The organism is Lampropedia cohaerens (assembly GCF_001005215.1).
Classification (GTDB): domain Bacteria; phylum Pseudomonadota; class Gammaproteobacteria; order Burkholderiales; family Burkholderiaceae_C; genus Lampropedia; species Lampropedia cohaerens.
The window spans coordinates 110,765-220,379 of the sequence record NZ_LBNQ01000025.1 but is presented as its reverse complement, the minus strand read 5'-3'; the positions used below and the strand labels follow the sequence as shown (position 1 = coordinate 220,379).

Annotated in this window: 95 protein-coding genes, 1 other RNA gene and 1 pseudogene (1 of these 97 only partly in view); 44 read left to right on the top strand and 53 right to left on the bottom strand. The window is 64.4% G+C overall.

The window, feature by feature from the left end; all coding sequences use genetic code 11:
* Positions 1–174: 174 nt before the first annotated feature.
* The 14 genes from AAV94_RS09370 to AAV94_RS09305 all read right to left on the bottom strand — a co-directional run bounded on the left by AAV94_RS09370 (position 175) and on the right by AAV94_RS09305 (position 14,260).
* On the bottom strand, positions 175–1,248 hold the full coding sequence (locus AAV94_RS09370) for an NAD(P)/FAD-dependent oxidoreductase (protein WP_046742034.1): 1,074 nt from the start codon (positions 1,246–1,248) through the stop codon (positions 175–177).
* 96 nt (positions 1,249–1,344) lie between these two features.
* Positions 1,345–1,674, bottom strand: a complete 330-nt coding sequence (gene fdxA / locus AAV94_RS09365; protein WP_046742033.1) for a ferredoxin FdxA — start codon at positions 1,672–1,674, stop codon at positions 1,345–1,347.
* A 140-nt stretch (positions 1,675–1,814) separates the two neighbouring features.
* A complete protein-coding gene (locus AAV94_RS09360) occupies positions 1,815–3,170 on the bottom strand; it encodes a sulfate adenylyltransferase subunit 1 (protein WP_046742032.1) in 1,356 nt (451 codons plus the stop codon).
* 10 nt (positions 3,171–3,180) lie between these two features.
* Positions 3,181–4,113, bottom strand: coding sequence for a sulfate adenylyltransferase subunit CysD (gene cysD / locus AAV94_RS09355; protein WP_046742031.1), 933 nt, complete (start codon positions 4,111–4,113; stop codon positions 3,181–3,183).
* Positions 4,114–4,140: 27 nt separating this feature from the next.
* Complete coding sequence (locus tag AAV94_RS09350) at positions 4,141–4,536, bottom strand: DUF934 domain-containing protein (RefSeq protein ID WP_046742030.1); 396 nt, start codon at positions 4,534–4,536, stop codon at positions 4,141–4,143.
* A 48-nt stretch (positions 4,537–4,584) separates the two neighbouring features.
* Complete coding sequence (locus AAV94_RS09345) at positions 4,585–6,369, bottom strand: nitrite/sulfite reductase (protein ID WP_046742029.1); 1,785 nt, start codon at positions 6,367–6,369, stop codon at positions 4,585–4,587.
* A gap of 310 nt (positions 6,370–6,679) precedes the next feature.
* A complete protein-coding gene (locus AAV94_RS09340) occupies positions 6,680–8,146 on the bottom strand; it encodes a TrkH family potassium uptake protein (protein WP_046742028.1) in 1,467 nt (488 codons plus the stop codon).
* The gene (gene trkA / locus AAV94_RS09335) at positions 8,146–9,678 is read right to left on the bottom strand and encodes a Trk system potassium transporter TrkA (protein ID WP_046742027.1); all 1,533 of its coding nucleotides are present in this window, start codon (positions 9,676–9,678) and stop codon (positions 8,146–8,148) included. Before trkA ends, AAV94_RS09340 begins: the two co-directional genes overlap by 1 nt.
* A gap of 72 nt (positions 9,679–9,750) precedes the next feature.
* Complete coding sequence (locus AAV94_RS09330) at positions 9,751–10,419, bottom strand: YIP1 family protein (protein ID WP_046742026.1); 669 nt, start codon at positions 10,417–10,419, stop codon at positions 9,751–9,753.
* Positions 10,420–10,426: 7 nt separating this feature from the next.
* Positions 10,427–11,737 (bottom strand): dihydroorotase, encoded by a 1,311-nt coding sequence (locus tag AAV94_RS09325; RefSeq protein ID WP_046742025.1) that lies wholly within the window; start codon positions 11,735–11,737, stop codon positions 10,427–10,429.
* A gap of 29 nt (positions 11,738–11,766) precedes the next feature.
* Positions 11,767–12,729 carry an aspartate carbamoyltransferase catalytic subunit gene (locus tag AAV94_RS09320; protein ID WP_046742024.1) on the bottom strand — a complete coding sequence of 321 codons (963 nt, stop codon included), beginning with the start codon at positions 12,727–12,729 and terminating at the stop codon, positions 11,767–11,769.
* Positions 12,730–12,739: 10 nt separating this feature from the next.
* Positions 12,740–13,255, bottom strand: coding sequence for a bifunctional pyr operon transcriptional regulator/uracil phosphoribosyltransferase PyrR (gene pyrR, locus AAV94_RS09315; protein WP_046742023.1), 516 nt, complete (start codon positions 13,253–13,255; stop codon positions 12,740–12,742).
* Complete coding sequence (gene ruvX, locus AAV94_RS09310) at positions 13,252–13,677, bottom strand: Holliday junction resolvase RuvX (protein WP_046742081.1); 426 nt, start codon at positions 13,675–13,677, stop codon at positions 13,252–13,254. Before ruvX ends, pyrR begins: the two co-directional genes overlap by 4 nt.
* Positions 13,670–14,260 carry a YqgE/AlgH family protein gene (locus tag AAV94_RS09305; protein ID WP_046742022.1) on the bottom strand — a complete coding sequence of 197 codons (591 nt, stop codon included), beginning with the start codon at positions 14,258–14,260 and terminating at the stop codon, positions 13,670–13,672. Before AAV94_RS09305 ends, ruvX begins: the two co-directional genes overlap by 8 nt.
* Before the next feature lie 198 nt (positions 14,261–14,458).
* Here AAV94_RS09305 and AAV94_RS09300 point away from each other — a divergent pair, with 198 nt between their 5' ends.
* Positions 14,459–16,186 carry an AMP-binding protein gene (locus AAV94_RS09300; RefSeq protein WP_046742080.1) on the top strand — a complete coding sequence of 576 codons (1,728 nt, stop codon included), beginning with the start codon at positions 14,459–14,461 and terminating at the stop codon, positions 16,184–16,186.
* A gap of 107 nt (positions 16,187–16,293) precedes the next feature.
* Here AAV94_RS09300 and AAV94_RS09295 read toward each other — a convergent pair whose 3' ends face one another.
* The 3 genes from AAV94_RS09295 to rpiA form a co-directional block, all read right to left on the bottom strand.
* Entirely contained in the window at positions 16,294–17,619 is a 1,326-nt protein-coding gene (locus tag AAV94_RS09295) for an MFS transporter (protein ID WP_046742021.1), read from the bottom strand.
* A 189-nt stretch (positions 17,620–17,808) separates the two neighbouring features.
* Positions 17,809–18,913, bottom strand: a protein-coding gene (gene prfB, locus AAV94_RS09285) for a peptide chain release factor 2 (RefSeq protein WP_156454393.1) whose coding sequence is annotated in 2 segments (ribosomal slippage) — positions 17,809–18,831 and positions 18,833–18,913 — 1,104 coding nt in all. Because the reading frame shifts where the segments join, the coding sequence is not laid out codon by codon here.
* Positions 18,914–19,070: 157 nt separating this feature from the next.
* A complete protein-coding gene (rpiA, locus tag AAV94_RS09280) occupies positions 19,071–19,760 on the bottom strand; it encodes a ribose-5-phosphate isomerase RpiA (RefSeq protein WP_046742020.1) in 690 nt (229 codons plus the stop codon).
* Positions 19,761–19,912: 152 nt separating this feature from the next.
* Between rpiA and AAV94_RS09275 the strand changes: the two genes are divergently transcribed.
* On the top strand, positions 19,913–20,995 hold the full coding sequence (locus tag AAV94_RS09275) for a quinone-dependent dihydroorotate dehydrogenase (protein WP_046742019.1): 1,083 nt from the start codon (positions 19,913–19,915) through the stop codon (positions 20,993–20,995).
* Here AAV94_RS09275 and AAV94_RS09270 read toward each other — a convergent pair.
* Entirely contained in the window at positions 20,949–21,668 is a 720-nt protein-coding gene (locus tag AAV94_RS09270; protein ID WP_084824849.1) for a riboflavin synthase, read from the bottom strand. The genes AAV94_RS09275 and AAV94_RS09270 overlap by 47 nt on opposite strands.
* 233 nt (positions 21,669–21,901) lie before the next feature.
* Between AAV94_RS09270 and AAV94_RS09265 the strand changes: the two genes are divergently transcribed.
* The gene (locus AAV94_RS09265; protein ID WP_197408045.1) at positions 21,902–23,218 is read left to right on the top strand and encodes a DUF945 family protein; all 1,317 of its coding nucleotides are present in this window, start codon (positions 21,902–21,904) and stop codon (positions 23,216–23,218) included.
* 36 nt (positions 23,219–23,254) lie between these two features.
* Here the strand turns inward: AAV94_RS09265 and AAV94_RS09260 are convergent, their stop codons facing one another.
* On the bottom strand, positions 23,255–24,163 hold the full coding sequence (locus AAV94_RS09260; protein WP_197408044.1) for a M23 family metallopeptidase: 909 nt from the start codon (positions 24,161–24,163) through the stop codon (positions 23,255–23,257).
* A gap of 356 nt (positions 24,164–24,519) precedes the next feature.
* Here AAV94_RS09260 and gspL point away from each other — a divergent pair, with 356 nt between their 5' ends.
* From gspL to AAV94_RS09235, 5 genes are all read left to right on the top strand, one after another.
* On the top strand, positions 24,520–25,773 hold the full coding sequence (gene gspL / locus AAV94_RS09255; protein WP_046742017.1) for a type II secretion system protein GspL: 1,254 nt from the start codon (positions 24,520–24,522) through the stop codon (positions 25,771–25,773).
* Positions 25,770–26,315, top strand: a complete 546-nt coding sequence (gene gspM, locus AAV94_RS09250) for a type II secretion system protein GspM (RefSeq protein WP_046742016.1) — start codon at positions 25,770–25,772, stop codon at positions 26,313–26,315. The genes gspL and gspM overlap by 4 nt, the downstream gene beginning before the upstream one ends.
* Positions 26,315–27,130 (top strand): type II secretion system protein N, encoded by an 816-nt coding sequence (gspN, locus tag AAV94_RS09245; RefSeq protein ID WP_046742015.1) that lies wholly within the window; start codon positions 26,315–26,317, stop codon positions 27,128–27,130. The genes gspM and gspN overlap by 1 nt, the downstream gene beginning before the upstream one ends.
* 117 nt (positions 27,131–27,247) lie before the next feature.
* A complete protein-coding gene (gspD, locus tag AAV94_RS09240) occupies positions 27,248–29,572 on the top strand; it encodes a type II secretion system secretin GspD (RefSeq protein ID WP_084824857.1) in 2,325 nt (774 codons plus the stop codon).
* A 31-nt stretch (positions 29,573–29,603) separates the two neighbouring features.
* The gene (locus AAV94_RS09235; RefSeq protein WP_046742075.1) at positions 29,604–30,992 is read left to right on the top strand and encodes a GspE/PulE family protein; all 1,389 of its coding nucleotides are present in this window, start codon (positions 29,604–29,606) and stop codon (positions 30,990–30,992) included.
* A 144-nt stretch (positions 30,993–31,136) separates the two neighbouring features.
* Here AAV94_RS09235 and AAV94_RS09230 read toward each other — a convergent pair whose 3' ends face one another.
* From AAV94_RS09230 to ruvB, 13 genes are all read right to left on the bottom strand, one after another.
* Entirely contained in the window at positions 31,137–32,654 is a 1,518-nt protein-coding gene (locus AAV94_RS09230; protein WP_046742014.1) for a DegQ family serine endoprotease, read from the bottom strand.
* 254 nt (positions 32,655–32,908) lie between these two features.
* Complete coding sequence (locus tag AAV94_RS09225; protein ID WP_084824846.1) at positions 32,909–33,655, bottom strand: sigma-E factor negative regulatory protein; 747 nt, start codon at positions 33,653–33,655, stop codon at positions 32,909–32,911.
* A gap of 145 nt (positions 33,656–33,800) precedes the next feature.
* Entirely contained in the window at positions 33,801–34,433 is a 633-nt protein-coding gene (gene rpoE / locus AAV94_RS09220; protein WP_046742012.1) for an RNA polymerase sigma factor RpoE, read from the bottom strand.
* A 129-nt stretch (positions 34,434–34,562) separates the two neighbouring features.
* Positions 34,563–34,880, bottom strand: coding sequence for a hypothetical protein (locus AAV94_RS09215; RefSeq protein WP_156454392.1), 318 nt, complete (start codon positions 34,878–34,880; stop codon positions 34,563–34,565).
* Between the two features lie 216 nt (positions 34,881–35,096).
* Positions 35,097–36,341 (bottom strand): beta-ketoacyl-ACP synthase II, encoded by a 1,245-nt coding sequence (gene fabF, locus AAV94_RS09210; RefSeq protein ID WP_046742010.1) that lies wholly within the window; start codon positions 36,339–36,341, stop codon positions 35,097–35,099.
* 80 nt (positions 36,342–36,421) lie between these two features.
* Positions 36,422–36,661, bottom strand: a complete 240-nt coding sequence (gene acpP / locus AAV94_RS09205) for an acyl carrier protein (protein WP_046742009.1) — start codon at positions 36,659–36,661, stop codon at positions 36,422–36,424.
* Between the two features lie 176 nt (positions 36,662–36,837).
* The gene (gene fabG, locus AAV94_RS09200; RefSeq protein WP_046742008.1) at positions 36,838–37,584 is read right to left on the bottom strand and encodes a 3-oxoacyl-ACP reductase FabG; all 747 of its coding nucleotides are present in this window, start codon (positions 37,582–37,584) and stop codon (positions 36,838–36,840) included.
* Positions 37,581–38,534, bottom strand: a complete 954-nt coding sequence (gene fabD / locus AAV94_RS09195) for an ACP S-malonyltransferase (RefSeq protein WP_046742074.1) — start codon at positions 38,532–38,534, stop codon at positions 37,581–37,583. Before fabD ends, fabG begins: the two co-directional genes overlap by 4 nt.
* Before the next feature lie 34 nt (positions 38,535–38,568).
* Positions 38,569–39,567: a beta-ketoacyl-ACP synthase III gene (locus AAV94_RS09190; protein WP_046742007.1), complete on the bottom strand. Its 999-nt coding sequence runs from the start codon at positions 39,565–39,567 to the stop codon at positions 38,569–38,571.
* A gap of 64 nt (positions 39,568–39,631) precedes the next feature.
* Positions 39,632–40,636: a phosphate acyltransferase PlsX gene (plsX, locus tag AAV94_RS09185; RefSeq protein ID WP_046742006.1), complete on the bottom strand. Its 1,005-nt coding sequence runs from the start codon at positions 40,634–40,636 to the stop codon at positions 39,632–39,634.
* A 108-nt stretch (positions 40,637–40,744) separates the two neighbouring features.
* Entirely contained in the window at positions 40,745–40,930 is a 186-nt protein-coding gene (gene rpmF / locus AAV94_RS09180; RefSeq protein ID WP_046742005.1) for a 50S ribosomal protein L32, read from the bottom strand.
* Between the two features lie 274 nt (positions 40,931–41,204).
* Complete coding sequence (locus tag AAV94_RS09175; protein ID WP_046742004.1) at positions 41,205–41,777, bottom strand: YceD family protein; 573 nt, start codon at positions 41,775–41,777, stop codon at positions 41,205–41,207.
* A gap of 43 nt (positions 41,778–41,820) precedes the next feature.
* On the bottom strand, positions 41,821–42,891 hold the full coding sequence (gene ruvB / locus AAV94_RS09170; protein ID WP_046742003.1) for a Holliday junction branch migration DNA helicase RuvB: 1,071 nt from the start codon (positions 42,889–42,891) through the stop codon (positions 41,821–41,823).
* 50 nt (positions 42,892–42,941) lie between these two features.
* Between ruvB and rnpB the strand changes: the two genes are divergently transcribed.
* An RNA gene (gene rnpB, locus AAV94_RS14385) (RNase P RNA component class A) lies at positions 42,942–43,275 on the top strand.
* Between the two features lie 11 nt (positions 43,276–43,286).
* Here the strand turns inward: rnpB and AAV94_RS09165 are convergent.
* Positions 43,287–43,754 carry a Crp/Fnr family transcriptional regulator gene (locus AAV94_RS09165; RefSeq protein ID WP_046742002.1) on the bottom strand — a complete coding sequence of 156 codons (468 nt, stop codon included), beginning with the start codon at positions 43,752–43,754 and terminating at the stop codon, positions 43,287–43,289.
* Positions 43,755–44,006: 252 nt separating this feature from the next.
* Between AAV94_RS09165 and AAV94_RS09160 the strand changes: the two genes are divergently transcribed.
* The 3 genes from AAV94_RS09160 to AAV94_RS09150 all read left to right on the top strand — a co-directional run bounded on the left by AAV94_RS09160 (position 44,007) and on the right by AAV94_RS09150 (position 47,810).
* Positions 44,007–45,332, top strand: a complete 1,326-nt coding sequence (locus AAV94_RS09160) for a PQQ-dependent sugar dehydrogenase (protein ID WP_156454391.1) — start codon at positions 44,007–44,009, stop codon at positions 45,330–45,332.
* Between the two features lie 591 nt (positions 45,333–45,923).
* The gene (locus AAV94_RS09155) at positions 45,924–46,577 is read left to right on the top strand and encodes an alpha/beta hydrolase (RefSeq protein WP_046742001.1); all 654 of its coding nucleotides are present in this window, start codon (positions 45,924–45,926) and stop codon (positions 46,575–46,577) included.
* A gap of 63 nt (positions 46,578–46,640) precedes the next feature.
* A complete protein-coding gene (locus tag AAV94_RS09150; protein ID WP_046742000.1) occupies positions 46,641–47,810 on the top strand; it encodes a D-alanyl-D-alanine carboxypeptidase family protein in 1,170 nt (389 codons plus the stop codon).
* Positions 47,811–48,186: 376 nt separating this feature from the next.
* Here AAV94_RS09150 and AAV94_RS09145 read toward each other — a convergent pair.
* The 4 genes and pseudogenes from AAV94_RS09145 to AAV94_RS09130 form a co-directional block, all read right to left on the bottom strand.
* Positions 48,187–48,591, bottom strand: a pseudogene (locus AAV94_RS09145) (ExbD/TolR family protein); the annotation flags it as partial.
* Between the two features lie 6 nt (positions 48,592–48,597).
* A complete protein-coding gene (locus AAV94_RS09140) occupies positions 48,598–49,314 on the bottom strand; it encodes a MotA/TolQ/ExbB proton channel family protein (protein WP_046741999.1) in 717 nt (238 codons plus the stop codon).
* Positions 49,315–49,385: 71 nt separating this feature from the next.
* A complete protein-coding gene (locus AAV94_RS09135; RefSeq protein ID WP_046741998.1) occupies positions 49,386–50,213 on the bottom strand; it encodes an energy transducer TonB in 828 nt (275 codons plus the stop codon).
* Positions 50,214–50,347: 134 nt separating this feature from the next.
* The gene (locus AAV94_RS09130) at positions 50,348–50,614 is read right to left on the bottom strand and encodes a (2Fe-2S)-binding protein (RefSeq protein WP_046741997.1); all 267 of its coding nucleotides are present in this window, start codon (positions 50,612–50,614) and stop codon (positions 50,348–50,350) included.
* Positions 50,615–50,845: 231 nt separating this feature from the next.
* On the opposite strand from AAV94_RS09130, the gene AAV94_RS09125 reads away from it, so the two are divergent.
* Positions 50,846–51,910 carry an aldo/keto reductase gene (locus tag AAV94_RS09125; protein ID WP_269430775.1) on the top strand — a complete coding sequence of 355 codons (1,065 nt, stop codon included), beginning with the start codon at positions 50,846–50,848 and terminating at the stop codon, positions 51,908–51,910.
* Positions 51,911–51,945: 35 nt separating this feature from the next.
* Here AAV94_RS09125 and garD read toward each other — a convergent pair whose 3' ends face one another.
* The gene (gene garD, locus AAV94_RS09120; RefSeq protein ID WP_046741996.1) at positions 51,946–53,505 is read right to left on the bottom strand and encodes a galactarate dehydratase; all 1,560 of its coding nucleotides are present in this window, start codon (positions 53,503–53,505) and stop codon (positions 51,946–51,948) included.
* A gap of 71 nt (positions 53,506–53,576) precedes the next feature.
* Positions 53,577–54,941: an MFS transporter gene (locus tag AAV94_RS09115; RefSeq protein WP_084824843.1), complete on the bottom strand. Its 1,365-nt coding sequence runs from the start codon at positions 54,939–54,941 to the stop codon at positions 53,577–53,579.
* 212 nt (positions 54,942–55,153) lie between these two features.
* Here AAV94_RS09115 and AAV94_RS09110 point away from each other — a divergent pair, with 212 nt between their 5' ends.
* The 3 genes from AAV94_RS09110 to AAV94_RS09100 all read left to right on the top strand — a co-directional run bounded on the left by AAV94_RS09110 (position 55,154) and on the right by AAV94_RS09100 (position 58,702).
* The gene (locus tag AAV94_RS09110) at positions 55,154–55,909 is read left to right on the top strand and encodes a FadR/GntR family transcriptional regulator (RefSeq protein ID WP_046741994.1); all 756 of its coding nucleotides are present in this window, start codon (positions 55,154–55,156) and stop codon (positions 55,907–55,909) included.
* A gap of 210 nt (positions 55,910–56,119) precedes the next feature.
* Positions 56,120–57,034: a 5-dehydro-4-deoxyglucarate dehydratase gene (gene kdgD / locus AAV94_RS09105; protein WP_046741993.1), complete on the top strand. Its 915-nt coding sequence runs from the start codon at positions 56,120–56,122 to the stop codon at positions 57,032–57,034.
* 90 nt (positions 57,035–57,124) lie between these two features.
* On the top strand, positions 57,125–58,702 hold the full coding sequence (locus tag AAV94_RS09100) for an aldehyde dehydrogenase (NADP(+)) (protein ID WP_046741992.1): 1,578 nt from the start codon (positions 57,125–57,127) through the stop codon (positions 58,700–58,702).
* Positions 58,703–58,783: 81 nt separating this feature from the next.
* Here the strand turns inward: AAV94_RS09100 and AAV94_RS09095 are convergent, their stop codons facing one another.
* Together AAV94_RS09095 and fabI are read right to left on the bottom strand one after the other, a co-directional pair.
* Positions 58,784–60,253, bottom strand: coding sequence for a multicopper oxidase family protein (locus AAV94_RS09095; protein WP_052754992.1), 1,470 nt, complete (start codon positions 60,251–60,253; stop codon positions 58,784–58,786).
* Positions 60,254–60,294: 41 nt separating this feature from the next.
* Positions 60,295–61,086 (bottom strand): enoyl-ACP reductase FabI, encoded by a 792-nt coding sequence (gene fabI, locus AAV94_RS09090; RefSeq protein WP_046741991.1) that lies wholly within the window; start codon positions 61,084–61,086, stop codon positions 60,295–60,297.
* A gap of 102 nt (positions 61,087–61,188) precedes the next feature.
* Between fabI and AAV94_RS09085 the strand changes: the two genes are divergently transcribed.
* Positions 61,189–63,075 carry an extracellular solute-binding protein gene (locus AAV94_RS09085; RefSeq protein ID WP_084824842.1) on the top strand — a complete coding sequence of 629 codons (1,887 nt, stop codon included), beginning with the start codon at positions 61,189–61,191 and terminating at the stop codon, positions 63,073–63,075.
* Positions 63,076–63,118: 43 nt separating this feature from the next.
* Positions 63,119–63,481 carry a TraR/DksA family transcriptional regulator gene (locus tag AAV94_RS09080; protein ID WP_046741990.1) on the top strand — a complete coding sequence of 121 codons (363 nt, stop codon included), beginning with the start codon at positions 63,119–63,121 and terminating at the stop codon, positions 63,479–63,481.
* 64 nt (positions 63,482–63,545) lie between these two features.
* On the opposite strand, the gene AAV94_RS09075 is transcribed toward AAV94_RS09080, so the two are convergent.
* From AAV94_RS09075 to AAV94_RS09040, 8 genes are all read right to left on the bottom strand, one after another.
* A complete protein-coding gene (locus AAV94_RS09075) occupies positions 63,546–64,031 on the bottom strand; it encodes an acyl-CoA thioesterase (RefSeq protein WP_046742068.1) in 486 nt (161 codons plus the stop codon).
* Between the two features lie 200 nt (positions 64,032–64,231).
* Complete coding sequence (locus AAV94_RS09070) at positions 64,232–64,573, bottom strand: ribbon-helix-helix domain-containing protein (RefSeq protein WP_046741989.1); 342 nt, start codon at positions 64,571–64,573, stop codon at positions 64,232–64,234.
* Positions 64,574–64,669: 96 nt separating this feature from the next.
* Complete coding sequence (locus AAV94_RS09065) at positions 64,670–65,254, bottom strand: DJ-1/PfpI family protein (RefSeq protein WP_046741988.1); 585 nt, start codon at positions 65,252–65,254, stop codon at positions 64,670–64,672.
* Positions 65,255–65,437: 183 nt separating this feature from the next.
* Positions 65,438–67,474 carry an acetyl/propionyl/methylcrotonyl-CoA carboxylase subunit alpha gene (locus tag AAV94_RS09060; protein ID WP_046741987.1) on the bottom strand — a complete coding sequence of 679 codons (2,037 nt, stop codon included), beginning with the start codon at positions 67,472–67,474 and terminating at the stop codon, positions 65,438–65,440.
* A 36-nt stretch (positions 67,475–67,510) separates the two neighbouring features.
* The gene (locus tag AAV94_RS09055; protein ID WP_084824840.1) at positions 67,511–68,275 is read right to left on the bottom strand and encodes a DUF4126 domain-containing protein; all 765 of its coding nucleotides are present in this window, start codon (positions 68,273–68,275) and stop codon (positions 67,511–67,513) included.
* 158 nt (positions 68,276–68,433) lie between these two features.
* Positions 68,434–69,216 (bottom strand): enoyl-CoA hydratase/isomerase family protein, encoded by a 783-nt coding sequence (locus tag AAV94_RS09050; RefSeq protein ID WP_046741986.1) that lies wholly within the window; start codon positions 69,214–69,216, stop codon positions 68,434–68,436.
* 22 nt (positions 69,217–69,238) lie between these two features.
* Positions 69,239–70,846 carry a carboxyl transferase domain-containing protein gene (locus AAV94_RS09045; protein WP_046741985.1) on the bottom strand — a complete coding sequence of 536 codons (1,608 nt, stop codon included), beginning with the start codon at positions 70,844–70,846 and terminating at the stop codon, positions 69,239–69,241.
* A gap of 55 nt (positions 70,847–70,901) precedes the next feature.
* Positions 70,902–72,614, bottom strand: a complete 1,713-nt coding sequence (locus AAV94_RS09040) for an AMP-binding protein (RefSeq protein ID WP_046741984.1) — start codon at positions 72,612–72,614, stop codon at positions 70,902–70,904.
* 153 nt (positions 72,615–72,767) lie between these two features.
* Between AAV94_RS09040 and AAV94_RS09035 the strand changes: the two genes are divergently transcribed.
* From AAV94_RS09035 to AAV94_RS09015, 5 genes are all read left to right on the top strand, one after another.
* Positions 72,768–73,868 carry an AraC family transcriptional regulator gene (locus AAV94_RS09035; protein ID WP_046741983.1) on the top strand — a complete coding sequence of 367 codons (1,101 nt, stop codon included), beginning with the start codon at positions 72,768–72,770 and terminating at the stop codon, positions 73,866–73,868.
* A gap of 121 nt (positions 73,869–73,989) precedes the next feature.
* A complete protein-coding gene (gene rnk, locus AAV94_RS09030) occupies positions 73,990–74,406 on the top strand; it encodes a nucleoside diphosphate kinase regulator (RefSeq protein ID WP_046741982.1) in 417 nt (138 codons plus the stop codon).
* A 98-nt stretch (positions 74,407–74,504) separates the two neighbouring features.
* Positions 74,505–76,487 carry a dynamin family protein gene (locus tag AAV94_RS09025; protein ID WP_046741981.1) on the top strand — a complete coding sequence of 661 codons (1,983 nt, stop codon included), beginning with the start codon at positions 74,505–74,507 and terminating at the stop codon, positions 76,485–76,487.
* Complete coding sequence (gene mutY, locus AAV94_RS09020) at positions 76,484–77,590, top strand: A/G-specific adenine glycosylase (RefSeq protein ID WP_046741980.1); 1,107 nt, start codon at positions 76,484–76,486, stop codon at positions 77,588–77,590. Before AAV94_RS09025 ends, mutY begins: the two co-directional genes overlap by 4 nt.
* Positions 77,591–77,737: 147 nt before the next feature.
* Positions 77,738–78,523: a MetQ/NlpA family ABC transporter substrate-binding protein gene (locus AAV94_RS09015; protein WP_046741979.1), complete on the top strand. Its 786-nt coding sequence runs from the start codon at positions 77,738–77,740 to the stop codon at positions 78,521–78,523.
* Between the two features lie 18 nt (positions 78,524–78,541).
* On the opposite strand, the gene dinB is transcribed toward AAV94_RS09015, so the two are convergent.
* The gene (gene dinB / locus AAV94_RS09010) at positions 78,542–79,786 is read right to left on the bottom strand and encodes a DNA polymerase IV (RefSeq protein ID WP_046741978.1); all 1,245 of its coding nucleotides are present in this window, start codon (positions 79,784–79,786) and stop codon (positions 78,542–78,544) included.
* Positions 79,787–79,963: 177 nt separating this feature from the next.
* Between dinB and AAV94_RS09005 the strand changes: the two genes are divergently transcribed.
* The 21 genes from AAV94_RS09005 to ftsZ all read left to right on the top strand — a co-directional run bounded on the left by AAV94_RS09005 (position 79,964) and on the right by ftsZ (position 104,916).
* Positions 79,964–80,731, top strand: coding sequence for a PhaM family polyhydroxyalkanoate granule multifunctional regulatory protein (locus AAV94_RS09005; protein WP_046741977.1), 768 nt, complete (start codon positions 79,964–79,966; stop codon positions 80,729–80,731).
* Between the two features lie 241 nt (positions 80,732–80,972).
* The gene (locus AAV94_RS09000; protein ID WP_046741976.1) at positions 80,973–82,019 is read left to right on the top strand and encodes a CobW family GTP-binding protein; all 1,047 of its coding nucleotides are present in this window, start codon (positions 80,973–80,975) and stop codon (positions 82,017–82,019) included.
* A 411-nt stretch (positions 82,020–82,430) separates the two neighbouring features.
* Positions 82,431–82,949: an RNA polymerase-binding protein DksA gene (gene dksA, locus AAV94_RS08995; protein WP_046741975.1), complete on the top strand. Its 519-nt coding sequence runs from the start codon at positions 82,431–82,433 to the stop codon at positions 82,947–82,949.
* Between the two features lie 23 nt (positions 82,950–82,972).
* A complete protein-coding gene (locus tag AAV94_RS08990; RefSeq protein ID WP_046741974.1) occupies positions 82,973–84,697 on the top strand; it encodes an STAS domain-containing protein in 1,725 nt (574 codons plus the stop codon).
* Positions 84,698–84,844: 147 nt separating this feature from the next.
* On the top strand, positions 84,845–85,396 hold the full coding sequence (gene hslV / locus AAV94_RS08985; RefSeq protein WP_046741973.1) for an ATP-dependent protease subunit HslV: 552 nt from the start codon (positions 84,845–84,847) through the stop codon (positions 85,394–85,396).
* Between the two features lie 54 nt (positions 85,397–85,450).
* Positions 85,451–86,764 carry an ATP-dependent protease ATPase subunit HslU gene (gene hslU / locus AAV94_RS08980; RefSeq protein ID WP_046741972.1) on the top strand — a complete coding sequence of 438 codons (1,314 nt, stop codon included), beginning with the start codon at positions 85,451–85,453 and terminating at the stop codon, positions 86,762–86,764.
* 261 nt (positions 86,765–87,025) lie between these two features.
* Complete coding sequence (gene mraZ / locus AAV94_RS08975; RefSeq protein ID WP_046741971.1) at positions 87,026–87,457, top strand: division/cell wall cluster transcriptional repressor MraZ; 432 nt, start codon at positions 87,026–87,028, stop codon at positions 87,455–87,457.
* Positions 87,458–87,462: 5 nt separating this feature from the next.
* Positions 87,463–88,398: a 16S rRNA (cytosine(1402)-N(4))-methyltransferase RsmH gene (gene rsmH, locus AAV94_RS08970; protein ID WP_046742066.1), complete on the top strand. Its 936-nt coding sequence runs from the start codon at positions 87,463–87,465 to the stop codon at positions 88,396–88,398.
* A complete protein-coding gene (ftsL, locus tag AAV94_RS08965) occupies positions 88,398–88,736 on the top strand; it encodes a cell division protein FtsL (protein ID WP_231731329.1) in 339 nt (112 codons plus the stop codon). The genes rsmH and ftsL overlap by 1 nt, the downstream gene beginning before the upstream one ends.
* Complete coding sequence (locus AAV94_RS08960) at positions 88,733–90,499, top strand: peptidoglycan D,D-transpeptidase FtsI family protein (protein ID WP_046741970.1); 1,767 nt, start codon at positions 88,733–88,735, stop codon at positions 90,497–90,499. Before ftsL ends, AAV94_RS08960 begins: the two co-directional genes overlap by 4 nt.
* Positions 90,496–92,082 (top strand): UDP-N-acetylmuramoyl-L-alanyl-D-glutamate--2,6-diaminopimelate ligase, encoded by a 1,587-nt coding sequence (locus AAV94_RS08955; protein WP_046741969.1) that lies wholly within the window; start codon positions 90,496–90,498, stop codon positions 92,080–92,082. The genes AAV94_RS08960 and AAV94_RS08955 overlap by 4 nt, the downstream gene beginning before the upstream one ends.
* Complete coding sequence (locus AAV94_RS08950; RefSeq protein WP_046742064.1) at positions 92,082–93,500, top strand: UDP-N-acetylmuramoyl-tripeptide--D-alanyl-D-alanine ligase; 1,419 nt, start codon at positions 92,082–92,084, stop codon at positions 93,498–93,500. The genes AAV94_RS08955 and AAV94_RS08950 overlap by 1 nt, the downstream gene beginning before the upstream one ends.
* Positions 93,497–94,678: a phospho-N-acetylmuramoyl-pentapeptide-transferase gene (mraY, locus tag AAV94_RS08945; protein ID WP_046741968.1), complete on the top strand. Its 1,182-nt coding sequence runs from the start codon at positions 93,497–93,499 to the stop codon at positions 94,676–94,678. The genes AAV94_RS08950 and mraY overlap by 4 nt, the downstream gene beginning before the upstream one ends.
* Before the next feature lie 5 nt (positions 94,679–94,683).
* Entirely contained in the window at positions 94,684–96,369 is a 1,686-nt protein-coding gene (murD, locus tag AAV94_RS08940) for a UDP-N-acetylmuramoyl-L-alanine--D-glutamate ligase (protein ID WP_046742063.1), read from the top strand.
* Complete coding sequence (ftsW, locus tag AAV94_RS08935) at positions 96,366–97,634, top strand: putative lipid II flippase FtsW (protein ID WP_046741967.1); 1,269 nt, start codon at positions 96,366–96,368, stop codon at positions 97,632–97,634. Before murD ends, ftsW begins: the two co-directional genes overlap by 4 nt.
* A 247-nt stretch (positions 97,635–97,881) precedes the next feature.
* The gene (gene murG / locus AAV94_RS08930; protein WP_046741966.1) at positions 97,882–98,952 is read left to right on the top strand and encodes an undecaprenyldiphospho-muramoylpentapeptide beta-N-acetylglucosaminyltransferase; all 1,071 of its coding nucleotides are present in this window, start codon (positions 97,882–97,884) and stop codon (positions 98,950–98,952) included.
* Positions 98,949–100,370 (top strand): UDP-N-acetylmuramate--L-alanine ligase, encoded by a 1,422-nt coding sequence (murC, locus tag AAV94_RS08925; RefSeq protein WP_046741965.1) that lies wholly within the window; start codon positions 98,949–98,951, stop codon positions 100,368–100,370. Before murG ends, murC begins: the two co-directional genes overlap by 4 nt.
* On the top strand, positions 100,367–101,383 hold the full coding sequence (locus tag AAV94_RS08920) for a D-alanine--D-alanine ligase (protein ID WP_046741964.1): 1,017 nt from the start codon (positions 100,367–100,369) through the stop codon (positions 101,381–101,383). The genes murC and AAV94_RS08920 overlap by 4 nt, the downstream gene beginning before the upstream one ends.
* Positions 101,380–102,201, top strand: a complete 822-nt coding sequence (locus tag AAV94_RS08915; RefSeq protein ID WP_046741963.1) for a cell division protein FtsQ/DivIB — start codon at positions 101,380–101,382, stop codon at positions 102,199–102,201. Before AAV94_RS08920 ends, AAV94_RS08915 begins: the two co-directional genes overlap by 4 nt.
* A 47-nt stretch (positions 102,202–102,248) precedes the next feature.
* Positions 102,249–103,478: a cell division protein FtsA gene (gene ftsA / locus AAV94_RS08910; RefSeq protein WP_046741962.1), complete on the top strand. Its 1,230-nt coding sequence runs from the start codon at positions 102,249–102,251 to the stop codon at positions 103,476–103,478.
* A 193-nt stretch (positions 103,479–103,671) separates the two neighbouring features.
* The gene (ftsZ, locus tag AAV94_RS08905) at positions 103,672–104,916 is read left to right on the top strand and encodes a cell division protein FtsZ (RefSeq protein ID WP_046741961.1); all 1,245 of its coding nucleotides are present in this window, start codon (positions 103,672–103,674) and stop codon (positions 104,914–104,916) included.
* A 179-nt stretch (positions 104,917–105,095) separates the two neighbouring features.
* On the opposite strand, the gene AAV94_RS08900 is transcribed toward ftsZ, so the two are convergent.
* The 3 genes from AAV94_RS08900 to kdsB all read right to left on the bottom strand — a co-directional run.
* Entirely contained in the window at positions 105,096–107,039 is a 1,944-nt protein-coding gene (locus tag AAV94_RS08900) for a capsular polysaccharide biosynthesis protein (protein ID WP_231731322.1), read from the bottom strand.
* Positions 107,040–107,554: 515 nt separating this feature from the next.
* On the bottom strand, positions 107,555–108,538 hold the full coding sequence (locus AAV94_RS08895) for a KpsF/GutQ family sugar-phosphate isomerase (RefSeq protein WP_046741959.1): 984 nt from the start codon (positions 108,536–108,538) through the stop codon (positions 107,555–107,557).
* A gap of 85 nt (positions 108,539–108,623) precedes the next feature.
* On the bottom strand, positions 108,624–109,615 hold the 3' portion of the coding sequence (gene kdsB / locus AAV94_RS14660; protein WP_156454389.1) for a 3-deoxy-manno-octulosonate cytidylyltransferase. 286 nt of this gene lie beyond the right edge of the window; 992 of the gene's 1,278 nt are visible here — the last part of the coding sequence; its start codon lies beyond the right edge, outside the window — the gene reads right to left on this strand; it ends in the stop codon at positions 108,624–108,626.

The following is a 109,615-nucleotide window of genomic DNA, read 5'->3' as shown; positions in this document are numbered from 1 at the left end:
ATGGGTGCGCTAGCCTACAGACTCGGGACGTTTGTGCAACAACGCCCAGCAGTGGCCTACCGCCAGTGACGGCTTAGCGCCGCCAGGCAATCCGTGCCGGCATGCCGCTGGTGCTCTGTACGCCCGCACCGGGTGACATTGCGGCCGACCAGGGTGGAAACAGGCGCTGCGTGGTCAGCCAGCTTGGCCCAGTCGCTCCAGCAACAGGCTGCTGGTGGTGGTGTAGAGCGTCTGCAGGGGCTTGCCGTGGTGACGCTCGGCGATGGCATAGCCGGCGGCGATGGCTTCTTGGAAAGCACTGACGATGAGCTTGCGCTTGCCGGGGTAGCTGGCAATGTCTCCAATGGCGTAGATGCCAGTGCGGCTACTTTGCTGCGTGGCGGGATCAACCGCGATCAGCTTGCCATCCAGGGCCAGCCCCCAGTCCTGCAACGCTGCCAATTTCGGCGAAATGCCCTGGTAGAGCAGCAGGATGTCCAGCATCAGTGTCTGCTCGCGGCCTTCTGTGTCGAGAATGCGCAAGGCGCGCAGCGCGCCAGCCTCGCCCCCATCGGACAGCACAAAGCCCTGCAGCTGGCCGACGACGACCTGCACCTGCCCGCTGATACGCAGCTGGGCCAGCTGTTGGAGATCCGCAGCGTCAGCCTTGAAGACGTCGCGGCGATGCAGCAGCACGATGTCGGACGGTCGCTGGTCGGCTGGCAGCGCGGCCAGCTGCAGAACTTTGGCGACGGCGGTTTCATCGCCGCCATGCACCACCACACGCTGACCGGCGAGCAGCACGGCGCGGTCTTGCGTCTGCACAAAAACCTGCCTTCTCTGTGCCAGCAACGCCTCCAGCCCGTCCACTCTGGGCAATCGTGGCACGAAAGCGCCCACGCCGAGTGCCAGCACGATGGCGCGGGCTTGCAAGGCCAGTCCCTGCTGGCTGCGCACAAGCAGGCGGCCATCGGGCAAGTTCTCTATGGCACAGGCCGTGTGGCCCCAGTGCCAGCCGATCGGAAAGGGGGCCAGTTGCTGGTGCAGGCGCTCGGCCAGCGCATGTCCACTGATGGCGGTAAAGCCCGGAATGTCGTAGATCGGCTTGCGCGGATACAGCTCGGCACACTGGCCGCCAGGGTGAGGCAGCGCGTCGAGGGCATGGCAGGAAAGGCCCTGCAGCCCCAGCTGAAAGAGCTGATAAAGGCCGGCAGGGCCTGCGCCGACGACAACCACATCGCAATCGGTCTTTGATGGTGGAGATTCCATGCAGCGCCCGTGTCAGGTTCTCAATACACGCTGCGCGCGCGATGCGCCGCAGTCACACCATTTTCGGCTGCACTGCAGCCCACGCAATCCGCAGGGTTACCGCTCCAGATACTGCAGCTTGTCGGGCTTGCCGTTCCACTCGTCTGCATCCGGCAGCGGCGCCTTGCGTTTGGTGATGGTCTTGTAGTTGTCACTGGCGCACAGCTCGGCGTTGATCTCGATGAAATGCTGCTGATCGGGTGGCACATCCTCTTCGGCAAAGATGGCCTCGGCCGGACATTCCGGTACACAAACGGCGCAGTCGATGCATTCCTCGGGATCGATGATGAGGAAGTTGGGGCCTTCCTTGAAGCAATCGACCGGACACACGTCCACGCAGTCGGTGTACTTGCACTTGATACAGTTTTCAGTGACGACGTGTGTCATGGCGGCCAGGAAAGGGTTTGGGGTTGTTGTGGGTAGACGTGGGGCGGGGAAAACCCGCCATTTTACCGCTGCGGCGATGACGGCGTGCACCGCGCCGACAAAGACCGTCTGGCCGTCGGTGCAGGCATGCGTTGTCTCAGCTAGCCGTCGACCAGCACGGCTGCGGCAGTTTTGTGGCTGGCAGTGTCCACCAGGATGAGTCGGCCCAGCGTCCGGCTGTGTGCGTAGGGCGCAGCAGGGATGGCTTCCTGCAGCACCAGCTCGACGGTACCAATGGCATTGGGCGCGAGGCTACCGGCTTGCTGACGCTGCAAGGTCTGGATGTCGAGCTGGCTGACGATGCGGCGAATCTTGGTCTTGACCCAACGGTGCCCGTGCAAGGCCCAGTACACGCGGCCCACCACCGCCGGTTCGTCATCCATCCATGCGATGGTTGCAGTCAGCTCCCGCTGGGCCGTCCACGCGGCCTGGGAGGCAGGAGCGTCGTCAAAATCATCGAAGTCGGCGTCGCCCGCCTGCGGCGCTTGCGTGGCGGGAAGAGCCAGCAGCCAGTCGCCCCGGGAGATGTCCAGTTCGCGGTCCAGCGCAATGCCAGCGCTCAGGCCGGCCGCCACGCTGGCGGGCTGGCGCACGTGGTTGAGCACCTGCGCGATGGTGGCCTGTTGGCCGCCCGGGAATATGCGCACCTGCTGGCCGGCCATGAGGTTGCCAGTGGCCACGCGGCCCCAGAATACGCGGCGGCTCTTGCTGGTGTCGCTGGAGGCAGGAAACTTTTCCACCCATTGCACGGGAAAGGCCAGTGGCAGCGTGGTTTCGGCGGGCGTGACGGGCAGCGATTCCAGCAGCGGCAGCAATGCCGGGCCCTGGTAGCCTGCGAAGCCGGCGACAGGCTCGACGACGTTGTAGCCCTTGAGGGCAGACATCGGCACGACCGCAGCGGGGCTGAGGCCCTCGGCCTCGGCAAAGCGCAGCAAGGCAGCGCGGATGTTGGCAAAGGCTAGCGCCGCATCGGCCACGGCATCCAGCTTGTTGACGGCAAAGATCAGCGAAGGCACGCGCAGCAGATGCACCAGCAGGCTGTGGCGCTTGGTCTGCGGCAGCAGCTGCAGGTTGGGGTTCTGCCAGTCGAGCTTGGTGGCATCGACCAGCACCACGGCGGCATCGGCGTTGCTGGCCGCCGTTACCATGTTGCGGGTGTACTGCTCATGGCCGGGCGCATCGCCGATGATGAACTTGCGGCTGGCGGTGGCGAAGTAGCGCCAGGCCACATCGATGGTGATGCCCTGCTCGCGCTCGGCGGCCAGGCCGTCGGTGAGCTGCGCCAGATCCACCTCGTCCGTGCCGGTGCCGCCGTGGCGTGTGACGCCAGCGAGCTGGTCCTGCAGCACGCTCTTGCTGTCGACGAGCAGGCGGCCGATCAATGTGGACTTGCCGTCATCGACGCTGCCGCAGGTGATGAAGCGCAGTGCGGCGGTTGCTTGCGTGGTTTGGCTCATGAAGGATCCCTCAAAAATACCCGTCGCGCTTGCGTTTTTCCATCGACGCATCGGACGTCTTGTCGTCCATGCGGGTGGCGCCGCGCTCGCTGATGCTGGCCGTCAGCGTCTCGGCGACGATATCGGCGGCCGTGGCGGCGCTGCTGGCCACGGGGCAGGTGCAGGTGATGTCGCCCACGGTGCGAAAGCGCACCTCGCGCTCCTGAACGGTCTCGCCCTCGCGCGGTGGCGTCAGTTCCGTCACGGGCACCAGCAGACCCTTGCGTTCGACGACCTGACGGCGGTGCGCGTAGTAGAGGCTGGGCAGTTCGATGGCTTCGCGGTCGATGTACTGCCACACGTCGAGCTCGGTCCAGTTGCTGATGGGAAAGACGCGGAAATGTTCGCCCGGCGCCAGCCGGGTGTTGAACAGCGTCCACAGCTCGGGGCGCTGGGCCTTGGGCTGCCACTGGCCGAAGCTGTCGCGGTGGCTGAAGATGCGTTCCTTGGCGCGGGCCTTTTCCTCGTCGCGGCGTGCGCCGCCGATCAGCGCGTCGAAGCGGAATTCCTCGATGGCTTCAAGCAGTGTGACGGATTGGTGCGCGTTGCGGCTCTCGCCAGGGTGCGCCAGACGCACGGTGCCGCGGGCGATGGAGTCTTCGACGCTGCGCACGATCAGCTCGGCGCCCAGTTCGCGGGCACGGCGGTCACGGAATTCGGTCACTTCCGGGAAGTTGTGGCCGGTATCGATCATCAGCAGCGGGTAAGGGATGCGGCCAGCGCCAAAGGCCTTCTCGGCACATTTGAGCATGACCAGCGAGTCCTTGCCGCCGGAAAACAGCAGCGCGGGCCGCTCGAAGCTGGCGGCCACCTCGCGCAGGATGAAGATGGTTTCCTCCTCCAGCGCATCCAGATGGGCGTTGGACAGCTGCTGCAACAAGGGGACCTCGGCAATGGTGTTCATAGGGACAAATCGTTCTGTTCGTGGCGCTCAGGCGGCGCTCTGGTGCGCGAAGTGCGGCTGCGGGTGCACGGCATCGGCCTGGTAGAACCCGGGGAAGCGGTCGAGCTGACGTTGTGCATCACCGGGGTCAACGCCCTCCTTGAGCACGGCAGTGGAGAAGCCGCTGCGCTTCATTTGCAGCAGCTGGTCGATCAGTACGTCGCCGGTAGCACGGATGTCGCCAGCAAAGCTGCGCCGACGCCGCAGCAGGTAGGCCTGGCTGAAGGCGCGTCCGTCGGTGAAGACGGGAAATACCAGATCGATGCGCGTAACGCCCTCCAGCGGGACGTCGAGCACATCGGCATCGTTGGGCAACACGAGAATGTGCTTGTCGCCTTCGGCGGCAGGCTCGTGCTGGTCGTGGGTGAGGATCTGAAACTGCATGGCGGGTAGCGGTTCGGAGAAAAGGCGGGGCAGGCGAGGTTGCAGCGTTCAGACCGTCTCGGCCACGGGCTGCGGGTGGCGTGCTGCCGCGCCGGCCTGCTTGAACGGGTCGAGACCCACGCGCCGCACCGTATCAATGAAGCGTTCGCCAGGCGTGCGCAGGTCGCGGTAGGTGGTCAGCAGCGCTTCGATCACGTCCGGCACCTCGGCCGCAGAGAACGACGGACCGATCACCTTGCCGGGCTGCGGCGGACCGGAAAGGTCCGAGCCGTCGGAGCCGCCGACGGTGATCTGGTACCACTCCTTGCCGTCCTTGTCGACGCCAAGGATGCCGATGTGCCCGCTGTGATGGTGGCCGCAGGAATTGATGCAGCCGCTGATGTGCAGGTCGATGTCGCCGATGTCGTCGAGCTCGTCCAGATCCTGGTAGCGCTCGGTGATGACTGCGGCAATCGGTAGCGAGCGCGCATTGGCCAGCGCGCACAGGTCGCCGCCGGGGCAGGCGATCATGTCGGTGAGCAGGTCGACATTGGTGCTGGCCAGCCCCAGCTCGCGGGCCTTGTGCCACAGCGCCTGCAGTTGCGAGGCGTGCACCCACGGCAGCACCACGTTCTGGTCGTGTGTGACGCGTGCCTCGCCAGCGGAGAACTGCTCGACCAGCTCGGCCAGTGCAAACAGCTGATCGGCCGAGGCATCACCCGGTGCCTGGCCGACGCGCTTGAATGACAGTGTCACGGCGCGCAGCGCCGGGTTACGGTGCGGATGCACGTTGCGCTGCAGCCAGCGTGCGAACCGGGGCTCGGCAGCGGCCTGCTCCGTCAGCAGGCGGGAGGCTTCTTCACCGGTCAGCGGCGGATAGTGGCTGATGTCGGGATCGACGAAGCAGGCCTTTACGCGTTCGAGCTCCGCATCGGGCACGGTATGCGGGCCGCCGTCGATTTCAACGATCTGGCGGTATTCGCGCTCCACATCGTCGATGTACTGCTGGCCCTCGGACTTAACCAGAATCTTGATGCGGGCCTTGTACTTGTTGTCGCGCCGGCCGTGCTCGTTGTAGACACGCACGATGGCCTCGATGTAGTTCATGATCTGGTTCCAGGGCAGGAACTCGCGAATCAATGTGCCAATCATCGGCGTGCGGCCCATGCCGCCGCCGACATAGACCTTGAAGCCGATTTCACCCGCCTCGTTCTTGACCAGGTGCAGGCCCACATCGTGCCAGCCGGTGGCGGCACGGTCTTCCCGCGCACCGCTGATGGCGATCTTGAACTTGCGAGGCAGGAAGGAGAACTCCGGATGCAGCGTGGTCCACTGGCGCAGGATTTCGGCGTAGGGCCGGGGATCGACGATTTCATCGACGGCCACGCCTGCCAAAGCATCGGTGGTGGTGTTGCGGATGCAGTTGCCGCTGGTCTGGATGCCATGCATGTTCACGCTGGCAAGCAGGTCCATCACGTCAGCGGCGCGCGACAGCGGAATCCAGTTGAACTGCACGTTGGTGCGCGTGGTGAAGTGCGCGTAGTGCGTGGGCAGGTAGCGTGTGCCCAGCGCGCCTTGCGTTTTCAGGGCCTGCTGGTAGACCTCGGCCTCGGGGTCGTCGTATTCCTGTGCAATGCGGCCTAACACACGCAGTTGCGCGGCAGAAATCTCGCCGTAGGGGACGGCCACGCGCAGCATGGGTGCGTAGCGCTGCACGTACCAGCCGTTCTGCAGCCGTAGCGGCAGAAACTCCGCATCGCTGAGTTTGCCGGCCTGCCAGCGCTCCAGCTGGTCACGAAACTGCTCGGCGCGCTTGCGCACGAATGCTTTGTCGAATTCGGTGTATTGGTACATCGGGTGTGGGCGATCCGCTTTTCTGTTCGCTTCCGCGCTGCCGGGCGCTGCGGCCGGCAGTACGGAGCCAAGGGCGCAACTGTACCAAGAGCTTCTTCTACTTCAAAAGAATGAATTTTCTGATATGTATATAAGTCTGGGTATATAAGAACGTCGCCACAGGCATTCCATGCGCCATGGGGGCTATCGGGGCAAACCCTGCAACACGACGATTGCTCATGACACTTTCAGCAGGCTGCAGCCATCTTGCGATGGCCCCGGTACCCTTGGCGGCGGTCACGCAGCATGGGGGAAGATCGCAAATTGCCACCTAGCGTCGCCAGAACGACGGCATCAGCACCACCATCATGGAGAGAATTTCCAGCCGCCCCAGCAGCATGGCGACCGTGCAGACGGTGAGCTGAAAGTCGTTCAGCACCGCGTAGCTCGACGCTGGCCCGACCACTCCCAGCCCCGGACCCATGCAGTTGAGGCTGGCGAGCACGGCTGAGAACGCCGTCACCAGGTCCAGGCCGCTGAGCACCAGCAGCAGGCTCAGCAGCACCAGCGCCGCCACATAGAACAGCACGAAGGCCAGCACCGAGAAGATGACGTGGTTGTCGATCACGGTTTGTCCCAGCCGCACCGGATTGATGACGCGCGGGTGCGCCAGCCGCACCAGCTCGCGGCGCGCCTGTTGCAGCAGGATCAGCAGGCGCAGCATCTTGATGCCCCCGCCAGTGGAGCCGGCACTGGCCGTCATGCACGACAGCAGCAGCATCAGCAGCGGTGCGAATACCGGCCAGGCCAGGTAATCCGTGGTGGCAAAACCCGTGGTGGAGGCAATGGAGATGGTGTTGAACATGCCAAAGCGCAGTGCATGGGGCAGGTCGTAGACGTCCATGATCCACAGGTAAACGCTCACCAGCAGTCCACCCAGCAGCATCGTGGTCAAGGTGGCGCGCATCTCCACGTCTGCCCAGATGCGGCGCAGGTCGTGCTTGCGCATGGCCACGAAGTACAGCGCAAAGTTGCAGCTGGCTACCAGCATGAAGACCATCGCGATGGTTTCGAGCAGCGGCGAGTCGAACTGCCCGAAGCTGGCATCGTACGCCGAAAGGCCACCAAGGCTGACCGTGGCGAACATGTGCATCAACGCGTCAAGCGCACCCATGCCACCAGCCCAGAACGCCAGGAAACACGCCACCGACATGCTCAGATACACGGCCCACAGCCCCTTGGCTGTCTGGGTGATGCGGGGGGTGAGCTTGGTGTCCTTGATCGGACCCGCCACTTCGGCGCGAAAGGCCTGTCCACCGCCAACGCCGAGCATGGGCAGGATGGCGACGGCCAGAATCAGAATGCCCATGCCGCCGAGCCACTGCATGAAGGTGCGCCACAGATTCAGCGATGCCGGCATGTGGTCCAGCCCGCTGAGCACAGTGGCGCCTGTCGTGGTCAGGCCGGAAACGGCCTCGAAATAGGCACCCAGAAAGCTCAGCGGATAGTCCAGCTGCGCGGCCACCAGCAGAATCGGCAGGCAGGCATACAGCGGCAGCAACACCCATACGGCACATACCAGCAGCAGGCCATGACGAGGCTGCAGCTCCTGCCGGTGCGCGCGCAGCCGCCAGAACAGCGCTGCGCCCATGGCCACGCCAACCAGCAGTGAGGTCAGATAGCTCGGCCAGAGACCATCGCCCGTCACTACGGCGGTGAGCAGCGGCGCGGCCAGCGACAGGGCAAACAGCACCAGCAGGCCGGAGAACACGCGCAGGACCGGGGGCAGATCACGCATCAGAAGAAGGTGGGTTTGACGCTGAAGACACGCTCGATTTCGCGCACCAGCCGCTTGTGGGGCAGGAAGAAGACGATGTGGTCGCCTGCCTCGATGACGGTGTCACGGCTCGGAAAGAGAATCTGTGGTTCGGCGGCGGCCTCGCTGGCGCCATTGGCGGCCGCGGCGCTGTCGTCCTCGCCGGTCAGCGGCTTGCGCGCGGGTTCGGCATCAGCGTCTGTGGCCGGGGGCGTGTCCCCTTCCAGGCCGCGCACGATCAGGCCCATGTGGACATCGCGCGGCAGCCGCAGTTCACCAACCTTGCGGCCCACCACCGCGGAGGTCTTGTGGTCGCCGCGCACGACGATCTCCAGCGCCTCGGCCACGCCGCGGCGCAGGCTGTGCACGGCCTGTACGTCACCGTGGCGCACAAAGGTCATCAGCTCGCCGAGCATAGCCTGCGCGGGCGTGAGGGCGATGTCGATCTGCGTGCCGTGCATCAGATCGGCATAGGCGCGGTGGTTGATGAGCGCGAGCACGCGCTTGGCACCCATGCGCTTGGCCAACAGGCAGGCCATGATGTTGGTCTCGTCATCCTCCGACAGCGCCAGCAGCAGGTCGATTTCCTCAATGCTTTCCTGCTCCAGGAAGTCCTCATCCGTGCCTTCGGCCTGCAGCAGCAGCACATCCGCAGGCAGGTTGTCCGAGAGCTGATTGGCGCGCTCGCGGCTGCTTTCGACGAGCTTGATGTGGTAGTAGCCCTTGCGCTGCTCGACCAGCAGCTGCGCCAGGCGCAGTGCAACAATGCCGCCGTTGATGACCATCACCCGGCGCACCGTGGCAGCGGGTGCCTCGATCGGGCGGGTCAGCAGCGGTAGCACCTCGCTGGCGTGCTCGCGAGTGGTGAGCACGAACACCTCGTCATCGGGCTCGATGCGCGTATCGCCGCTGGCGGACACGAAGCGGTCGGGCTGGTCGGCAAAGCGTCGATAGATGGCCACGATGCGCAGCGGCAGATCGGGCATCAGGGTACGGATTTCCGCAATGGTGCGGCTGGTCATGGGCGCAGCCGCGCGCGCACGCGCTACGGTGAGCACGGCGCGACCGCCTGCGAACTCGCGCACCTGCATGGCCTGTGGGTACTCGACCAGCTTGGCGAGATAGCGCGTGAGCGAGTCCTCCGGGCGCAGGCAGCGGTCCACCGCAAAACCTTCCGGGCTGAGCAGGCGGCTGCCCTCGGTCCAGGCGCTGGAGCGAACCCTGGCAATGCGCACGGGGATGCGAAATACCAAGTGCGCAATCTTGCAGCAAGCCAGATTGGTCTCATCGCGCGCCGCGCAGGCAATCAGCAAGTCCGTGTCGTCGGCACCGGCTTCTGCCAGCACGGCCGGATCGGTGCCGTCGCCGGCCACGCCGCGCAGGTCATAGCGTGCCTCCAATTCCTGCAGGCGGCGGCGATCCGTGTCGATGACGGTGATGTCATTGCGTTCGAGCACCAAGCTGTCGGCCACCGCCTGGCCGATGCGCCCGGCACCGAGAATGATGATCTTCATGAGCGCTCCTGCTGGCGTATTGCACCCCGCGCAGCGGTCAATGCGAACGGTGCAAGGCAGATGGCGTGCATGTCAGAGCGGGGAGGTGCCGGTGCCTTGCAGCTGCCGTTGCAGCTGCTGGAGCACCTGTTCGCGCTCCTGCGGCGACATCTGGTTGAATTCTGCGGGCGTCACACCCAGCTCCCGCAATTGCTGTTCCAGCGTGCTCTGCAGTGCATGCATCCACATGGCGCTGCCAGCCAGCACTACCCCCAGCATCGTGAAGGCGATCGTGGCCTTGCGGCGACCTATGCCGTGGACCTCCACGCTGGCGATGATCAACAGCAGCATGGTCCACACCACATTCACGAGGAGGCCAACATAGGGAACAAAGGCCAGCACTGCGGTGATCGGACTGATCGCCAGCGTTGCGGCAGTGATGCGAAATGCCACGCCATAGCCCTGCCGCGAACCCAGCAGCTTCCACAGCAGGAAAAATATGCCTGCCACGATGAATACCGCGCCGATCACCAGTCCCGGCACCAGCAGCAGGCTGATGAGCGAAAAGGGCAGGTCGCTGAGCAGCGCATCCAGCACCATCGCAATCAGGCCGGAGACCAGACCGATGACGGCGGAGAAATACATCGGCTCGACCAGCGGCCCCGAGCGTGGCATGGTGCGAAAGTACTCCGAGGGCCGCACGATGACGTACAGCGCCAGCTGGAGCACGCGTTTGAGACTGAAGGAAAAGGCAGGCTGCATGGAGGTCTCAGGTTGTGGAGGCACTGCGGTCCGTGTAGGCCAGCTCGCCCGCTACCAGTGTCGCATGGACGCGGCCCTGCACGGGCCAATCGGCAAAGGGGGTGAATTTGCCCTGGCTGAGCAGCGCACTTTCCTTGATCTGCCACTCTCTGCGCGGATCGTACAGGCACAGGTCGGCCATACCGCCGTGCGCGATGCGTCCGACGCTGGCTTGCAGTGTACCCAGTGCGGCGCCCATGACGTCGGCTGCGCCGCAGGTGATGCGTGTCAGCGCCTCGCCGATGGACAGGTGCTGGGTGTCGGCCCACTTGAGCAGCAGCGGCAGCAGCAGCTCAAGGCCGCTGGCGCCGGGTTCGGCCTCGGCAAACGGCACTTCCTTGGCATCGTGCTCCACGGGGGTGTGGTCGGAGACCACCGCGTCGATGGTGCCGTCGGCCACGGCAGCGCTGAGGGCCTCGCGGTCGCGGGCCTGACGCAGCGGTGGCAGAAGGCGCGCGCGGCTGTCGAAATAGCCGATGTCCATGTCCGTGAGCAGCAGGGAGTTGATGCTGACGTCGCAGGTGACCGGCAGTCCCTCGGACTTGGCCTGGCGCACCAGTTCCACCCCCTGGGCGCTGCTGATGCGGCACAAGTGGACGTGGCATGGATTGGCGCGCAGCAACTCGAAGATGGTGTGCAGCGCAATGGTCTCGGCGGCCACCGGCACGCCCGCCAGCCCCATGCGTTGTGCCAGCGCGCCGCTGGCGGCCACGCCGTTGCCCAGGGCCGGATCGACCGGGCGCAGCCACACCGAATAGCCGAAAGTGCCGGCGTACTGCAGCGTGCGTTGCAGCACCTGGTTGCTTTTGAGCGGCGCCTCCGCCTGGCTGAAGCCCACGCAGCCGGCGTGTGTCAGATGCGACATCTCGGTCAGCACTTCGCCGGCCAGTCCCCTTGTGAGTGCGCCCAAGGGGAACAGCCGGGCCTGGCGCTGGTTGGCCGCGCGCAGGCGCAGCATCTCCACCAGGCCGGGCTCGTCGAGCACCGGATCGGTGTCGGGCGGGCACACCAGACTGGTGACCCCACCTGCGACGGCCGCGCGCATTTCGCTCTCGAGCATGCCGGCGTGCTCATAGCCAGGTTCGCGCAGCCGCGCGCACAGGTCGACGATGCCCGGCAACACCCACAGGCCGGTGGCGTCGATGGTGTGCGCGGGCTCGAAGTCGGCGGGCACTGCGCCGATGCCGACGATGCGGCCGCTGGCGATGGCGATGTCGCCGATCTGGTCAAGGCCGCTGGCTGGATCGATGATGCGGCCGCCTTGGATGAGGGTAGTCATGCAAAGACTCTCGGTTGGAAGGGGCGGACTCAGGCCTCGTTGCCGGCGACGATGGACATCACGGCCATGCGCACGGCAATGCCGAAGGTGACCTGCGAGAGGATGACGCTGTGCGGACCGTCGGCGACGTCCGAGTCAATCTCCACGCCACGGTTGATTGGGCCCGGATGCATCACGATGGCATCGGGCTTGGCCAGCTGCAGCTTCTGCGGCGTCAGACCGAAGTTCTGGAAATACTCCTGGCTCGATGGCAGCAGCGCGCCACTCATACGCTCGTTTTGCAGCCGCAGCATGATGATCACGTCCGCGTCGCGGATGCCTTCTTCCAGGTTGTGCACGACCCGCGCACCAAGGGCCGAGAACGACTCGGGCACCAGTGTCTGCGGACCCACCACGCGCAGGTCGGGGCAGCCCAGCGTGGTCAGGGCGTGGATGTCCGAGCGCGCCACGCGCGAATGCAGCACGTCGCCGACGATGGCCACCGAAAGATTGGTGAAGTCCTTCTTGTAGTGGCGAATGGTGTACATGTCCAGCAGGCCCTGCGTGGGATGGGCATGGCGGCCGTCGCCGGCGTTGACCACGTGCACATGCGGCGCGACGTGCTGGGCGATCAGATAGGGCGCGCCCGACTCGCTGTGGCGCACGACGAAGATGTCGGCGGCCATGGCCGAGAGGTTGGCAACCGTATCCAGCAGCGTTTCGCCCTTGGCGGTGGAGGAGCGGCCGATGTCCAGCGTGAAGACGTCGGCCGAGAGCCGCTTGGCGGCGATGTCAAAGGTGGTGCGCGTGCGGGTGCTGTTCTCGAAGAACAGGTTGAACACGCTCTTGCCACGCAGCAGCGGCACCTTCTTGACCTCGCGGTCGCTGACCGAGACGAAGTTGCTGGCCGTATCGAGGATGTGCGTGAGGATCTCGCGCGAGAGGCCTTCGGTGGAGAGCAGGTGGATGAGCTCGCCGTTCTTGTTGAGTTGGGGGTTCTGGCGTGCCAGCATGGTGCCTCCTTCAAGCGCTTTCGATGGCGAAATGCAGGCTGCCGTCCTGCTGGCGCGCCAATGCCAGTTTCTGGTGGGCAGGCAAGGTCAGGCGTGCGGCAGCGTAGTCGGCCTGAATGGGCAACTCACGTCCGCCGCGGTCAACCAGCACTGCCAGCCGCACGCGCGCCGGGCGCCCATAGTCGAAAAGCTCGTTGATGACGGCGCGGATGGTGCGGCCAGTGTAGAGCACGTCGTCCAGCACCAGGATGTCGGCGCCGTCCACGTCGAACGCCAGCTTAGTCTGGGCACTGGCGGCCAGGCCGCGCTGGGCATAGTCGTCACGGTGCAGCGCCGACGAGAGCGTGTTGACCGGTTGTTCCAGCCCCAGGTCGGCAATCAGCCGCTCGACCAGCCAGACGCCGCCGGAGGTCACCCCAGCCAGCTGCGTGCCGGACTCCAGCATGCGCGCAATGTGCTGGCGCAGCTCGCCATACAGACTCTCGGCATCAAGGGCCAGCAGGCCTGCCGATACGGGTTCACTCATTCAAGACTCCTCAGAAACTGCGCCAGGATGATAGCCGCAGAGCGCGCATCCACATCGTGCGCGCCGGCTCCGGTCGCCAGCGCTTCGGTGGTGGAGTAGCGCTCGTCCACTTCGATCACCGGCAGGCCGAAACGGCCCGCCAGGCTGCGGCCGAACTTGCGGGCACGCAGCGTGTTTTCATGTTCCGCCCCATCGGGGTGAAAGGGCACGCCAACGATCAACGCATCGGGCTGCCATTCGTCGATGAAACGCTTGGCCAGCGGAAACTGGGCCTTGCCCTGCGCCTGGATGACGCCAACCGGATTGGCGCTGCCAAGCAGGCGCGTGCCGATTGCCACGCCGGTGCGCTTTTCGCCATAGTCAAACGCCAGAAAGGTTTGCCAGTGTGGCTGGATCGTTGGCAACGCGGTGGCCTCAGGCATGGCCTGCTGCACTTGCGATGCGCAACGGGTCAACGCCCAGCAGCGCGAAGGCGCGGGCGTAGCGCTCCTGCGGCGGCAGGGTGAACAGCAGTTCGCTGTCGCCTTCCACCGTCAGCCAGGCGTTGGCGGCCAGCTCGTTCTCTAGCTGACCTTCGTCCCACGAGGCGCAACCCAGTGCCATCAGTGCATGGCGTGGCCCGGTGCCGCGGCTGAGTGCATCCATCACATCGCGCGAGGAGGTCATGGCCAGCCCGTCGCGGATCGGCAGCGTGGAGGCATAGACCTCGTCATCCGGGGAATTGGCGGTGTCATGCAGCACAAAGCCGCGATCCTGATGCAGTGGCCCGCCGATGAGCACCGGCAGCTGCGCCAGTTCCTCATGCGGCAAGGCCAGCTCCATGCGGGAGAAAAGATGCCCGATGTTGATGTCGGTGGTTTTGTTGACGATCAGGCCAAGTGCACCCTTGTCGTTGTGCTCGCACACGTAGACCACGCTGCCGGCGAACATGTCATCGTCCAGTCCGGGCATGGCGATCAGCAAATGACCGGTCAGGTTGCTGGCGGAAATGGCGTGCTTGGGCATGCCGCAATTTTAGAGCTTGTTCACGGTTGCTTCATGCATCGTGCGGCTACGGCCTGCGCCGCAGTGTGCTGCAATAAATCGCCACATCGGTATCCATTTTCGATACTTTGCACACGCTGCATGGCTTCAATGCCTGGCGCGACTACGATGGCGCATATCGCAAACAGCTCTTCCTATACAGAAATGACAGTGGATGCAATGACACCGGTTCCCGAGGCGGCGCTGGCGCCCGCAGGCGGTAACCCGCAGACACAGCAGCGGCCCTGGCTGAGCAGCTATCCGCCAGGGGTGCCGACCGATATTGACACGCACGCCTATTCGTCGCTGGCGGATCTGGTAGAGGATGCGTTTGCGCGCTTTGGTCCGCGCACCGCATTCAGCTTCCTGGGCAAGGATTTCAGCTATGCAACGCTGGACCGCTTCAGCGGGCGCCTGGCCGCGTACCTGCAGTCGCTGGGCTTGCAGAAGGGCGATCGCGTGGCCGTGATGCTGCCCAACATCATTCAGTATCCGGTCACGGCGGCAGCCGTGATGCGTGCCGGGCTGGTGCTGGTCAACGTCAATCCGCTCTACACCGAGCGGGAGCTGCGACACCAGCTGTGTGACAGTGGTGCCAGGGCCATCGTCGTGCTTGAGCATTGCACGGGCTTACTGCAGCAGTGCCTGTCAGACACGGCTGTGGAGCATGTCATTGTGGCAAGCGTTGGCGATTTGCTGGGGCCTCTCAAGGGCAGCCTCGTGAACTGGGTGGCACGCCGGCGCCAGAAGCGCGGCAAGGCCAGCCCGGCCGTGCGGCTGCCACAGGCAGTCTCCTTTAACGAGGCGTTGCGTCAGGGCTTCAGGCTGCCACTGTGCACGCCGCCACTGGCGCATGACAACCTGGCCCTGCTGCAGTACACCGGGGGCACCACTGGCGTCAGCAAGGGCGCGATGCTCACGCATGGCAATGTGCTGGCCAACGCCCTGCAGTCGGAAGCCTGGAACCTGCCGGCCGTGCGCACCATTGCCGCGGGCGAGCAGGTCACCAGTGTGTGCGCCTTGCCGCTCTACCACATCTTCGGCTTCACCGTTGGCATGATGATGTCCATGCGCAACGGCGGCAAGGCCGTGCTGATTGCCGATCCCCGTGATCTCGATGCGATGCTCAAGGAACTGCGCCGCCACCGCATTCATATCTTCCCGGCAGTCAATACCCTCTTCAATGCGCTGCTGCACCATCCCCGGTTCGACTCCGTGGACTGGCGCCACCTGCGCATCTCAGGTGGTGGCGGCATGGCAGTGCAGAAGGTGGTGGCCGAGCAGTGGCTGGCGCGTACCGGCTGTCCGATCTGCGAGGGCTACGGCCTGTCGGAAGCCAGTCCGTCGGTGGCCTGCAACCGCGTCGATTCCAAGGCCTTTACCGGCACCATTGGCCTGCCGCTTCCGGGCACGTGGCTTAAGTGCGTGGATGATGCGGGTGATGAGGTGCCACTGGGACAGCCAGGGGAGCTGGCCGTAAAAGGCCCGCAGGTCATGGCAGGTTACTGGCAGCGGCCCGAGGAGACCGCTGCGGCGATGACACCCGATGGCTACTTCCGTACCGGCGACATCGCGGTCATGGATCGGCACGGATACTTCCGTATCGTCGACCGCAAGAAGGACATGGTACTGGTCAGCGGCTTCAACGTGTATCCCAACGAGGTGGAAGACGTCATCGCGCAGATGCCGGGCGTGCGGGAATGTGCGGTGGTGGGCGTGCCCGATGCGCAGACCGGTGAGGCCATCAAGCTGGTGATCGTGAAAAAGGACGAGGCGCTCGATGAAGCTGCCGTGCGTGCCTATGCGGCGCAGCATCTAACCGGCTACAAGCGCCCAAGGCTGATCGAGTTTCGCAGCGAGCTGCCCAAGAACACGGTGGGCAAGATACTGCGCAGGCAGTTGCGCTGATTGCCACTGCACCGCGTGGCACTGGGGAGAGCCACGGTTATGAAAAAGGCCCGCACGGCGTTTCGTCATGCGGGCCTTCTGCGCAGGGGGAAACCCCTCATGCACGTTTAGCGATATTCGCGATCCAGATGGTTGTCGCCCTGTTTGGGCAGGAAGAATGCGTAGACCACCAGTGATACTGCCATCATGATGGTGGCGTAGGTTACAAACGTCGTGACGTGGTCAGACTTGAGCGCCGCCTGGTAGAACAGCGGTGCAGTGCCGCCGAACGCGGAGTTGGCCAGCGCATAGCCCAGGCCCACGCCGAGCGCGCGCACATGGCTCGGAAACAGTTCGGCCTTGACCACCGCGTTGATCGAGGTGTAGCCGGTCAGGATGACAAAGCCAATGGCAAGAATCAAGAAGGCGTAACGCCAGTCCTGCTGCTGGGGCAGGTACTGCACGAAATACCAGGTGTAGAGCACCCCGCCAATGCCAAAGAACACCAGCAACGCCTTGCGGCCAACGATGTCCGACAGCCAGCCGCCGACTGGCTGCAGAATCATCAGCAGAAAGAGTGCGGCCAGGTTGATGAGCGTGCCGGCCATGACGTCGCCGCCGGCAAAGGCGCTTTGCACCATCTTGGGGCCTGTGACCGAGTAGGTATAGAACGCAATGGTGCCGCCAGCCGTGACAAGAAAGCAGAGCAACAGGGGGCGCCACTGGTTGACGAACAGCTCGCGCAGCGAGCCCGTGGACTTCGCTTTGCCGGCGCGGACGTTCGCAAGCGTCTCCTCGTTGAGCGACTCATCCATGCTGCGGCGCAGCCAGAACACCACGATGGCGCCGATGCCGCCAAGCCCGAAGGCTACGCGCCAGCCCCACTCGGAGATGGCCGGCCTGTCGAAGAAATGCAGCATCAGCAGCAATACCAGCTGTGCCAGCACGTGGCCACCGACCAGCGTGACGTAGTGGAAGGAGGAGAGAAAGCCGCGCCGGCCCGGCATTGCTGCCTCTGACATGTAGGTGGCGCTGGTGCCATATTCGCCACCGGTTGCAAAGCCCTGGATCAAACGCGCAGCCAGAAGGATCACGGCTGCGGCGCCACCGATCGCCGCCTGCGTCGGCGTGATGGCAATGACGAACGAGCACAGCGCCATCATGGTGACTGAGACCGTCAGAGAGAGCCTGCGTCCGTGCCGGTCGGCAAAGCGCCCGAAGTACCAGGCGCCCAGCGGCCGCATCAGAAAGGTCATCGCAAAGATGGCCCAGATGTAGATCGTGGCGTTCTTGTCGCCCGGCGCAAAGAATTGGGATTCGAAGTAAATCGCGAAGACGGAGTAGACGTAGACGTCGTACCACTCGACCAGGTTGCCAGCCGAACCCTTGAGCGTGTTGGAGACGGAGCGACGCAGGCTGCGCTGCGCGGGGGCCGCCATCGTGGATGAGGACATATGTGCGTTACCTTAAAGACATCCCGCGTGGTACGGGAGAAACCCTGCAGTTTAGGGTAAGCACTTATGTTCGCAGCCACGTGGAGACTGGGGATTACCCTAGGTTTCTTGCGAGAAACTGCCGTCAAAAGGCCTTTATGCCGCGCTGCGGGCGCACCCGCCTGCGCCCGGGTGTGCCTTGGGGATGGGTCAGACGCCTTGCTTTAGCGCCGCCTCGATGAACGGGTCGAGATCGCCGTCGAGTACCTTTTGGGTGTTGGAGATCTCCACATTGGTGCGCAAGTCCTTGATGCGGCTGTTGTCCAGCACATAGCTGCGGATCTGGTGGCCCCAGCCGACGTCGGTCTTGGTGTCCTCCAGCGCTTGCTGGCTCTCCTGACGCTTGCGCATCTCGTAATCGTACAGTTTGGAGCGCAGGCGTTGCCAGGCCACCTCGCGGTTGCTGTGCTGGCTGCGCCCGTCCTGGCACTGCACGACGATGCCGGTCGGAATGTGCGTCAGCCGCACGGCCGAGTCGGTCTTGTTGATGTGCTGACCGCCTGCACCGCTGGCGCGGTAGGTGTCGGTGCGCACGTCTGCGGGATTGATGTGGATTTCAATGGAGTCGTCGATCTCCGGGTAGACGAACAGCGAGGCAAAGCTGGTGTGGCGCCCGCCAGAGGAGTCGAACGGACTCTTGCGCACCAGCCGGTGCACGCCGGTCTCGGTGCGCAGCAGGCCGTAGGCGTATTCACCTTCTACCTTGATCGTCGCGCTCTTGATACCGGCAACGTCGCCAGGCGTTTCGTCCTCAATGGTGGCCTTGAACCCCTTGCGTTCAGCGTACTTCAGATATTGGCGCAGCAGCATGGCGGCCCAGTCGTTGGCCTCGGTGCCTCCGGCGCCTGCCTGGATGTCAATGAAGCAGTTGAGCGGGTCTGCTTCCTGGTTGAACATCCTGCGAAACTCCAGCTGCTCCACCTCTGGGCGCAACTGCTCGACCAGGTTCTCGATGGCTTCCAGGCTGTCATCGTCACCCTCGGCCTTGGCCATTTCAAACAGCTCGCTGTTGTCGGCCAGCTCCTGCGTGAGGCGCTCCAGCGTGAGCACGACGCCGTCCAGCAGCTTCTTTTCCTTGCCCAGCTCCTGGGCCTTCTTGGGATCGTTCCAGACCGAGGGATCCTCAAGGCTGGCGTTGACGGTTCTCAGACGTTCGAACTTGGCATCGAAGTCAAAGATACCTCCGTAGGTCTTGCGTGCGCTGACGCAGGTCCGCGAGACTGGCTTCGATCTGGTTGAGGCGTTCTGCTTCCATGGAATTCTCTCTTGTGTATAACGGAACATCGCCGCAGCTTGGCTTGCCGCGGCGATGGAAAAGTGTTGCAAAAATGTTACACCGCCAAGCGAAGGCGTGCGTTTAGCCGACTATTTTCGCATGCGGACCTTGCGGCCCGCAAATGGTGGAGCCGTCGCTAGTCAAAGCGCAAGGTTTGCACGCCATGGGGGGCGCCCAGCAGGCAGACGCTGGCGCGGTGGTGGGCAAAGATGCCGACCGTCACGACGCCCGGCCAGGCGGAGACTTCGTCTTCCAGCGCCAGCGGCGCGGTGATGCGCAGGCCGCGCACGTCGACGATGTGTTGGCCGTTGTCGGTGACCAGTGGGTGGCCCTGCGGATTCAGCCGGACGCTGGCCTGCCCGCCAAGACGGGCAAAGCGGCGAATGATGTTGGCGCTCGCCATCGGGATGACCTCGACCGGCAAGGGAAAGGTGCCCAGCACTTGTACGCGCTTGCTGGCATCGGCAATGCAGAGGAACTTCGCGGCCAGATCGGCGACGATCTTCTCGCGCGTCAGCGCAGCACCACCGCCCTTGATCATGCAGCCCTGGCCGTCGATCTCATCAGCGCCGTCGATGTACCACTCCAGCGCCTGCACCTGATCGGCCGGCAGTACGGCAATGCCGGCTGCCTGCAGCCGGGCGGTCGTGGCGTCCGAGCTGGAGACGGCGCCGCGCAGGCGGATGCCGGATGCCGCCAGCGCATCAATGAACTTGTTGACGGTGGAGCCGGTACCCACGCCGAGTATGGTGTCCGGGCGGACATAGGCGAGGGCGGCCTGGGCGACCTGGGCCTTGAGGGCGTCTTGCGAGAGGGGAGGCTGCATGGGGATGGCGGTGCGATGGCGGCAAAGGCCGCATTATCGCAAGGCATGGGCCGCAGTGGCCCATGTGCCAAGGCCCATGCCTTGCGTAGCGGCGAGATAAAGATGCGCAATGCCTGCTCTTACGTGGGGGCATTGCCTTTACACTTGCCGCCATGGATTTGTACCCGCTGATTCGTCCTTTTCTGTTCGCCATGGATGCGGAGACGGCGCACGACCTTACGCTGGACTGGGTGCGCAAGACGCAGCATTCCCGATGGCTCAAGCGCCTGTATGCGCAAAAGCGCGTCGATGATCCGGTACAGGTCGCCGGCTTGCAGTTTCCCAACCGCGTGGGGTTGGCTGCCGGACTGGACAAGAATGCGCGTTGCATCGACGGGCTGGCCGCCATGGGGTTTGGTTTCATCGAAGTGGGCACGGTCACGCCGTTTGCGCAAAGTGGCAACTCCAAGCCGCGCATGTTTCGCGTGCGCGAGGCTGCCGCCGTCATCAACCGCATGGGGTTCAACAACCTCGGACTGGATGCATTCCTGAAGAACGTGCGCAAGTCGCGCGTGCGCACCGATCCGGGGCATCCGCTGCACGGCATGCGCCTGGGGCTGAACATCGGCAAGAACGCCGCCACGCCGATCGAGCGCGCCGCCGATGATTACGTGGCGTGTCTGCAGGCGGTCTACCCGCATGCGGACTACATCACCGTCAACATCAGCTCGCCCAATACCAAGAATCTGCGTGACCTGCAGTCCAACGCATCGCTGGATGCGCTGCTGCAGCAGCTGCGTGATGCCCGTGAGGCGCTCAAGCAGACGCAGCCGCACAAGCCGATGTTTCTGAAGATCGCGCCGGACCTGTCGGCCGAGCAGGTCAGCGTCATCGCCGAAGTGCTGCAGCGTCATGGCATGGACGGTGTGATTGCCACCAATACGACGGTCAACCATGAGGAGGTGGGGCGTTTTCGAGATGGTGACGAGGTCGGCGGTGTCAGCGGCGCGCCGGTGCGCCGCGCCAGTACCGAGGTGGTACGGCGACTGCGCGAGGTGCTGGGGCCGGACTTTCCCATCATCGGCGTGGGTGGCATCATGGATGCCGAGGATGCCATCGAGAAGATCGATGCTGGCGCGGACCTGGTGCAGATCTACACTGGCCTGATCTACCGCGGCCCGGCGCTGGTGCCGCAAGTTGCGCAGGCCATCAAGGCGCATCTCGCGGAGCAGGCTCCGGCAGAGAAGGTGCAGTAGTTCCGAGCAGCGACGCGACGTTGTACGGCAGTGCGGCCGCAGTGGAGGCACTGCCGCCGCACGCGCCCAGCATGCGTGCCACGTAGCGCGCAATGACGTCGATTTCCAGGTTCACCAGACTGCCCACGCGCAGCAGCCGCAGCGTGGTGTTGGCGACCGTGTGCGCGATCAGGTTGATGCTGAACTCGCAGCCCTCGGCGGTGTCGTTCACGCTGTTGACCGTGAGACTGACGCCCTGCACCGTGATCGAGCCCTTGTAGGCCAGATAGGGAGCCAGCGCCGGTGGCGCGACGATGCGCAACTCGTGGCTTTCGCCCACCTGGGCGAAACGGCTCACGCGCCCCAGCCCATCGACATGGCCTGAGACGATGTGGCCGCCCAGGCGGTCGGCCGCGCGCAGGGCCTTTTCGAGATTGACCTCGCCGGGCTGGTCCAGCCCCGCTGTCAGGCGCAGCGACTCCGCAGAGATCTCGATGGTGAAGTGCTGGCCGTCGGCAGCCAGGTCTGTGACGGTCATGCAGGCACCATTGAGGGCAATGCTGTCGCCCAGCACCACATCGTCCAGGTAGCCGGGCGGCGTCTGGATCGTCAGGCGCTTGCCGTGCTGGGCGTCTGGGCCAAGTGGCTCGGCAGTGCGGATATGACCGATGGCCGTGATGATGCCGGTGAACATGGGGACGCTTCCTTTCCGAAATCAATGCAAGCATGTAAGAACTGCGCCGCCATCATAGGCTGGCTGGCGCGCGTTGGTGTGGAACAATGTCGGCAGAGATGGCGCTGGCACCCGCTTGGATCCTGTCCATGATCTTCTCATGCAGGGTACGCGCTGCCAGCTCCATGCCGTATATGCAAGGACCGCAGTCGGATGCGCGGTATCTGGACGCGCGCAGAGGGAAGGACAGCAAGGTGGCCAAAAGTGTCAGGATTGCGGCAGCCATTGCGCTGCTTGTCGCGGCGTATGGCGTGGCGACCTGGACCATCGGGCGTGCCGTCGAGCAGCGTCTGCGCGATGGTCATGCCCAGTTCTCGGCGCTGACTGGCATTGACGCGCAGCTGGTGGAATACCGCCGGGGCCTGCGGGGAGCTGCGGCGCGCACGGCGCTTGCCTTGCCAGGCGTGGCAGAGCCCGTGATGGTGGTGCATCACGTCGCGCATGGTCCATGGCTCGGCGGGCGTGCATTTGGGCTGGCGCGCATCGACAGTCAATCGACGCCTGGCGATGCGGCGCTGGCAGCCGGTGCCTTGCCGCACTATGCATTGCGTACCCACGTTGGCCTGCGCGGGGACACGCACCTGACGCTGACGGGCCAGCCATGGTCTGCAACCGATGCGCTGGGCCGAACCGTGGCGGTGCAGCCCCTGCACGCGCAGGGGCAGATCGGCGCGTCGGCACAGCACGTGACAGGCACGCTGGAATGGGAAGGTTTGCTGTGGCGTGACGGAGCAGGCGGGACTGTGCAATGGCGCGGCCTGCGTGGTCAGGCGCAGTTCGACCGCATCGCCGGTCGCCGGCATCTTTACGCGGGGCAGGCCCAGCTGGATGTGATGCACTGGGACATGGGCTGGCCCGCGGCACCGCACGCCGATGAGGATGCAACCCGGCTGCAGCTGCGCGAGGCCTCGTTCACGCTGGAGTCCATCTTGGAGGGGGAATGGTTGCAATGGCAGATGCAGGCGAGTGCTGCTTTCGCGCAGTATGGCGCAGAGGAATTCGGCCCCGTGCAGACCCGGGCGCAACTGCACCAGCTGCACGCTGCCACGTTCGATGCACTGTTGGCAAGGCTCGTTCCCATGTTGCAGGTCGGGAATGGTGTGGCGGTGATGCAGCAGTTGCCACTGGCAGAGCAGACGGCGCTGCGCGAGCAGGCGGCGGCACTGTTTGGTCATGGCCTGACGCTGGTACTGGGGCCGCTTCAGGCGCGTGTCGCGGACGGGCAAATCCAGGCCGAGGCACAGCTGGCTGCGCCTACGCTGACGGCACTTGATCTGCAGTTTTTGCCGATGAGCCTGGTGTCCCGGCTCGACGCGCGTATGCAGCTGCAGCTGCCGCAGGCGCTGGCGACGCGGTGGCTGGGTACGGACGGCGTAGCCAATCTGGTGGCGCAGCATCTGGCAGAGCAGGTTGGTGCCGACCTGCGTGCCGACTGGGTCGTGCGCGATGCCCAGTTACGCATCAATGGCAGGCCGGTGCATCCGGCGCTGCCTGGACAGCTGCTGGACTGATGCGCAGCTGGCGCTGCAGGTCTGCCGAGGCGGGAATTACTGGCGTTGCATGACCAGTTGCGGATCGATGCGTACGTCGAACCAGTTCATACCCCAGTGCAGGTGCGGTCCGGTGGAGCGGCCGGTCGAGCCGACGGCGGCGATGGTCTGGCCTTGTTCAACCCGGTCGCCGACCTTCACGTCGATGCGCGAGAGGTGCAGGAAGTTCGAGCTGATGCCAAAGCCATGATCGATCAGCAAGGTACCTCCGGTGAGAAAGAGGTCATCGTTGGCGAACGTGACAATGCCTGCCGCCGGAGCGCGCACGGGCGTTCCCTGCGGCGCTGCAATATCGAGCCCGGAGTGCGGGGTGCCGGGCACGCCGTCGTAGACGCGTGCGCGACCAAAGCGGCCGCTGATGCGCCCCTCGACAGGCCAAATGAATTTCTGCGCGAAGTCCGCCCGGTCATCATTGCGCTGGCGCGCCGCTGCCACGGCGGCCTGCTCGCGCCGGATGCGCTCGGCGTTCGCGGCGGAGGGCCGTGTCGTCTGCGGCGGTACCCCTTTGACGTGCTGCAGTGGCCAGTCACGTGGCGTCACACGCACGCTGGCCGAGACATTGCGTCCATCCGGCGTGCGCACTTCGACGAGGGCGGGGCCCTGTTCGTTGCGCCCGACTCCGAACACGACCGTGCCATAGTCCGTCACGCGCAGGGTGCGGCCACGGTATTGCACGTGGCTGCCAGGGGGCACCCGACCTAGAACCATGGCTCCCTGCTGGACGGCGGCTGGAAACGTAACGGCAACCGTCGCGGGGGCCACCGCACCTTCCCGTGCGGAGGCGGAGTGGGTCATCAACACGCAGGCGCTGGCGGCCAGCAGTGCGCTGACGGCCAGCCGCCGCGTGCCATGTGCTTTGCGGATGCCATTGTGAGCGCTGCGGCGGCCGTTCATGGGTGTCGTCATGGGTCTATTCAATCCGGTTCGTAAACAGGGTCTTTATCCCTTTCATCGTCCTCGGCGCGAGCGGTGCCCCGGGGGTCAAAGGCGCGTAAGCTTTCGCTCCAGGCTGCCATCAAGCCTGCTGCCAGCACCAGGCGCGGGTTGCCGCAGCGTGCGACGATGATAGGAGATCGCTCAAACCGCAACGACCTGGAAAGGAATGGTTCCTACACCAGCAGTTTGTCAGAATGATGGCAAGTGCGCGCTGGCAACGGTTGGCATCCCAATGTCCGCCATCGTGGCATGGGCAGGTAGGCTACCACCTACAATGCGCGGTGATTCCGCCTCTCAGGTCTTTTGCAGGCCTGCGGGCATTTGCCATGTCTGCTCTGATTCTTGAAGCTCCCCTGCCGTTTGCGCCCACGCCTGCTTCGTGGGCGTTTGCGCTGACGCACGATGGCGAGACTGTGGCCGAGAGTGGCCAGGCTGCGCCAGCCCTGTTGCCGCGCACTGAGCGCGGCACGCAGACCGTGCTGGTGATACCCGCGCCGGCGCTGTCCTGGCATCGGGTGCCATTGCCGCAGGTATCGCTGCGTGATCGCGCCCGGTTGCGGGCGGTTCTTGCGGGGCTTCTGGAAGATCAGTTGCTTGATGATCCGGCGCAGCTGCATTTTGCGCTTGCGCCCGATGCGCGAGCCGGCGCACCGGCGTGGGTGGCGGTATGCAGGGCCGATTGGCTGAAGGCGCAGTTGCAGCAACTGCAGGATGCCGACATCGCCGTGCATCGCATCGTGCCCGCCTTTGCGCCGGCACGCGCGAGTGCTCCCGCCGAAGGCGCCGACGGATGTGTACTGCATGCCATCGGCTCTGAGGATGCGCCCTGGCTGGTCGCCACCGGCGCTGCCATGCAGGGCGGGGTGCTGTGCGTGCCGCTGGTGCCCGCCGCAGCGGCACTGCAGGCTGTGACGCAGACGCCTGCGTCACAGCCCGTGCATGCCGAGCCTGCGGTTTACCAGCTGGCACACAACCTTCTCAAGCGCCCCGTGCAGTTGCTGGCGCAGGCGCAGCGGCTACTGCAGGCCAGTGCCACTGACTGGAGCCTGGCGCAGTTTCAGTTCGCCAACTCTGGCCGCGACAGGCTGGCGCAGGGCGCCGCCGCTGGCCTGCAGACGGTGTGGCGTGCGCCGCAATGGCGCTGGGCGCGCTGGGGCGTGGCCGTGCTGGTGATTGGCAATCTGGCGGGCCTGAATGTCTGGGCCTGGCAGGCAAGAGCCGATCTCGCGCAAGAGCGCAGCCGCATCACGCAGATCTTTCGCGCCACCTTCCCACAGGTGCCAGTGGTGGTCGATGCGCCCTTGCAGATGCGTCAGGAACTGCAGCGGCTACAACGCCTCAGCGGCGCGCTGACGCCGGGGGCATTCGCCGTGCTGGCATCGGCCGTGCACGGTCTGCCAGACGGCCAGGTGCCGCGCACCATTTCCTACGAAGCGCAGCAGCTGGTGTTGGGCGGCCTGGATGCCACTGCGGCGCCGATAGCGCAGTGGCAAGCGGCGTTGGCAGAGCGCGGTTTCGCCAGCTTCTGGAGTGAGGATGGACGGCTGCACATTGCGCCGGTGCCGGAGCGCGCGCCATGAATGCGGATACGGCAAGGAAGTGGCAGGACTTGCGCGCTGCGGCGGCTGCACGCTGGCAGTCCATGCCTGCGCGCGAACGCCGGCTGGTGACTGTGGCGTTGCTGGTCGTGCTTGCGGCACTGCTCTGGCGCGTGGCCATTCTGCCCGCCTGGCAGACCTGGCAGAGCTATCCGGCCAGCCGCGCCGCACTGGAGCGGCAAGTCCAGCAGATGCAGGGCATGCGCCAGCAGGCCCTGCAGATGCAGCAGGCTGTGGCCAGCAGCGGTGCCAGCGCCAATGCCGCTACGTTGCATCGAGACATTCTGGCCAGTGCCCAGCGCCTGCTTGGCGGTGATGCGCAGGCAACGCTTGCAGGAGACAGGATCACCGTGCGCTTTCAGGCCGCGCCGGCCCAGGCGCTGGCCGAGTGGCTTGCGCAAACCCAGACCAGCGCCCGTGCGCAGCCGGTGCAGGTGACACTGGAGCAGGCCGTGGCGCAGGATGCCGGCGTGGCCTGGAAGGGCCAGATCGTGCTGGCGCTGCCGGTGGATGGATCGCGGTGATGGCAGCGACGGCAGCGATTGCCCGGCATTCGGCGATGGCGACCAGGCGCGCCGGTTATGGCGGTTGGGCGCTGGCTGGCGCGTTGCTCGGTGTGTTGCTCGCCGCGGTACTGCTGGCGCCCGCGCGCTGGCTGGCTGGCGCGCTGGCCATGGCGAGCGACGGGCGGGTGCAATTACAGCAAGCGCGTGGATCGTTGTGGAATGGTTCTGCGTCACTGACCCTGACAGGGGGCGCTGGCAGCCGCGACCGCATGGCACTGCCGGGCCGCCTGCATTGGCAGCTGCGGCCGGCCTGGCTGGGGCTGAATGTGGCCATGCGCCCGGACTGCTGTGCAACTGCGGACACGCAAGCGCGCTTGCGTCTTGGCTGGGGGCGCGCCGAACTGACCGTGGACGCGCATGAGAGCCGCTGGCCTTCCAGCCTGCTGCAGGGACTTGGCGCCCCGTTCAATACGCTGCAGCTGGGTGGCGATCTGCATCTGCAGATGCGGGACCTGCGCCTGCAGTGGGTGCAGGGCCGCACGCTGATGCAGGGCACCATCGAAGCCCTGTTGCGTGATGCGACATCGCGACTGACCACGATTGCGCCCATGGGCAGCTACCGCCTTATCATGCAGGGCGGCGAGCAGGTACGCCTGACGCTGCGCAGCGATTCCGGACCGTTGCTGCTCAGCGGCCAGGGCCAGTGGCAGGGCCAGCGGCTGCGCTTTCAGGGTGAGGCGCGCGCGAGTGCGCCCGAACATCTGCCGGCACTGTCGAACCTGTTGAGTCTGCTTGGCCGCCGCGATGGCGAACGGGCCATTTTGTCGCTCTGACGAGCACGGCAGCACAACGCTTTATTGGACCCCTACTTGGATCGCATGTCTTTCTTCGAATCTTCCAAGCTGTTTGGCCAGGCTCAGGCGGCATCGCGCGCAACCCATCTGGGGCGCATGGCCACGCACACGGCGCTGGCTGCGTCGCTGCTGCTGGCGCAGGCAGTGCTGACGCCGGTGCAGGCCCAGTCGGGCCAGAGCAGCATCCGCGCGGGCGAGCCGGTGACGCTCAACTTCGAGAATGCCGAGATCGAGGCGGTGGCGCGCACCATGGCCACGATCACCGGTCGCAACGTCGTGGTCGATCCCCGGGTGCGTGGCACGCTGAATCTAGTCACGGCCCACCCCGTCTCGGCCCGGGCGGCGTTCGACCAGTTCTTGGTGGCGCTGCGCATGCAGGGATTTACGGTGGTGGAAGATGCCGGGCTGTACAAGGTTGTGCCTGAGGCCGACGCCAAGCTGCAGGCGGGCACGGTGCGCGTGTCCGAAGGCGCATTCCCGGCTACAACGCCGCGGGGTGGGCAGATCGTCACGCAGATCTTTCGCCTGAATTATGAGAACGCCGCGAATCTGGTGCCAACGCTGCGTCCGCTCATCAGTCCCAACAACACCATCAATGTCAATCCCGGCACCAATGCGCTGGTGATTACCGACTACGCTGATAACCTGGCGAGGCTGGCAAAGGTGATTGCGGCGCTGGATGTGGCCGAGGCCAGCGATGTCGAGGTGATTCCGCTGCAGCATGCGCTGGCGGTGGAAATGGTGCCCTTGCTCAACCGGCTCACCGCCGGTGAGGGCGGTGCAGCGGCCATTGCCGGTCAGCCTGGCGGCGCGGTGGCCAGCGGCCAGGGTTTTCGCACGACGATTCTGGCCGACACGCGCAGCAACGCGATCGTTGTGCGCGCGGCCAACGCCGCACGTGTGGCGCAGATTCGCAGTCTGGTCCAGCAGCTTGATCAGCCCCCGGCGGCTGGAAGCGCAGCAGAGCACGGCAACATCCACGTGGTGTTCCTCAAGAACGCCAATGCCACGCAGCTGGCGCAGACACTGCGTGCGGCCATCTCGGCCGGGCAGATCGGCGGTGGCGGCGCTGCGGCTGCGGGCACCAGTGCCCCCACGCCGCAGGGCATGACGGCCACGGGGCTGGCCGATACCGACACGGGCATTGGCGCCAGTGCCGGTCTGGGCGAGGGCGCCAGCAGTAACTTCGGCCAGGTGCAGGCGGTGTCGACGGGGGGCATCATCCAGGCGGATCCATCGACCAATTCGCTCATCATCACGGCGCCCGATCCCCTTTACCGGCAGCTGCGCAACGTTATCGACAAGCTTGATGGCCGGCGCGCGCAGGTGATGATCGAGAGTCTCGTGGCCGAGGTGCGTGCCGACAAGGTGGCCGAGTTCGGCATCCAGTGGCAGGCAGGCCTGGGCAGTAGTGGTGACTCCAACGTCGGCGCTCTGGGGACAAACTTCAGCACCGGCAGTGGCGGCAACATCGTCGATCTTGCGCTGGCGGCGGCCATGGCGGCATCGGGCAACACCAGTGCTCTGAGCAATCTCAATTCCGGGTTGCTGGGGTCGGGCATGAACCTGGGGGTGGCGCACAACTACGGTGGCGACTATGTGCTGGGATTTCTGGCGCGCTTTCTGGACAGCACGGGCGATGCCAACGTGCTGTCCACTCCGAACATCCTGACCCTCGACAACGAGGAGGCGCGCATCATGATCGGCAGCAACCTGCCGTTCGTCACAGGCAGCTACACCGGCACCGGTGCCGGCAGTGGCGGCAACCTCAACCCCTTCCAGACCATCGAGCGCCAGGACGTGGGGCTGTCGTTGCGGGTCAAGCCCCAGATCAACGAAAACGGCACCGTGCGGCTGGCTGTGGTGCAGGAGGTCTCCAACGTGCTGCGGGTCACCGAGCAGGGGCCGGAGACCAGCAAGCGTCTGATCGAGACGAATATCCTGGTCGAGGACGGCGGCATCGTCGTGCTTGGCGGCCTGCTGGAGGACCGCTACACGCAGGCGCAGGACAAGGTGCCGCTGCTGGGGGATATTCCCGTTCTGGGCAATGCCTTCCGCAGCGAGCAGCGCCAGCGCGAGAAGGTCAACCTGATGGTGTTCCTGCGCCCGACGGTGATTTACGACGCCAGCGGCAGCGAGGCGCTGGCGATGGAGCGCTACGACATGCTGCGCGCCGACCAGGGGCTGGTGCAGCCCAGTCCGCATCTGATGATGCGAGGCGTTCAGAGCGCGCCGCAGCTGCCGCCGTTGCCACAGCAACCTGAGCTTTCAGAGCGCGAGCGCAAGGCCCGCGACGCACGGCGCATGCCGCCACTGTCTGCGCTGAGCAGCAGCCCGATGCAGGCGCGGCGCGAGCGTGGCGCCCGCAGTGTCGATGTGCGCAAGCTGCGCACCGGCGAATCCTCGGGCTGGGTCGACTGACCGTCTGACTATCAGCGACGCCATGGCCGCCTTGCACTATCCCCTGCCGTATGCGTTTGCGCGCACTGCCCAGCTGTTGCTGGAAGATGACGGCGCCACGCTGACGCTGTGGCACGGTCCTGACCCCGCCGCAGGTGCTCTGGGGGAAGTGCTGCGCAAGTTCGCCGTGCAAGACATCCAGGTGCTGGAGCCGGCGGCGCTGGCCCAGCGCATCAGTGCGGCCTATTCCGGTGGCGACTCGGATGCGGCAATGGTCGTCAGCGAAGTCGAGGGAGTGGCTGACCTCACGCGCATGATGCAGGAGCTGCCCGCCGTCGAGGACTTGCTGGAGTCGGCCGACGATGCGCCCATCATCCGCATGCTCAACGCCCTGCTGACGCAGGCCGCGCGCGACGGCGCCAGCGACATCCACATCGAGCCGTATGAGCGCCATTCCAGCGTGCGTCTGCGCATCGATGGCAGCCTGCGCGAGATCGTGCAGCCCAACCGGGCCTTGCACAGTGCGCTGATTTCGCGCCTGAAGATCATGGCGGATCTGGACATTGCCGAAAAGCGCCTGCCGCAGGATGGGCGCATTGCGCTGCGGCTGGGCACGCGCGCCATCGATGTGCGCGTCTCCACGCTGCCCAGCGCCCATGGCGAACGCGCCGTACTGCGCCTGCTCGACAAGAGCGAGGGGCGACTCAGCCTGGAGGCCGTCGGCATGCAGGGCGAGACGCTGGCGCAGTTCACGCGCCTGATCGGTCAGCCGCACGGCATCCTGCTGGTCACGGGGCCGACGGGCTCGGGCAAGACCACCACGCTGTACGCCGCGCTGCACCGGCTGGATGCGCGCCAGCAGAACATCATGACGGTGGAGGATCCGATCGAGTACGAACTGCCGGGAGTGGGTCAGACGCAGGTCAACAGCAAGATCGACTTGACGTTTGCGGCGGCGCTGCGCGCCATCCTGCGGCAGGACCCGGATGTCATCATGATTGGCGAAATCCGTGACTTCGAGACCGCGCAGATTGCCATCCAGGCCTCCCTGACCGGCCACCTGGTGCTGGCGACGCTGCACACCAACGATGCCGCCAGTGCGGTGACTCGGCTGATTGACATGGGGGTGGAGCCGTTTCTGCTCTCGTCCTCGCTGCTTGGCGTGCTGGCGCAGCGGCTGGTGCGCAAGTTCTGCAAGCATTGCCACGGTGCAGGCTGCGATGCCTGCAACCGCACGGGCTACCACGGGCGCACCGGCGTGTTCGAGCTGCTGGTGGTGGACGATGCCATCCGCAGCCACATCCATGCCTGCGCATCCGAGGCCGTCATCCGCGAGCACGCGCTGGCCAATGGCATGCGGCTGATGCGCGATGACGGCGAGCGGCTGGTGCGCGAGGGCATCACCAGCGCAGCGGAGGTGCTGCGCGTCACGCGCGATTAGCCGCCAAAGTGCCGTGCGCGTTTGCCGCGCGCCACCTTGGCAGAGAACGATCTACGCATCGAGCATGCCCCAGCGGATTCGCGGCAGCACAAAGGCCCGGCTAGGTGCCGGGCCTTGCTGCGCGCGTCACACACGCCGACAGGCTTACTGCTGCGGGCGAATCAACACGTACTGCGCCCAGTCGTCGCGGCGCACCAATACGCTGACAGGACGTTTCGGGTCGACGCGTTTGACAGCTTCTTCAAAGCCGCGCGCGTTGCGCACCTCGATCTGCCCGATAGCCAGGATGACGTCGCCCGCACGCAGCCCAGCCTGTGCGGCTGCGCCCGTTGCGGCAACGACCCGCACGCCGCCGCGCACGCCCAGTGCACGTGCCTCGGATTCCGTCAGTGACTGCACTGCCAGCCCCAGCACGTTGTCGGTCTTCGGCTCGGCCTGTTCGTCGCGCCCGGCCGCATTCTGCCCTTGCGAATCCTGCACCTGTTCGACCGTAATGGGCAGATTGATCGTCTTGCCGTGGCGGAATACTTCGATCGTGGCCTTGGTGCCAGGTGCGGTATTGCCGACCAGGCGGGGCAGATCGGACACGCTGTCGAGCTTGCGACCGTTGAAGCCGGTGACGATATCCCCGGGCTGCAGGCCTGCTGCGGCCGCCGGAGAGTCGGGCTCGACCGATGAAACCATGGCGCCGCCGGTGCGACGGTCAAGGCCGAGGGATTCAGCCACATCGGGGCTGATGGGGCCAATGCGTACGCCAATGCGTCCACGCACCACCCGGCCGGTTTCCTTGAGCTGGTCGCTGACCCGGATGGCCTCGTCAATCGGGATGGCAAAGGAGATGCCCATGAAGCCACCCGAGCGCGAGTAGATCTGGCTGTTGATGCCCACGACCTCGCCGCGCATGTTCAGCAAAGGCCCGCCGGAATTGCCGGGGTTGACGGCCACGTCCGTCTGGATGAAGGGCAGATACCCGCCGGTGTCGCGCTGCTTGGCGCTGACGATACCCGCCGTGACGGTGTTGTCCAGCCCGAAAGGTGAGCCGATCGCCATCACCCATTCGCCCACGCGCAGGTCCTCGACGTTGCCGATGCGCACGGTAGGCAGGTTCGTGGCGTCGATCTTGAGCAAGGCAACGTCGGTGCGCTCATCCGAGCCGATCACCTTGGCCTTGAATTCGCGTTGGTCGGTCAGCGTGACGATGACGTCCACCGAATCGGCCACCACGTGGTGATTGGTCAGGATATAGCCATCGCTGCTGATGATGAAACCCGAACCCACGCCGCTAGGTACCGTGCGCGACTCCGGCTCGGCGGGCTGCGGGCCACGGCGGGGAATGCCGGGCACCGGCAGGCCAAACTGGCGGAAGAACTCCAGCATGTCCTCATCCATCCCGGGCAGTCCCTGGAACGGGCGGGTGGTCACGCGGGTGGTGGTGCGGATGTTGACAACCGCTGGCCCGACGCTTTCAACCAGGCGTGTGAAATCGGGCAGGCCCGAAACCGCTGCGGGGGCAGCAACCGTGCCTGGCTGGGCCTGCGGCGCCTGTTGGGCATGGCTGGGGGACGCATAGAACGCGACGCCGCAGGTGCTGGCCAGCAGGGCCGCGGCAATGGCGCTGGAGATGGCCAGTCGACGTGGCCGCGCAATGACAGTTTGCTTCATGGCATCAATCCTTATGGTTGTTGCGGAGGGAAGGCCCGCGCATGCGGGCATGTGCGCACGTGCACGACGGCCTGGCCTCAAACGAGTTATCAGAAAACAGTTCTGGTCATTTTGTTCCTGAACGGGCTGCAATTCTTGTGTCGCAACGTCTCAGAACCTGCTGACCCTCTTTCTATGCGCCGAGAAAAAAGCCCGACGCAGAGGACGTCGGGCAGTGCGGTACGTGTCGTGCGGCAGGCATGCCGCGCGCGCCATCAGTTACGCCCGGCACCGCCAGCCATGCTGGCATTGCGCAGAAATGGCGCAGGCGGCTGCAAGGCCTGTGTATTGGCGTACTGCTGCGACAGGATGGCATCAAGCTCCGGGTCGCGAATGAGCACTTCGCCACTGGAGGCGTCCTGCACGGCCACCTGCACCGGTGTAGCGGAACCGGGCGCCTGTCGCACGGAAGATGCGGGGGGCGTGTTGGCCGCCATCTGAGTGCCTGCGCTCTGCGCGTCACCGTTGAAGGACGTCAGGCTGTTCCAGCCGATGGCGGCAATGGCCGCGACGGAGGCAAAGCCAGCCACCATCTTCCAGCGAAACAGCGATGCGTTGGCAGCATTGCGGTTGGCACCGGGGGGCGCGACGGCGGCCAGCTGTGGGGCCGGTTGCAGGGCGCCTGACTGCACTGTGGGCGCATGGTCCTGCGACTGCTCGGCCAGACGGCCGCGCAGTCGCGTCAGGAAGGCGGCGGCATCGGTGCCGACGTGATCATGCAAGGGCGCACGCAGCGTCTGTCCGATGACGTTGTAGCATTCCCAATCGGCCAGCAGTGGCGTCAGCTGCTGGCTGTCCTGCGCGGTGGCGGCTTCCTGCTCGAGCTGGCTCAGCAGCGCCTCGCATTCGGCATCGGCGAGTTCGCCGTCCAGCAACGCGGAAAGCTGATCACGTGCTGCAGCGCTTGGGGCGGCAGCTTCCTGCGCGGCCGAGCAAACGGCAGTTCGGGTAAGTGGCGGCATCACGGACCTCTTAGTTTCACTGACCTTGACTCAAATGGCCGGCACACGGGCCGGACCGTAAACAGGTTCTAACAACAGATTCCCTGGCCCTGGCATTGGTTCCCTGGTGCGATGATTGTTCTGCACGGACGCTTCTGGCGCACGCCTACCAGCGCTTGCCGGAGCGATTTTCCAGCAGCGGCTTGACCCGCGCCGAGATGGCTTCACGGGCGCGGAAAATGCGCGAGCGCACGGTGCCGATGGGACAGTCCATCGCTTCGGCAATGGCCTCATAGCTCAACCCTTCGATCTCGCGCAGCGTGATGGCCTGACGCAGATCGTCCGCCAAGTCCTCCATCGCCGCGTTGACGGCAGCCGCGATTTCCTTGGCGGCCAGCACCGTTTCTGGTGTCTCTGCAGACGTTAGTTCCAGCAGGGGCGCAGAAGTTTCGTTGTCATCGTCGCGTGCACGCAGGGTGCTCTCGGCTACCGTGGGGTTGCGACGCATGTCGCTGAGCGTCTTCTTGGCGGTATTGACCGCGATGCGGTAGAGCCAGGTATAGAACTGGGAGTCGCCGCGGAACTGGTGCAGCGCGCGGTAGGCGCGGATGAACGTCTCCTGTGCAATCTCCTCGATGAGATCGGTGTCGCGCACCATGCGGCCAATCAGGCGCTCGATGCGCCGCTGGTACTTGATGACCAACAGCTCGAATGCGCGTTGGTCACCTGCGACGGCGCGCTCGACCAACTGCAGGTCGGTGCTGTCGTCACTGTGTTTCGGGTTTTCGGGGGCAGTCATGCACGGGCTGGTGGATCTTGGGCTGCGCGCCTGGAAATATCGGCGCCGTGTTGGTTGGGGACGGCATCGCGGCGGCGTCGCAAACCGCAGAGTATGGCACCAGTTGCATCCGCCAGTGACCGCACGCGATCATGGACCGGGCGCAGGCGTTGGTGTGTGCGTGCGGCCGTTGTCGTGGTGCAGGGCACGGCGCAGGTCGCTCCACAGGTGCGGGGCCATGCTGCGCTCCAGCCAGAGCCAGGTAGGTGCATTGCCGCCCGCCTTGCAGTGAAGCAGCAGTCGGTGCTGGCCATCCCAGACGAGGCGCACCTGCATGCGAATGGCGCTAGCGGCTCCGGTGCGCTGCCACAGCCATTGGCCCTGCTGCCAGTGCAGGTGGCCGGGAACGAAGGCCCGCCACTGCCGAACCATCAGCACCACCGAGAGCAGCCAAAGGGCTGCCAGCATCCACAACGCTGCGCTGGAGCGCGCGGTCCACGTCTGGTACGCAATCAGAATAAGTGCCAGCAGGCTAACGAGGCTGCTTATCAGCGCGTACCGCAGCGCACGCGCATGCGGTTTCACTGGAAAGGAAACGGCGATAGGGCCATGGCGCGCCATCGGTATCGATAGAGGCTGCCGTCGCGCAACGCGCTGGCAGCTTCCCTGCAGATGCGGTCGGGCTTAGAGGCGTTTGAACACCAGTGTGCCGTTGGTGCCGCCGAAGCCGAAGTTGTTCTTGACGGCAACGTCGAGCTTGGCATCCCGCGCCGTATTGGGGCAATAGTCCAGATCGCAGTCGGGATCAGGGTCGTCCAGGTTGATGGTCGGCGGAATCTTCTGGTCATGCAGCGCCATCACCGTGAACACGCTCTCAAGGCCTCCGGCACCGCCGAGCAGATGGCCGGTCATGGACTTGGTGGAGCTGACAACGACATTCCCAGCATGCGCGCCCAGCGCGGCCTTGATGGCATTGCTCTCGTTGGTGTCGCCCAGCGGTGTCGACGTGCCATGGGCATTGACGTAATCCACCTCGTCGACGTTGACGTGCGCGTTGCGCAAGGCGTTGAGCATGGAGCGGCGCGGGCCATCGACATTCGGCGCGGTGATGTGACCGGCGTCGGCACTCATGCCGTAGCCAGCGAGTTCCGCGTAAATACGTGCACCGCGTGCCTTGGCGTGTTCGTACTCCTCCAGCACGAGCACCCCTGCGCCTTCGCCCAGCACGAACCCGTCGCGGCCCTTGTCCCAAGGACGCGAGGCTGCCTGCGGATCCTCATTGCGTGTGGACAATGCCTTCATTGACGCAAATCCGCCAATGCCCAGGGGGCAGACGGTGGCTTCTGCCCCACCCGCGATGATGACGTCGGCATCGCCATATTCGATCAGTCGTGCGCCTTCGCCAATCGAATGCAGCCCGGTCGTGCAGGCCGTGACCATGGAGAGGTTGGGACCCTTGAGGCCAAACCGCATGGAGACGTGGCCGGCCACCATGTTGATGATGGTTGAGGGCACGAAGAACGGCGAGATGCGGCGCGCACCCCGGTTGAGGAACTCGGCATAGTTGGCCTCGATCAGCGGCAGGCCTCCGATGCCGGAGCCGATGACGACACCAAAGCGCTCGGCCTGTTCCTCGCGCAGCTGCTCGCGCGCGGGCAGTCCGGCATCCATGTATGCCTCATGGGCCGCGACAATGCCGTAATGGATGAACGCATCCATCGAGCGCGCTTCCTTGGCGCTGATCCAGGGGCTGATGTCGAGATCCTTGACCTCCCCGGCAATTCGCGCGGGAAAGCTGCTGGCATCGAATTTGGTGATCGGTCCTATACCTGACTTGCCTGCCAGGATGTTGGCCCAGGCCTCTGGAACGGTATTGCCGACCGGGCTGACACAACCCAGGCCGGTGACAACAACTCTGCGTCGACTCATGCGGTGCAATCTTTTCAACGTTGATTTAGCGCCGCTTGGTTGAAAGGGCGCCAGGGGCGGCGCGACTGCCAGGTGCTGGCTCAGGCCTTGTGGTGCGTGTTGGCGTAATCAATGGCCGCTTGCACGGTGGTGATCTTCTCTGCGTCCTCGTCCGGAATCTCGATCTCGAACTCGTCTTCCAGAGCCATGACCAGTTCCACGGTGTCCAGAGAATCAGCGCCAAGATCGGTCACAAAGGACTTTTCATTGGTCACCTGGGATTCTTCCACGCCCAGTTGCTCAGCAATGATCTTCTTAACGCGTGCTTCGATATCGCTCATGTATGTCCCTCTGAGGGTAGTCAATGAACCCGGGATTCTAGTCGTTCCCACCAGGACTGGGGGAAAACTGGCCGCCCGGATGACACGGCCGTTGCTTGGTTCGCACGCACGGGGCGCGCAGCGCGCGGCAGACTGCCTGTCGCCATAACGCGGTGCAGGCACGCCGATACTCTACATTACATCAGCATGCCGCCGTTGACATGCAGTTCTTGTCCGGTCACGTAGCCAGCCTGTGGCGAGGCCAGATAGGCAGCGGCAGCGGCGATGTCCTGCGGCTCGCCAAGGCGCCCCAGCGGAATCTGCGCCTTCAGCGCAGCCTGTTGGGCTTCCGGCAGGGCGTGCGTCATGTCGGTGGCAATGAAGCCTGGTGCGATGCAGTTGACGGTGATGCCGCGGCTGCCCAGCTCGCGTGCCAGTGCCCGCGTCATGCCGGCAACGCCGGCCTTGGCGGCCGCATAGTTGGCCTGTCCGACGTTGCCCATGGCGCCCACCACACTGGTGATGCTGATGATGCGCCCGTAGCGCTGTTTCATCATGGGCTTGATCGCAGCGCGGCTGAGCCGGAAGACGGCACTGAGGTTGGTGTCGAGCACCGCATTCCAGTCGTCGTCCTTCATGCGCATGGCCAGCGTGTCGCGGGTGATGCCGGCATTGTTGACCAGCACGTGCAGCGCGCCGTACTCCTTGACGATGGCATCGATCAGCGCTTCGCCCGCGCCCAGGTCGTTGACGTTGAGCGGCGCGCCCTTGCCACGTCCTGCCAGGGCGGAAGTGATGGCTGCTGCTCCGGTTGGCGTGGTGGCTGTGCCGATGACGGTGTAACCCTGCGCAGCCAGCTCCTTGGCGATGGCCGCACCTATACCGCGCGATGCGCCGGTGACCAGCGCGATCTGGCCCTGTGGGGTGGTGGTTTCCTGGCTCATGACAAAAACTCCTTGGCTGCCTGCAGACTGGGCAGGTCGTAGATGGACGGCCCCTCCAGCTCTGGCGCAATGCGCTTGACCATGCCGGTCAGCACCTTGCCGGGGCCGCATTCGAGGATGTGGCGCATGCCGCGTTGTTGCATGGCCTGTACGGTCTCGACCCAGCGCACCGGGCCAAACGCCTGACGATAGAGCGCATCGCGGATGGCCTGCGCAGTGGTGGCCACATCCACATCAATGTTATGAATGACCGGGATGGCCGGTGCCTGCAGGGGTGTCGCCTCCAGCGCCTCGCGCAGCTTGTCGGCGGCAGGCTTCATCAGGCTGGAGTGAAAGGGCGCGGATACCGGCAGTGGCAGCACGCGCTTGGCGCCAGCGGCCTTGAGCTGCTCGGCAGCAGCCTCAATGCCGGCTTTGGTGCCAGCGATAACGGTCTGGCCCGGATCGTTGAAGTTCACGGCCTCGGCCACTTCCTGGCCGCCAGACTGCTGCAATGTCTGCATGACCTGCTGGCAGATGTCCCGAACCTGCTGTGCAGGCAGACCGAGCACGGCGGCCATTGCGCCAGTGCCCACCGGTACGGCCTCCTGCATCGCGGCAGCGCGCAGGCGCACCAGCGGGGCGGCCTGCGCCAGCGTTAGCACGCCGGCGGCCACCAGTGCGGAGTACTCTCCCAGGGAATGTCCGGCCAGCAGGGCCGGATCGCGGCCGCCTTCGGCCTTCCAGACCAGCCAGGCTGCCACGCCAGCCACCAGCATCACCGGCTGCGTGTTGGTGGTCAATGCCAGTGCGTCCTTGGGGCCTTGCCGGATCAGTTGTCCCAGGTCTTCGCCGAGGGCGTCGGAGGCTTCCTGCAGCGCCAGTGCGACTGCGGGATGATCGCCCCAGCCGTCGAGCATGCCGACGGACTGCGAGCCCTGACCGGGAAATACAAAGGCGAATGGAGTCATGCTGTGGGTCGTTATGGTCATGAGGGCGGAATGGCTACATGCGGGCAACGACGGCGCCCCAGGTGAAGCCACCACCGACGCCTTCCATCAACACATTCTGGCCGGGCTGGATTTGGCCGCTTCGCACGGCATGGTCCAGCGCCAGAGGGATGGACGCGGCCGAGGTGTTGCCATGTTCGTCCACCGTGACGACGATGCGCTCGGAGGGGACATGCAGCTTGCGCGCCGTGCTTTGCATGATGCGGATGTTGGCCTGGTGCGGAACCAGCCAGTCAATGTCCTGCAGGGCCAGGCCTGCCTTGTCCAGCGCGGCGCGGGCGGCCTTGTCCAGCAGTCCCACGGCCAGTTTGAATACCGCCTGGCCGTCCATGTGCAGCAGCGGAGAGCCGATCACGCCGCCGCCGCTGACGTTGCCGGGCACGCACAGGATGTCGCGGTACTGGCCGTCGGCATGGATGTCGCTGGCCAGAATGCCGGGGCGCTCGGACGCCTCCAGCACTACGGCGCCAGCGCCGTCGCCAAACAGCACGCAGGTCGTGCGGTCCTGAAAGTCAAGGATGCGGCTGAACACTTCCGCGCCCACCACCAGCGCCCGCTGCGCGGTGCCGGCCCGGATCATGGCATCGGCCACGGTCAGCGCATAGATGAAGCCGCTGCAGACGGCCTGCACATCGAATGCGGGGCAGCCTTGCGTGCCCAGCTTGTGCTGAAGAATGCTGGCGGTGGAAGGAAAGACCATGTCCGGCGTCGACGTGGCAACGATGATCAGGTCGATCTCGTCGGCAGTGCGGCCTGCTGCCTCCAGCGCTTTGCGCGAGGCGTGCAGGCCCAGTTCGCTGCTGGGAACATCTGGCTCGGCAAAGTAGCGCGCGTGAATGCCGGTGCGCTCGACAATCCACTCGTGGGAAGTTTCCACTCCGTTCTCGGCCAGCTGCTGCGCCAGCTGCTGATTGCTGACCCGCTTCGGCGGCAGGTAGCTGCCGGTGCCGGTGATCCTGGAATAGACCTGCTGGGGGCCTGGCGTCTGTGCCATATGTTTAACTCCTGCGCATTGAAACGCATGCGCCCGCAAAAGCTGCCACCATCGTTGCTGGCATTCAGAACAGGACCGACGCCTGCCTGATGCGGGTCTCGATCTTGTCCAGCAGATGGTTGTCGGCCGCGTCCAGTGCCTTGCTTAGGGCGTGCTCGAAAGCAATCTGATCGGCCGAGCCATGGCTTTTGAAAACCAACCCACGCAGGCCCAGCAGTGCGGCGCCATTGTGAACGCTCGGATCCACGCGCTTTTTAAAAGCGTTGAGCACCGGCATGGCGACGACGGCCGCAGCCTTGGTGAAAAGGTTGCGGGAAAACTCCTGCCTGAGCAAAGTGGCCACCATGGAGGCCAGTCCTTCGGTGGCCTTGAGAGTCACGTTGCCGACAAACCCGTCGCACACGACGATGTCGGTCGTGCCCTTGAAGATGTCGTTGCCCTCGACGTTGCCAAAATAATGGATCAGCGACTTCTGGTCTGCTTCCTGCAGCAGCTCAGCTGCGCGCTTGATCATGTCGCTGCCCTTGATGGCCTCCGAGCCGATGTTGAGCAATCCTACCGTGGGCTTGTCGCGCCCCTTGACGGCCATGTCCAGCGCCGAGCCGAGCACGGCGAACTGCAGCAGATGGTGCTCGTTGCAGTCGACGTTAGCCCCCAGATCGAGCACGGTGGTGGCACCACCCTTGACATTGGGAAGCGGGTAGGCAATCGCAGGACGCTCGATGCCGTCCAGCGTCTTGAGGACATAGCGCGCAATGGCCATCAGCGCACCGGTATTGCCGGCTGAGACTGCAACGTCTGCGTGGCCGAGCTTGACCTGCTCAATGGCAATGCGCATGGATGACTGCTTCTTGTGGCGCATGGCCACCTCGACGGTGTCGTCCATGGCCACCACCTCTTGCGCCGGCACGATTTGGGCGCGCGGGTGGGAGATTGCACCGAGAACATCCTCTCGGCCAACCAGCAGCATGCGCAACTGGGGATGGCGCGCAAGCAGATTCAGGCAGGCAGGAACGGTTGCAGAAGGGCCAACATCACCCCCCATGCAGTCAACGGCAATGGTTGTCACAAGTCAGCAGCGAAGTGGCGGCGGCAGCGGGCAGGCCCAGCGAAAAACAGAGGCTCTCGAGCCTCTGTTTGCGAAGCAGCACGTGCAGCGCCTGACGTAGCAGGAATCTCAGACTTCTGTCGACTTGTTCTTCAGAACGCGCCGGCCACGGTAAAAACCGTCCGGGCTGATATGGTGACGCAGGTGCACTTCGCCGGTGGTAGCCTCAATAGCAATGCCGGGGTTCTTCAAGGCGTTGTGCGAACGGTGCATGCCGCGCTTGGAAGGCGACTTCTTGTTTTGTTGAACGGCCATGGTTGGCTCCAGAAAAAGGTCAACGCAAGGCTGGCAAGATCGGCATGCGGCCGAAATGCCCGCCATTTCCGCGAAGACGAAATGGTCAAGACGAAAGTGTCAAAGCGCCCGGCGCCGCGAGACTCTGGCAGGAAAAAAGTGCTCGTACCAGGGCCAACGCACCGCGCAATCGATCTGGCGCTACGCGCAAAAGCTGCCGATTATAGTCGGCACGGGGCAAGCTTGCCAAGCAGATGCAGCTGGTTGATTGCTAGGGGGCGTGGTGGCGTGGGCGCTATCGGTCCCGATCACCTCTGTCGTGCTTGGGGGCAACCAGGTCGCCAAGCGCGGCAAAAGGATTCTTCCTCTCGCCGAGGGCGGCATCGAAGGCAGGGTCCTGGACGTGCGGCCTGGCTGGTGGCGTGCATTGCGCGTGCGTGGCGATGGGGGGCAGCGCCATCAGCAGGTCGTCCTCAATCAGCTGAAACACGTCGATGGGGCCGGCGAGGGCCAGTACGTCTTCCTCCGCTACGGCATCTTCCTCCTCGGCCTGCGCCTCGGTGGCGACGAAGCGGAACCACTGGTGCGTGCGCAAGGTAGTGGGCATGCCATCCAGGCAGCGCTGGCAGACCAATGGCAGTGTTGCGCTGGCTTCGCACAGCAGCCAGGGCTCGTCGAGCCCCGCGCCATTGGCGCGTTCCTCGGCGCGAATGCGCCAGTCGATCAGCAGGGCGCTGGTGTCGGTGCCGTTGACCACTTCCTCTGCCAGCCGGTCCAGCTCGTGCAGGGCAATGGTGCCGCTGGCACTGCTGCCGTGATGGGCAAAGGCGCGGATATCAAGTTTGCGGTAGGGGCGATGGTCGATCATGGTGTGGATGCGGAAAAAAATGCAGCGTGGTCAGGCGCCTGTTTCAGGTTGGGTCGAACAGGTCCTGGCCTGTCTGCGTGTTGGGGGGCAGGCCAAAGTGGCGGTAGGCCGCAGCGGTCGCAATGCGTCCGCGCGGGGTGCGCTGCAGATAGCCCTGCTGGATGAGGTAAGGCTCAATGACGTCCTCGATCGTGCCGGCCTCCTCGCCGATGCTGGCAGCGACGTTTTCCAGCCCGACAGGACCGCCGTCGAAGCGATGCAGCACGGCTTCGAGCAGCTTGCGGTCCATGACATCGAAGCCCACCGGATCGACATCCAGCATGTCCAGCGCGGCGCGGGCGATTTCCATGGTGATGCGGCCATCGCCCTTGACGTCGGCGTAGTCGCGGATGCGGCGCAGCAGCCGGTTGGCTATACGGGGGGTGCCGCGCGAGCGCCGTGCCACTTCGAGGCAGGCCTCGGCGTCGATGGGGGCTGACAGTAGCCGGGCACTGCGCTCGATGATGGCAGCCAGTTCCTGAGGTGTGTAGAACTCCAGCCGTGCCACGATGCCGAAGCGGTCGCGCAAGGGGTTGGTGAGCATGCCGGCGCGAGTGGTGGCGCCAACCAGCGTAAAGGGCTGCAGGTCCAGCTTGATGGAACGCGCTGCCGGCCCTTCACCGATCATGATATCGATCTGGTAGTCCTCCAGCGCCGGGTAGAGGATTTCCTCGACGACCGGTGAGAGCCGGTGGATTTCGTCGATGAACAGCACGTCGCCCTTTTCCAGGTTGGTCAGCAGCGCCGCGAGGTCACGGGGTTTTTCAAGTACCGGGCCGCTGGTCTGATGCAGCTTCACGCCCAGCTCAGCGGCGATGATGTGCGACAGCGTGGTCTTGCCCAGCCCCGGCGGGCCGAACAGCAGCACGTGATCGAGTGCGTCTTGTCGCTTGCGCGCGGCGCCGATGAAGATTTCCAGCTGCTCGCGCGCCTTGGTCTGACCCACGTAATCCTGCAGCGCCTTGGGTCGCAGCGCGCGCTCCAGGGCCTCCTCGCGGCCGGAGGTGGCCTGTGCGCTGATCAGCCGCTCCTGCGGGGGCGGATCAATGGCGAAGTGGTCGGTCTGGATGCTCATGGTGGCGAAATGGAGGTTTGGTGTGGCGCGTAGGCGATAATAACGCCCGTGAAGTGCGCCAGGCCGCCGCCGGTGCAAGCGTGGCAACACGGCACTGGAGGAACGTCCGGACTGCACAGGGCAGCGTAGCAGGTAACACCTGTCCACCGTGAGGTGAGGATCAGAGCAACAGAGACGAGTCGCAACCAGCCCCCGGGCCGGCTGCGGGTGAAACGGGCAATCTCTACGCGCAGCAATACCAAATAGGCATGCGTTGAACTGGCTCCGGCGAGCATGCGGGTAGGTAGCACCGAGCCGGTTGGGTGACCACCGGCCCAGATTAATGGCGGTCACATGGCCTTTGCGGGCCATGCACAGAATCCGGCGTATCGGCGCGCTTCACACTTTTATAGCGGTCAGGCGATGGCGGGGCGCCGCCGCGCATTGCGCGCGCGCTGGGCCAGCGTCGTGCCGGCGAGCTGAATGATCTGTAATGCGAGGTCGGGCTGGCGGGTGTAGAGCTCGGTGAACTTCAGCCGGCTCAGCTGCCAGGCGCGGCCGGCAGCGGCGACCTGGGCGGTGGCCTGACGGGGCAGGTTGCCGAGAAAGCTGGCCTCGCCAAAAAGGCTGCCCGCGCTGACCAGCGCCGCGCGGATGGCCCCTTTGTCGTTCTCATAGTGGATATGCACGCGTCCCGTCTCGATGAAGTAAAGGCTGCGCTCTTGCCGTCTGCGCTGAAACAGGATCTCGGCTTCCACCAGCGGTATCTGAACGAGGTAGCCGGCAAGCGCCGCCCATTGCGCGTCGGTAAGTGCGTTGGCCGGGGTTTCCGGGTCGATGGGGTGGGCGAACGCCAGTGCCAAACCGAGCAGTTTTTCCGACATGGATGTAAGCAGATGTTGAGTCAGTGAGGCAGATGGTACAACGGGCCTGCGACGGTTGTACCGGTGCCATCGCGCAGAGGATCACAGTGGATGGGCACAGCCGTTCCTTCCCGCCGCATAGGGCCTTTTTGCCGGGGGTGCGGGGCATCCGTTAGGATGCCTGCTTCTTTGGAGCGCGTGGTCGCGCGGCAGGGGCGGCTTGGCCCACGTGGTTGATTGCTGACCACGGGGCTGTTCGGTCCGTAAACAGGTATGAAAAACCAACGTCACGTTCACACCGCTTTTGGTCATTCTTCCCGGTCGTCGCGTGCGGCGCTGCTTGCCGCCTTCAGGCCGGTATCGGCAGCGCTGGCATTGTGCGCCGCGGCTACTGTTGGCGCGCAGACGGCGTCCACGTTTGAAGCGGCGCAGCGCCAGTCCGTGCCCATTGCCGAGGTTGCGTTCGGACTGCGGCATCCCTGGTCGCTGGCATTCCTGCCGGGGGGCGAATTTCTGGTGACCGAGCGCGAGGGCGCGATGCGCATCATTGACGCCTATGGCCGTGTTGGCCCGCCGCTGCGTGGGGTGCCTGACGTTGCGGTCAGCAGCGAGGGGGGATTGCTGGACGTTGCGCTGGCACCCGACTTCGCGCAGACGCGCCAGCTCTACTTCTGCTTTTCCCAGCCGGATCTGACGAGTTACAGCCGCTCCGGGACGGCATTGGCAGCGGCCACGCTGTCCGAGCGCAACGATAGTCTGGAAAACGTGCGCGTCCTGTTCGAGCAGCAGCCCAAGGTGCGCAGCGAGCAGCATTTCGGCTGTCGCATCGCGCTGGCCGATGACGGCTCGATGTTCCTGACTTTGGGCGAGCGTGCCATCGCACCGGCACAGGCGCAGCGCACCACCAATCATCTGGGCACCATCGTGCGCATCCAGGCCAGTGGCCAAGCCCATCCTGCCAATCCGTTTGCGCACAAGCCCGGTGGGCTGCCGGAAATCTGGAGCTGGGGGCATCGCAATCCGCAGGGCGCGGTGGTCACGCCCGATGGGGCGCTGTGGACGCATGAGGCCGGCCCCATGGGCGGCGATGAGCTGAACCTGACCAAAGCCGGGGGGAACTATGGCTGGCCACGTGCGACCTATGGCCGTGGCATTGGCGCCGGCCCGACCTATCCTGGGACCGAGCAACCGGTTTTTTACTGGCCCCACCCGGTGGGGCCATCCGGGCTGGCGTATCTGCGCAGTGATCGCTATGGGCCCCAGTGGCAGCACAGTTTCTTCATCGGCTCGCTGCTGCAGGGCGTACTGATTCGTCTCAAGCTCGAACCTGGCCAGCCTGTGCAGGAGCAGTGGTATACCCTGGATGGCGATGCGCCTGTGCGCGACGTGCGGGAGGGGCCTGACGGCCTGCTCTACGTGCTTACCGACGGCGAGGATGGCCGGCTGTTGCGGCTGGAACCGCCGGCACAGACGCCTGCGCCGGTGACGGATTCCCTGGAGGCCATGCCATTCAACCCATCCATGGAAGGCGATGGTGCCGTGCTGATGCCGCCGCCATCCGGCGAGTCCAACGCCGAACCCGCAGGCGGCGTGCACTAGCAGTAAGACCGTCCAGGCGGTCCGCAAGGGCGTGCCTTTCTTCAACAGCTGCGCGGACGGTTGTCTTTGGCAGGCAAAGGGTGCACCGGCCTTCGCTTGAGATTGTGTGCAGCAAGGCAGCGCAGTGGTCTTCTCGTGATTACAGGCGTGAGCGATGTAAGTTTCACGCGTGCTACAGATGCCCGTGCGCAGCGTGTCGCGCAGCCTGCGGCTCGCAATGGGCAACAAATGCGCGCGCACGCGCCCCGGCGACGCGAAAGCATGGGGACGGATGGCGCTTGGAGCCTGCGCATGCCATTTTTTTTGTGTCGCAGGCGGAGCAGCGCATGGACAGAGCATGAGCAGGCCCTCGACGACGCGTTCAATCTGCGGCGAGATCGTTGCTCGGCCGCGTTCCTGCGCGCGCTGGCCGACTCTCGCGCCGCCGGTGCATCTGGATCTGGCTACTGCCATTGTTGGCGGCGTCGTTGTGACACGCTGTCACATACCCGAGGCCGTTGCAGCGGTTGCATTGCGCTGGGCAGACGGGCCAGCGCTACACTCGGCGAGCCGCACTTTCGTTGTTTCACCTCAATCGCGCAGGACTGTGTTGTGAATGCCCAGACTGAATCCCTGATGCTGACCGGCAAGGCCGGTGCCATTGAAGCACTCTTTGACCGTGCCCAGCTCGCCGACGGCCAAAGCAGACAAGGCACGGCCATCCTTACCCATCCGCATCCGTTGTTTGCGGGCACGATGAACAACAAGGTCGTGCAGACGTTGGCGCGAGCCATGGTGGCCACGGGCTGGGACGCCTGGCGTTTCAACTTTCGCGGCGTGGGGCAGTCGCAGGGCACGCATGACAATGGCGTGGGCGAGGCGCAGGATCTGCTGGAGGTCGTGCGCCAGGTCGCCCCGCAGGGCCCGTTGGTGATCGGGGGTTTTTCGTTCGGCACTTACGTGATCAGCCAGGTACTGGAGCAACTGCATGCCAGCCGCGACCTGCGTGCCGTGGTGTTCGTGGGTACCGCAGCCAGTCGTTTCCGGGTCCAGCCCATTCCTCAGGCTCTGCATTTGCGCAGCCTGGTGATCCATGGCGAACAGGACGAGACTGTACCTATCGCACCAGTCTTGGACTGGGCAAGGGAACAGTCTCTGCCCTTGCTGGTCATACCCGGCGCCGAGCACTTTTTCCACGGCCGCCAGGTGTTGCTTAAGGAACTGGTGGTGCGGCATATGCGCGCAGTAGCCCAACTGCCTGTCTAGAGTCGGGCAATCGGAGCGGCTGCACATTCAACCCTTTCTTTTCGTTTCTTATCGGGATTGACCATGAAGTTTCTTAGTTCTGGCTGGCGTCGCATGGCCGCTTTCATTGGCGGTTGTGCGATGGCGTTTGCTGCGCATGCACAGTTGCCGCAGCCGCCCGAGATTGCGGCGCGCAACTATCTGCTCATCGACGTGACCTCCAATCAGGTACTTGCGGCCAAGGATGTGGACAGTCCGGTCGAGCAGGCGTCGCTGACCAAGCTCATGACGGCCTATGTCGTCTTCGATGCGCTGCGTGCGCGCAAGATCACGCTGGAGCAGACCTTCCCGGTCAGCGAGCGTGCCTGGAAGATGCCAGGCTCGCGCATGTTCATCGAGCCGCGGATGCAGGTGCCGGTCAATGATCTACTCTACGGCATGATTGTCCAGTCCGGCAACGACGCCTCCGTGGCCCTGGCCGAGGGCGTTGCCGGCTCGGTGGAGAACTTTGTCAAGCTCATGAACGACCAGGCGCGCGCGCTGGGCATGAACAACACGTCGTACAAGAACCCTGAGGGGTTGACCGAGCCAGGGCATCTGACCACCGCGCGTGATCTGGGCATCCTGGCGACCAGCCTGATGCGGGAGTTTCCGCAGTACATGCATTACTACTCCACCAAGCAGTATCGCTACCCCGGCACGCCCGAGGCCAACAGCAATAACCGTAACCTGCTGCTGTTTCGCGATCCGACGGTGGATGGTCTGAAGACGGGGCACACGGAAGCTGCCGGTTACTGTCTCGTGGCGACGGCGCAGCGGGATGTTCCCAACGTCGGCCCAAGGCGCCTGCTGTCGATCGTGCTTGGCGCAGAAAGCGAGAATGCCCGCGCCAACGAAAGCCAGAAGCTGCTCAACTGGGGCTATACGGCCTTTGACGCGGTCAAGCTGTTCGATGCCGGTCAGCCGATGGAAACTCCCGATATCTGGAAGGGCGCCAAGGACACCGTGGCAGTGGGCAGTCATGACGCCGTCTACATTGCACTGCCGACGGGCAGCGCAGGCCAGGTGCGCACCACCATTCAACGTCCTGACCCATTGATGGCGCCGGTGCATCTTGACCAGTCCATCGGGACGCTGCGCGTGCAGGTTGGCGATACGCTGGTGAAGGAAGTCCCTGTGGTGGCGCTGGAAGAGGTGCCGGAGGCAGGATTCTTCGGCCGCATCTGGGATTCCATGCGTCTCTGGATCAAGTAAGCAAGCTCTGGCGCACAGGGCGCGGCGCCGCGGCCACATCCCCCGGGCGCCAGCCGCAAGCCTGCCTCCTGCCTGACTGGGTTTGTCCCGGGGCTCCGATGGTGCGACTGCGCTGTCTGCGCCGCAGCGCCTACGATGCCGTCAAACCGCCTTGACCCGGCTACGTACCCCGCAGGCGATGAGCCGCTGCTCGGGCGGGCCAGTGTGGCATCGAGAGGATTGCCGTCTGCCGCACGCATGAAAAAAACGCGCACAGGAAGAAGATTCCTGTGCGCGTTGTGGTCTTGTGGCGCCAGAATAGCTACTGGGCCGAGGTTGGCTGCGGGGGCGGTTGGTCGGCGGCTGTTGGTGCTGTTACCTCGCCTACGCTGCCATCGGGCGAGGTGACGAAGCCGATCTTCTGCAGGCCCGTTTCGCGGGCGATGGACATCGCCTGCGCGATGCGTTCATAGCGCACGTCCCGGTCGCCGCTGATGTGCAGCGAGGGCGGTTCTTCCTTCTGCGCTTCCTGCGCGAGGCGTTCACGCAGCTCGTCATCAGAGACCGCTCTCGTGTTCAAGTAATACTGCCCATCGCGGTCAATGCTCAGGCTGATGGTTTCCGGCTCGACGTGCTCGGGCTCGGAACTGGCCTGTGGCAGTTCCACATTGACGGCGTGCTTGATGACAGGAACGGTGATGATGAAGATGATCAGCAGCACCAGCATGATGTCGATCAGTGGGACCATGTTGATCTCGCTCATCACGTCGCCGTCGTCCTGCTCCAGATTCGAGAAAGCCATAGTGGATCAACCTTTTTTCAGCGGCAAGACCTTGCCGTTTTCGCTGATGTGGCTCACGCGTGCGCCGGTGACGAAGTAGGCATGCAGGTCATGGGCAAACGCGTTGACGTGCAGCAGCAGTGACTTGTTGCCGCGCACCAGTGCGTTGTAGCCAATCACCGCCGGGATGGCCACGGCCAGGCCGGCCGCCGTCATCACCAGTGCCTCGCCGATGGGGCCTGCCACCGTGTCCATCGTGGCGTTGCCGGAGGCGCCGATGGCCATCAGCGCATGGATGATGCCCCACACGGTGCCGAACAGGCCAACGAATGGGGCGATTGAGCCGACGGTCGCAAGAATCGAAAGCCCAGACTGCAGGCGGGCAGTGAAACCGTCCACCGTGTAGCGCAGATTGCGCGTGATCCAGTCACTGATATCCAGGCTGTCATGCAGGTGCGCCTGCGTGTTACGGTGGTGGGCCGCTGCGTCGCGGCCTTCCAGCGTCAGCAGCAGGAAGGGGTTGTCGGCCTGGTCACCCAGCTTCTTGATGCCGGAGGCAAGATCCTCGCTGTGCCAGAAATCCTTGGAAGGTTTGATCATGCGCTTGTAGCGCATCAGGCTGAGCGCCTTGATGACAATGACGACCCATGTCGCGATCGACATCAGCAAGAGCAAGAGGGCGACGGTGCGGCCGACAGCGTCGGCCTGGTTCCAGGCTGCGAGCAAGCCAATGTTCTGTTCCATGAAAACTCCTAATAACTGACGGAAAGCGGCGGTTTTGTAGCGAAAGAGCAGGCACCATGCGTGGGACGCGATCAGCGGCGCGTAAGGGTAAAGCGCAAGGGCAGCACGACCGTGGCCTCCACCGGCTGGCCGTTGCGCAGCGAAGGCCGAAAACGTGCACGGCGCACGCCTTCCAGCGCAGCGTCGTCAAGTCGACGGAAGCCGCTGCTGCGCTCGAGGGCAACCTGGCGGGGCCTGCCATCGGTCCCGATGGTGACGCGCACATGCACGACGCCCTCCTCACGCATCTGCTGGCTGATGCGCGGATAGCGCACCTGCTGCATGGCCAACGAAGCCTGCTGCGAGGTGGTGGGTACCACGTCCGACGCCGGGCCTGCCGTCGGGGTGCCCGACGGCGCGCGCGTGGCTGCCGCACTGGGGGCGGCAGGCGTTGCCGGTGCGGGCGCCTGTACCGGAGGCGGCAGCGGTGCCAGCGGCGCGGGCACCGGAGGCGGCGGTGCCGGGGGAGGAGGCGGTGGCGGTGGCACGATGGGCGTGCGCTCGGTCGGTGGCTTGGGCTTGACCACCGGCTGGGGCGTTGGCTTGGGTTTCGGAGCAGGGGGCTTCGGCGGCGGAGGAGGTGGTGGTGGCTCGGGTGGTGGTGGCGGAGCCGGCGGTGGCGGCTCGGGCACTGCCGGCGCCTGCACAGGCGGCGCCACTGGCTCAGGAGCGGGCGGCGCCACAATTTGCACCATCACTACTGGCGGCTCGATCTCGACCTGTTCGGGTTCCGCATCGATCATGCGTTGCAGACCCCAGAGGGCGGCAACATGCAAGAGCAACACGCCGCCGACGACGAAAGCGTGGGTGCCGGCGGGCGGAGCTTTCAGGTCCAGTTCTGGCGCAGAAGGGGTGGTCATGACTTGGGCAGCCCCGTACACCGCATCGGCAGTGCAAGGGGCTGCACGGGGACAATTGAGATGTTGCGAGAAGAGAGAGGGCCTATGGTGTCGTCACTTTTGCAAAATCCACCATACGCAGCCCAACACCAGCATCAGACTGCCTGCGAGCGAAGCGATGAGTTCCATGGAATCGGCCTTTCATTGGAGTTAGCAGGCTGACCAGGACAGTTGGCATTCTCGATGGCAGCCATCGGTGCGGCTGCGTGGCATTGCTGCACCAGACTGCGCGCCATGCATTCACAGCGGCCACATTGCAGTGCAACACCCAACTCAAGCTGGATTTCGTCAAAGCCCATACCGGTATGCGCATGCCGTGCTATTTCACGGTCAGAGACACGACGACATACGCACACGATCATGGCTTTGCCTTCTTTGGCTGGCTAGTTGATGACAGGGCGCGATTATAAATAAGAACGTCTCGCATTAGCAATAACTATCTTTGACCCTTTTGGGGATAGGCATTAACCCGCACTGCGCGGGCTGGTCGCAGGCGAGGGATGTCTGCACGAATTGGTGGGGTGAAGATAATGCGCAATGCAGACCTGCTGCAATTACAAGCGGGGAAGATCAGCCATGAAAGGATTGCAAACGTGACGTTCGAAAAACGCCGTCTGGGCGACAGCGCGCTGCATGTCGCGCCCATATGCCTGGGGACCATGACGTTCGGGGAGCAGGTCGACGAGACGCAGGCGCATGCTATTTTGGATAGGGCGCTGGATCTCGGCGTCGATTTCTGGGATACCGCCGAGATGTACGCCGTGCCGGCGCGCAAGGAAACTTTTGGTGCCACCGAGACCATTCTCGGCAACTGGTTTGCCAGGAACCCCGGCAAGCGCGAGAAAGTGGTGCTTGCCTCCAAGGTGGCCGGTCCAAGCCGGGGCATGCCGTGGATCCGCGAAGGCCAGGGAATGACCGCGGCCGACATCGTGGCATCGTGTGAAGGCAGTCTGCGTCGCCTGCAAACCGACGTGATTGACCTCTACCAGATTCACTGGCCCGAGCGTCATGTGCCGGCCTTCGGTGCCATGTACTTCGAGCCGGAGAAGGAGCGCACGCAGACGCCGATTCTCGAGCAGTTGCAGACGCTTGACCGTCTCGTGCGGGAGGGCAAGGTACGCTACATCGGCCTGTCCAATGAAACGCCCTATGGTGTGCATGAGTTCGCGCGCCTGGCCGAGCAGCATGGACTGGCCCGCGTGGTCAGTGTTCAGAATCCGTATTGCCTGACCAATCGCAGCTTTGAGAATGCGCTGGATGAGACCTGCTATCGCCTCAAGGTGGGTCTGCTGGCGTATTCGCCGCTGGCATTTGGTGCCTTGACCGGTAAGTACGATGCGACAGGCATTTTCGAGCCCGCTGCGCCGCGTGGGCGCTTGAGCATGTACGAGGCCACACAGAAGCAGCGCTGGGCCCGGCCTGCGGCGCTGGAGGCCGCGCGGCGCTACAACGCACTGGCGCGCAAGCATGGCCTGACGCCAACGCAGATGGCACTGGCGTTCGTCTATCACAAGTGGCAGGTCACCAGCACCATCATCGGCGTGACATCGCAGGCGCAGCTGGACGAGAACCTGGCTGCCTGGCAGGTGCGGCTCTCGCCGGAACTGTTGCAGGCCATTGATGCCATTCGGCTGGACATGCGCGATCCAGCGGTGTGACGTGCGCCCTGCCGCTTGCGGGAGGGGCTGGGCGGTCAGGTAACCGGCGCCGGATTGAACAGCGCCAGTGAATTGTGGAGCTTGAGCTTTTCCGCGCAGGCCCGCTTGCGACCGCTGGCAATGGCAATGATCAGCTCGAACAGCTCCTCGCCAACTTGCTGGATGCTGGCTTCGCCGGTGGCAATGCGGCCAGCATCCAGGTCCATCAGGTCAAACCAGCGCCGCGCCAGGTTCGTGCGCGTGGCCACCTTGATGACGGGTACTTCCGCAAGGCCATAAGGGGTGCCCCGGCCGGTGGTGAATACATGCATGTTCATCCCGGCCGCCAATTGCAGGGTGCCGCAGATGAAGTCGCTGGCCGGCGTTGCGCCAAAAAGCAGCCCGCGTGTGTGCGCTCGCTCGCCAGGCGGGATGACGCCGGCAATGGTGCGCGTGCCGGACTTGATGATGGAGCCCATGGCCTTCTCGACGATATTGGACAGCCCTCCCTTCTTGTTGCCAGGCGTGGTGTTGGCACTGCGGTCGGCGCTGCCGCGCTGCAGATAGCGGTCGTACCAGTCCAGCTCGGCAATCAGTGCATCGGCGACTTCCGGGGTGGCGCAGCGCGCCGTCAGCTGGGCCACGCCGTCGCGCACCTCGGTGTTCTCGGAGAAGATGACGGTTGCGCCGGCACTGACGAGCAGGTCGGTGGCATAGCCCACCGCCGGGTTGGCGGTGACGCCCGAGAAGGCGTCGCTGCCGCCGCACTGCACGCCGACTACGAGGTCGGAGAGCGGGCAGGGTTCGCGCCGGCGCTTGTCCAGGATGGCCAGGTGCTTTTCCGCAGTGGCCATGATGGAGGCGATCATCGATTCAAAGCCCACATGCGCATCGTCCTGCAGCACCACGACGTCAGGGCTTTGGGACGCGATGGCAATGCTGCCTGCCGGCATAAGGCGCTCGGGCTGGAGTTTTTCGCAGCCCAGGCTCACGACCATGGTGGCGCCGCCGAAGTTGGGGTTGCGCGCAATATTGCGTACGGTGCGGATGGGGATGATGGCGTCGGGCGCGTCGATGGCAACGCCGCAGCCGTAGATGTGCTCCAGGCTGACGACGTCATCGACGTTGGGATAGCGTGGCAGCAATTCGCGCCGGATGCGCGCGACTGCGTGCGCTACCACCCCGGAGACGCATTGCACGGTGGTGGTGATGGCCAGGATGTTGCGCGTGCCCACCGAGCCGTCGGGGTTGCGAAAGCCCTCGAAATAGCGATCGGTGATGGCAGGCATGGGCGGTGCCTGGATCGTGGCCTTGGGCAGATTGTCCAGTGCTGGCGATGCTGGCATCCGGGTGACCCGTTCGTTGATCCAGCTGCCGCGTGGCAGGTCCTGAGCAGCAAAGGCAATAGTCACGCCATAGCGCCGAATGGCATCGCCTTCGCGCAAATCCGCCAAGGCTACCTTGTGGCCCTGGGGAATGGCATCGACCAGCGTGATGCCGTTGGGCAGTAGCGTGCCGGCCGGCAGACCGCCATCGTTGGCGATGATGGCAACGTTGTCTTGCGCATGCATCACAATGCAGCGCGGCATGTCGGGGGTCGGTTGGTTGTGCGTCATCGGGGGAATGTGGAAGTCGTGGTGGGGAGTGCGCTACGGTGGCGCCTCTCGTTGCTTGCTTGAACAGGCGCTCAGGCCTTGATCTCCAGTCGCTCGATCCTGCCGACCAGGAACAGGTACGAGCAGACGGCGATCAGAGCGTTGACGCCGACGAACACCAGTGCGCCATTGAAGGACTGGGTCTGGTTGACGATGTAGCCGATGACGATGGGTGTGACGATCCCGGCGACATTGCCAAACGTATTGAAGATGCTGCCAGCCAGACCAATGGCCTCGCGCGGCGCGGTATCCGAGATCACTGCCCAGCCAAGCGCCCCCAGTCCCTTGCCAAAGAAGGCCAGCGCCATGAAGCCGATGACGAGGGCGTTGGTCTCAACATAGTTGCACACGATCATCGTCGTCGACAGCAGCAGCCCGCAGACGATCGGTAGCTTGCGGCTAAAGGTCAGGGAATGGCCGCGCCGTACCAGCGCGTCCGAGATGACCCCGCCGAGAATGCCGCCCAGAAAGCCGCAGATTGCTGGCAGTGAAGCAACAAAGCCGGCGTTGAGAATGGTCATGCCGCGCTGCTGCACGAGATAGACGGGAAACCACGTCAGAAAGAAATACGTCAGCACGTTGATGCAGTACTGCCCGATATAGATGCCCAGCAGCATGCGGTTGCTGAGCAGTTGCTTGATGATGGACCAGCGTGAAGTATCGCTGTGCGACGCGCGGTCCTCAGCCGGGCCCTCGTCCATGTCCACCATGCCGCCACCGGCACGAATGTGCGTGAGCTCTGCCGCATTGACCATGCGGTGCTTGCGGGGGCTGCGCACGAAGCCCATCCAGACGATCGACAGGAAGATGCCAAGCAGTCCCATCAGCACGTACACATGGTGCCAGCTGTAGGCATGTGTGATCCAGCCCATCAGTGGCAAGAACAAGACCGTGGAGAAATACTGTGCGGAGTTGAAGATGGCCGATGCCGTGCCGCGCTCGGCCTTGGGGAACCAGGCGGCCACGACCTTGGCATTGGCAGGAAAGGCCGGCGCCTCGGCCATGCCAACGGCAAAGCGCATCATGAACAGGACGGTGGCGGTGATGCCGACGGTGGAGAATGCGCCGAGGGTGCTCTGCAGCAGGGTAAAGAGCGACCAGAGGAAAATGCTGGCCGCATAGACGCGGCGGGCCCCAAAACGATCCAGCAGCCAGCCGGCAGGAATCTGCGAGAGCACGTAGGCCCAGCTGAAGGCCGAGAACATGTAGCCGAGCTGGATGGTGGAAAAGCCAAATTCGTCGCGCATCGCCGGGCCGGTGATCGACAGAGTGGCTCTGTCGGCGTAGTTCACCGTGGTGACGATGAAGATCATCGCCAGAATGAGATAACGGACATGGGTCTTGCGAGCGCCGTCTTGGCGAGGTGCTTCCATGGCGGCTGAAGCAGATGATTGCATGATGCGTCTCCAAAAAGGCGGCACAAGGCCGCCCACTGGTAAGTTGTATGTCGTCGTACATTGTCGAAGAATGTTTGACCGCTGGGTTCTAGGGATTACCCTGCCTGTTTGGACGCATTCGCTGTGCACCGCGGCGTTGCATGAATGTCTTATGCGCGGCGTCGGGTGTGCGTGAGAAAGCGGTGCCCGGGTTCTCGGGTACGATCACACGAATGAGTACGACAGACACATCCTTGCGCCGGCGTTCGCGCAGTCTGACCGAGGCGGTGGTGGAGTCGTTGACCCGCCAGATCCGCAGCGGTGCTTATGCCGTTGGCGCGAAGCTGCCGACGGAAGCGGTACTGATGCAGCAGGAAGGCGTCAGCCGCACCGTGATCCGCGAGGCTATTTCACGCCTGCAGGCCGCCGGCCTGGTGGAGACGCGCCATGGCATTGGCACGTTTGTGCGCCAGATGGATAGGATTCCAGGAGCCGAACTGGGTCAATGTGCACCGGCGCGCACGCTGCTTGATGTGGTGGCGGTTCTGGAGCTGCGCATTGCCGTCGAATCCGAAGCAGCGGCGCTGGCGGCGATGCGCCGCAGCGATGCCGACCTGCAGAAAATGGTCGCAGCACTGGATGCGTTTGACAGGGTCATCGAAGCGCCGCAGGGGCAAAGCATCGAGCCTGATCGGGCCTTTCACGCTGCCATTGCCCATGCCACGGGCAATGCATACTTCACCAACATTCTCGGGCAGTTGGGGCAGGCCATCATTCCCCGTACGCGCATCAATCTGTCGCACTTGAACGATGCGGCCCGCGTGGAGTACCTGCGCTATATCAACCGTGAGCACCGCGTGGTGCTGGCAGCGATCGAGCGGCGTGATCCGGAGTCGGCCCGGGCCGCCATGCGCACACACCTGAGCAACAGCCGTGAACGGCTGCGCGCAGCCTACGACCGATTGCCGGACCAGGCCAAATCGGAGTAAGGCTAACTCTCCAGGCAAGCGTGCCTTGAGGGGACTTGGAACTACGCGGGGCCGGTTGGCCGGATGTGACGATGCAAGCGAGCGCGTCAGGGGAAAACCCTTGGTGTCGCGTCACGCGCCATGTTGTATGATGACATATCACTTAAACCGGGCTTCGCGGCACCTCATACGGCGGCGCTGGGCAGGCCTTTCTTTCCTACAGGAGACCTCATGACGACCCCTCAAGAACTCAAAACCATTCTCTCGCACGGCTTGCTGTCGTTTCCCGTGACGGATTTCGATGCGCAGGGCGACTTTGATGCGAAGTCCTATGCCGCTCGTCTGGAATGGCTCGCGCCCTATGGGGCCAGCGCCCTGTTTGCCGCCGGCGGCACGGGTGAGTTCTTCTCCATCGGCGGAGACGAGTACGGCAAGATCATTGCTACCGCCGTAGCCGGCGCTGGCGGCAAGGTGCCGATTCTGGCCGGTGTGGGCGGCCCGACCCGGGTCGCGATCGAGCAGGCCAGGGAGGCTGAGCGTCAGGGCGCGCAAGGCCTGCTGCTGCTGCCGCACTACCTGACCGAGGCCAGCGAGGAGGGGATTGCCAACCACGTGGCGCAGGTGTGCGATGCCGTCAAGATCGGGGTGGTTTTCTATGCCCGGGCCAATTCGCGCCTGTCGGCAGAATGGCTGCTCAAGCTGGCTGATGCGCACCCCAACCTTATCGGCTTCAAGGACGGAATTGGTGCCATCGAGCCGATGGTGCGCATTCGCCAGAAGCTGGGCGATCGCTTTACCTATCTGGGTGGCCTGCCGACGGCGGAAGTGTATGCCGCCGCCTACAGGGCGCTGGGCGTGCCAGTGTATTCGTCGGCGGTGTTCAATTTCATCCCTCGCACTGCCGTGGAGTTCTACAGCGCCATCGCCAGCGATGACCGCGCCACCGTGAGCCGACTGATCGACCAGTTCTTCCTGCCCTATCTGGAAATTCGTAATCGCAAGAAAGGCTATGCCGTGAGCATCATCAAGGCGGGCGCCAAGCTGGTGGGTCATGGCGCCGGTCCGGTTCGCGCCCCGCTGACGGACCTTGATGCGCAAGAGCTGGAGATGCTCAAGGCCCTGATCGAGCCGCTCGGGCCGCAGTGATGCCGCCTCACCGATGAATCCCGGCGTCGCCGCCCTTTCGGGCGAGGCGGCGCCTTCTCGTTCTGATTCCAACGCACGAAAGGAGAGCCCATGCTGGTTCTTGGAGAAATGATCATTGGACAACGCTGTGTCAAGGGTGCCGACGGTGTGCAAAAGGCGTTCAATCCCGCCACCAATGCAGAGATCGAGCCAGCCTTTGGCCAAGGGGGGCAGGCGGAAGTGGAAGCCGCGTGCGCCTTGGCAGGCGCTGCACTGGATGACTATCGCAGCCGTGACCTGCAGGAGCGCGCGGCGTTTCTCGAGTGCATTGCCGATGAAATTCTTGCGCTCGGCGACACACTGCTGGAGCGTGCCCACGCTGAGACGGCGCTGCCGATGGCGCGTCTGACTGGCGAGCGGGGGCGCACGGTAGGGCAGTTGCGCCAGTTCGCGCAGGTGGTGCGCTCGGGCCGCTTCGCCACACCGGTGATCGATCCAGCGCAGCCTGAGCGTCAGCCGCCTCGGTCCGATCTGCGCCTGGCCAAGACCGCCATCGGGCCGGTGGCCGTGTTTGGCGCGAGCAACTTTCCGCTGGCTTTTTCCGTTGCCGGCGGCGACACGGCCTCGGCCCTGGCGGCAGGCTGCCCGGTCATCGTCAAGGGGCACAGTGCGCACCTTGGTACGAGCGAGCTAGTGGGGCGCGCCATTCAGACGGCAGTGCGCAAGTGCGGCATGCCCGAGGGCGTGTTCTCGCTGCTGTTTGGGGCCGGCAGTGCAATTGGCGCGGCATTGGTGGCGCACCCGGTCATCAAGGCCGTAGGCTTTACCGGTTCGCGCAGGGGCGGCATGGCGCTGGTCGCCGCGGCCAATGCCCGTGCCGAGCCGATTCCCGTCTACGCGGAAATGAGCGCCGTCAACCCGGTGTTCCTGTTTCCGCATGCGCTGCAGGCGCGCGCCGAGCAGATCGGTGCAGGCTTTGCCGATTCGCTGACCATGGGGGCCGGCCAGTTCTGTACCAATCCGGGCCTGATCGTGCTACCCAGTGGCAGCGATGGCGAGCGCTTTCTGTCGGCCGCTGCAGCGGCGCTGGCCGAAAAGCCCGCGCAGGTCATGCTCACCCCTGGTATTCACGCTGCCTACGTGCAGGGGGTTGAAGCGCTGGCTGCTGTGCCTGGCGTGACCCGGCTGGCGCAGGGCCAGGCCGAGACAGGGCCCAACATGGCGCGCGCTGCGCTCTATGTGACCACGGCGGACAACTACCTGGCACACGAGGCCTTGCAGGCCGAGGTATTCGGGCCGGCATCCGTGGTGGTAACGGTCGGCAATGCCGAGGAATTTGCCGCATTGGCCGAACGGCTGGAAGGTCAGCTGACGGCCACGCTGCACATCGAGGACGCAGACCACGCTGCCGCCGCCAAGCTGGTGCCAGTGCTGGAGCGCAAGGCTGGCCGCATTCTGGTCAATGGCTTTCCGACCGGGGTGGAGGTCTGCAACGCGATGGTGCATGGCGGGCCCTTCCCGGCCACGTCCAACGCGGCCTTCACGTCGGTGGGCATGTCGGCGATCGACCGGTTCCTGCGGCCGGTGTGCTATCAGGATTTCCCGGATGCCCTGCTGCCAGTGCTTCTGCGCCAGGACAATCCAGCGCACGCCGTGCGCCTCGTCGATGGGCAGGTGCAGCTGCCGTGATTGCGCCTGCGGGGATCCGCACCGCTGCCGCGTCGCGGGGCGGTGCAGGATCCCTGCCCAGATGCCTGCGTGTTCGCGTGCTCAAGCCCAGGGCTGGCAGAGCTGGGCGCTGCCGAACAGACGTTCGTTTTCGATGATGCGCTTGGCCATCTCCACATCCCTGGCAACGACAAAGTTCTGCATCATGCCGCCATCCTCGTGCTCGAGGTTGTGGCAGTGCAGCAGGTAGTTGCCCTCGTAGCGGTCAAAGCGCACCAGCACGTCCACCGCTTCCTGAGGGCGCACCAGCACGGTGTCCTTCCAGCCGCGCTCCCAAGCTTCGATGCGGCGCGGCTCGCCGTTGGCGGCGGTGCCGCCAACGACCTGAAAGTGCGCGCCATGGGTATGTACGGGGTGGGGCATCTCGCCGATGGCCACGAAGCGCCACTTTTCGACCTTGCCGAACGGCACGACGAAATCGGTGCGGTACATGTCGTGTTCCAGCCCGTTGATCAGCGAGTTGTCCTGGAAGACGAATGCGCGGTCCGGCTCCTCGGCCGTGTGCACCAAGCGTTCGATACGCGAGAGCGTGGCTGGCGGCTCCCAGGCCGAGCGGGCGGCCGTCGGCTCGGCGGTGACCTCTATGTCCAGCAGTTTCCAGCCCGCTGCCATGCAATACAGCCCGACGTGTTGGCCAGCGGCTGCGCCGCGCAGATCCAGTAGCAGGTCAACGCGCTCAGCCGGGGCCATTTCGATGGCACGCACGGTCTGCGGCGCTTCGAGCAGGCCCCCATCGTTGCCGATCAGCACCATCGGCAGGTCGCAGCGCAGGTCGAACACGCGGGCATTGGCGCCATTGAGCACGCGTAGCCTGGCCCACCCCTGCGGCAGTTGCGTGCGCGGCCAGGGGATGCCGTTGACCAGTGGAAAATCGCCAATACTGCCCTCGGGTGTGTCGGGATAGACCCATTTGCGGCGCTTGCTGAGCAGGCCGTCGCGCAGCACCAGCAGCAGCTCGTGCGCGCCACTGGGCAAGCCCAGTGCGGCTTCCTCCTCGTCCTCCACGATGAACAGTCCTGCCATGCCCTGCCAGGCTTGCCGGGCGGTCGCGCCATGCGGGTGGGGGTGGTACCAATGCATGGCTGCGCGCTGCTGCACCGGGTAGGCGATACGGGTGTGCCCGCCGGGGGCAATGGGGTAGCGCGGCTGGCCATCCATTTCCGTGGGGGCGATCAGGCCATGCCAGTGCACCACGGTGTCCTCGTCCAGCCGATTCAGCACGGTCTGGCGAAACGGCTGGCCGCGCCGCACGCGCAGGGTCGGTCCAGGCAGCATGCCGTTGTAGCCACACAGCCGTTGCTGCCGGGGCAGGCCTGGCATCGTCACCGTCAGCGGCGCCGCAACCAGCGGCGCGCCAGTTGGCAGATCAGCCGGATGCGCCAGCCATGGGCGCGTCCTGGGTTCAGGAAAGCTCAGCGGCTCGCTGGTGCGGCTCAGCAGCACGCCGGGCAGTGCCGCAGCGGCGCAGGCACCCAGCAGGGTACGGCGGGAGATGGAGCGGCTTGCGGCCATGGCATGGACTCCAGAGTGACAGGGTGCGCAGTGGCTGCCCTTCAGCCTTCGGATGGCGAGGGCATGCCGATCGTATGGCTGAAGCCTCCGTCGACGTAGAGAATTTCCGATGTGATGCCGGAGGCGAGGTCGGAAAACAGAAAGGCGGCAGCGTTGCCGACGTCCTCGATCGTGACATTGCGCCGCAGGGGCGAAGTCGCGGCGAAGTTCGCCAGCAGCTTGCCAAAGTCCTTGATGCCGCTGGCAGCCAGCGTCTTGATCGGCCCGGCGCTGATGCCGTTGACGCGGATGCCCTGTGGGCCCACGGCTTCGGCGAGATAACGCACACTGGCCTCCAGGCTGGCCTTGGCCAGGCCCATGGTGTTGTAGTTCGGCACTGCCCGCACCGCACCCAGGTAGGAGAGTGTGATCAGGCTGGCATGCTCGTTGAGATAAGGCAGTGCGGCCTTGGCCATGGCGGGGAAGCTGTAGGCGCTGATGTCGTGGGCGATGCGGAAGTTTTCGCGCGTGAGCCCATCCAGGAAGTTGCCGGCAATCGCCTCCCGCGGTGCAAAACCGATGCTGTGCACGAAGCCGTCGAACTTGGGCCAATGGGCAGCGAGATCGGCAAAGAGCTTGTCGATCTGGGCGTCGTCGGAGACGTCGCAGTCGAACACCAGTGTGGAGTCGAACTCGGCCGCGAATTCACTGATGCGGTCCTTGAAGCGCTCGCCCACGTAGCTGAAAGCCAGTTGCGCGCCTTGCGCATGGCAGGCCTTGGCGATGCCGTAGGCGATCGAGCGGTTGGACAGCACGCCCGTGATCAGCAGTTTCTTGCCGGTGAGAAAACCCATGGGAGACACTCCTTGTTCTACGTAATCCGATTGTTGACCCAATCGCTGCGCAAGCGGCCCGGGCAAGGCGATGCGTGCGGTGGTTTGGGGCAGAATTGTCGCATGGCCTACTGCACCGTTCCCATCGGACCCCAGCTTGCCGGCGCGGCGCGCTGGCCCGGGTGGCGTGCTCGTCTGTTGCAGGGCGCTGCGATGTGGCTGCTGGCGGGCGCTGCCTGGGCTGGGCATGCGTATGCCCTTTGGGGCGAGCCGAAGTATCCGCCGGGCTTTGCGCATTTTGACTATGCGAATCCGGCTGCGCCCAAGGATGGAGAGCTGCGGCTGGTGAGCAACCTGCGCAGTTCCACCTTCGACAAGTACAACCCGTTCACGATGCGCGGCTCCGCGCCTGCCTACCTGCAGAACCTGCTGTTCGAGAGCCTGCTGACCGGCGCGCTGGATGAGACGGCTACGGGCTATGGTTTGCTTGCAGAAAGCGTGGAGGTTGCCGATGACAGGCTGTCGGCGACCTTCCGGCTGCGCCCCGAAGCGCGGTTTCACAATGGCAAGCCCGTGCTTGCTGACGACGTCAAGTACAGCTTCGAGACGCTGATCAGCCCGCAGGCTGCGCCGGTCTATGCGTCGATGCTGCAGGACGTTGAGGGCGCCGATGTGCTGGATGCGCACACGATCCGGTTTCGCTTCAGGCGTCCCAACCGCGAGTTGCCGCTGACAGTGGGCAGTCTGCCCATCTTCAGCCGTGACTGGGGCATGGTCGACGGCCAGCGCAAGCCGTTTGACGAGATCATCACGGACATTCCCATCGGCAGCGGTCCGTACCGCATCGGTCCGGTCATCTTTGGCCGTGATATCACCTATGTGCGTGATCCCGATTACTGGGGCAGGGAGCTGAACGTCAACGTCGGTGCCAACAATTTCGAGCGCATTACCATCCGCATCTACCAGGACCACACCGCGCGGCTGGAGGCGCTCAAGGCCGGTGAGTTCGATGCCATGCAGTTTTTCAGCGCGGGTGACTGGGCGCGCCGCGTCAGGGGGCGACGCTTTGACAGTGGCGAACTGGTCAAGGCCGAATTCCAGCACCACAATCCCACCGGGTTTCAGAGCTACTTTCTCAATGTGCGCCGTCCACTGCTGCAGGATGTGCGGGTGCGGCGGGCCCTCGCGCTGGCGCTGGACTACGAGTGGATGAACCAGCGCCTGTTCTATGGCGCCTACCGCCGCGTGCAAGGCCTGTTTGGCAATACGCAGTGTGCCGCGGAGGGCGAACCCAGTGCGCAGGAACTGGCACTGATGGCGCCATTGCGGGCCCACATCCAGCCCGAGGCCTTCGGTCCCATGCCCAGACCACCGCGCACCGACGATCGTCCCAACGGCCTGCGCGAGAATCTGCGCAAGGCACAGGCGCTGCTGGCCGAGGCCGGCTGGCACATGCGCGACGGAGTGCTGCGCAATGCCCGAGGCGAGCCGTTCATCATTGAAGTGATGGACAGCAATGACGCAGGCATCCGCACCATCTCGCCATGGCAGCGCAACCTGCGCAAGCTCGGCATTGAGATGCGTTTTCGTGCCGTCGACTTTGCACTGATGTTGCAGCGCATGGACCGCTTCGACTACGACATCACCTCCCTGAACATCCGTGGCAGTCACAACCCGGGGCAGGAATACCTGCAGCTGTTCGGCAGTGAGGCCGCTGACATCGAGGGCGGGGCCAACTACACCGGGTTGAAGAATCCGGCCGTTGATGCACTGATCGGAAAAATGGTGTCCGCCGATAGCCGCGAACAATTCGTGGCGGCTTGCCGCGCGTTGGAGCGCGTCATCGTGGCCGAGGATGTGTTGATCCCAGCTTGGTATGCGGACGCCTTCCGCGTAGCGTACAACGCCAAACGACTGGAGTTCAAGGCGCCAATGCCGCCCTATGTCGACACGGTGGAGAACTGGATCATGTTCTACTGGTGGTCTGCCCAGCAGCCGCCACAGCCGTGATGCGCAGTTGGCCACCTCATTTCAATGCAACCAAGGAAAGACCATGACAACGCTCCCCACTACCGATCTGCAGGAGATTGCGCAGAAACTCAAAGCGCGCCAGCAGGAGCTACTGCATGAAATTGCTACTGCGGAAGCTGACATTGAGGCTGCTGCGCAAACGCAGGAGGCGCTTGATCCTGAGGAACTGGCGCAGCGCCAGGAAGCCAAGGAGGTGCGTCTTGGCGAAATCGCGCGCGACCGCAATGAGCTCGCCTCCATTGGCCGGGCCCTGGCGCGCATCGAGGCTGGCGACTATGGCGTGTGCGTCGCCTGCGGCAAGCCGATTGCCAAGGAGCGCCTGCTGGCGCGACCGGAGTCGACCCACTGCATCGCTTGCAAGGCAGAACTGGAAGCGCAGGCATGAGTGGTGGCACCGGGGTCATTGGCCCCAATCGAAAACCCGTTGATAGACGTCAGCGCCGAATGGGTCACGAAACGGTTCGGCTGATTTCCTGGTAGCGCTCCTGCAGTTCCTGGCGCAGCTGGCGGCGCTGCTGCGCCTGATGGTAGCGGCGCTTTTCATCAGGCGTTTGTGGATTCAGTGGCGGCACAGCAGTCGGCTTGCCTCGCTCGTCCATGGCCACCATGGTGAAGAAGCAGCTGTTGGTGTGGCGCACCAGTCTCTTCTGGATGTTCTCGGTCACGACCTTGATGCCGATTTCCATCGAAGTGCGCCCGGTGTAGTTGACCGAGGCGAGAAAGGTCACCAGCTCACCCACGTGGATGGGTTGGCGAAACACCACCTGATCCACCGACATGGTCACCACATAGGTGCCGGCATAGCGGCTGGCGCAGGCGTAGGCGACTTCATCCAGCAGCTTCAGCAGCTGCCCACCGTGCACGTTGCCGGAGAAATTGGCCATGTCGGGCATCATCAGCACCGTCATCGTCAGCTGATGATTGCCAGGTTCCATCGTAGGCATGGGGTTTCGTATCGTGTCAGTCACAAGGGCTGAAAAAGTCTGCGATTGTCCCGCAAATAACCGTCGCGTGCACCGGGGCTGCCAATGCGCAAGTGCCGTGCTGTAGTTTCCCGAGAATCTCTGCACGTTCTGCGAGCGGCCATGGGGCAGTGCCTGGCGCGGCACCTGGTGCCAGCGAGTGTGGGGACAGTTCAAGCGGCGTCTGCGGCGAGCACCTGTGCCGCATCAAGCGTGCCGATGGCGACGGTGGGATCTGATGGAAGCGCGCCCAGCAATTGCAGGCGCAGATAGCGGCCGCAGCACACCCGCAGGAACGAGGCGAAGTTGCCAACGCCGCCTTGCGCGGCCACCAGCTCTTCGTAGAGGCGTGAGCACAGCTGGCCGACGCTCAGGCCATCGCGTCGAGCGATCTCCTCAAGCACCTCCCAGAACAGGTTTTCCAGATCAATGCTGGTGACTACGCCGTGCAGCCGGATGCTGCGTGTGCGCCGGGCGTAGAGCTGCGGGTCGGCATTGACGAAGATCTGGCACATGCGAGGGCTTCCGGCAGTCGTTCAGGCCTGCCAGCTTGCCTGTGGCGCGAAGCCGCGTCAATTGGGAATAGGCCCAGGCTGTGCAGAGCGACGCTATCAGCTGTGCGCAATCCGAGTGCCCAGCACCGCCAGAAACTGCGCCATCCAGGCGGGATGCGCGGGCCATGCAGGCGCGGTAACCAGATTGCCATCGGTGTAGGCCTGGTCGATGCCGATGTCGGCATAGGTGCCGCCAGCGGTCTCGACGTCGGGCTGGCAGGCCGGATAGGCCGAGCAGGTGCGCCCCTTGAGCACACCCGCGCCAGCCAGCAACTGCGCGCCGTGGCACACCGCCGCCACCGGCTTGTTGGCCTCGAAGAAGTGGCGCACCATCGCCACCACCTGTGGATCGAGCCGCAGATATTCCGGCCCACGGCCGCCGGGAATCACCAGCGCGTCAAAGTCTTCTGCCCGGATGGCATCGAACGTGCCATTGAGCGTGAAGTTGTGACCGGGTTTCTCGCTGTAGGTTTGCGCACCTTCAAAGTCATGGATGGCCGTCTTGATCTGCTCGCCGGCCTTTTTCTTAGGGCACACAGCCGTGACGTCATGACCGACGGCCAGCAGTGTCTGAAACGGCACCATGGTCTCGTAGTCCTCGCAGTAGTCGCCACAGATCATCAGAATCTTCTTGCCTGCCATGTTTGCTCCTTGGTGGTTTGGGCCTGGTGCCCGTCAGCGATGCATTCTGCCAGCCATCAATGTTTGGATGTCGCTGCGGTCACAGGCTGTTATTTTGGGCGCAGCGGCCTGTAAAGCGGGTGGTAGCTGGCTACTACAGTGTGCCTTTCTGCGCAGCGCTGGATACGCATCAGGACCGTCAAGTCAGTTGCACAGAGTGAGAAGTTCGGCGCCGTCCATGACCTGATCGCCCGGCGAGAACAGCAGTTCGGCGACGGTGCCGTCGTGCGGCGCGGTGATGGTGTGCTCCATCTTCATCGCTTCCAGCACTGCCAGTGGTTGTCCCTGCCTGACGACATCGCCAGGCTTGACGGCAAAGGCGATGACCTTGCCGGGCATGGGAGCGGTCAGGCGGCCGGCTTCGGCCTGTTCGTTATCCTCGCCGAGGGGGGGGACCCAGGTGATGGTGTCGTGTCCTTGGGGGGCGAACAGCTCTATGGCGTTGCCATCGCGATAGCAGGTCACGCGCGCGCAATAGTCCATATAGGTCACCGCAAGCGCCGAGCTGCCCGGCACCGAGGCATAGGACAATGCGCCGGAGGAAAGCGCAGGCGTTGACTGGTTGGTACTTTGGAGATCAATGTCCAGATGCAGGCGTCCATCGCGCAGGTAGCGCAGTTGTGCGCTGAATTTGCGCGTGCCTCTTGCGAAGACGAAAAATCGCTTGGCTTCACCCCAGCCGCGCCATCCGTCGCGGCGCGAGAAGGGATCGGCGTCGCACGCCGCAGCTTCCTGGTGCAGGGTATGGGCAATGGCCACGGCGACGCTGAATGCTTCAGGCCATACGGTTTGTCCGAAAAGATGCTGCGCCTCGCGCTGGATCAGCGCGGTATCCAGCCGTGCATGTGCGAAGGATTCGCTGCGGATGGCGCGGCGCAGAAACTGTACGTTGGTAGGCACGCCCACGATGTGCAGCTGCGACAGGGCCTCGTCCAGCCGTGCCAGCGCCTGTGCGCGCGTCTGGCCATGCACGATCAGCTTGGCGATCATGGAGTCGTAGTGTGGGCTGATGGCGTCGCCTTCGCGCACGCCATCGTCCACGCGCACGGCGCCGACGGTGAAGCTGCTGGCATGGGGCTTGCGATAAACGCGCAGCGTTCCTGTAGCTGGCAGAAAGTCGTTGTCCGGATTTTCGGCGTTGATGCGCGCTTCGATGGCATGGCCGTGAATCTGCAACGCGTCCTGGCGCAACGGTAACGGCTCACCAGCGGCAACGCGCAGTTGCCACTCCACCAAATCGGTGCCAGTGATGGCTTCCGTGACGGGATGTTCGACCTGCAGGCGGGTGTTCATCTCCATGAAATAAAAGCGCATTTGCTCGGGCTGGGCATAGCCGCCGGGCTGTTCAACGATGAATTCGACGGTGCCTGCGCCGACGTAATCAACGGCGCGCGCAGCGGCGATGGCCGCCTGGCCCATCTGCGCGCGCAGTGCCGCCGGCAGGCCCGGTGCTGGTGCTTCCTCCAGCACCTTCTGGTGACGTCGTTGTACGGAACAGTCGCGCTCGAACAGGTGCACGTAATTGCCGAGCGCATCCCCAAATACCTGGATTTCGATGTGGCGTGGGCGCTGCACGTATTTTTCGATCAGCACGCTGTCGTCGCCGAAGCTGCTGCTGGCCTCGCGCTGGCACGACTGCAGGGCGGCATCAAAGTCCTCGCTGCGCGCGACGACGCGCATGCCCTTGCCGCCACCGCCGGCACTGGCCTTGATGAGAACGGGATAGCCGATGCGCTCGGCCTCGCGTTTGAGCAGTTGTGGGTCCTGATCCTGACCGTGGTAGCCGGGCACTAGCGGCACACCCGCCTTCTCCATAAGGCGCTTGGATTCGGCCTTGAGGCCCATCGCGGCGATTGCAGCAGCGGGTGGGCCGATGAATGTCAGGCCGGCATCAGCGCAAGCCTGTGCGAAATCCTCGTTTTCCGAGAGAAAGCCGTAGCCAGGATGCACCGCCTGCGCGCCGGTGGACAAGGCGGCGTCAATGATGCGCTGCCATTGCAGATAGCTCTCCTTGGGGCTGCTGGGGCCGATGTGCACCGCCTCGTCAGCCGCATGTACGTGCTTGGCGTTTGCGTCGGCATCGGAATAGACGGCAACCGTGCGCACACCCAGCCGTCGGGCAGTCGCTGCAACGCGGCAGGCAATTTCCCCGCGGTTGGCAATCAGAATTTTTGTGAACATGATGTTGTCTCCTCGTAAACGGCAAAAAAACCGTCGTCATGGGGGGCCGGATGCCGGGTGCGCCGCGTTGGTGCCAAACAGGCGCCTCAGCTTGCGCCAGGTCGCGCGCAGGAACTTGAACATCAGCCAGGTCACGATCCACATCGCGACCACGGCGATGGCCAGCACGACCACGAAGACTACCGGGTTGGTCAGTGCCAGCCAAATCGCGCCGATGCTCAGGCCGTCTTCGGCGAGACTGGCGCCAACATTGGAAAAGGGCTCGGGGGATGCGTTGATGGCTGCGCGCGTGGTCGTCTTCGCGGCCTGGCTGGTGGCAGCTAGCGTGCCGCCCATGAGGGCGGCGACCAAGGCCATCTGCGCGTTGTCGGCACCAAATACGGAGGCCGCCAGCGCTGCGCCAGCGGGCACACGAATGACGCTTTGCAGCAGATCCCAGATGGAGTCAAAGCCAGGAATCTTGTCGGCAAAGAACTCGGCAAACAGCATGATGCCGCTGAAGAACAGCACGATGGGACTTTCAAGAATGCCCAGCGCGCCGGGTAACGCGATCCAGTCCATCCAGCCGATCAACCCGGTAATGAACACCACCGCATACAGGCGCAGGCCGCTGGCCCATCCGAGCGCAGCAGCCAGCGCCAGCAGGCTGGTTATATCCATGCCGCTGAGCGCGTGCCCCACGTGGCTGCTGATCGCTCCCGCCGCGTCGTGAATGGTGCTGCCGTCCAGGTGGATGCCTGCGCCGTGCAGGCCATCACTGAGGCGGTTGGTGAAGTTGGGACTGGCGTTGTCAAGGGCCATGGGATGCTCCTACAGACGGATCGAAACGCCGGTATTCTGAAGCGTGTGCAGGGCACGGTCCTTGCAATTGCGCGCCACGCCTACAGGCCCCCGGCGCATGGACGCGCCTGTTGATGCAGGGTGTCAAATCGCGTCGTAGAGTGCGGGATCATTGCGAATCACCCAAGCCAGGATGGTTTGCGTCTTTGCAGAAATGACTGCACGCCCTCCTTGCCTTCGGCGCTGGCGCGAATGTCGGCGATGCCTTGCACGGTCGTGGCGATCAGTGCATCGTCGATGGGATGTTCGGCAACGTCCTGCAGCAGTTGCTTGCAGGCTTTGACGGCGTGCGGGCTGGCTGATGCCAGTGTCTGCGCGAGTGACGTGACTGCGGCATCCAGCGCATCAACGTCGGCAACGGCTGCGTGGATGAAGCCGATACGCAGCGCTTGCGCGGCACTGAAGCGCTCGCCAGTCAGGAAGTAGCGGTGCGCCGCGCGCGGACCCATTGCGCGCAGGACGTAGGGACTGATGGTGGCAGGGATCAGCCCGAGCTTGACTTCAGAAAGGCAAAAGCCTGCCGACTCTACGGCAACTGCCATGTCGCAGGCGGCCACCAGCCCCATGCCGCCCGCGTACACATCGCCCTGGATGCGCGCTATGGTGGGCTTGGGGCAGGTGTAGATCACATGCAGCATTTGCGCCAGTCGCGCGGCGTCTGCGAGGTTTTCATCGCGCGTGTACTCGGCCATTTCTCGCATCCAGTTCAAGTCCGCGCCGGCGCAGAAGGACTTGCCTTCCGCTGCCAGTACGACCGCCCGCACGTTCGCGTCACGGCCAAGCGTGGTGAAGGCCCGCGTCAGCTCTGCAATCAGCGCTGCATTGAAGGCGTTGCGCGTATCAGGTCTGTCGAGGGTGACGGTAGCGGTGTGGCCAGCGTGGGTAATGTGCAGATGGGGCATGGCAGGCGATCTCAGCAGTGGTTTACATCCGGAATACGCCGAACCTGGCGTCTGCAATGGGCGCGTTGCGGGAAGCGGAAAGACCAAGTGCGAGCACGCGCCGAGTGTCGGCCGGATCGATCACGCCGTCATCCCACAGTCGGGCCGAGGCGTAATAGGGATGCCCCTGTGCCTCGTACTGTTGGCGGATGGGCGCCTTGAAAGCTTCCTCCTCCTCGGCGGACCACTGGCCGCCTCTGGCTTCGATGCCATCACGTTTGACGGTGGCCAGCACGCTTGCAGCCTGCTCGCCACCCATCACGGAGATACGGGCGTTTGGCCACATCCACAACATGCGTGGCGAATAGGCACGACCACACATGCCGTAGTTGCCGGCACCGAAGCTGCCGCCAATGATGACGGTGAACTTGGGCACGTTGGCCGTTGCGACGGCCGTGACCATCTTGGCACCGTGGCGCGCAATGCCTTCGTTCTCGTATTTGCGCCCGACCATGAAGCCGGTAATGTTTTGAAGAAAAACCAGCGGAATCTTGCGCTGGCAGCACAGCTCGATGAAGTGCGCCCCCTTCTGCGCCGACTCGGAAAACAGGATGCCATTGTTGGCGATGAGGCCCACCAGCATACCCTCGATACGGGCAAAACCGGTGACCAACGTGGCGCCAAAGCGGGCCTTGAACTCATCGAACTCGCTGTCATCAACGATGCGGGCGATGATTTCGCGCACATCAAACGGCTTGCGCGTGTCGGTTGGGATGATGCCGTAGAGTTCTTCTGCAGCGAATCGGGGTGGCCTGGGCGGGCTGTCGGAGGGTTGCGCAGCCTTGTGCCATTGCAGGTTTCGGACCTTCTCGCGCGCCAGCGCCAGCGCATGCATGTCGTTGTTTGCCAGGTAATCGGCAACACCGGACAGCCGCGTGTGCACGTCGCCACCGCCGAGGTCTTCGGCTGTGACCACTTCGCCCGTGGCTGCCTTGACCAATGGTGGGCCGCCGAGAAAGATGGTGCCCTGGTCCTTGACGATGATGGTCTCATCGCTCATGGCGGGCACATAGGCGCCACCTGCAGTGCAGCTGCCCATGACCACCGCAATCTGCGCAATGCCCTGCGCGCTCATGGTGGCCTGGTTATAGAAGATGCGGCCAAAGTGGTCCCGATCCGGAAACACCTCGTCCTGGTTGGGCAGGTTGGCGCCACCGGAGTCGACAAGGTAGATGCAGGGCAGACGGTTTTGCTGGGCGATCTCCTGCGCGCGCAAGTGCTTCTTGACGGTCATCGGGAAGTAGGTGCCGCCCTTGACCGTGGCATCGTTGCACACCACCATGCATTCGACGCCCTGGATGCGGCCGATACCGGCGATCAGCCCCGCGCATGGGGCGGCGTTGTCATACATGTTGAGTGCGGCCAACGGGGCGATCTCCAGAAACGGCGAGCCGGGATCGAGCAGCGCCTGCACGCGCTCGCGTGGCAGCAGCTTGCCGCGCGCCTGATGTTTGGCGCGCGCAGCTTCTCCGCCACCCTGTTCAATCGCAGCGAACTGCAGGTTGAGGTCATCGACCAGCGCCCGCATGGCCTGCGCGTTGGCTTGGAACTCTGCCGAGCGGGAACTGACCTTGGAGGTGAGATGGGCCATAGGAACTGCTTTTTTTCGAGATGAACGGTGAAGAACTGCAAGGTGGCGTGCGTGCTCAGGCCGTGCGTTCTTCGTGAAGGTCCAGCAGCTTCTTCATCTCGTCGCGGATGACGAACTTCTGGATTTTTCCTGTGACGGTCATGGGAAAGGCGTCGACGAACCGGATGTACCGCGGCACCTTGTAATGCGCGATCTGCCCTTGGCAAAAGGCACGCACCTCCTCCTCGCTCAGAGGTTGGCCGGGTTTGACGATGATCCAGGCGCACAGCTCTTCGCCATACTTCTGATCAGGCACGCCAACCACCTGAACGTCCTGAATCTTCGGGTGGCGGTAGAGGAATTCCTCGATTTCGCGCGGATAGATGTTTTCGCCGCCACGGATCACCATGTCCTTGATGCGTCCGACGATGTTGACGTAGCCCTCGGCGTCCATGGTCGCCAGATCGCCGGTGTGCATCCAGCCTTCGCTGTCGATGGCCTCGCGCGTTCGTTCCTCATCGCCCCAGTAGCCGTGCATGACCGAGTAGCCGCGCGTGCAAAGCTCGCCAGCCTGGCCGCGCAACACGATCTCACCGGTGCCAGGATCGATGATCTTGATTTCCAGATGCGGCTGCACCCGACCTACCGTGGTGACACGCTTGTCCAGTGGTGTGTCGACATCACTCTGGCAGCTCACCGGGCTGGTTTCGGTCATGCCATAGGCAATGGTGATCTGCGAAAGGTGCATGCGTTCGACCACCTTTTTCATCACCTCGATCGGACAGGCGGTGCCCGCCATGATGCCGGTACGCAGCGTCGACAGGTCGAACTGTGCAAAGCGCGGATGGTCGAGCTCGGCAATGAACATGGTTGGCACGCCGTGCAGGCCAGTGCATTTTTCTTCGTGCACGGTCTGTAGCGTCAGCAGTGGATCAAAGCCATCGTTGGGGTAGACGATGGTGCTGCCGTGCGTGATGCAGGCCAGGTTTCCCAGCACCATGCCGAAGCAGTGGTACAGCGGGACTGGAACGCATAGTCTGTCTTGCGGTGTCAGACGCATGCACTCACCAATGAAGAAGCCATTGTTGAGAATATTGCGATGCGTCAGCGTCGCCCCCTTCGGAAAGCCGGTGGTGCCGCTGGTGAACTGAATGTTGACCGGATCCGTGTGCTTGACCAGCGCCTGCGCGTGCGCGACAGCAGGGTCGGCAGCATCGCCGCTGCCCAGCAGCTGTGAAAAGCGCAGCATGCCGGGTTGCTCACTGCCGCTTTTGTCCTCATCGATCCATATCACATGACGCAGAAACGGCAGGCGGCGCGCTGCAAGCTGGCCGGGCTCACATTGATTCAGCTCTGGCGCAATTTCGCGCAGCATGGCCAGGTAGTCGCTGCTCTTGAAACTCGGCATGGTCACCAGCGCCTTGCAGCCGACCTTGTTGAGCGCGTATTCGGCCTCGGAGGTGCGGTAGGCTGGGTTGATGTTGACCAGAATCAGCCCAAGCTTGGCCGTGGCCAGCTGCATCAGCACCCATTCCACGTTGTTGTGGGACCAGATACCGACGCGGTCGCCGTTTTGCAGCCCGGCTCTGAGCAGCGCACTGGCCAGGCGCTGGACTTGCCTGTGCAGTTGCGCATAGGTCAGGCGCTGCCGTTGGTGCCGACTGACGAGCGCCTCGCGGTCTGCATGGCGCGCAGCGACGGCGTCAAAAAAGTCGCCGATTGTCTGCTCGATCAGGGGCGGGGCCGTGGGGCCCTTGGCGTAGCTGGCAGTGGCAGGTGCATCGGTCATGCGTTGTCTCCTGGCGGGATGGTGTGGACACCCCTGCTTGTTTGTGTGCGTGGCGAACGGTTTTCAGCTTAGCCCAACGGATGCACGGGCGATGCACGGTCATGGGCATGAAAAGTGCCAGAATCAAGGCTTGATCGTGCACCAGCCACAGCCATGTCCGCCACTTCACCCAGACGCCCTCTCCGCAGCGCCAGGCCACCTGCGCGCGCCACGCCTTCGGCCTTCGTGCAGACCATTGTTGCTGCCTATCAGAGGCAGGGCCGCGATCCCCAGCCAGCGCTGCTGCACGCACAAATCGCGCCACAGGAGTGGGAGAACGGGCAGGGCTTCATCACCGCGCTGCAGATGGAGCGGCTATCGTCCTATGCCATGCGCGAGCTGGACGATGAGGCGCTGGGCTGGCTCTCGCGGCCGATGCGCTGGGGCAGTTACGGCTTCCTGGCACGTGCCTGCATCTCCTCGCCGACCTACCGTGTCGCTCTGCTGCGCTGGTGCCGCCACCATGGCCTGCTGACGCAGGACCTTGTCTTGCAGGTGCAAGTGCAGCGCGCCAGCGCCAGCGTGCTGGTGCACGAGCAGCACGTGGCTGACGACCTGCAGGTGCGTCGCATGGGCCTGCTGACGCTGCTGCGCAATATCCACGGCTTTTCCTGCTGGCTGCTTGATTCGCATATCCCGTTGCTGGCGGTAGATCTGCCTTTTGCGCCTGCACCCTATGCCGCCCAGATCGAGGCCATGTTCCCCGGACCAGTGCGCTATGGCGCGCAGACTGCGGCGCTGCACTTTGATGCCAGCTATCTGGCCATGCCGGTCCGCCGTGACGAGCTTGCCCTCAATCAGATGCTGGAGCGGGCGCTGCTGGTGGTGGTCAAGCCCTACCGCCGCGACAGACTGATGCAGCAGCGCGTGCGCCAGCTGCTGCGCCAGAGCGACGGCGCAGCCGGGCATACCGCCGAGTCGCTGGCGCGGGCACTGCATGTGTCGGTGCGCAGCCTGCATCGCTTTTTGCAGGAAGACGGCACCAGCCTGCAGGCGATCAAGGACGAGGTGCGCAGCGAGCGCGCCTGCCAGTTGCTGCTGCGCACTGGTTATCCGGTCAAGAAGATCGCCGGCATGGTCGGCTTTGACAATGCCAAGAGCTTTACCCGCGCGTTCGTGCGCTGGACGGGCATGCCACCGCAGCTGTACCGCCAGCAGCGCGTGGCGGCGCTGCAGCGGCAGGGCGAGCCAACGAAAGAGGAGATCCGACCGTGAATCCCGGTGCAGGGCCGATTCAGTGCAGATGTTCCTGCGGCGCGGCGTTGTCTATCGGCTACAGTGCTGGCCGGCTGACGCGGTCCTGCCAGGCCAAGGCCTTTGCGACTATCTTACTGTTATGACAACACCCAAACCCCCATTGATTCTGTCTTCGCTGGACGTGGAGCGTATCGAGTCCCTGCTGGAGGCGTTGCCCCAGAATGCCTTTGCAGGCCGTGCTGAACTGGAGCGCGAGATTGCCCGGGCCGATATTGTCTCTCCCGAGGAAATCCCCCCGACGGTGGTGACGATGAACTCGACCGTGCGTTTCGTGATCGAGGAAAGTGGCCAGGAGTTTTCGCTCACGCTGGTCTATCCGCGTGACCAGCAGGGCCAGAGTGACCGCGTGTCCGTGTTCGCGCCGGTCGGCAGCGCCCTGCTGGGCCTGTCGGTTGGCGATGCCGTCAGGTGGCCAGGCCCCGGCGGCAAGGAAATGACGGTGCGCGTGCGCGAGGTGCTCTACCAGCCCGAGCGCAGCGGCGAATTGCATCGCTGAGACACGTGTCACTTCTGCGCTGCAGCATGGTCTTGCTGTAGTAGCATCTGGCCAACTCCTTCTTCTTTCGTGAGCCTGTCGACGAGCGAGCAAACCCTGTGAACGCTGAAAGTCAGTTATTCAACCAGCGGTTTGAGCAGTATGGCCTGTGGCGCGCGGGCTTTGCTCAGGCGCTGGACGTCTTCTCGGCCTGGCTGGACAGCAAGGGACTGCGCAATGCCGCGACGATGGAGCGGCTTGCGCGGCTGCATGAGCAGGCTGCCAACGACAGGATTACCGTTGCCTTCGTGGCCGAGTATTCGCGCGGCAAGTCGGAGATGATCAACGCGCTGTTCTTTTCCAGCTACGGGCGGCGCATCATGCCAGCCAGAGCTGGGCGCACGACGATGTGCCCGACCGAGCTGATCTGGGAGCCCGAATTCCCGCCGGGTGTGCGGCTGCTGCCCATCGAGACGCGCAAGTTGGGTGCCAGCCTCGCGGATTGGAAGCTCAAGCCTGCCGCCTGGCATGCGGTAGCGCTGGACGCCCGCTCCGGCGACAGCGTGGCCCAGGCGCTGCAGCGGGTCACGGAGACCATTCAGGTCGACCAGGCCGAGGCCGCCCGCCTGGGTTTCTGGCGCGACGATGCCGGCGCGGAGAATCCGCCCCTGAATGCGGCAGGCCAGATGGAGGTGCCCAGATGGCGCCACGCCATCATCAACTTTCCGCACCCACTGCTGAAGAAAGGCCTGGTTATCCTCGACACTCCGGGGCTCAACGCCATTGGCGCGGAACCCGAGCTCACCATCAGCTTGCTGCCCCAGGCGCAGGCCGTGCTGTTCATTCTGGCAGCGGATACGGGAGTGACGCGCTCGGACCGGCATATCTGGCAGGAACATCTGGCGCGCCACGTGGATACACAGGGTCTGCGACTGGTCGTGCTCAACAAAATCGATACCCTGTGGGACGGCTTGACCAGCAAGGAAGAGCAGGCTGCGCAGCTGCGCAGCCAGCGCCAGTCCGTCGCCCGCATGCTGAGTGTGCCGCTCAACCATGTGCTGGCGGTCTCGGCGCAGAAGGCGTTGGTGGCCAAGATCCACAAGGATGAAACCCTGCTCAAGGCCAGTGCCATCCGCCAGCTGGAGACCGTGCTGATCGACACCCTGCTGGGCCAGCGGCACCTCATCCTCCAGCGTGCACTGATGCGGGGGCTGGGCGAGATTCGCACCGAGGCCAGCCAGGTGCTGAACGTGCGGCTGCGCGATCTGACCGAGCAGATCCAGGAGCTTGGCAGCCTCAAGGGCAAGAACAACAGTGCACGGCGCAGCATCCGCATGCGCATCGCGCGCGAGCGCAAGGAGTTCGACGGCTGCGTCAGCAAGATCCTCGGCTTGCGAGCGGCGCAGAACAAGCTGCTCAACGAGGCGTTCCAGCTGCTCAGCGGCAAGACGATCAAGCAGGAACTGGCCGCACTCATGCAGGCGCTGCAGGGCAAGTTTCTCTCCGTCGGATTCCAGAAACGGTTCCTGCAGACCTTCAGCCGTCTTCAGGAGGTGCTGGAGACGGCGCAGGACGTTGCCGATCAGATGCACCGCGTGCTGGCAGAGTCCTACCACAGCCTGAACATGGAATATGGCTTCGCGCTGCAGCCGCCTGGGGCCGTGGACCTGCGCCAGTTCGCGCCCGACCTGGACCGGATCGCGCAGAGCAACCGCCACTACTTTTCCATGACCAACGCGCTGCGCTTGTCTTCGGCGGAGTTCAGCGAGCGACTGGTCAATGCCATTGCCATGCGGCTGCGCGCCGTTTTTGAGGCCGCCTGCAACGAGCTGGATCTGTGGAGCAAGGCCTCCACCGCGCAACTGGACGTTCAGCTCAAGGAGCGTCGCCTGAGTTTCATCAGTCGCAGTGAAACCATCGAGCGGATCGAGCAGGCCGACCTGGATCTGAGCGATCGGCTGCAGCAGCTGCAGCGGGAACTGGCTGAGCTGCAGGAAGTGGCCAGCGCGCTGAATGCCCGCAGCGAACAGCTGGAGGTGGCCCTGCAGGCGGCCATGCGCGGCGTTGATGTGCATCTCGGCCAGGTGCCGGTCAGCCAGTGACCGGTTTTGAAGACACACGGCGCGCAGCTTCGTTTGCGCAGCAGCTGGTGGACTGGCAGCGCCGCCATGGCCGGCACGGCCTGCCGTGGCAGGGCACGCGCGATCCCTACCGGGTATGGCTCTCCGAAGTCATGTTGCAGCAGACCCAGGTGCAGACCGTGCTGCCGTACTTCACCCGTTTTTTGCAGACCTTTCCGACGGTGGCGGCGCTGGCAGCTGCGCCTGTCGAGGCGGTGATGCAGCTGTGGAGTGGCTTGGGCTATTACAGCCGCGCACGCAACCTGCACCGCGCCGCGCAGCAGGTGGTCACGCAGTGGGGCGGGCAGTTCCCGCCAGACGCACAGGCACTGGCCACGCTGCCTGGGGTGGGGCGGTCCACAGCCAACGCCATCGCGGCCTTCTGCTGGCATGAACGCGTCTCCATTCTTGATGCGAATGTGCAGCGGGTGCTGGCGCGCTATCTGGCATTCCCCGAAGATCTCGCCAGCAGCCGCAGTGTGAAGACGCTGTGGATGTGCGCAGAAACCCTGCTGCCGCCTGCAGCGCGCGCAGCAGACATGCCGACCTACACCCAGGGGCTGATGGATCTCGGTGCAATGGTCTGCACGCCGCGACAGCCGCGCTGCACGCAGTGCCCGGTGGCCGGTGGCTGTCTTGCTTATGCGGCAGGCAAGGTGGCGCAGTATCCGCGGCGTACCCGCAAGCTGCGACGCAGCACAGAGCAGTGGGCGCTGCTGGTGCTGTTGGATGCGGCGCAGCAGGTCTGGCTGCAGCGGCGCCCTGCATCGGGCATCTGGGCGCAGTTGCAGGCGTTTCCGGTGTTCGCCGGTGAGGCGGCGCTGGCGGAGGCGGTGCAGCAGCTCGGCCTACCGGTGGCGCAACTGGACTGGCAGCCAGGTGTCAAGCATGTACTGACGCACAAGGATCTGATGCTCAGTCCGGCACTCTTGCGGCTGCCGCAACGTGGCCCGGAAATGGTAAATGACGGCCTGATCGGCCCCGGCGAATGGGCTTCGCTTGCGGACGTGGCTGCCGGTGCCCATGGCGTGCCGGCACCGATCAAGGCGTGGGCGATCCAGTGGCTCTCCAGACCGGCGGGGTAATCTGGACTGCAGAGTGGTCAGCCGGGAAGTTTTTTATATAACATTTATTTATAAAACAAGTATCAAACAGTATTTTGAAGTATGAGTAGGGCACTCTAGAATCGCCGACCATCCATCCAACGGGATGAATACTGAAAAGGAACGAACATGATCAAGAAGTTGCTTCCCCTGTTTGCCGCTGCCGCCCTGGCAGTGGGCGCCCATGCACAGACCAAGCTGGTAGTTGGCGCCACACCAGTGCCTCATGCCGAGTTGCTCGAATTCGTCAAGCCGGCGCTCAAGGAGCAGGGCGTGGACCTGCAGGTGCGCGAGTTCACTGACTATGTGCTGCCCAACTCCGCAGTGGCGGAGAAGCAGCTCGATGCCAACTTCTTCCAGCATCAGCCGTATCTGACCAACTTCAACAAGGAGCGCGGCACTGATTTGGTGGCGGTGCCCAACGGGGGCATCCATATCGAGCCGTTTGGAGCCTATTCGAAGAAGATAACCTCGCTGGAGTCGCTGCGCGATGGCGCGGTGGTGGCCATCCCCAACGATGCGACCAATTCCGGGCGTGCGCTGCTGCTGCTCGATTCCGCAGGGCTGATCAAGCTCAAGGACCGCAGCAATATCACTGCCACGGCGGTGGACATCGCGGAGAATCCGAAGAAGCTGCAGTTCCGCGAGTTGGAGGCCGCAATGCTGCCGCGCGCGCTGGATGATGTCGATCTGGCGCTGATCAATACCAATTTCGCACTGGAAGCAGGTCTGGTGCCCACCGACGACGCGCTGCTGCTTGAAGGCGAGGACTCGCCTTACGTGAACATCATCGCCGCGCGGGCCGACCGTGCCGACGATCCTGCCATCGCCAAGCTCACAGCGGCGCTGCGCAGCGAGGCCGTGCGGGCCTTCATTCAGGAAAAGTACAAGGGGGCGGTGGTCCCGGCGTTCTGACCCCGCCGATGGCATCCCTCACGGGTTGTCCGTGAAGGGCAGTGCCAGCTGCTGCGGGTCAGAGGCTTGCCGGTTCCTGGCCGCTTCGTCGGCAGCCTGGGCCTGCTCCAGCGGCAGCAGGTTGTCGACCTTCACACCCAGCAGGCGAATGCGTCGGGACAGGTCGACGCGCTTGAGGCATTGCCCGGCCACGCGGCGGATCTCCGCCGCGTCCTGCGTGTGATGGTCCAGCGTGATGGCGCGGGTGGCGATGCGAAAGTCCGGAAAGCGTACCTTGATGCCCACCGTGCGGCCGGCATAGCCCTTGCGCTGCAAGTCCGCCGCCACCCGGGTGCACAGGTTGGTAAAGACCTGCGAGAGCGCGCTGCGGTCTGCCACCGCGTGCAGGTCGCGCTCGAAGGTCGTCTCGCGGCTCATGGAGACCGGCTCGCTCTCGACCACCACCGGCCGGTCATCGCGCCCCCAGGCGACGCGGTGCAGCCACGCGCCGTAGCTGTTGCCGAACTGTTCGATCAGCTGTTGCTCGGGCACCTGCGCCAGTTGCCCCAGCGTTTCGATGCCCAGAGCCGCGAGCCGGGCGCTGGCCTTGGGGCCGATGCCATTGACCTTGCGGCAGGCCAGCGGCCAGATGCGCTGCGTGACCTCTTCGGGCATGAGGATGAAGATGCCGCCAGGCTTGTGCCACTCGCTGGCCAGCTTGGCCAGCAGCTTGTTGGGCGCTACGCCGAGCGAGCAGCTCAGCCCGGTCGCCTCGGCAATGGCCTGCTGGATACGCTGGGCCAGCACCAGGCCGCCCTGCAGCTGGCCGTCGGGCGCATCGGTGAAGTCGATGTAGACCTCGTCGATGCCGCGATCCTCCATGACCGTTGCGTGCCGCAGGATCTCGGCCTTGAACCGTGCCGAGTAGGCGCGGTAGCGTTCGAAATCGGCCGGCAGCAGATAGGCCTGCGGGCACAGCTTGGCCGCCTTCATCATGCCCATGGCCGAGCCGACGCCATACTGGCGCGCTTCGTAGGTGGCGGTGGTGACCACTCCACGACCGGTGTACTGGCCCAGCCGGCGAAAAGCCTCCAGCGGAATCTGCTCGGGCGGCAGCGCTTCCAGCGCGTCGTCGCCCAGCCAGCCGGGCGCGCGCCGACCACCTCCGATGACCAGCGGCAGGCCGCGCAGCTGCGGCTGACGCAGCAGCTCCACGGACGCGAAGAACGCGTCCATGTCCAGATGGGCGATGCGGCGTATGCGGCGGCTTTCGGCGGCGCTCATGGCAGCTAGTATGCCCGCGCGGCGGCCGGGTGCAACTGTGCCACTGCGCGTATGTGCCATGGACGGCGTGCGCCGCTGCCGCTAAGCTGGCAGCCGGTGCGGCGCGCCCATGTGGTGTGGCGCGTGTGCGTTTACACAGATTCCGATGCGTATGCATCCATTCGAGCGGGAGGCGTTATGGCAGAGCAGGACAAGTGGCTGGAGTTCGCTCGGTTTGTACCGGGTTTCGATTTTCTGCGTAATCTGGCGCCCCCGCTGGTTGGCGAGGCAGCGGCATCGCCGTCAGGCGCGTCGGCCTTCCAGCAGTGGCTGGCCCCGACCATGGACCCTGCCGAGGTGCAAAAGCGCATCGACGAGCTCAAGGTGGTGAAGTTCTGGCTGGAGCAGAATGGCCGGGCGCTGGAGGCGTCCATCCAGGCGCTGGAAGTGCAGAAGATGACCCTGGCGACGCTGGGCGCAATGAACCGGGGCGCCAGCACCTGGGCGGACGCATTGCAGGACGGGTTTCAGGAAGCCGCGCAGGGTGCTGCCCACGCCTTTGATCGCGCTGCTGCGCCGCAGCGCGCGCAAGCCCCTAGCGATGCGCAGGGGCAGCACGGACAGGGCGGCGAGAACGCCGCTGCCGATGCGGGCGACCCCACCGTTCGTCTGATGCAGCAGCAGGCGGTGCAGTGGTGGGCAGCCCTGACGGAGCAATTCCAGGCCATCGCGCAAAAGGCCGTTGAGGACATGGGCCAGAACATGGCAGCAGCTGCGCCCGCCGCCGATGCCGCTGGCGATATGGCACCGGAGTCAGCCACGAAGGCCAGGCGGCCAGCGGCGCGCCGATCTTCCACGCCGCGTGGTGCCGCGAGGGCCAAGCCAGCCACCGGCACTGGCAGCCGCAAGGCCTCCGCGGCGAAATCCGCTGCCACTACGCGCAGGTCCGCAGGAGGCCGTAAGTAGGAAGCTGCCCACAGTCTCTGCTGCCCACAGTCTCTGCATATGCGTCGCAGTCGGACGATCGCGCCAGGGCGCAGGCCCGTTTGCCCGGCTGGCGGCACAGGCTTGACAGCCTCGCTAAACTGACGCGTGGTCCGGCTGCCTTGCCGGGCCTGGCGTCGCATGGGCCTGGCGGGAGCCAGGGCAGGGCCAGCATGGCCATTGGCTGCGGCGCAACTTGTCTTTGTTGAAGGATGCATATTCCATGGCGCTGATACCAACCACCATCCTGACCGGGTTTCTCGGCTCAGGCAAAACCACTTTGCTCAATCGCGTGCTCAAAGAGGCGCACGGCCAGCGCATCGCCGTGATCGAGAACGAATTCGGCGAGGAGAACATCGACAACGAAATCCTCGTGCGCGAGGAAGGCGAGCAAATCGTGCAGATGAGCAATGGCTGCATCTGCTGCACCATCCGCGATGACCTGCGCAGCACGCTGGTCGATCTGGCAACGCAGCGGCGCAACGGTCAGCTGACGTTCGACCGCGTCGTCATCGAGACCACCGGCGTGGCCGATCCAGGCCCCGTCATCCAGACCTTCTTCATGGACGAGGAGGTGGCAGAGAACTTCCTGATCGACAGCGTCATCACGCTGGTCGATGCCAAGCATGCCCAGCAGCAGCTGACCGATCGTCAGGAGGCGCGGCGCCAGGTGGGCTTTGCCGACCAGCTGTTTCTCTCCAAGACCGATCTCATCTCCGCCGAGGAGAAGGCCGCACTGGTCCACCGGCTGCAGCACATCAACCCGCGCGCGCCCATTCGCTCCGTGCATTTTGGCGAAGTGCCGCTGGCCGAGGTGCTGGATTTGCGCGGCTTCAACCTCAACGCCAAGCTGGAAGTGGATCCGCAGCTGATGGACGACGACCACGACGGGCATGGCCATGATCACCATGACCATGACCACGAACATGGCGAGCACTGCGATCACCCGCACCACCATCACCATGACGACGACGTCAAGAGCTTCGTGTTCCGTGCGCAGCGCCCGTTCGATCCGGTCAAGCTGGAAGACTTCCTGGGCGCCATCGTCAACGTCTATGGCCCCAGGATGCTGCGCTACAAGGGTGTGCTCGACATGGCGGGCACCGATCGCAAGGTGATCTTCCAGGGCGTGCATCAGCTGATGGGCTCGGACCTTGGGCCTGCGTGGCGCGACGACGAGGTGCGCGAGAGCAAGATGGTGTTCATCGGCATCGATTTGCCGCGCGACATCCTCGAGCAGGGGCTGACGCAATCCCTCGTGCCAGCCTAGGGAAGGTCTGCAAAACCCATGTCGCCGCGCGAACGCGTTCTGGCGGCACATCGCTTTGTTGGCTTTTGACGGCAATAGCACCACTATTGCCGTCAAAAGCCGTCGCGCGCTGCATCCGCCATAACGCTCCGCGCTTTCCGGCAGGGTTTTGCAGACCTTCCCTAGGCGCTGCGGCGCCTGCCTGTGCAGTCCAGTCGGGATAATCCACGGACCCTTTTTGTGAATATGGCTAAAATCGCGCGCCCATGGCGATATGGCTGGCGCGAAGTCTGCTGGTCTTGTCATGGACACAGCCGGCGGGTGTGGTGCAGGGTGCTGCGCCACCCCGTCCGGGCAGCCTGTGTGAACTCCGTGGCCGTGTATGCAGGGCCGTTGTATTCGGTGTATTGATTGAAGGCGGTTACAAAGACTATGGCAACGAAATCCTCGTCGCGCGCTGCAGCAGCGCCTGCAGCAACCAGTAAGCCCGAAGAAAAGTCTGCGCATGGCGCATCCAAGGATCTCAAGGACATCTCGGTCGATGACCTGACCGATGAGGATGTGCTGGCCATGCCCGAGGAAGACTATATGAACCCGGTGCAACTGGCGTTCTTCCGCAAGAAGCTGCAGGCGCTCAAGGACGATATGCTGCGCAAGGCCGGTGCCACCACGGAGTATCTGCGCGAGGAAGTCTCGGTGGTGCCAGATCCTGCGGATCGGGCAACCATTGAGGAAGAGCATGCGCTGGAGCTGCGCACGCGTGACCGTGAACGCAAGCTGCTCAAGAAGATCGAGCAGTCGATCGCCGCCATTGATGCCGGCGAGTACGGCTACTGCGAGGAAACCGGCGAGCCCATCGGCATCGGGCGGCTGCTGGCCAGGCCAACGGCCACCCTGTCGCTGGAGGCGCAACAGCGGCGCGAGCTCAAGCAGAAGATGTTTGGCGACTGAAGGGTCGCATTCGTTTCGCCACCGTGTCCAGAGACTCCACTTCACCTCCTCCTCAGCAGCCTACCGGATACGGCCTGCTGTCGAAGGTGGTGAAGTTCGTCAGCAATCCCACCAAGGATTGGAAGGAGCTGGACGCCATCGAGGAACCCCAGGCCGGTGGCGTCAGCGAGGAGGCGCTCAACGCACAGCAGCTGCGTGAGCGCATGGAGCGCAAGCGCCGTAACGACTTCATCCGCAAGGCCGAATTTGCGCATCTGCGCAAGATCATTCAGGCGCGGCGCAAGCAGCGCCAGCCCGAGCTGCCGCAGGGCGTGGTGATTCGCACCGGCGTGGCCGGGCGCAGCAGTGGAGCGGGCGAATCGGCATCGTCGTCTTCGCCGCCGCTGCAGAATCCTTCTGGTACGCTCAAGAAAATCAACGAGATCGAAGCGCAGCTGTCCCAGCAGTGGTGGCATGCAGGGCAGCAGGGCGCATCGACCGCTGCACACGCGCCCGTTGATGCGGCGGCCCAGGAGCACGCAACGCAGACCGCAAGCGCGCTGGATTCAGGTTTTTTCCTGGGCGGCTCCAGCCTGTTCTTTGCCGATGCGGTGGCCGAAGCCTTCGCTGCGGCGCGCCGTCGCATGGAAACCCAGCAGGCGCAGCAGTCCGACGACGAGATGGTCGCGAGGTTGCGCAGGATGGACGAAGTGCGGGCATTTTTTGGATTGCAGGAGGAATTTGTGCATCAGCCCGATCTGGAAGAGGCCGCGATACTGTTTTGCAGCAATCGCGTCGCCGAGGCGGAGAAGTTGCTGGTCGAGGTCATCCGCAAGAACGCCAATGCGCCCGCGCAGCAGCAGATTGAACTGTGGCTGGCATTGCTCGACCTCTACCGCGCCGTGGGCGCGCAGGACCGCTTCGATGCCGTGGCCATCGATTTTGCGCAGCGCTTTGACCGGTCGCCGCCTGTCTGGGTGTCGCTGCCGCAGTTGCTCGGCGAGTCGCAGGAAAAGGAGCAGAACAGGCGGCCGTTTTCCTGGACGAGTGCACCTGAGCTGACGGCGCAGAGCGTGCAGACTGCCGATGCGCTGCGCCAACGCGCAGGCGCGCCCTTTCATCTGAACTGGGTGCGCCTCAAGCACATCCATGCCGATGCACTGGAGCCCATGCTGCAGTTCATCGAGGCGCTGACCGTGCAGGAGGGCTCCGTGGAGTTCGTGGCTGGCCAGCAATTGCTGGAGCTGCTGCAGCAGCAGACGGTTGCCAACGATGCCAGCGTGGACCGGCGCTGGTGGCTGCTGCGGCTGGCCGTGCTGCGGCTCATGAACCGCGCGGAGGATTTCGAGCTGGTGGCGCTGGATTACACCGTCACCTATGAAGAGTCGCCGCCGATGTGGCAGCCGCCAGTGGCGCACTACCGCGCCGATGATGGTGGCGCAGCCGCCAGAACGGTGCAGGAGCAGCTCCCCGGCGCACCCGCCTACTCGATGGGCAGTGGCGCGTTGCATGGCCGCATCAGCAACGATGCCACGCAGCTGCTGGAAGATGCAGTGGCGCAACTGCCGCAGTCGTCGGCCATCACCATCGACTGCAGTCGCCTGATCGTCATCGACTTCGCGGCCGCCGGCTCGGTGCTGAACTGGGCGGCGCAGCAGCAAAGCAACGGGCGGGTGGTTGCTTTCAGCAACCTGCACCGATTGATTGCCGTGTTCTTCAACGTCATCGGGATTCAGGAGCACGCGCGCATCCTGCCGCGCAAGGACTGAGCACCTGTTGACGCTCTTTTCAGTCCTTGCTCAGCAAGGCAGCTGGGCAAGGGCGCCTGGGCGGGAGCCATCAGCGGCGCTTTGCGGGGCGCGTTTTTTTGCCCGCCGTGCACTTGAAGTGCCGTGCAGGCGCCCCATATCCATGCGATGGAACAGTTTCATGGAACCACTATCTTGAGTGTGCGCCGTCAGCGCGCGGACGGTAGCGTGCAGGTCGCCATCGGCGGCGACGGACAGGTCACGCTGGGCAACATCGTCGTCAAGGGCACGGCGCGCAAGGTACGCAAGCTCTACCACGACAAGGTGCTGGCGGGCTTCGCCGGTGCCACTGCCGATGCCTTCACGTTGTTCGAGCGTTTTGAGGCCAAGCTTGAAAAACACCAGGGGCATCTGGCGCGCGCCGCCATCGAGCTGACCAAGGATTGGCGCACTGATCGGGTGCTGCGGCGCCTGGAGGCGATGCTGGCGGTGGCCGACAAGGACGTCTCGCTCATCATCACCGGCAACGGCGACGTGCTGGAGCCCGAGCAGGGCATCGTGGCCATCGGCTCAGGCGGCGCCTATGCCCACTCGGCGGCCAAGGCCTTGCTGGCGCACACCGAGCTCGATGCCGAGGCCATCGTGCGCGAGTCGCTGCGCATCGCCGGCGAGCTGTGCATCTACACCAACCTTAACCACACGATCGAAGTGTTGCGTTGAGCCCGCTTGCGCGCAAGGCGCAGTGCGTATCGTCCTTCGACGCCAGGAACCATCATGTCATCCATGACCCCCCAGGAAATCGTCTCCGAACTCGACCGTCACGTGGTCGGCCAGACTGCCGCCAAGCGTGCCGTGGCCATCGCGTTGCGCAACCGCTGGCGGCGTCAGCAGGTCGCCGAAGGGCTGCGTGCGGAGATCACACCCAAGAACATTCTGATGATCGGCCCCACCGGGGTCGGCAAGACCGAGATCGCCCGGCGCCTGGCGAAGCTGGCCGACGCGCCGTTTGTGAAGGTGGAGGCGACGAAGTTCACCGAAGTCGGCTACGTCGGCAAGGATGTTGATTCCATCGTGCGCGATCTGGTGGAAGTGTCGGTGAAGCTCGAGCGCGACAATGAGATGCGCCGCATGCGCAGCCGTGCCGAGGATGCGGCTGAGGATCGCATCCTTGACGTGCTGGTGCCGACGGCATCCTCCACCGATGGCAGCGACAGCACGGCCAGGCAGGTGTTTCGCAAGAAGTTGCGCGAAGGCCAGCTCGACGACAAGGAGATCGAGCTGGAACTGGCCGAGCCCAGGCCGCAGCTTGAAATCCTGGGGCCTGCCGGCATGCAGGACATGGCCGAGAGCCTGCGCGAGTGGATGGGCCAGCTGCAGCAAGGCAACAAAAAGAAGCGTCGCGTGCGCATCGGCGAGGCGCGCAGGCTGCTGGTCGACGAGGAGGCGGCCAGCCTTGTCAACGAGGACGAAATCCGCACCCGGGCCGTGACCAATGCGGAGCAGAACGGCATCATCTTCATTGACGAGATCGACAAGGTTGCCGTGCGCAGCGAGGCATCGGGCTCCGATGTCTCGCGCCAGGGCGTGCAGCGCGACCTGCTGCCGCTGGTGGAGGGCACGACTGTGCAGACCAAGTACGGCATGGTCAAGACCGACCACATGCTGTTTATTGCCTCCGGCGCGTTCCATCTCTCCAGGCCCAGCGACCTGATTCCCGAGTTGCAGGGGCGTTTCCCGATTCGCGTTGAGTTGACATCGCTATCGGTGGACGACTTCGTGGCCATTCTGGCCAGCACCCATGCATCGATCGTCAAGCAGTATCAGGCGCTGCTGGCAACGGAAGGTGTGACGCTGGACTTCCAGGATGACGGCATCCGGCGGCTTGCGGAAATCGCGTATGAGGTCAACGAGCGCACCGAAAACATCGGCGCGCGGCGCCTGGCGACCGTCATGGAGCGACTGCTCGATGACGTGAGCTTCAGGGCTACGCAGTTTGAAGGGCAGACCGTGCGCATCGATGCCACTTACGTCAACGAGCGATTGGGCGAGCTCAGTCAAGACGAGGATCTGTCGCGCTACATTCTGTGACCGACGTCACCGGTGACGATTCGATGTAATAGTTGACATGGCAATCGCGTCGTAAGTTGTTATTTTTGAAGTGTTTTGGCCGCCAGCATCTGTTCGGGTGCTGGCGGCTAACTCATTGATTCCATTGAAAAAATTTGTCCGGGGCACTGTCTTTCCGGAAAAATCCTGCTAAAGTGCAATTTAGTGCCGAAAAGTGGCGCAAAGTGGGATTTTTGAAGCGGGACACCCGCGTGCCCCAACCAGGCTGGCCAGCCGTAAGACATGCTTTTTCAGGGAATTTCATCTGTGACGCTCGACGCCAAGGGGCGGCTCTCCGTGCCGACCCGGCATCGTGACGCCCTGATGGGGCAGTTCGAGGGGCGCGTCACGATCACCCGCTATCCGGAAGGCTGCCTGATGGTGTTCCCACGTCCCGAGTGGGAGAAATACCGTGAAAAGGTCATTGCACTGCCCGAGTCGGCGCGCAGCTGGAAGCGCATCCTCGTGGGCAATGCCATGGACGTCGAGCTCGATGCCACTGGCAGGGTGCTGATCGCCCCCGAGCTGCGTCAGGCCGTTGGCCTGACACGCGAGGCCGTGCTGCTGGGCATGGGCAACTGCCTGGAGCTGTGGGACCGCGCGCGCTACGAGGCGCAGGAGGCCGCCGCGCTGGCCGAGGGCATGCCGGACTCGATCAAGGACATCACGCTGTGACGCAACTGGCCCAGACCCCCCCACTTGCCCACACCACGGTGCTGCTGGCCGAGGCAGTGGATGCGCTGCTGCAGGCCGGCGCCGGTGCCGTCGGTGCGCGTTGCTGGGTGGATGCGACGTTCGGGCGTGGCGGCCACAGCCGGCGCATCCTGGAGTCCATGGGGGCGCAGGATCGCCTGGTGGTCTTTGACAAGGATCCCGAAGCCATTGCTGCCGCACGGGCATTGGACGATGCGCGTATGGAGATCCGCCATGAAGGCTTTGCACAGCTGGCGGCCCTGGGGCCGGCCAGTGCCGATGGCGTACTGATGGATCTGGGTGTGAGCTCGCCGCAGATCGATGACGCACGGCGCGGTTTCAGTTTTCGCATGGATGGTCCGCTGGATATGCGCATGGACAGCACGCGTGGCCAGACGGTGGCCCAATGGTTGGAACACGCCGACGAAGGCGAGATTGCAGAGGTGATTCGTGAATACGGGGAAGAACGGTTTGCTCGCGGCATTGCAAAGGCGATTGTTGCTCGCAGGCAGGAACGCGGGCCCCTGGCGCGCACCGCAGAACTCGCAGCACTCGTGGCTGGTGCGGTCAAGCGGCATGAGCCGGGGCAGAACCCCGCAACGCGCACCTTTCAGGCTCTACGGATTTTCATCAACGGCGAGCTTGAAGAACTGCGACAAGCCCTCGACGCCAGTCTGACGGTGCTCAAGCCCGGTGGGCGCCTGGTGGTGATCAGCTTTCACTCGCTGGAAGATCGCATCGTCAAGCGCTTCATCGAGGCGCATGCGCGCCAGCACTACGACCGGCGCAACCCGCTGGCGACGCCGGTGCCACTGCGCCTGCGCGCGCTCGGTCGCGTCAAGCCCAGTGCCGCGGAGGTGGCCGCCAACCCGCGCGCGCGCAGCGCCATCATGCGCATTGCCGAACGCACGGAGGTGGCGTGATGGTGGTGCGGCTCAACTTCGTCCTGTTGCTGCTGGTGCTGGCTTCGGCGCTGGTGCTGGTGCGCGTGCAGTACGACTCGCGCATGCTGTACTCGCAGCTTGATCGCGAGGTTGTGCGTGCGCGCCAACTGGAGACCGAGTCCGAGACCCTCAAGGTGGCACTGCGGGCGCAGGCTGCGGCCGCCCGGGTCGAGCAGTTCGCGCGCACCGAGCTTGGCATGCGCGCACCTACACCGGCCACCACGCGGTATGTGCGTGAACCTGCCCGACGTGCCACGCAGGCTCCCGAGGTGCAGCCAGCCGGCGCCGATGTCGGCGACGAGGGGGGGCAGCCGTGAAAGGGTCGCGCAGAACCACACCCCACAGCTATGCGACCAGTCCCCTGCTGGCCAGCAAGGCGCCGGTCGGGCGCAGCAAGTTCGTCGTGGCAGTGCTGGCCCTCGTGTTTCTGGTGCTGCTGGGGCGCGCCGCGTATGTGCAGGTGTTTGCCAACGACTTCTTCCTGCGCCAGGGCGAGGTGCGCTTTGCGCGCACCCTTGAGCTGCCGGCTAATCGCGGCAAGATCGTCGACCGCAATGGCCTGATCCTGGCTTCGAGCGTGCCGGCAGCGAGCATCTGGGCCGATCCCTCCAGCATCGATCTGGATGATGCGCAGGTGCAGCAGCAGCTCGGCGAGCTCGCGGAGCTGTTGGATATGCCCTATGCCGCGCTGCTGGAGCGGCTGGAGGACCAGACGCGCGCCTTCGTCTGGCTGCGTCGCCAGCTTGAGCAGGAGGTGGGAGAGCGGATTGCGGCGTTGAAGATCCCAGGCATCCACCAGAGCAAGGAATACAAGCGCCACTATCCCGAAGGCGAAGCGGCTGCGCATATCGTGGGTTTTACCAATGTGGAAGACGAGGGCCAGGAGGGTGTCGAGCTGGCCTTCAACGACCGACTGGCCGGCAGGCCCGGCTCGCGCCGCGTGATCCGCAACCGCCTGGGGCAGATTGTCGAGAGCGTGGGGGATACCGTGCCGCCCGTCGACGGCGAGGATGTGCAGCTGTCGATTGACAGCAAGGTCCAGTTCTTTGCCAGTCAGAAGTTGGCCGAGCAGGTGCACGCACACAAGGCCAAGGCCGGTAGTGTGGTGGTGATGGATGCCAAGACCGGTGAATTGCTGGCACTGGCCAACTACCCGACCTACGATCCCGCATCGCGCCGTGACCTGACGGGCGAGCAGTTGCGCAACCGCGCGCTGACCGATGTGTTCGAGCCCGGTTCGGTGATGAAACCCTTCACGGTGGCCATGGCGCTGGAAGCAGGCCTGGTGACGCCGCAGACCAAGGTCAATACCAATCCCGGTTACATCATGGTGACCGGCTCACGCCTGTCGGACATCCGTAACTACGGCGAGTTGACCGTCGAAGGCATCATCCAGCGCTCCAGCAACGTGGGCACCACCAAGCTGTCGCAGATGATGGATGCGAGCTACATGTGGAGTGTGTATGCCGCGCTGGGCATCGGCGAGCGCCCGCAGCTGGGTTTCCCGGGCGTGGCCAGTGGCAGCCTGCGGCCCTGGCGCAGCTGGCGGCCCGTGGAGCAGGCCACCATGTCGTACGGGTATGGCCTCTCGGCCAGTCTGCTGCAGCTCGCGCGCGCCTATACCGTATTCGCCAACGATGGTGTGCTGCTACCGCCCAGCCTGCTCAAGCGCGAGGCGCCGCCGGTCGGTGTGCAGGTGTTTTCGCCACAGACCGCCAAGGCTGTCAAGCACATGCTGGCACTGGCAACGGCGCCCGGTGGTTCCGGCCAGCGCGCGCAGACGGTGGGATATTCGGTCGGCGGCAAGTCTGGCACGGCACGCAAGCAGGTGGGCAGCAACTACGCGGCCAACAAGTACCGTTCCTGGTTCGTCGGGCTGGCACCAATCGAGGATCCACGCATCATCGTCGCCGTCATGATCGATGAGCCAGGCGCGGGTGTCTACTATGGAGGTGCGGTCGCCGCGCCGGTTTTCAGCCAGGTGGTGCAGCAAAGCCTGCGCCTGCTTGGGGTGCAGCCGGACATTGATGTCAAGCCGCAGATCATTGCCACGGTCTCGGATGAGGAGGTGCTGCAATGACGCAGGCCACAGCCCATCTGCACGACATCCTGCAAGTCATGGCCTGGCTGCGGCAGCATGCGCAGCCAGCTGCCCGGCTGTGCAGCGACAGCCGCAGCGTCCAGGCTGGCGATGTGTTTCTGGCCTGGCCTGGCCGTCGCCATGACGCGCGCGAGGATGTCGCAGCGGCATTTGCTGCAGGCGCCAGTGCTGCGCTCGTTCAGGCGCAGCCTGGTCAGTGGCAGCCGCAACCGGCGGTGCCGGCGCATGCGGTCGCCAGCTACGCCAACCTGTACCGCGACAGCGGCGCCATCGCCTCGGCCTGGCTCGGGCACCCCAGCGCGGCGCTGGATGTGGTGGCCGTCACCGGCACCAATGGCAAGACAACGCTGGCCTGGTGGCTCAGCCATGCGCTGACTGCAGCCGCACGACCATGCGGCTATGTGGGCACGCTCGGGGCGGGCATGCACGGGCAGCTGCAGGATACCGGCCTGACCTCGCCGCAGGCGCTGCAGTTGCAGCAGACCCTGGCGCAACTGCGCGATGCCGGCGCCGTGGCCTGTGCGGTGGAGGCTTCCTCTATCGGCTTGCAGGAGGGTCGGCTGGGCGGCTGTCAGGTTCGCGTGGCCATCCTGACCAACCTGAGCCAGGATCATCTGGATTACCACGGCACGATGGCCGCCTATGCCGATGCCAAGGCGGCGCTGTTTGATTGGCCAGATCTTCAGGCCGCGGTGCTCAATGCCGACGATGCGCTGGGCCAGCGGCTGATTGCCCGGCTTGCGCCGTGCGCCGATGCCGGGCTGCAGCTCTGGGATTACGCCGTATGCGACGCTGCGCCCCAGCCGCTGGCGCGGCTGGTGGCCGGGACGTTGCGCTTTGATGCCACGCACACGCACTGCGAGATTGCCGAATATGCCGTGCCGCAACCGGCCGCCGATGCGCAGCCCGTGGCGAGGGTGCCGTTGCAGGCACCGGTGACGGGGCGCTTCAATGTGCATAACCTGCTGGGTTTGCTTGGCGCGCTGCGCGCGCTGGGCATGCCGCTGCAGCAGGCCGTGGCGTTGTGCCGGGAGCTGCCCGCGGTGCCTGGGCGCATGCAAATGCATGCGCTGGCGGACTGCCCGCTGGTGGTGGTGGACTACGCCCATACCCCGGATGCGCTGCGCGCCGCACTGGCCGCGTTGCGCCCGGTTGCGGCTCAGCGCGGCGGGCGACTGCATGTGGTGTTCGGCTGCGGCGGCGATCGTGACGCCAGCAAGCGCCCGTTGATGGCCATGGCTGCGGCACAGCAGGCCGACGTGCTGTGGATTACCAGCGATAACCCGCGCAGCGAGCAGCCAGCGAGCATCGTCGCACAGATGGAAACGGGCCTGACCCCCGCACAGCGCGCCGTGGCCAATACGGTGCTGGACCGGCGCCAGGCCATCGCCCAGGCCATCGCTGCAGCGGCGGCCACCGATGTTGTGCTGGTGGCTGGCAAGGGACACGAAACCTATCAGGAAGTCAAAGGCGTGAAACAGCCGTTTTCAGACAACGAGGAAGTTGCCAGCGCGCTGGCGCTCCGGCAGGCGCAGCCTCGCGCAGCGGAGGTGTCGGCATGATGATGACGCTGGCACAGGCGCAGCTGTGGCTGCAGCAGGAGGGGCTGGCACCGACACTTGTCGGTGCGGGCTCCTCCGTTGCGCCGCAATTGGCCATCGACCGCGTGCACACCGACAGCCGCAGCGTGCAGCCTGGTGATCTTTTCGTGGCGCTCAGTGGTGCGCGGTTCGATGCGCACGATTTCCTGCCGCAGGCGCGCCAGCAGGGCGCAGCCGCGGCCATCGTTGCGCGTGGCCGCAGTCTGCCGGACTGGCCCGGCATTGAGGTCGATGATCCGCTGCAGGCATTGGCGGCGCTGGCGCGCCAGTGGCGGCGCCAGTTCTCCGTGCCCGTCATGGCGGTGACCGGCAGCAATGGCAAGACAACGGTGACGCACATGCTGGCCAGCATCCTGCGTGCGGCTTTCGATGACCAGGCGCTGGCGACCGAAGGCAACTTCAACAACGAGATCGGCGTGCCGCTGATGGTGCTGCGCCTGCGCGCAGAGCACCGCAGCGCGGTGTTTGAGCTCGGCATGAACCATCCCGGCGAGATTGCGCGTCTGGCCGCCATTGCCCAGCCGACCGTGGCGCTGGTCAACAATGCGCAGCGCGAGCATCAGGAGTTCATGCAGAGCGTTGCGGCCGTCGCCCGGGAGAACGGCGCGGTGCTGCAGGCCCTGCCGGATTCGGGCACCGCCGTGTTCCCCGAGGACGATGCCTATGCCGCCACATGGCGGCAACTGGCGGGTGATCGCCCGGTGGTGACATTCGGTGCGCGCAGCGCTGCGGTGCATATTCGCCGTGCCGTGCTCAACCACGGCGTCTGGGAAGTCGATCTGGGCGTGGCAGGAGAGGTCGTGCCTGTCAACCTCCACGTGCTTGGGCGCCACAACCTGCGCAATGCCATGGCAGCAGCGGCCACGGCGCTGGCGGCCGGTCTGCCGGTCAGCGCCATCGCACAAGGGCTGGAGGCATTCCGGCCGGTTCCCGGTCGTGGCGTGGTGCACCAGCTGCTGCACGATGATGGCACCCGCCAGGTGCTGATCGATGACACCTATAACGCCAACCCCGATTCGGTGCGGGCCGCCATCGACGTGCTGGCGCAGCTGCCTGCGCCGCGCTTGCTGGTGCTGGGAGACATGGGCGAAGTCGGCGCCGACGGTCCGGCCATGCATGCCGAAGTTGGTGAGTACGCCAGGGCCATGGGCGTGGATGGCCTGTGGACGCTGGGCGCGCAGGCCAGGCTGGCCGCCCAGGCCTTCGGCGCGGGCGCGCGGTCGTTCGAGGACATGGAAGCGCTCATCGCCGAGCTGGTGCGCGTGCATGTGGCCATGGCCAGCATGCTGGTCAAGGGTTCGCGCTTCATGCGCATGGAGCGGGCGGTGCAGGCCGTGCTGCAGGTCGATGGCACACATACGGGGAGGGCCATCGCATGATGCTCTGGTTGGCACAATGGCTGCAGGCACTGGAGCCCGAATGGTTCAGCTTCATGCGCGTGTTCCAGTACCTGACGATGCGCGCGGTAATGGGGGCGATGACGGCGCTGGTAATCGGCTGGGCGTTCGGGCCGATGGTGATCCGCTACCTCATCTCCCTGAAGGTCGGGCAGCCAGTGCGCACCTACGGCGTGCAGGCCCACCTGGCCAAGAGTGGCACGCCGACCATGGGTGGCGCCCTGATCCTGCTGGCGATCGCCATTTCCACCTTGCTGTGGGCCGATCTGTCCAACCGGTTCGTGTGGATCGTGCTGCTGGTGACACTGGGCTTTGGCGCCATCGGCTGGATGGACGACTGGAAGAAGGTCGTCAACAAGGACCCCGAGGGCATGCGCTCGCGCGACAAGTTCCTGCTGCAGACCATCATTGGCCTGATCGCCGCGCTGTACCTGGCCTTCAGCATTTCCGAGGTGGACAACATGCGTGTGCTGGCACTGTTCATGGACTGGGTGCGCTCGGGCTTTTCGCCGCACTTTGCGCTCAACACGCAGCTGACCGTGCCGTTCTTCAAGGGTATTGCCTACCCGCTCGGGGTGCTGGGCTTTGTGATTCTCTCGTTCCTGGTGATCGTTGGCTCCAGCAACGCGGTCAACTTCACCGATGGCCTGGACGGGCTGGCCATCATGCCGGTGGTGATGGTCGGCTCGGCGCTGGGCGTGTTCGCCTATGTCACGGGCAATGCCGTGTACTCGCGCTACCTGCTGTTCCCCTACATTCCGGGCACGGGCGAGCTGCTGGTGTTCTGCGCGGCCATCGCGGGCGCGGGACTGGCCTTTCTGTGGTTCAACGCCCATCCGGCGCAGGTGTTCATGGGGGACGTGGGCGCGCTGGCACTGGGTGGCGCGCTGGGCACGATTGCGGTCATCACCCGCCAGGAGCTGGTGCTGGCCATCATGGGCGGCATCTTCGTCGCCGAGGCGCTGTCTGTCATGCTGCAGGTCAGCTGGTTCAAGTACACGCGCCGTCGCTATGGCGAAGGCCGACGGCTGTTTCTAATGGCGCCGCTGCACCACCACTTCGAGAAGAAGGGCTGGAAGGAAAACCAGGTGGTGGTGCGGTTCTGGATCATCACCATGTTCCTGTGCCTGGTGGGCCTGTCCACGTTGAAGTTGCGGTAATGGCGATGCAGACCTCCGACTCCTTCATCCTCATTCTGGGCCTTGGCATCTCTGGCCTGGCGATGGCGCGCTGGTGCGCAGCGCAGGGCCAGCGCGTGCGGGTGGCCGACACGCGCGCACAGCCGGCGGCGTTGCCGACGCTGCAGGCCGAGCTGCCACAGGTGGAATTTGTCAGCGGTCCACTCACGGCCGCGCTGTTGACGGATGCACTCGGGCACGTCGTGGCTCGCGCCGTCTACTGTTCGCCGGGGTTGGCGCCGCATGCGGTGGCGCCGGTGCGCGATGCAGCGCAACAGGCAGGCGTATTCTTTGGCGGTGAGCTGGATCTCTTCAGCCAGGCGCTGGCGGCGCTGCGCCAAGAGTACGGTTACCAGCCGCAGGTGCTGGCAATCACTGGCACCAATGGCAAAACTACCGTGACGGCGCTGACCGGGCATTTGCTGGAGCGCGCCGGCATGCGCGTGGCGGTGGCGGGCAACATCGGCCCGTCGCTGCTCGATACGCTGGCGCACCATATGCAGGCCGCGCAGGCTGCGCTGGCGTCTGATGCCCATGCTGAGGAGGAGACCACCGATCAGGCGGCGCAGCAGGTCGACGCGCAACCGGAGGACGCATCCGGCGAGCCCACTGCGCCGCAGCCCACCATCGCGCATCCTTTCGTGCAGCACATGCCGCAGGCCTGGGTGCTGGAGCTGTCGAGCTTCCAGCTGGAGTATTCCAGTGGCTTCGAGCCCACCGCCGCCGTGTTGCTGAACATCACGCAGGACCATCTGGACTGGCATGGCGACATGGCGTCCTACACCGCTGCCAAGGCCAAGGTTTACGGCCGGCGCGCCATTGCGGTGGTCAATCAGGACGATCCGGCCTGTCTGGCACTGCAGACGCAGCTTGCCGCAACGCCCGACGCGAAACCGGCGCGCGGCAGCAAGGCGTCGCCAAGGCGCATCCTGGCGTTCGGGCTGTCGCTGCCGCAGGCAGAGGATGCCTGGGGGGTAGAGACTGTCGCCGGAATGCCCTGGCTGGCGCGCAGCGTCACTGACGCACAGGAATCCGGCAAGAAGCGCCGCGACGCCGCTGTCGACGTGTTTCTGCAGCGGCTGATGCCAGCGGACGCCATGCGCATCCGTGGCAGCCACAACATCAGCAATGCGTTGGCGGCGCTGGCATTGGCCAGCACGACTGGCGCGCCGCTGGCGCCTATGCTGCACGGCCTGCGCGAGTACCGCGGCGAGCCGCATCGCGTGCAGTCGCTGGGCATGGTGGGAGGCATCGAATACATCGAGGACAGCAAGGGCACCAACGTCGGCGCCACCGTTGCCGCGCTGCGCGGACTGGGGGGCGTACGCAAGCTGGTGCCCATTCTCGGTGGCGTTGGCAAGGACCAGGACTTCACGCCGCTGGCACAGCCGGTGCAGGCGTTTGCGCGTGGCGTGGTGGTATTTGGCCGCGATGCGGCGCAGATCGAGGCGGCCCTGGCCTCCACCGGCGTGCCGCTGGTGCGGGCCGATTCGTTGCAGCAGGCGGTGGCCGCGGCGACGGCGCTGGCACGTGAAGGCGATGCCGTGCTGTTCTCGCCGGCCTGTGCGAGCTTTGACATGTTCGACAACTACGTACACCGTGCCGAGTGCTTTGCCGCCTGCGTACAGGCGCTGGCACTGGATGCCGGACAGTCCCTGGAGGCCTGGGCATGAGCACAGTACACGGCAACCGCACACTTGGCTGGCTGACCCGCCTGCTTGGCCGCAACCAGGATGCACTGGACCTGCCGGTACGTGCCAGCGGGCTGGAGTATCGCTTCAGCACCTCGGCCAGGCCGCCGGTGGTGCAAGGCATCGATCAGGCGCTCGTGGGGGTGTTGATCGCACTGCTGGCCTGGAGCGTGGTGATGGTGTATTCCGCATCCATTGCACTGGGCGACAACCCGCGGTTTGGCGACATCGGCAACGAGTACTTCCTGATCCGGCACGTGGTCTCCATTGGCGTAGCGTTCGTTGCGGCGGTGACGGTGTTCCAGATCCCCATGGAGATGTGGCGCAAGCACGCCGTGTGGGTGCTGCTGGGCACCATCGTGCTGCTGATAGCGGTGCTGATCCCCGGCATCGGAATTTCCGTCAATGGCGCGCGGCGCTGGCTGCCGCTTGGCCTCATGCGCTTTCAGCCGTCGGAACTGGCCAAGCTGGCGGTCGTGATTTATGCGGCCGATTACATGGTGCGGCGCATGGACGTGCGCGAACGATTTTTCCGCGCGGTGCTGCCCATTGGGCTACCGGTCGGGCTGGTCGGGTTTTTGCTGCTGGCCGAGCCGGACATGGGCGCGTTCGTCGTTGTCGCGGTGATCGCGGTGGGCATCCTGTTCCTTGGCGGCGTCAACATCCGGGGCTTTCTGCTGATGCTGGGCGTGCTGGGGCTGGCCTTTGCCTTCATCATCTGGTCGTCACCGTGGCGGCGTGACCGCATCTTTGCCTATCTGGATCCCTGGTCCGAGGAGCACCGGCTTGGGCGCGGCTACCAGCTGACGCATTCGCTGATTGCCATTGGCCGGGGCGAGGTTGCCGGCGTTGGCCTGGGTGGCAGCGTGGAGAAACTGCACTGGCTGCCAGAAGCCCACACCGACTTCATTCTCGCCGTCATTGGCGAAGAGTTCGGGCTTGTTGGCGTGCTGCTGCTGCTGGCGCTGTTTTTCTGGCTCACGCGCCGCATCATGGTCATCGGCCGCCAGGCCGTGGCGCTGGACCGCATCTTCTCAGGCCTGGTGGCACAGGGTATCGGTCTGTGGATCGGCTTTCAGGCCGTCATCAACATGGGCGTGAATCTGGGGGCGCTGCCCACCAAGGGCCTGACGCTGCCGCTGATGAGCTTTGGCGGCTCTGGCGTGTTGCTCAACCTGATCGCCATGGCCATCGTCCTGCGCGTGGATTACGAAAACAGAATTCTCATGCGCGGAGGCCGCGTATGAGAATTCTGTTTCACCAAAACGGAATGGCGACGCGCAGCGGCGCCCAGGCACGCGAGTGCCTGCATGCGCGGAGGCCGCGTATGAGAATTCTGTTTCACCAAAACGGAATGGCGACGCGCAGCGGCGCCCAGGCACGCGAGTGCCTGCATGCGCGGAGGCCGCGTATGAGAATTCTGTTTCACCAAAACGGAATGGCGACGCGCAGCGGCGCCCAGGCATGCAGTGCCCGCATGCGCGGAGGCTGCGTATGAACGCCCGCATCAAGACCGCGCTGATCATGGCCGGTGGCACGGGCGGCCATATCTTCCCGGGTATTGCCGTCGCGCAGGGGCTGCAACAGGCGGGCTGGCGCGTGGTCTGGCTGGGCGGAACCGATGGCATGGAACACAGGTTGGTGCCCGGCCACGATCTGGATCTGCGCACCATTGCTTTTGCAGGCGTGCGCGGCAAGGGCGTGGGCAAATGGCTGACGCTGCCGTGGACGCTGACCAAGGCGTGGCTGGCGGCGCGCAAACTGCTCAAGGAAGTGCAGCCGGACGTGGTACTGGGCTTTGGTGGATACATCTGTGTGCCAGGCGGCCTGGCCGCAGCCAGCCTGCGCACACCGCTGGTGCTGCATGAGCAGAACGCCGTCGCTGGCATGGCCAACAAGTGGCTGGCCAGGCTGGCGCAGCGGGTCTTCACCGCGTTTCCCAGGGCATTGCCGGGGGCCGAGTGGTGCGGCAACCCATTGCGCGAGGCGTTTGCGCAGCAGCGCGCACCCAAGCGTCGCTACGGCGGGCGCGAAGGCCCGCTGAAACTGCTGGTGGTCGGCGGCAGCTTGGGCGCGCAGGCGCTCAACGAGATCGTGCCGCAGGCACTGGCGCTGATTGCACCGCAGCAACGGCCGCAGGTCGTGCATCAGGGCGGCGGCAAGCAGATTGAGGCGCTGCGTGCGCACTATGCCCAGGCGGGCGTGCAGGCGCAGCTGGTGCCCTTCATCAAGGATACGGCCCGTGCCTATGCCGAGGCCGACCTGGTGCTGTGCCGCGCCGGCGCCAGCACCGTGACGGAAATCGCCGCCGTTGGCGTTGCGGCCTGCTTCGTGCCGTTTCCGTATGCGGTGGACGACCATCAGACGGCCAATGCGCGCTACCTGGTCGATGCCGATGCGGCCTGGCTGGTGCAACAGAAGGACATGACGCCCGCGTCGCTGGCGGACTTTATCCGTCAGCGGACGCGTCAAGAACTGCTGGAGCGTGCCGAACGTGCGCACCAGCTGGCAAAACTGGATGCCGTGCGCACCATCGTCACGGCTTGCGAGGAACTGGCTGAATGAAACACGCCATTCATAACATCCATTTCGTCGGCATCGGCGGCGCGGGCATGAGCCCGATTGCCGAGGTGCTGCACAACCAGGGGTACGGCATCTCCGGCTCCGACCTGCAGGACAGCGCGACGGTGCGGCGCCTGGCCCGGCTGGGCATTCGCACCTTCATCGGCCACAGCGAGGCCCATGTGGCCAGTGCCGATGCGGTGGTGACGTCCACCGCCGTCAAGCCTGACAATCCGGAAGTGCTGGCAGCGCGTGCGCGGGGCATCCCGGTCGTGCCCCGTGCCAAGATGCTGGCTGAGCTGATGCGCACCCGCGAGGGCATCGCCGTGGCTGGCACGCACGGCAAGACCACGACCACCAGCCTGGTGACCAGTGTGCTGGTCGAAGCCGGGCTGGATCCGACCTTTGTGATCGGTGGGCCGCTCAAGAGTGCCGGTGCCAACGCACGTCTGGGCAAGGGCGACTACATCGTTGTCGAGGCCGATGAGTCGGATGCCTCCTTTCTCAATCTCACGCCTGTGATGGCGGTGGTCACCAACATCGATGCCGACCACATGGAGACGTATGGGCACGACATCGGCCGGCTGCGCCAGACCTTCATCGATTTTCTGCACCGCATGCCGTTCTTTGGCACGGCCATCGTCTGCACCGACAACGAGGGCGTGCGCGCCATCCTGCCCAGCCTCAGCTGCCCGGTGACGACCTACGGTCTTGACGAAGGCGCGCAGGTGCGCGGCGTGGACGTGCGCGCCGACGGCGGGCGCATGCATTTCACCGCCCGGCGCAGCAATGGCGTGACCCTGCCGGACTTGGCCGTGACGCTGAACCTGCCCGGCGTGCACAACGTGCGCAATGCGCTGGCGGCGATTGCCGTGGCGGTGGAGCTGGGCATTGACGATGCGGCGGTGGTGCGGGCACTGGCCGGTTTCCAGGGGGTCGGGCGGCGCTTTGAACAGTACGGCGAGTTTCCCACCGGCAAGGGTGGCAGCTTCCGACTCATCGAAGATTACGGCCACCACCCGGTGGAGATGGCTGCGACCTTTGCCGCTGCACGTGGTGCCTTTCCCCAGCGGCGGCTGGTCGTTGCGTTCCAGCCGCACCGCTACTCCCGCACGCGTGACTGCTTTGAGGATTTCGTGCAGGTGCTGGGCACGACCGATGCGGTACTGCTCACGGAGGTTTATGCCGCCGGTGAGCAACCGATCGTGGCTGCCGACGGGCGCTCGCTGGCCCGCGCCGTGCGTGTGGCGGGCAAGGTCGAGCCGGTATTCGTCGAGGACGTGACGCAGCTGGGTGATGCGCTGCTCAACATTGTCGAGGATGGCGATGTCGTGCTGTTCATGGGCGCGGGCAACATCGGCAGCATGGCCGAACAACTGGCCCAGCGGCTGCGCACGCAGCGGCAGGAGGTGGCAGCATGACCGCGCACGTGACACGCGAGGCCGCCAACGCCATTGCCCTGCCGGCCATTGACCCGGCGGCCATGGGCAAGGTCGCAGTGCTGCTGGGCGGCACCTCCGCCGAGCGCGAAGTGTCGCTGATGTCGGGTGAGGGCGTGCTGCAGGCATTGCGCTCGCGCGGCGTCGATGCACATCCGTTCGATACGGGGCGGCGCCCCTTGTGGGAGCTGAAGGAGCAGGGCTTTGCCCGCTGCTTTATCGCCCTGCATGGACGTGGCGGTGAGGACGGCACCATCCAGGGTCTGCTGGAGCTGTTGCGGATTCCGTATACAGGCCCGGGAGTAGGGGCCTCGGCCATGGCCATGGACAAGGTGCTGACCAAGCGCCTGTGGCAGGCCGACGGACTGGCCACCCCGGCGTGGCGGCTGGTGAACGCGCCCGCCCAGGTCGCCGAGGCGCTGGCCGAGCTGGGCGCGCCCATGATCGTCAAGCCCGCCCGCGAAGGCTCCACCATTGGTCTGACCAAGGTGATGGAGGCCAGTCAGGCTGATGCCGCCTATGCGCTGGCGGCGCGCTACGACGATGAAGTGCTGTGCGAGCAGTTCATCGCCGGGCAGGAGACGACCTGCGCGCTGGTCGAATTCGGCGGCCAGCTGCGGGCGCTGCCGCTGATTCGCATTGCTGCACCGCAAGGCAATTACGACTACCACAACAAATACTTCGGCAACGACACGCAGTACTTCTGCCCGAGCGGCCTGCCTGCCGCGCTGGAGGCGCGCATCCAGCAGCTGTGCCTGGACGCCTACCGCTCGCTGGGTTGTCGCGGCTGGGCCCGCGCCGACGTGATGCTGCGCGCCGGCGATGACGCGCCGTATCTGCTGGAGATCAACACATCGCCAGGCATGACCAGCCATTCGCTGGTGCCCATGGCCGCGCGCGCAGCCGGGGTCGACTATGCCGAGCTGTGCCTGCAGATTCTTGCCGCTGCGCGCCTGGATGCGCCGGCCACCTGTGGGGAGGATGCCGCATCGTGAGCCAAACGCTGCCGCCCGTTGACGTCCGGTTGATGAATGCCACGGCTTCGATGGTGTTCTTCAGCCTGTTCCTGCTCGCCGGTGCGGCAGGCGTGACGTGGCTGCTGCGCAACCCGGCCTTTGCCATCACCCAGGTGGTGGTACATGGCAGTGCCCAGCACAGCAGCGCCATCAGCGTGCGCGCCAATGTGTTGCCGCAGCTGCGCGGCAACCTGTTCACGCTGGACCTGGCGCATGCGCGGCAGGCCTTTGAGCAACTGCCCTGGGTGCGCCACGCCGAACTGCGCCGGGCTTTCCCGAACACGCTGCAAGTGCGGCTGGAGGAACACCAGCCCGTGGCCCTGTGGGGCGATGCCGAAGGCTCGGCCATGCTCAACAGTTTTGGGGAGGTGTTCGAGGCTAACCGGGGCGAGGTCGCCGATGCCCAGTTGCCGCGCCTGGCAGGTCCTGCCGCGCAGAGTCAGCAGGTGCTGGCGATGTACCAGTTCCTCATGCGTCAGTGGCAGTCCGGCTTGGTGCCGCGCAATCTGGCCGATGCCAGCCAGCTGCACCCCTCGGCCCTGTACCTGACGCCGCGCGGCAACTGGCAGCTGTTTCTCGCCAACGGTGCGCACCTGGAGCTTGGCGCCGGCCAGCCGCCGCAGGTGGGGCAGCGGCTGAGTGATTTTTTCGAGACATTGCCGCAGGCGCTGGGTCCATTGGGCGTCAGGCCATCGGCACTGGAGTACGCCGACCTGCGGCATCGCAATGGCTATGCCATCCGCCTGCGTGGGGTGGTGACAGAGCAGGCGCACACACCCGCACGTGCCAGAGGGTGAGATGAACGACAGGCTGGCAGCAACCGTTACATGAACTGAAGACGCACATGGCAAAAGAAAACAGGGATGTCATCGTAGGGTTGGACATTGGCACCGCCAAGGTCATGGCCGTGGTAGCTGAAGTTCAGCCCGATGGCCAGCTGCGCCTGGCGGGCTTTGGCGTGGCGCCCAGCAACGGCCTCAAGCGCGGCGTGGTGGTCAACATCGAGGCGACGGTGCAGAGTATTGAGCAGGCGCTGCGCGAGGCCGAGCTGATGGCTGACTGCAAGATCCAGCGCGTCTACACCGGCATCACCGGCAGCCACATCCGCGGCCTCAACTCCAGCGGCATGGTGGCGATCAAGGAAAAGGAAGTCACGCAGGCGGACGTGACCCGTGTGGTCGAGACCGCCAAGGCCATCAACATCCCGTCCGACCAGCGGCTGCTGCTGGTGGCGTCGCAGGAGTTCGTCATCGACGGGCAGGACGTCAAGGAACCGATCGGTATGAGCGGCGTGCGTCTGGAGGCGAAGGTACACATCGTTACCGGCGCCCAGAGTGCGGCCGAAAACATCATCAAGTGCGTGCGCCGTTGTGGTCTGGAGGTCGACCAGCTGGCGCTCAACCCGCTGGCTTCCAGCCTGTCGGTGCTGACCGATGACGAGCGCGAACTGGGTGTGGTGCTGGTGGACATCGGCGCCGGCACGACCGACGTGGCGATCTTCTCGGGTGGCTCCATCCGGCACACGGCGGTGATTCCCATCGCTGGCGATTTGATTACCAGCGATATCGCGATGGCCCTGCGCACGCCCACCAAGGACGCCGAGGACATCAAGGTCGAAAACGGTTGCGCCAAGGCCATGCTGGCCGACCCCGACTCCCAGGTGGAGGTGCCGGGCCTGGGCGACCGCGGCCCGCGCCTGATCAACAAGCAGGCGCTGGCCGGCGTGATCGAGCCGCGTGTGGAGGAAATTTTCTCGCTGGTGCAGCAGGTCATCCGTGAATCGGGCTACGAGGAAATCCTCTCCAGCGGTGTGGTGCTCACGGGCGGCTCGTCCGTCATGCCCGGCATGGTCGAGTTGGGCGAGGACATCTTCCTCAAGCCCGTGCGCCGGGGCGTGCCGCAGTACACCGGCCCGCTGGCGGACATGATCGCCCAGCCGCGTGCCGCCACCGTGATGGGCCTGCTGGAGGACGCGCGTCTGGAGCGTCAGCGCGGCTACAAGTCGGCGACGCGGCAAGGGCCGGTCAAGAACGTCTTCGCCCGCATCCGCGACTTCATCCTGGGGAACTTCTGACCATGCAGCACTCCACCCGTGACCGCGCCCTGGGCTGGCAGCCACCACCTGAACCTGTGCGTCCGTGGTGTATGCGCTGCGGGCGAGAGCCGCCGGAGCGCGACAGCCGGCAGCACGCACGGACGCTTGTCATTGATCCATCTATCTACCAGTTTTTGTTTTCCCATCCCCTCAAACCGCAAGGAGCAACACCATGAGCATCGAAATGATCGACAACGAAACGTTTTCTCAAGGAACCCGCATCAAGGTGCTGGGCGTGGGCGGCGGCGGCGGCAATGCCGTGCAGCACATGATCGAGAAGAACGTGCAGGGCGTGGAGTTCATCTGCGCCAACACCGATGCCCAGGCACTCTCGCGCAGCACCGCAGAGCGCATCATCCAGCTCGGCAACAACGGTCTGGGGGCCGGTAGCAAGCCGGAGCAAGGGCGCGAGGCGGCGGTGTTGGCCGAATCGGAAATCCGCAAGGCCATCGAGGGGGCCCACATGCTGTTCATCACCGCAGGCATGGGCGGTGGAACCGGCACGGGAGCTGCTCCGGTGATCGCACGCGTGGCCAAGGAGATGGGCATCCTGACCGTCGGCGTGGTCACCAAGCCCTTCGAGTGGGAAGGTCCGCGCCGCATGAAGAATGCCGACGTCGGCCTGCAGGAGCTCGAGAACAACGTCGACTCCCTGATCGTCGTGCTCAACGAGAAGCTGCTGACCGTCTATGGCGATGACATCACGCAGGATGAGGCCTTTGGCATCGCCAACGATGTGCTGCGCAATGCTGTGGGCGGCATTGCCGAGATCATCAACGAGCACGGCCACGTCAACGTCGACTTCGCTGACGTCAAGACCGTCATGAGCGAGCCTGGCAAGGCCATGATGGGCACTGCCAGCGCCTCCGGCCCCGACCGTGCGCGCATCGCAGCCGAGCAGGCCATCGCCTGCCCGCTGCTCGAAGGCATTGATCTGTCCGGTGCCAAGGGCATCCTGGTGCTGGTCACCGCCGCGCGCGGCAGCCTCAAGCTGTCCGAGTCCAAGCTGGCGATGAGCACTGTCAACGCCTACGCCAGCGACGACGCGCACGTCATCTACGGCGCCGCCTACGACGACAGCCTGGGTGACGAGCTGCGCGTGACCGTGGTTGCCACAGGTCTTGTCAACCACCAGCAGCGCCGCCAGAACCTGACCATGGTGCAAAGCAGCCTGCGCACCGGCACCGACAACCTGCCGTTGCAAGGCGCTGGCCGCACCGGTGGCGGCAATGGTGGCCTGGGCATGGGCAGCAGCGCACTGCTGGGCCGCAACAGCCAGAGCTACGACAACCTGGCTGTGCCTCCGGTCTGGCGCACTCCGCGCGACAGCAGTGCTGCCGCACGCGTGGACGCGATGTCCTCCGGCGGCATGGACGATGTGGAGATCCCCGCCTTTCTGCGCAAGCAGGCGGACTGACCGGAGTCGGCAAGCGGGGCGAAAGCCCCGCTTTTTTTACACCTCCTGCAGGCGTTGCCCAGGTGTTTGCTTCGCAGCGCTTGCTATGCCTGTGAGGGATTGCGCGACGCTTGCAACGGTAGAAGCCGTTATGGGCAGGCAGGCATCTCCGTAGCCACCTCGCGCTCAGCCTTCGGCCTCTAGCGCTTGATCCAACCCGCCTGCTGTGCTGCGCGCAGCAGGATGCGCTTGACGCGTAACCAGCGAGAAGCGGTGCTTATGCCCCGGGCGCGCCAGGCGATCAATTCCTGCAGCGTCCGCTCAGGCGTGGAGAAACGGCCCGACGTCTGGCTCACGTATGTGGGGTAAAGAATCAGCGCACCTGCGACCAGTTCATCCAGCGTGAGCGGGCGCTGGCGCCGTGGCATGGGCAGCAAATCCTCCGTCAGGCCCCAGCCTGCGTAGAACGGGCAGCCGTGCGTTACGACCTTGCGCCCGCGCAGCAGCGCCTCAAAGCCTGCCAGCGAGGTCATGACGTGGACTTCATCGACTCCATCCAGAAGCCGGGGTAGTGGCACATCCGGCAGCACTTCGTCGCAATACTGCGCGGCGCTGCCTTCTCCCTGACCCTGCGCGCGCAAGCGCGCTTGCACATCTGGGTGTGGCTTGTAGATGACATACGCGTCGGGATTGCCATTGCGCACGGCCTGCAGCAGGCCGATGTTTGTGCGCGTGGCAGGTGCTCCCCAGGCGAGTGCCGCGTCCGACTCCACCTGGCCGATCACCAGCAGCACGGCGCGGCTGCCAGCGCGGGCGCGCAACTCCGCCAGCGGCGGCGCCTGACGGCTGCCGGTGTTGTACTTGGTGATGCCTGCCTGCACGATCTGCGCGCGCAATGCCGCTGCGCGTTCGCACAGGGCGGGCGTGAACTGGGTGTGCTTGAGCAGCAGCTCCAACCCGGAGGGCGTGGTGGCGTCGTAGTAAATGCCGTGCGCATCCACGATCCATGAAAGCGGCTGCACCAGATCCGCGCCCAGACCGACCGAGCGCAGAAAGCCGTCTTCGATACGCACAATGTGCAGGCTGGACGCATCCGGGTGCCCCTGCGGCAATGCATTGCGGCCCCACAGTGCCACGGTGGCGCCCGCGGGCACCTGCCGGATGTGCCGTGTAAACACCACCTGCGAGCCGTCGAGAAAGCGCTGCGCAATCGGGCGCTTGCGACGGGAAAAGCCCAGTGCATACACCTGCTTGGGCAGGCGAGTGCGCATGCGCCGCTGCAGCCCCATCCACTCCACCAGGCGTTCGACCTCGCAGCGCTGACCCGTCTCAGGATCGAGATAGCGCGGGTACTCCACCAGTGCGGCGTGCACCAGTTGTTCCAGCGGAACTGGCTGGCGGCGCGCAGGCGCTGGCAGCGCATCGTGCGTAAGACCCCAGCCAGCATAAAAGGGCATGCCAAAGGTGTAGACCGGTTTGTCCCACAGCAAGGCCTCAAAGCCGATCTGCGAGGTCACCGTGTACACCGCCTCGGCGTGCTCCAGCAAAGCAACGGGGTGGACGTCATCCGCAAGCACCTGCACGCGCGGCATCGCTGCCAACGCCTTCACGTCGAAATGGCCACGCTTGCGCCCGGCGAAGACGTCCGGGTGGATCTTCACCAGCACGGTGCAGTCCGGATGGTTGTGCAGCGCCGCATCGAGCATGCGCTTGAAGCTGTCCGTATCGCCTAGCCCGTAACGAATCGAGGCGTCTCCGAAGGTCTGATCGGCCACCAGCACAAAGTGGCGGGGCAGCGTTGACAGGGCGGGATCGCGCAAATGGTTGTACTTGGACACGCGTGCCTTGCGCCAGCTCTGCATAAGCTGCTGTGCGCGCTGCATCTGGGGCGATGCCAAAGGGGTGGCAATGGCTGCCTCCAGCGCGCTGGCGCGCGTGGCGTCGTAGTAAATCCCCTGCTTGTCCAGCACGATAGAAAGCGGGGAATCCTGACTGCCTAGCCCGACCGAACGCAAAAAACCGTCTTCCAGTCGCCACAGTGGCAGTCCATGTTTTGCTGCATAGGCTTCGGCACGCGAGGCGTTGGGGCGCAGGCCCCAACAGAGAACCGCCTGGAAGTCCAAAGGCTGCTGCAAAGCACGCACATGTGACACCGATTGCCCCAGTAAAACAGGTAGCGCCACAAGGCGGGCAATGCCGGTAGACAACGTTGCGACCTTTGAGATATTGGAGCGAAGCGGCATAGCTGAGTAAGGAAGCATGCGTATGCCAGATCCTCAAAGCCCGAGCGCAGGAGCGGCGCCATCTAAGATGGCGCCGCTGACAAAGTCAGGTCGCGTCTGGTCACTTCCGTAGGTGTGGTTTGAAACCAGATGATTCTACCGTTGCGTCTGTGAGATGGACTCCTAATTGCGTCCGTTACCGTGTGAACATCAAATGCCTGTGGGAGGGTGAAATATCCTATGCGATCTATCGCACGTTAGGAACAAATGCCGGGTTGTGGTAACGCACAATGCGCAACGACTACCTTTAGTTTTTGCTATTAGAGTGGATATAAACCAGCGTCCGTCATTGAAGCGTAGGCGCGGACTGCAGCATCGCAGTTTGTCTCACAATTACAGCAAATCAAATATGGCGTAACGAGCTTGGAGAAAAGATATCAAAGCTGCGGTTTGGAGTGATTAAGATCGTAGATATGTAAAATCCCGACGGCGCAGTCAGAATCATTTTTAACGACGAGAGTCGACACCTTCTTTTCACGCATGAAAGCTTCGGCGTCGGCAAACCGCACATCCGGTCCAATGCTGAGAGGGTCGGGCGTCATCATCTCCTGCGCGGACAATTGCTTCACGTTTTCATGGGTGTCAAATGCGCGACGAATGTCGCCATCCGTAATGATGCCCAACAACTTCTCATTCTCAATCACCAGAGCCATTCCCAAACGGCCATTGGTAATGACATTCACCACATCCCTGAACGAGTACTCAGGAGTACAGATGGGGAGAGGCGGTTTATGCATGACGTCGCGCACTTTGGTGAGCAGGCGACGCCCCAGACTGCCGCCGGGATGGAATCTGGCAAAATCCTCCGGCTCGAACCCGCGTTGCTCCGTTAACGCGACTGCCAGCGCATCGCCCATCACCAAGGTGGTGGTAGTGGAACTGGTGGGCGCCAGATTGTTCCTGCATGCTTCCCGACTGACGCCGACATCAAGAACGACATGTGAATGCCGTGCCAGAGAAGAATGTAACTTTCCGGTCAAGGCAATGATTTTGTTGCCTTGGTGCTCCAGAAATGGAAGTATGCGCAGTATTTCCTCGGTTTCGCCGGAATTCGAGATTAAAAGCGCTACGTCGACGGGCTTGATCATTCCCAGGTCGCCATGGAATGCCTCGCCAGGATGGACAAAGAATGCAGACGTACCTGTCGATGCTAGCGTGGCGGCAATTTTCTGACCGATGATGCCTGACTTACCCATTCCTATCACCACCACGCGCCCTTGCGTGGCCATGATAATTTCTACCGCCTGGGAAATGCTGTGGTCAAGACGGTCGCGCATGGCCTGCAGGGCGTCGATTTCAATCGAGATGGTTTTACACGCGATGGACAGCGCGTCATAGTTGTTGGCGACTGTTGTGAGCATTGTTTGTCAACGTACTGTTATTTCTGACATGGAGTTTTTAAAAAATTGAACAGCGCATGTCAGGGCTTATGCTTGAATAAACTGTCTATTGTACGACCTGGTTCATAACAGAAGCGTAGGCGTGCGCAGACTCAAGCACATCGCCTGCACCCTGCGCACGGAGTATGCGGTCGGCGAGTTCGCGTAGCGCTCCACTGCCTCCGGGCAGACTCAGTACGCCTGTGGCATTCCTCTTTACGTAGTCAGGTGCGTCCGCAACAGCGTAAGAGAGGCCGCAAGCAGAAAAGGCGCGCAAGTCGATGCTGTCATCACCAATGCATGCGGTCTGTTCGCGGTTGACACCAGCAATTGCCTGCAGCCGCTCGCATTCTGCCGCCTTGTCCTTGGCACCTAGGCTGAACAACGTCACCCCCAGGTCCGCGATGCGCTTGCGCAGGACTGCAGAATCACGGCCAGACAGCACAGCCACCTGCACGCCACGCTGTTGGAGCAGTTTGATGCCCAGGCCGTCGCGTACGTGGAAGCGTTTCAGTGCCTCACCGCTGGCGTTATAAAACAATCCGCCATCAGTGAGGACACCGTCCACGTCAGTGATGAGCAGTCGTACCTTTGCCAGAGGGTCTGGCGCAGCGTAGGGTTTGCCATTGAGAATGGCGCGCACTTGCTCTAGACCCTCTTGCGTATCCACGCCCGGCCCTGTGGGAGCCACGGTCAAGACCTTCAGGCGAATGCCTGCAGACATCAATCGCAGTTGCTCCAGTACTTCGCTCGCTTCCAGCGGTGATGCGGGCAGATCAGCATATGTCGCGAGAGTCTGCTTGCTATACGCATACACACCTACATGTTTCAGGTAGTGAGCGTGTGCTTTCTCGCGAGGATAAGGAATCAGGCTGCGGCTGAAGTACAGCGCATAACCGGCGTGATCCACTACCACCTTCACAATGTTGGGGTTGTCAGCCTCCTGCGCATCAATGGCATGACACAGCGTGCCTACCGGAGGGGATTCGGACGCAAGCATGGCTTGTGCAAGCAGCGACAAATCTTTAGCGCGTACCAAAGGCTCATCGCCTTGGACGT

Bases quoted from the DNA above. Each gene is read 5' to 3' on its own strand.
- AAV94_RS09165 (WP_046742002.1), bottom strand. From the start codon at position 43,754: ATGTCGGAAAAACTGCTCGGTTTGGCACTGGCGTTCGCCCACCCCATC.
- AAV94_RS09065 (WP_046741988.1), bottom strand. From the start codon at position 65,254: ATGGCAGGCAAGAAGATTCTGATGATCTGTGGCGACTACTGCGAGGAC.
- rpiA (WP_046742020.1), bottom strand. From the start codon at position 19,760: ATGCAGCCTCCCCTCTCGCAAGACGCCCTCAAGGCCCAGGTCGCCCAG.
- AAV94_RS09340 (WP_046742028.1), bottom strand. From the start codon at position 8,146: ATGCGTGATCTGCCCCCGGTCCTGCGCGTGTTCTCCGGCCTGCTGGTG.
- fdxA (WP_046742033.1), bottom strand. From the start codon at position 1,674: ATGACACACGTCGTCACTGAAAACTGTATCAAGTGCAAGTACACCGAC.
- AAV94_RS09015 (WP_046741979.1), top strand. From the start codon at position 77,738: ATGATCAAGAAGTTGCTTCCCCTGTTTGCCGCTGCCGCCCTGGCAGTG.
- mraY (WP_046741968.1), top strand. From the start codon at position 93,497: ATGATGCTCTGGTTGGCACAATGGCTGCAGGCACTGGAGCCCGAATGG.
- AAV94_RS09070 (WP_046741989.1), bottom strand. From the start codon at position 64,573: ATGTGCCAGATCTTCGTCAATGCCGACCCGCAGCTCTACGCCCGGCGC.
- ruvB (WP_046742003.1), bottom strand. From the start codon at position 42,891: ATGAGCATCCAGACCGACCACTTCGCCATTGATCCGCCCCCGCAGGAG.
- ftsL (WP_231731329.1), top strand. From the start codon at position 88,398: ATGGTGGTGCGGCTCAACTTCGTCCTGTTGCTGCTGGTGCTGGCTTCG.
- kdgD (WP_046741993.1), top strand. From the start codon at position 56,120: ATGACGACCCCTCAAGAACTCAAAACCATTCTCTCGCACGGCTTGCTG.
- rpmF (WP_046742005.1), bottom strand. From the start codon at position 40,930: ATGGCCGTTCAACAAAACAAGAAGTCGCCTTCCAAGCGCGGCATGCAC.
- AAV94_RS09275 (WP_046742019.1), top strand. From the start codon at position 19,913: ATGGATTTGTACCCGCTGATTCGTCCTTTTCTGTTCGCCATGGATGCG.
- gspN (WP_046742015.1), top strand. From the start codon at position 26,315: ATGGCAGCGACGGCAGCGATTGCCCGGCATTCGGCGATGGCGACCAGG.
- AAV94_RS09360 (WP_046742032.1), bottom strand. From the start codon at position 3,170: ATGAGCCAAACCACGCAAGCAACCGCCGCACTGCGCTTCATCACCTGC.
- AAV94_RS09100 (WP_046741992.1), top strand. From the start codon at position 57,125: ATGCTGGTTCTTGGAGAAATGATCATTGGACAACGCTGTGTCAAGGGT.
- AAV94_RS09370 (WP_046742034.1), bottom strand. From the start codon at position 1,248: ATGGAATCTCCACCATCAAAGACCGATTGCGATGTGGTTGTCGTCGGC.
- gspM (WP_046742016.1), top strand. From the start codon at position 25,770: ATGAATGCGGATACGGCAAGGAAGTGGCAGGACTTGCGCGCTGCGGCG.
- AAV94_RS09270 (WP_084824849.1), bottom strand. From the start codon at position 21,668: ATGTTCACCGGCATCATCACGGCCATCGGTCATATCCGCACTGCCGAG.
- AAV94_RS09060 (WP_046741987.1), bottom strand. From the start codon at position 67,474: ATGTTCACAAAAATTCTGATTGCCAACCGCGGGGAAATTGCCTGCCGC.
- AAV94_RS09115 (WP_084824843.1), bottom strand. From the start codon at position 54,941: ATGCAATCATCTGCTTCAGCCGCCATGGAAGCACCTCGCCAAGACGGC.
- AAV94_RS09135 (WP_046741998.1), bottom strand. From the start codon at position 50,213: ATGACCACCCCTTCTGCGCCAGAACTGGACCTGAAAGCTCCGCCCGCC.
- AAV94_RS09140 (WP_046741999.1), bottom strand. From the start codon at position 49,314: ATGGAACAGAACATTGGCTTGCTCGCAGCCTGGAACCAGGCCGACGCT.
- AAV94_RS09345 (WP_046742029.1), bottom strand. From the start codon at position 6,369: ATGTACCAATACACCGAATTCGACAAAGCATTCGTGCGCAAGCGCGCC.
- AAV94_RS09295 (WP_046742021.1), bottom strand. From the start codon at position 17,619: ATGTCCTCATCCACGATGGCGGCCCCCGCGCAGCGCAGCCTGCGTCGC.
- AAV94_RS09150 (WP_046742000.1), top strand. From the start codon at position 46,641: ATGAAGTTTCTTAGTTCTGGCTGGCGTCGCATGGCCGCTTTCATTGGC.
- AAV94_RS09225 (WP_084824846.1), bottom strand. From the start codon at position 33,655: ATGCCGCCACTTACCCGAACTGCCGTTTGCTCGGCCGCGCAGGAAGCT.
- pyrR (WP_046742023.1), bottom strand. From the start codon at position 13,255: ATGAGTGAACCCGTATCGGCAGGCCTGCTGGCCCTTGATGCCGAGAGT.
- AAV94_RS09130 (WP_046741997.1), bottom strand. From the start codon at position 50,614: ATGATCGTGTGCGTATGTCGTCGTGTCTCTGACCGTGAAATAGCACGG.
- ftsW (WP_046741967.1), top strand. From the start codon at position 96,366: ATGAGCACAGTACACGGCAACCGCACACTTGGCTGGCTGACCCGCCTG.
- AAV94_RS09050 (WP_046741986.1), bottom strand. From the start codon at position 69,216: ATGCCCCATCTGCACATTACCCACGCTGGCCACACCGCTACCGTCACC.
- AAV94_RS09160 (WP_156454391.1), top strand. From the start codon at position 44,007: ATGAAAAACCAACGTCACGTTCACACCGCTTTTGGTCATTCTTCCCGG.
- dinB (WP_046741978.1), bottom strand. From the start codon at position 79,786: ATGAGCGCCGCCGAAAGCCGCCGCATACGCCGCATCGCCCATCTGGAC.
- dksA (WP_046741975.1), top strand. From the start codon at position 82,431: ATGGCAACGAAATCCTCGTCGCGCGCTGCAGCAGCGCCTGCAGCAACC.
- gspL (WP_046742017.1), top strand. From the start codon at position 24,520: ATGTCTGCTCTGATTCTTGAAGCTCCCCTGCCGTTTGCGCCCACGCCT.
- AAV94_RS09055 (WP_084824840.1), bottom strand. From the start codon at position 68,275: ATGGCCCTTGACAACGCCAGTCCCAACTTCACCAACCGCCTCAGTGAT.
- AAV94_RS09045 (WP_046741985.1), bottom strand. From the start codon at position 70,846: ATGGCCCATCTCACCTCCAAGGTCAGTTCCCGCTCGGCAGAGTTCCAA.
- ftsZ (WP_046741961.1), top strand. From the start codon at position 103,672: ATGAGCATCGAAATGATCGACAACGAAACGTTTTCTCAAGGAACCCGC.
- AAV94_RS08950 (WP_046742064.1), top strand. From the start codon at position 92,082: ATGATGACGCTGGCACAGGCGCAGCTGTGGCTGCAGCAGGAGGGGCTG.
- AAV94_RS08895 (WP_046741959.1), bottom strand. From the start codon at position 108,538: ATGCTCACAACAGTCGCCAACAACTATGACGCGCTGTCCATCGCGTGT.
- fabG (WP_046742008.1), bottom strand. From the start codon at position 37,584: ATGAGCCAGGAAACCACCACCCCACAGGGCCAGATCGCGCTGGTCACC.
- gspD (WP_084824857.1), top strand. From the start codon at position 27,248: ATGGCCACGCACACGGCGCTGGCTGCGTCGCTGCTGCTGGCGCAGGCA.
- AAV94_RS09305 (WP_046742022.1), bottom strand. From the start codon at position 14,260: ATGCCCAAGCACGCCATTTCCGCCAGCAACCTGACCGGTCATTTGCTG.
- AAV94_RS09230 (WP_046742014.1), bottom strand. From the start codon at position 32,654: ATGAAGCAAACTGTCATTGCGCGGCCACGTCGACTGGCCATCTCCAGC.
- AAV94_RS09035 (WP_046741983.1), top strand. From the start codon at position 72,768: ATGTCCGCCACTTCACCCAGACGCCCTCTCCGCAGCGCCAGGCCACCT.
- fabD (WP_046742074.1), bottom strand. From the start codon at position 38,534: ATGACTCCATTCGCCTTTGTATTTCCCGGTCAGGGCTCGCAGTCCGTC.
- fabI (WP_046741991.1), bottom strand. From the start codon at position 61,086: ATGGGTTTTCTCACCGGCAAGAAACTGCTGATCACGGGCGTGCTGTCC.
- hslV (WP_046741973.1), top strand. From the start codon at position 84,845: ATGGAACAGTTTCATGGAACCACTATCTTGAGTGTGCGCCGTCAGCGC.
- AAV94_RS09080 (WP_046741990.1), top strand. From the start codon at position 63,119: ATGACAACGCTCCCCACTACCGATCTGCAGGAGATTGCGCAGAAACTC.
- AAV94_RS09000 (WP_046741976.1), top strand. From the start codon at position 80,973: ATGGCGCTGATACCAACCACCATCCTGACCGGGTTTCTCGGCTCAGGC.
- AAV94_RS09095 (WP_052754992.1), bottom strand. From the start codon at position 60,253: ATGGCCGCAAGCCGCTCCATCTCCCGCCGTACCCTGCTGGGTGCCTGC.
- AAV94_RS09330 (WP_046742026.1), bottom strand. From the start codon at position 10,419: ATGCAGCCTGCCTTTTCCTTCAGTCTCAAACGCGTGCTCCAGCTGGCG.
- AAV94_RS09040 (WP_046741984.1), bottom strand. From the start codon at position 72,614: ATGACCGATGCACCTGCCACTGCCAGCTACGCCAAGGGCCCCACGGCC.
- AAV94_RS09085 (WP_084824842.1), top strand. From the start codon at position 61,189: ATGGCCTACTGCACCGTTCCCATCGGACCCCAGCTTGCCGGCGCGGCG.
- rnk (WP_046741982.1), top strand. From the start codon at position 73,990: ATGACAACACCCAAACCCCCATTGATTCTGTCTTCGCTGGACGTGGAG.
- acpP (WP_046742009.1), bottom strand. From the start codon at position 36,661: ATGAGCGATATCGAAGCACGCGTTAAGAAGATCATTGCTGAGCAACTG.
- hslU (WP_046741972.1), top strand. From the start codon at position 85,451: ATGTCATCCATGACCCCCCAGGAAATCGTCTCCGAACTCGACCGTCAC.
- rpoE (WP_046742012.1), bottom strand. From the start codon at position 34,433: ATGACTGCCCCCGAAAACCCGAAACACAGTGACGACAGCACCGACCTG.
- murC (WP_046741965.1), top strand. From the start codon at position 98,949: ATGAAACACGCCATTCATAACATCCATTTCGTCGGCATCGGCGGCGCG.
- garD (WP_046741996.1), bottom strand. From the start codon at position 53,505: ATGACGCACAACCAACCGACCCCCGACATGCCGCGCTGCATTGTGATG.
- AAV94_RS09110 (WP_046741994.1), top strand. From the start codon at position 55,154: ATGAGTACGACAGACACATCCTTGCGCCGGCGTTCGCGCAGTCTGACC.
- cysD (WP_046742031.1), bottom strand. From the start codon at position 4,113: ATGAACACCATTGCCGAGGTCCCCTTGTTGCAGCAGCTGTCCAACGCC.
- AAV94_RS09260 (WP_197408044.1), bottom strand. From the start codon at position 24,163: ATGACGACACCCATGAACGGCCGCCGCAGCGCTCACAATGGCATCCGC.
- murG (WP_046741966.1), top strand. From the start codon at position 97,882: ATGAACGCCCGCATCAAGACCGCGCTGATCATGGCCGGTGGCACGGGC.
- ftsA (WP_046741962.1), top strand. From the start codon at position 102,249: ATGGCAAAAGAAAACAGGGATGTCATCGTAGGGTTGGACATTGGCACC.
- murD (WP_046742063.1), top strand. From the start codon at position 94,684: ATGCAGACCTCCGACTCCTTCATCCTCATTCTGGGCCTTGGCATCTCT.
- AAV94_RS09215 (WP_156454392.1), bottom strand. From the start codon at position 34,880: ATGCTGGCAGCCCTTTGGCTGCTCTCGGTGGTGCTGATGGTTCGGCAG.
- AAV94_RS09005 (WP_046741977.1), top strand. From the start codon at position 79,964: ATGGCAGAGCAGGACAAGTGGCTGGAGTTCGCTCGGTTTGTACCGGGT.
- mraZ (WP_046741971.1), top strand. From the start codon at position 87,026: ATGCTTTTTCAGGGAATTTCATCTGTGACGCTCGACGCCAAGGGGCGG.
- AAV94_RS09325 (WP_046742025.1), bottom strand. From the start codon at position 11,737: ATGACTACCCTCATCCAAGGCGGCCGCATCATCGATCCAGCCAGCGGC.
- AAV94_RS09190 (WP_046742007.1), bottom strand. From the start codon at position 39,567: ATGGCACAGACGCCAGGCCCCCAGCAGGTCTATTCCAGGATCACCGGC.
- AAV94_RS09075 (WP_046742068.1), bottom strand. From the start codon at position 64,031: ATGGAACCTGGCAATCATCAGCTGACGATGACGGTGCTGATGATGCCC.
- trkA (WP_046742027.1), bottom strand. From the start codon at position 9,678: ATGAAGATCATCATTCTCGGTGCCGGGCGCATCGGCCAGGCGGTGGCC.
- AAV94_RS08920 (WP_046741964.1), top strand. From the start codon at position 100,367: ATGACCGCGCACGTGACACGCGAGGCCGCCAACGCCATTGCCCTGCCG.
- AAV94_RS09175 (WP_046742004.1), bottom strand. From the start codon at position 41,777: ATGATCGACCATCGCCCCTACCGCAAACTTGATATCCGCGCCTTTGCC.
- AAV94_RS09320 (WP_046742024.1), bottom strand. From the start codon at position 12,729: ATGCTGGCACGCCAGAACCCCCAACTCAACAAGAACGGCGAGCTCATC.
- ruvX (WP_046742081.1), bottom strand. From the start codon at position 13,677: ATGCCTGAGGCCACCGCGTTGCCAACGATCCAGCCACACTGGCAAACC.
- fabF (WP_046742010.1), bottom strand. From the start codon at position 36,341: ATGAGTCGACGCAGAGTTGTTGTCACCGGCCTGGGTTGTGTCAGCCCG.
- AAV94_RS09300 (WP_046742080.1), top strand. From the start codon at position 14,459: ATGACACCGGTTCCCGAGGCGGCGCTGGCGCCCGCAGGCGGTAACCCG.
- AAV94_RS09350 (WP_046742030.1), bottom strand. From the start codon at position 4,536: ATGCAGTTTCAGATCCTCACCCACGACCAGCACGAGCCTGCCGCCGAA.
- AAV94_RS08955 (WP_046741969.1), top strand. From the start codon at position 90,496: ATGACGCAGGCCACAGCCCATCTGCACGACATCCTGCAAGTCATGGCC.